General features: G+C 43.5%; 112 protein-coding genes, 6 tRNA genes and 1 pseudogene. 13 read left to right on the top strand and 106 right to left on the bottom strand.

Going from position 1 to position 99,593, the window contains the following annotated elements:
• Positions 1 to 125: 125 nt before the first annotated feature.
• The 4 genes from ilvA to Hs20B_RS08115 all read right to left on the bottom strand — a co-directional run bounded on the left by ilvA (position 126) and on the right by Hs20B_RS08115 (position 4,771).
• On the bottom strand, positions 126 to 1,376 hold the full coding sequence (ilvA, locus tag Hs20B_RS08130) for a threonine ammonia-lyase IlvA (protein WP_172357369.1): 1,251 nt from the start codon (positions 1,374 to 1,376) through the stop codon (positions 126 to 128).
• Positions 1,377 to 1,480: 104 nt separating this feature from the next.
• Entirely contained in the window at positions 1,481 to 2,503 is a 1,023-nt protein-coding gene (gene ilvC, locus Hs20B_RS08125; RefSeq protein WP_172357367.1) for a ketol-acid reductoisomerase, read from the bottom strand.
• Positions 2,504 to 2,598: 95 nt separating this feature from the next.
• The gene (ilvN, locus tag Hs20B_RS08120; protein ID WP_172357365.1) at positions 2,599 to 3,075 is read right to left on the bottom strand and encodes an acetolactate synthase small subunit; all 477 of its coding nucleotides are present in this window, start codon (positions 3,073 to 3,075) and stop codon (positions 2,599 to 2,601) included.
• The gene (locus tag Hs20B_RS08115) at positions 3,068 to 4,771 is read right to left on the bottom strand and encodes an acetolactate synthase large subunit (RefSeq protein WP_172357363.1); all 1,704 of its coding nucleotides are present in this window, start codon (positions 4,769 to 4,771) and stop codon (positions 3,068 to 3,070) included. Before Hs20B_RS08115 ends, ilvN begins: the two co-directional genes overlap by 8 nt.
• A gap of 117 nt (positions 4,772 to 4,888) precedes the next feature.
• Here Hs20B_RS08115 and Hs20B_RS08110 point away from each other — a divergent pair, with 117 nt between their 5' ends.
• Positions 4,889 to 5,818, top strand: a complete 930-nt coding sequence (locus tag Hs20B_RS08110; protein WP_172357361.1) for a glycosyltransferase family 2 protein — start codon at positions 4,889 to 4,891, stop codon at positions 5,816 to 5,818.
• 21 nt (positions 5,819 to 5,839) lie between these two features.
• Here Hs20B_RS08110 and ilvD read toward each other — a convergent pair whose 3' ends face one another.
• The 33 genes from ilvD to rpsJ form a co-directional block, all read right to left on the bottom strand.
• A complete protein-coding gene (gene ilvD / locus Hs20B_RS08105) occupies positions 5,840 to 7,552 on the bottom strand; it encodes a dihydroxy-acid dehydratase (protein ID WP_172357359.1) in 1,713 nt (570 codons plus the stop codon).
• A 101-nt stretch (positions 7,553 to 7,653) separates the two neighbouring features.
• Positions 7,654 to 8,142 carry a VanZ family protein gene (locus Hs20B_RS08100; protein WP_172357357.1) on the bottom strand — a complete coding sequence of 163 codons (489 nt, stop codon included), beginning with the start codon at positions 8,140 to 8,142 and terminating at the stop codon, positions 7,654 to 7,656.
• Positions 8,139 to 9,296 (bottom strand): bifunctional glutamate--cysteine ligase GshA/glutathione synthetase GshB, encoded by a 1,158-nt coding sequence (gene gshAB / locus Hs20B_RS08095; RefSeq protein ID WP_172357355.1) that lies wholly within the window; start codon positions 9,294 to 9,296, stop codon positions 8,139 to 8,141. The genes Hs20B_RS08100 and gshAB overlap by 4 nt, the downstream gene beginning before the upstream one ends.
• Positions 9,280 to 10,647 carry a glutamate-cysteine ligase family protein gene (locus tag Hs20B_RS08090; protein ID WP_172357353.1) on the bottom strand — a complete coding sequence of 456 codons (1,368 nt, stop codon included), beginning with the start codon at positions 10,645 to 10,647 and terminating at the stop codon, positions 9,280 to 9,282. The genes gshAB and Hs20B_RS08090 overlap by 17 nt, the downstream gene beginning before the upstream one ends.
• Before the next feature lie 290 nt (positions 10,648 to 10,937).
• Positions 10,938 to 11,318 (bottom strand): 50S ribosomal protein L17, encoded by a 381-nt coding sequence (gene rplQ / locus Hs20B_RS08085; protein ID WP_172357351.1) that lies wholly within the window; start codon positions 11,316 to 11,318, stop codon positions 10,938 to 10,940.
• A 21-nt stretch (positions 11,319 to 11,339) separates the two neighbouring features.
• Entirely contained in the window at positions 11,340 to 12,275 is a 936-nt protein-coding gene (locus Hs20B_RS08080; RefSeq protein ID WP_172357349.1) for a DNA-directed RNA polymerase subunit alpha, read from the bottom strand.
• Between the two features lie 52 nt (positions 12,276 to 12,327).
• Positions 12,328 to 12,711, bottom strand: coding sequence for a 30S ribosomal protein S11 (rpsK, locus tag Hs20B_RS08075; protein WP_003138068.1), 384 nt, complete (start codon positions 12,709 to 12,711; stop codon positions 12,328 to 12,330).
• Between the two features lie 17 nt (positions 12,712 to 12,728).
• Positions 12,729 to 13,094: a 30S ribosomal protein S13 gene (gene rpsM / locus Hs20B_RS08070; RefSeq protein WP_172357347.1), complete on the bottom strand. Its 366-nt coding sequence runs from the start codon at positions 13,092 to 13,094 to the stop codon at positions 12,729 to 12,731.
• A 16-nt stretch (positions 13,095 to 13,110) separates the two neighbouring features.
• The gene (gene rpmJ / locus Hs20B_RS08065) at positions 13,111 to 13,227 is read right to left on the bottom strand and encodes a 50S ribosomal protein L36 (protein WP_072353646.1); all 117 of its coding nucleotides are present in this window, start codon (positions 13,225 to 13,227) and stop codon (positions 13,111 to 13,113) included.
• Positions 13,228 to 13,256: 29 nt separating this feature from the next.
• Positions 13,257 to 13,475, bottom strand: coding sequence for a translation initiation factor IF-1 (gene infA / locus Hs20B_RS08060; RefSeq protein WP_003138071.1), 219 nt, complete (start codon positions 13,473 to 13,475; stop codon positions 13,257 to 13,259).
• Between the two features lie 138 nt (positions 13,476 to 13,613).
• Complete coding sequence (locus Hs20B_RS08055; RefSeq protein WP_172357345.1) at positions 13,614 to 14,261, bottom strand: adenylate kinase; 648 nt, start codon at positions 14,259 to 14,261, stop codon at positions 13,614 to 13,616.
• A gap of 166 nt (positions 14,262 to 14,427) precedes the next feature.
• Positions 14,428 to 15,738: a preprotein translocase subunit SecY gene (secY, locus tag Hs20B_RS08050; protein WP_172357343.1), complete on the bottom strand. Its 1,311-nt coding sequence runs from the start codon at positions 15,736 to 15,738 to the stop codon at positions 14,428 to 14,430.
• A 106-nt stretch (positions 15,739 to 15,844) separates the two neighbouring features.
• Positions 15,845 to 16,294, bottom strand: a complete 450-nt coding sequence (rplO, locus tag Hs20B_RS08045; RefSeq protein WP_172357341.1) for a 50S ribosomal protein L15 — start codon at positions 16,292 to 16,294, stop codon at positions 15,845 to 15,847.
• 112 nt (positions 16,295 to 16,406) lie between these two features.
• Entirely contained in the window at positions 16,407 to 16,589 is a 183-nt protein-coding gene (rpmD, locus tag Hs20B_RS08040) for a 50S ribosomal protein L30 (protein WP_172357339.1), read from the bottom strand.
• 10 nt (positions 16,590 to 16,599) lie between these two features.
• Entirely contained in the window at positions 16,600 to 17,094 is a 495-nt protein-coding gene (rpsE, locus tag Hs20B_RS08035) for a 30S ribosomal protein S5 (RefSeq protein WP_172357337.1), read from the bottom strand.
• A gap of 20 nt (positions 17,095 to 17,114) precedes the next feature.
• Positions 17,115 to 17,462: a 50S ribosomal protein L18 gene (gene rplR / locus Hs20B_RS08030; RefSeq protein WP_172357379.1), complete on the bottom strand. Its 348-nt coding sequence runs from the start codon at positions 17,460 to 17,462 to the stop codon at positions 17,115 to 17,117.
• Between the two features lie 175 nt (positions 17,463 to 17,637).
• Positions 17,638 to 18,174: a 50S ribosomal protein L6 gene (gene rplF, locus Hs20B_RS08025; RefSeq protein WP_172357335.1), complete on the bottom strand. Its 537-nt coding sequence runs from the start codon at positions 18,172 to 18,174 to the stop codon at positions 17,638 to 17,640.
• Positions 18,175 to 18,284: 110 nt separating this feature from the next.
• Entirely contained in the window at positions 18,285 to 18,683 is a 399-nt protein-coding gene (rpsH, locus tag Hs20B_RS08020; protein WP_172357333.1) for a 30S ribosomal protein S8, read from the bottom strand.
• 180 nt (positions 18,684 to 18,863) lie between these two features.
• Entirely contained in the window at positions 18,864 to 19,049 is a 186-nt protein-coding gene (locus Hs20B_RS08015) for a type Z 30S ribosomal protein S14 (RefSeq protein ID WP_172357331.1), read from the bottom strand.
• 18 nt (positions 19,050 to 19,067) lie between these two features.
• Positions 19,068 to 19,610, bottom strand: coding sequence for a 50S ribosomal protein L5 (gene rplE / locus Hs20B_RS08010; RefSeq protein WP_172357329.1), 543 nt, complete (start codon positions 19,608 to 19,610; stop codon positions 19,068 to 19,070).
• Positions 19,611 to 19,632: 22 nt separating this feature from the next.
• Positions 19,633 to 19,938, bottom strand: a complete 306-nt coding sequence (rplX, locus tag Hs20B_RS08005; protein WP_172357327.1) for a 50S ribosomal protein L24 — start codon at positions 19,936 to 19,938, stop codon at positions 19,633 to 19,635.
• A gap of 68 nt (positions 19,939 to 20,006) precedes the next feature.
• Positions 20,007 to 20,375: a 50S ribosomal protein L14 gene (gene rplN / locus Hs20B_RS08000; RefSeq protein ID WP_172357325.1), complete on the bottom strand. Its 369-nt coding sequence runs from the start codon at positions 20,373 to 20,375 to the stop codon at positions 20,007 to 20,009.
• A 23-nt stretch (positions 20,376 to 20,398) separates the two neighbouring features.
• Positions 20,399 to 20,659 carry a 30S ribosomal protein S17 gene (gene rpsQ, locus Hs20B_RS07995; protein WP_172357323.1) on the bottom strand — a complete coding sequence of 87 codons (261 nt, stop codon included), beginning with the start codon at positions 20,657 to 20,659 and terminating at the stop codon, positions 20,399 to 20,401.
• Between the two features lie 21 nt (positions 20,660 to 20,680).
• The gene (gene rpmC / locus Hs20B_RS07990) at positions 20,681 to 20,887 is read right to left on the bottom strand and encodes a 50S ribosomal protein L29 (protein WP_003138091.1); all 207 of its coding nucleotides are present in this window, start codon (positions 20,885 to 20,887) and stop codon (positions 20,681 to 20,683) included.
• On the bottom strand, positions 20,877 to 21,305 hold the full coding sequence (rplP, locus tag Hs20B_RS07985) for a 50S ribosomal protein L16 (RefSeq protein ID WP_172357321.1): 429 nt from the start codon (positions 21,303 to 21,305) through the stop codon (positions 20,877 to 20,879). The genes rpmC and rplP overlap by 11 nt, the downstream gene beginning before the upstream one ends.
• Positions 21,305 to 21,958: a 30S ribosomal protein S3 gene (gene rpsC / locus Hs20B_RS07980; protein ID WP_172357319.1), complete on the bottom strand. Its 654-nt coding sequence runs from the start codon at positions 21,956 to 21,958 to the stop codon at positions 21,305 to 21,307. The genes rplP and rpsC overlap by 1 nt, the downstream gene beginning before the upstream one ends.
• A 12-nt stretch (positions 21,959 to 21,970) precedes the next feature.
• Positions 21,971 to 22,315, bottom strand: coding sequence for a 50S ribosomal protein L22 (gene rplV / locus Hs20B_RS07975; RefSeq protein WP_172357318.1), 345 nt, complete (start codon positions 22,313 to 22,315; stop codon positions 21,971 to 21,973).
• 19 nt (positions 22,316 to 22,334) lie between these two features.
• Complete coding sequence (gene rpsS, locus Hs20B_RS07970; RefSeq protein WP_003138095.1) at positions 22,335 to 22,613, bottom strand: 30S ribosomal protein S19; 279 nt, start codon at positions 22,611 to 22,613, stop codon at positions 22,335 to 22,337.
• Between the two features lie 84 nt (positions 22,614 to 22,697).
• Complete coding sequence (rplB, locus tag Hs20B_RS07965; protein ID WP_172357317.1) at positions 22,698 to 23,531, bottom strand: 50S ribosomal protein L2; 834 nt, start codon at positions 23,529 to 23,531, stop codon at positions 22,698 to 22,700.
• A 14-nt stretch (positions 23,532 to 23,545) separates the two neighbouring features.
• Positions 23,546 to 23,833 (bottom strand): 50S ribosomal protein L23, encoded by a 288-nt coding sequence (locus tag Hs20B_RS07960; protein ID WP_003138097.1) that lies wholly within the window; start codon positions 23,831 to 23,833, stop codon positions 23,546 to 23,548.
• On the bottom strand, positions 23,833 to 24,459 hold the full coding sequence (rplD, locus tag Hs20B_RS07955; RefSeq protein WP_172357316.1) for a 50S ribosomal protein L4: 627 nt from the start codon (positions 24,457 to 24,459) through the stop codon (positions 23,833 to 23,835). The genes Hs20B_RS07960 and rplD overlap by 1 nt, the downstream gene beginning before the upstream one ends.
• 24 nt (positions 24,460 to 24,483) lie before the next feature.
• Positions 24,484 to 25,107, bottom strand: a complete 624-nt coding sequence (gene rplC / locus Hs20B_RS07950) for a 50S ribosomal protein L3 (RefSeq protein ID WP_172357315.1) — start codon at positions 25,105 to 25,107, stop codon at positions 24,484 to 24,486.
• A gap of 13 nt (positions 25,108 to 25,120) precedes the next feature.
• On the bottom strand, positions 25,121 to 25,429 hold the full coding sequence (rpsJ, locus tag Hs20B_RS07945) for a 30S ribosomal protein S10 (RefSeq protein WP_003138102.1): 309 nt from the start codon (positions 25,427 to 25,429) through the stop codon (positions 25,121 to 25,123).
• Positions 25,430 to 25,683: 254 nt separating this feature from the next.
• Here rpsJ and mscL point away from each other — a divergent pair, with 254 nt between their 5' ends.
• A complete protein-coding gene (gene mscL / locus Hs20B_RS07940) occupies positions 25,684 to 26,052 on the top strand; it encodes a large-conductance mechanosensitive channel protein MscL (protein ID WP_172357314.1) in 369 nt (122 codons plus the stop codon).
• Positions 26,053 to 26,090: 38 nt separating this feature from the next.
• On the opposite strand, the gene thrC is transcribed toward mscL, so the two are convergent.
• From thrC to Hs20B_RS07915, 5 genes are all read right to left on the bottom strand, one after another.
• A complete protein-coding gene (gene thrC, locus Hs20B_RS07935; protein ID WP_172357313.1) occupies positions 26,091 to 27,581 on the bottom strand; it encodes a threonine synthase in 1,491 nt (496 codons plus the stop codon).
• Between the two features lie 115 nt (positions 27,582 to 27,696).
• A complete protein-coding gene (gene nusG, locus Hs20B_RS07930; RefSeq protein ID WP_172357377.1) occupies positions 27,697 to 28,242 on the bottom strand; it encodes a transcription termination/antitermination protein NusG in 546 nt (181 codons plus the stop codon).
• 135 nt (positions 28,243 to 28,377) lie between these two features.
• Positions 28,378 to 28,572, bottom strand: coding sequence for a preprotein translocase subunit SecE (secE, locus tag Hs20B_RS07925; RefSeq protein ID WP_172357312.1), 195 nt, complete (start codon positions 28,570 to 28,572; stop codon positions 28,378 to 28,380).
• Positions 28,572 to 28,721, bottom strand: coding sequence for a 50S ribosomal protein L33 (gene rpmG, locus Hs20B_RS07920; RefSeq protein WP_172357311.1), 150 nt, complete (start codon positions 28,719 to 28,721; stop codon positions 28,572 to 28,574). Before rpmG ends, secE begins: the two co-directional genes overlap by 1 nt.
• Positions 28,722 to 28,841: 120 nt before the next feature.
• Complete coding sequence (locus Hs20B_RS07915) at positions 28,842 to 30,968, bottom strand: PBP1A family penicillin-binding protein (protein ID WP_172357310.1); 2,127 nt, start codon at positions 30,966 to 30,968, stop codon at positions 28,842 to 28,844.
• Between the two features lie 56 nt (positions 30,969 to 31,024).
• Here Hs20B_RS07915 and Hs20B_RS07910 point away from each other — a divergent pair, with 56 nt between their 5' ends.
• Complete coding sequence (locus Hs20B_RS07910) at positions 31,025 to 31,912, top strand: RluA family pseudouridine synthase (RefSeq protein ID WP_172357309.1); 888 nt, start codon at positions 31,025 to 31,027, stop codon at positions 31,910 to 31,912.
• Here the strand turns inward: Hs20B_RS07910 and Hs20B_RS07905 are convergent.
• From Hs20B_RS07905 to Hs20B_RS07845, 13 genes and pseudogenes are all read right to left on the bottom strand, one after another.
• A complete protein-coding gene (locus Hs20B_RS07905; RefSeq protein ID WP_172357308.1) occupies positions 31,845 to 32,654 on the bottom strand; it encodes a metal ABC transporter permease in 810 nt (269 codons plus the stop codon). The two genes, Hs20B_RS07910 and Hs20B_RS07905, sit on opposite strands and share 68 nt — an antisense overlap.
• Entirely contained in the window at positions 32,647 to 33,390 is a 744-nt protein-coding gene (locus Hs20B_RS07900; RefSeq protein ID WP_172357307.1) for a metal ABC transporter ATP-binding protein, read from the bottom strand. Before Hs20B_RS07900 ends, Hs20B_RS07905 begins: the two co-directional genes overlap by 8 nt.
• 1 nt (position 33,391) lies before the next feature.
• Positions 33,392 to 33,829 carry a zinc-dependent MarR family transcriptional regulator gene (locus Hs20B_RS07895; RefSeq protein WP_172357306.1) on the bottom strand — a complete coding sequence of 146 codons (438 nt, stop codon included), beginning with the start codon at positions 33,827 to 33,829 and terminating at the stop codon, positions 33,392 to 33,394.
• Between the two features lie 114 nt (positions 33,830 to 33,943).
• Positions 33,944 to 34,786, bottom strand: coding sequence for an aminotransferase class IV (locus Hs20B_RS07890; RefSeq protein WP_172357305.1), 843 nt, complete (start codon positions 34,784 to 34,786; stop codon positions 33,944 to 33,946).
• A 41-nt stretch (positions 34,787 to 34,827) separates the two neighbouring features.
• On the bottom strand, positions 34,828 to 35,679 hold the full coding sequence (ispE, locus tag Hs20B_RS07885; protein WP_172357304.1) for a 4-(cytidine 5'-diphospho)-2-C-methyl-D-erythritol kinase: 852 nt from the start codon (positions 35,677 to 35,679) through the stop codon (positions 34,828 to 34,830).
• 4 nt (positions 35,680 to 35,683) lie between these two features.
• Entirely contained in the window at positions 35,684 to 35,992 is a 309-nt protein-coding gene (comGG, locus tag Hs20B_RS07880; RefSeq protein WP_172357303.1) for a competence type IV pilus minor pilin ComGG, read from the bottom strand.
• Positions 35,989 to 36,420, bottom strand: coding sequence for a competence type IV pilus minor pilin ComGF (comGF, locus tag Hs20B_RS07875; RefSeq protein WP_172357302.1), 432 nt, complete (start codon positions 36,418 to 36,420; stop codon positions 35,989 to 35,991). Before comGF ends, comGG begins: the two co-directional genes overlap by 4 nt.
• A complete protein-coding gene (gene comGE, locus Hs20B_RS07870) occupies positions 36,395 to 36,700 on the bottom strand; it encodes a competence type IV pilus minor pilin ComGE (RefSeq protein ID WP_172357301.1) in 306 nt (101 codons plus the stop codon). Before comGE ends, comGF begins: the two co-directional genes overlap by 26 nt.
• Positions 36,672 to 37,121, bottom strand: a complete 450-nt coding sequence (comGD, locus tag Hs20B_RS07865; protein WP_172357300.1) for a competence type IV pilus minor pilin ComGD — start codon at positions 37,119 to 37,121, stop codon at positions 36,672 to 36,674. Before comGD ends, comGE begins: the two co-directional genes overlap by 29 nt.
• On the bottom strand, positions 37,072 to 37,386 hold the full coding sequence (gene comGC / locus Hs20B_RS07860; protein ID WP_172357299.1) for a competence type IV pilus major pilin ComGC: 315 nt from the start codon (positions 37,384 to 37,386) through the stop codon (positions 37,072 to 37,074). Before comGC ends, comGD begins: the two co-directional genes overlap by 50 nt.
• A gap of 35 nt (positions 37,387 to 37,421) precedes the next feature.
• A complete protein-coding gene (gene comGB / locus Hs20B_RS07855) occupies positions 37,422 to 38,477 on the bottom strand; it encodes a competence type IV pilus assembly protein ComGB (RefSeq protein WP_172357375.1) in 1,056 nt (351 codons plus the stop codon).
• Positions 38,389 to 39,333: pseudogene (gene comGA / locus Hs20B_RS07850) on the bottom strand (competence type IV pilus ATPase ComGA). The gene comGB and the pseudogene comGA overlap by 89 nt, the downstream one beginning before the upstream one ends.
• A 91-nt stretch (positions 39,334 to 39,424) precedes the next feature.
• Positions 39,425 to 43,825 (bottom strand): PolC-type DNA polymerase III, encoded by a 4,401-nt coding sequence (locus tag Hs20B_RS07845; RefSeq protein WP_172357298.1) that lies wholly within the window; start codon positions 43,823 to 43,825, stop codon positions 39,425 to 39,427.
• A gap of 208 nt (positions 43,826 to 44,033) precedes the next feature.
• On the opposite strand from Hs20B_RS07845, the gene Hs20B_RS07840 reads away from it, so the two are divergent.
• A complete protein-coding gene (locus Hs20B_RS07840; RefSeq protein WP_172357296.1) occupies positions 44,034 to 44,423 on the top strand; it encodes a DUF4430 domain-containing protein in 390 nt (129 codons plus the stop codon).
• 51 nt (positions 44,424 to 44,474) lie between these two features.
• On the opposite strand, the gene Hs20B_RS07835 is transcribed toward Hs20B_RS07840, so the two are convergent.
• From Hs20B_RS07835 to nagE, 10 genes are all read right to left on the bottom strand, one after another.
• Positions 44,475 to 44,927 carry a CoA-binding protein gene (locus tag Hs20B_RS07835; protein WP_172357294.1) on the bottom strand — a complete coding sequence of 151 codons (453 nt, stop codon included), beginning with the start codon at positions 44,925 to 44,927 and terminating at the stop codon, positions 44,475 to 44,477.
• A 20-nt stretch (positions 44,928 to 44,947) separates the two neighbouring features.
• Entirely contained in the window at positions 44,948 to 45,556 is a 609-nt protein-coding gene (locus Hs20B_RS07830) for a nitroreductase family protein (protein WP_172357292.1), read from the bottom strand.
• Positions 45,534 to 46,013 carry a VanZ family protein gene (locus tag Hs20B_RS07825; protein ID WP_172357290.1) on the bottom strand — a complete coding sequence of 160 codons (480 nt, stop codon included), beginning with the start codon at positions 46,011 to 46,013 and terminating at the stop codon, positions 45,534 to 45,536. Before Hs20B_RS07825 ends, Hs20B_RS07830 begins: the two co-directional genes overlap by 23 nt.
• Positions 46,014 to 46,016: 3 nt before the next feature.
• Entirely contained in the window at positions 46,017 to 47,150 is a 1,134-nt protein-coding gene (gene rlmN, locus Hs20B_RS07820; RefSeq protein ID WP_172357288.1) for a dual-specificity RNA methyltransferase RlmN, read from the bottom strand.
• Between the two features lie 101 nt (positions 47,151 to 47,251).
• Entirely contained in the window at positions 47,252 to 49,045 is a 1,794-nt protein-coding gene (locus tag Hs20B_RS07815) for an ABC transporter ATP-binding protein (protein ID WP_172357286.1), read from the bottom strand.
• Positions 49,046 to 49,068: 23 nt separating this feature from the next.
• Positions 49,069 to 49,647, bottom strand: coding sequence for a YutD family protein (locus Hs20B_RS07810; protein WP_172357284.1), 579 nt, complete (start codon positions 49,645 to 49,647; stop codon positions 49,069 to 49,071).
• An 11-nt stretch (positions 49,648 to 49,658) separates the two neighbouring features.
• Entirely contained in the window at positions 49,659 to 51,020 is a 1,362-nt protein-coding gene (locus tag Hs20B_RS07805) for a bifunctional metallophosphatase/5'-nucleotidase (protein ID WP_172357282.1), read from the bottom strand.
• 83 nt (positions 51,021 to 51,103) lie between these two features.
• Positions 51,104 to 53,173 (bottom strand): cation:proton antiporter, encoded by a 2,070-nt coding sequence (locus Hs20B_RS07800; protein ID WP_172357280.1) that lies wholly within the window; start codon positions 53,171 to 53,173, stop codon positions 51,104 to 51,106.
• A gap of 81 nt (positions 53,174 to 53,254) precedes the next feature.
• Entirely contained in the window at positions 53,255 to 53,458 is a 204-nt protein-coding gene (locus Hs20B_RS07795) for a hypothetical protein (RefSeq protein WP_172357278.1), read from the bottom strand.
• Between the two features lie 113 nt (positions 53,459 to 53,571).
• Entirely contained in the window at positions 53,572 to 55,560 is a 1,989-nt protein-coding gene (nagE, locus tag Hs20B_RS07790) for an N-acetylglucosamine-specific PTS transporter subunit IIBC (RefSeq protein ID WP_172357276.1), read from the bottom strand.
• Between the two features lie 257 nt (positions 55,561 to 55,817).
• Here nagE and Hs20B_RS07785 point away from each other — a divergent pair, with 257 nt between their 5' ends.
• The 3 genes from Hs20B_RS07785 to Hs20B_RS07775 all read left to right on the top strand — a co-directional run bounded on the left by Hs20B_RS07785 (position 55,818) and on the right by Hs20B_RS07775 (position 58,439).
• Positions 55,818 to 56,435 (top strand): hypothetical protein, encoded by a 618-nt coding sequence (locus Hs20B_RS07785; RefSeq protein WP_172357274.1) that lies wholly within the window; start codon positions 55,818 to 55,820, stop codon positions 56,433 to 56,435.
• A gap of 208 nt (positions 56,436 to 56,643) precedes the next feature.
• A complete protein-coding gene (locus Hs20B_RS07780) occupies positions 56,644 to 56,961 on the top strand; it encodes a PTS lactose/cellobiose transporter subunit IIA (protein ID WP_172357272.1) in 318 nt (105 codons plus the stop codon).
• Between the two features lie 41 nt (positions 56,962 to 57,002).
• Positions 57,003 to 58,439 (top strand): PTS sugar transporter subunit IIC, encoded by a 1,437-nt coding sequence (locus Hs20B_RS07775; RefSeq protein ID WP_172357270.1) that lies wholly within the window; start codon positions 57,003 to 57,005, stop codon positions 58,437 to 58,439.
• 65 nt (positions 58,440 to 58,504) lie between these two features.
• Here the strand turns inward: Hs20B_RS07775 and Hs20B_RS07770 are convergent, their stop codons facing one another.
• The 11 genes from Hs20B_RS07770 to Hs20B_RS07720 all read right to left on the bottom strand — a co-directional run bounded on the left by Hs20B_RS07770 (position 58,505) and on the right by Hs20B_RS07720 (position 67,842).
• Positions 58,505 to 59,155 (bottom strand): VTT domain-containing protein, encoded by a 651-nt coding sequence (locus Hs20B_RS07770; RefSeq protein WP_172357268.1) that lies wholly within the window; start codon positions 59,153 to 59,155, stop codon positions 58,505 to 58,507.
• 147 nt (positions 59,156 to 59,302) lie between these two features.
• Positions 59,303 to 61,435: a copper-translocating P-type ATPase gene (locus Hs20B_RS07765; protein WP_228407528.1), complete on the bottom strand. Its 2,133-nt coding sequence runs from the start codon at positions 61,433 to 61,435 to the stop codon at positions 59,303 to 59,305.
• A complete protein-coding gene (locus Hs20B_RS07760) occupies positions 61,432 to 61,887 on the bottom strand; it encodes a CopY/TcrY family copper transport repressor (protein WP_172357266.1) in 456 nt (151 codons plus the stop codon). Before Hs20B_RS07760 ends, Hs20B_RS07765 begins: the two co-directional genes overlap by 4 nt.
• 76 nt (positions 61,888 to 61,963) lie before the next feature.
• Positions 61,964 to 63,421 carry a glycoside hydrolase family 1 protein gene (locus Hs20B_RS07755; RefSeq protein WP_172357264.1) on the bottom strand — a complete coding sequence of 486 codons (1,458 nt, stop codon included), beginning with the start codon at positions 63,419 to 63,421 and terminating at the stop codon, positions 61,964 to 61,966.
• A 73-nt stretch (positions 63,422 to 63,494) separates the two neighbouring features.
• Positions 63,495 to 63,923 (bottom strand): DUF3284 domain-containing protein, encoded by a 429-nt coding sequence (locus Hs20B_RS07750; RefSeq protein ID WP_172357262.1) that lies wholly within the window; start codon positions 63,921 to 63,923, stop codon positions 63,495 to 63,497.
• Complete coding sequence (locus tag Hs20B_RS07745; protein WP_172357260.1) at positions 63,910 to 64,101, bottom strand: hypothetical protein; 192 nt, start codon at positions 64,099 to 64,101, stop codon at positions 63,910 to 63,912. Before Hs20B_RS07745 ends, Hs20B_RS07750 begins: the two co-directional genes overlap by 14 nt.
• A 53-nt stretch (positions 64,102 to 64,154) precedes the next feature.
• Entirely contained in the window at positions 64,155 to 64,361 is a 207-nt protein-coding gene (locus Hs20B_RS07740) for a hypothetical protein (RefSeq protein WP_172357258.1), read from the bottom strand.
• Between the two features lie 162 nt (positions 64,362 to 64,523).
• A complete protein-coding gene (locus tag Hs20B_RS07735; RefSeq protein WP_172357256.1) occupies positions 64,524 to 65,993 on the bottom strand; it encodes a PTS sugar transporter subunit IIC in 1,470 nt (489 codons plus the stop codon).
• A gap of 36 nt (positions 65,994 to 66,029) precedes the next feature.
• Positions 66,030 to 66,347 (bottom strand): PTS sugar transporter subunit IIA, encoded by a 318-nt coding sequence (locus Hs20B_RS07730; RefSeq protein ID WP_172357254.1) that lies wholly within the window; start codon positions 66,345 to 66,347, stop codon positions 66,030 to 66,032.
• A gap of 231 nt (positions 66,348 to 66,578) precedes the next feature.
• Positions 66,579 to 67,277, bottom strand: coding sequence for a rhomboid family intramembrane serine protease (locus tag Hs20B_RS07725; protein ID WP_228407527.1), 699 nt, complete (start codon positions 67,275 to 67,277; stop codon positions 66,579 to 66,581).
• A gap of 16 nt (positions 67,278 to 67,293) precedes the next feature.
• Positions 67,294 to 67,842 carry a 5-formyltetrahydrofolate cyclo-ligase gene (locus Hs20B_RS07720; RefSeq protein WP_172357252.1) on the bottom strand — a complete coding sequence of 183 codons (549 nt, stop codon included), beginning with the start codon at positions 67,840 to 67,842 and terminating at the stop codon, positions 67,294 to 67,296.
• Positions 67,843 to 67,974: 132 nt separating this feature from the next.
• On the opposite strand from Hs20B_RS07720, the gene Hs20B_RS07715 reads away from it, so the two are divergent.
• Both Hs20B_RS07715 and Hs20B_RS07710 read left to right on the top strand, forming a co-directional pair.
• Positions 67,975 to 68,172 (top strand): cold-shock protein, encoded by a 198-nt coding sequence (locus Hs20B_RS07715; RefSeq protein WP_003138831.1) that lies wholly within the window; start codon positions 67,975 to 67,977, stop codon positions 68,170 to 68,172.
• Positions 68,173 to 68,327: 155 nt separating this feature from the next.
• Positions 68,328 to 69,662 (top strand): MATE family efflux transporter, encoded by a 1,335-nt coding sequence (locus Hs20B_RS07710; protein ID WP_172357250.1) that lies wholly within the window; start codon positions 68,328 to 68,330, stop codon positions 69,660 to 69,662.
• A gap of 20 nt (positions 69,663 to 69,682) precedes the next feature.
• Here the strand turns inward: Hs20B_RS07710 and Hs20B_RS07705 are convergent, their stop codons facing one another.
• The 14 genes from Hs20B_RS07705 to mreC form a co-directional block, all read right to left on the bottom strand.
• Positions 69,683 to 70,813, bottom strand: a complete 1,131-nt coding sequence (locus tag Hs20B_RS07705) for an N-acetyldiaminopimelate deacetylase (RefSeq protein ID WP_172357248.1) — start codon at positions 70,811 to 70,813, stop codon at positions 69,683 to 69,685.
• A gap of 67 nt (positions 70,814 to 70,880) precedes the next feature.
• Positions 70,881 to 71,564, bottom strand: coding sequence for a 2,3,4,5-tetrahydropyridine-2,6-dicarboxylate N-acetyltransferase (gene dapD / locus Hs20B_RS07700; protein ID WP_228407529.1), 684 nt, complete (start codon positions 71,562 to 71,564; stop codon positions 70,881 to 70,883).
• A gap of 33 nt (positions 71,565 to 71,597) precedes the next feature.
• Positions 71,598 to 72,398, bottom strand: coding sequence for an energy-coupling factor transporter transmembrane component T family protein (locus Hs20B_RS07695; protein WP_172357244.1), 801 nt, complete (start codon positions 72,396 to 72,398; stop codon positions 71,598 to 71,600).
• Positions 72,391 to 73,257, bottom strand: a complete 867-nt coding sequence (locus Hs20B_RS07690; RefSeq protein ID WP_172357242.1) for an energy-coupling factor transporter ATPase — start codon at positions 73,255 to 73,257, stop codon at positions 72,391 to 72,393. The genes Hs20B_RS07695 and Hs20B_RS07690 overlap by 8 nt, the downstream gene beginning before the upstream one ends.
• Positions 73,233 to 74,069, bottom strand: coding sequence for an energy-coupling factor ABC transporter ATP-binding protein (locus Hs20B_RS07685; protein WP_172357240.1), 837 nt, complete (start codon positions 74,067 to 74,069; stop codon positions 73,233 to 73,235). Before Hs20B_RS07685 ends, Hs20B_RS07690 begins: the two co-directional genes overlap by 25 nt.
• Before the next feature lie 57 nt (positions 74,070 to 74,126).
• Positions 74,127 to 76,373 (bottom strand): anaerobic ribonucleoside-triphosphate reductase, encoded by a 2,247-nt coding sequence (gene nrdD, locus Hs20B_RS07680; protein WP_172357238.1) that lies wholly within the window; start codon positions 76,371 to 76,373, stop codon positions 74,127 to 74,129.
• Positions 76,374 to 76,595: 222 nt separating this feature from the next.
• Positions 76,596 to 78,323, bottom strand: a complete 1,728-nt coding sequence (gene ptsP, locus Hs20B_RS07675) for a phosphoenolpyruvate--protein phosphotransferase (RefSeq protein WP_172357236.1) — start codon at positions 78,321 to 78,323, stop codon at positions 76,596 to 76,598.
• Between the two features lie 2 nt (positions 78,324 to 78,325).
• Positions 78,326 to 78,592 carry a phosphocarrier protein HPr gene (locus tag Hs20B_RS07670; RefSeq protein WP_172357234.1) on the bottom strand — a complete coding sequence of 89 codons (267 nt, stop codon included), beginning with the start codon at positions 78,590 to 78,592 and terminating at the stop codon, positions 78,326 to 78,328.
• 156 nt (positions 78,593 to 78,748) lie between these two features.
• Positions 78,749 to 79,777, bottom strand: coding sequence for a 3-deoxy-7-phosphoheptulonate synthase (locus Hs20B_RS07665; protein ID WP_172357232.1), 1,029 nt, complete (start codon positions 79,775 to 79,777; stop codon positions 78,749 to 78,751).
• 89 nt (positions 79,778 to 79,866) lie between these two features.
• Complete coding sequence (locus tag Hs20B_RS07660) at positions 79,867 to 80,898, bottom strand: 3-deoxy-7-phosphoheptulonate synthase (protein ID WP_172357230.1); 1,032 nt, start codon at positions 80,896 to 80,898, stop codon at positions 79,867 to 79,869.
• A gap of 79 nt (positions 80,899 to 80,977) precedes the next feature.
• Positions 80,978 to 83,569 (bottom strand): preprotein translocase subunit SecA, encoded by a 2,592-nt coding sequence (gene secA, locus Hs20B_RS07655; protein WP_172357228.1) that lies wholly within the window; start codon positions 83,567 to 83,569, stop codon positions 80,978 to 80,980.
• 118 nt (positions 83,570 to 83,687) lie between these two features.
• Positions 83,688 to 84,944: a peptidoglycan hydrolase PcsB gene (pcsB, locus tag Hs20B_RS07650; protein WP_172357226.1), complete on the bottom strand. Its 1,257-nt coding sequence runs from the start codon at positions 84,942 to 84,944 to the stop codon at positions 83,688 to 83,690.
• A gap of 88 nt (positions 84,945 to 85,032) precedes the next feature.
• Positions 85,033 to 85,566, bottom strand: coding sequence for a rod shape-determining protein MreD (gene mreD, locus Hs20B_RS07645; protein ID WP_172357224.1), 534 nt, complete (start codon positions 85,564 to 85,566; stop codon positions 85,033 to 85,035).
• A complete protein-coding gene (gene mreC / locus Hs20B_RS07640) occupies positions 85,559 to 86,437 on the bottom strand; it encodes a rod shape-determining protein MreC (RefSeq protein ID WP_172357222.1) in 879 nt (292 codons plus the stop codon). Before mreC ends, mreD begins: the two co-directional genes overlap by 8 nt.
• Before the next feature lie 90 nt (positions 86,438 to 86,527).
• On the opposite strand from mreC, the gene Hs20B_RS07635 reads away from it, so the two are divergent.
• Positions 86,528 to 86,977 carry an NUDIX hydrolase gene (locus Hs20B_RS07635; RefSeq protein WP_172357220.1) on the top strand — a complete coding sequence of 150 codons (450 nt, stop codon included), beginning with the start codon at positions 86,528 to 86,530 and terminating at the stop codon, positions 86,975 to 86,977.
• A 44-nt stretch (positions 86,978 to 87,021) separates the two neighbouring features.
• Here the strand turns inward: Hs20B_RS07635 and Hs20B_RS07630 are convergent, their stop codons facing one another.
• Positions 87,022 to 87,753, bottom strand: a complete 732-nt coding sequence (locus Hs20B_RS07630; protein WP_172357218.1) for a formate/nitrite transporter family protein — start codon at positions 87,751 to 87,753, stop codon at positions 87,022 to 87,024.
• A 63-nt stretch (positions 87,754 to 87,816) separates the two neighbouring features.
• Positions 87,817 to 88,494, bottom strand: coding sequence for a ribose-5-phosphate isomerase RpiA (rpiA, locus tag Hs20B_RS07625; RefSeq protein ID WP_172357216.1), 678 nt, complete (start codon positions 88,492 to 88,494; stop codon positions 87,817 to 87,819).
• A gap of 155 nt (positions 88,495 to 88,649) precedes the next feature.
• On the opposite strand from rpiA, the gene Hs20B_RS07620 reads away from it, so the two are divergent.
• From Hs20B_RS07620 to mnmE, 3 genes are all read left to right on the top strand, one after another.
• A complete protein-coding gene (locus Hs20B_RS07620; RefSeq protein ID WP_172357214.1) occupies positions 88,650 to 89,273 on the top strand; it encodes a DUF1836 domain-containing protein in 624 nt (207 codons plus the stop codon).
• A complete protein-coding gene (locus Hs20B_RS07615) occupies positions 89,263 to 90,120 on the top strand; it encodes a DegV family protein (protein WP_172357212.1) in 858 nt (285 codons plus the stop codon). The genes Hs20B_RS07620 and Hs20B_RS07615 overlap by 11 nt, the downstream gene beginning before the upstream one ends.
• A gap of 745 nt (positions 90,121 to 90,865) precedes the next feature.
• A complete protein-coding gene (mnmE, locus tag Hs20B_RS07610; protein ID WP_172357210.1) occupies positions 90,866 to 92,233 on the top strand; it encodes a tRNA uridine-5-carboxymethylaminomethyl(34) synthesis GTPase MnmE in 1,368 nt (455 codons plus the stop codon).
• Between the two features lie 41 nt (positions 92,234 to 92,274).
• Here the strand turns inward: mnmE and Hs20B_RS07605 are convergent, their stop codons facing one another.
• The 14 genes from Hs20B_RS07605 to Hs20B_RS07540 all read right to left on the bottom strand — a co-directional run bounded on the left by Hs20B_RS07605 (position 92,275) and on the right by Hs20B_RS07540 (position 99,540).
• Positions 92,275 to 93,117 carry an SDR family NAD(P)-dependent oxidoreductase gene (locus tag Hs20B_RS07605; protein ID WP_172357208.1) on the bottom strand — a complete coding sequence of 281 codons (843 nt, stop codon included), beginning with the start codon at positions 93,115 to 93,117 and terminating at the stop codon, positions 92,275 to 92,277.
• A gap of 53 nt (positions 93,118 to 93,170) precedes the next feature.
• Positions 93,171 to 93,746, bottom strand: a complete 576-nt coding sequence (locus Hs20B_RS07600; RefSeq protein WP_172357206.1) for a TetR/AcrR family transcriptional regulator — start codon at positions 93,744 to 93,746, stop codon at positions 93,171 to 93,173.
• Positions 93,747 to 93,822: 76 nt separating this feature from the next.
• Positions 93,823 to 94,209 carry a hypothetical protein gene (locus Hs20B_RS07595; RefSeq protein WP_172357204.1) on the bottom strand — a complete coding sequence of 129 codons (387 nt, stop codon included), beginning with the start codon at positions 94,207 to 94,209 and terminating at the stop codon, positions 93,823 to 93,825.
• A gap of 65 nt (positions 94,210 to 94,274) precedes the next feature.
• Positions 94,275 to 96,293: an ATP-dependent DNA helicase RecG gene (gene recG / locus Hs20B_RS07590; protein ID WP_172357202.1), complete on the bottom strand. Its 2,019-nt coding sequence runs from the start codon at positions 96,291 to 96,293 to the stop codon at positions 94,275 to 94,277.
• Positions 96,294 to 96,405: 112 nt separating this feature from the next.
• On the bottom strand, positions 96,406 to 96,729 hold the full coding sequence (locus tag Hs20B_RS07585; RefSeq protein WP_172357200.1) for a YlbF family regulator: 324 nt from the start codon (positions 96,727 to 96,729) through the stop codon (positions 96,406 to 96,408).
• 69 nt (positions 96,730 to 96,798) lie between these two features.
• Entirely contained in the window at positions 96,799 to 97,149 is a 351-nt protein-coding gene (locus Hs20B_RS07580; RefSeq protein WP_172357198.1) for a zinc ribbon domain-containing protein YjdM, read from the bottom strand.
• A 66-nt stretch (positions 97,150 to 97,215) separates the two neighbouring features.
• Positions 97,216 to 98,232 (bottom strand): type I glyceraldehyde-3-phosphate dehydrogenase, encoded by a 1,017-nt coding sequence (gene gap, locus Hs20B_RS07575; protein WP_172357196.1) that lies wholly within the window; start codon positions 98,230 to 98,232, stop codon positions 97,216 to 97,218.
• A gap of 222 nt (positions 98,233 to 98,454) precedes the next feature.
• Positions 98,455 to 98,898, bottom strand: coding sequence for a DUF536 domain-containing protein (locus tag Hs20B_RS07570; protein WP_172357194.1), 444 nt, complete (start codon positions 98,896 to 98,898; stop codon positions 98,455 to 98,457).
• Positions 98,899 to 98,990: 92 nt separating this feature from the next.
• Positions 98,991 to 99,074: transfer RNA gene (locus tag Hs20B_RS07565), tRNA-Leu, on the bottom strand.
• Between the two features lie 28 nt (positions 99,075 to 99,102).
• Positions 99,103 to 99,174 (bottom strand) — tRNA-Gln (locus tag Hs20B_RS07560).
• A gap of 15 nt (positions 99,175 to 99,189) precedes the next feature.
• Positions 99,190 to 99,262 (bottom strand) — tRNA-His (locus Hs20B_RS07555).
• 10 nt (positions 99,263 to 99,272) lie between these two features.
• A tRNA-Trp gene (locus Hs20B_RS07550) sits at positions 99,273 to 99,343 on the bottom strand.
• 10 nt (positions 99,344 to 99,353) lie between these two features.
• Positions 99,354 to 99,434, bottom strand: a tRNA-Tyr gene (locus Hs20B_RS07545).
• Positions 99,435 to 99,467: 33 nt separating this feature from the next.
• A tRNA-Val gene (locus tag Hs20B_RS07540) sits at positions 99,468 to 99,540 on the bottom strand.
• Positions 99,541 to 99,593 lie beyond the last annotated feature (53 nt).

The raw sequence follows: 99,593 nt of genomic DNA, 5'->3' as shown, positions 1-99,593 counted from the left end.
CTCCTCGAATTGAGTACTTTAATATCTTATCAAATTTCATCTCCCCTGTCAACTACTTTCTTCACCTTTTTTCGCTTTTTTTCTTGCGACTGAAAAACAAGGCCAGAGGCCTTGCTATTTAGGTGTTATACTAGTAGATTATATAAGCTTTCTTGTCCCTTTAAATCAATGAATTTACTATCAAACGCTGCCAGGCGTTCGATAAGTTGGGGGTGGTCGTGTTTATCTGCCAGGAGAATGCCTATCAGAACTGGTCCTTTGCCTTTATCGGCACGTTTGATGTACTCAAATCGCGTAATATCATCATGCGGTCCTAATATATCATTGACAAATTCACGCAAGGCACCTGGACGTTGCGGAAAGTTGATAACGAAATAATGTTTGAGTCCTTCATATATCAGACTTTTTTCTTCGATTTCTTGCATTCGGTTAATATCGTTATTACCACCTGAGATGATACAAACAACATTTTGCCCTTTGATCTCATCCTTGATCAACTCAAGCGCAGCGACACTTGCAGCACCTGCAGGCTCAGCAACAATTCCTTGCTTCGAATACAAATCCAAAAGTGTACTTGCAATCAAGCCTTCGTCCGTATTGACCAATTTATCGACATGATCTTTAGCAATCTGATAGGTCAGCTGTCCAACTTTTTGAACGGCGATACCATCTGCAAACTTGTCAATAGCCTCTAGCTTAATTGGGGCGCCATTGTCAAAAGCAGCTTGCATCGATCTAGCTCCTGTCGCTTCAACACCGATGACTTGGGTTGAAGGGCTCGCATGTTTCATGTAGAGAGAGACACCTGAAATCAATCCACCACCACCAACTGCAACGAGAATTTTATCAACAGCGATTCCTTTTTCGCCAGCATTATCACAGACTTCGACTGCTACAGTACCTTGTCCAGCAATCACATCAGGGTTATCAAAAGGATCAATGAACGTTTTCTTTTCACGTGTCGCAAAATCGATTGCAGCTGCAGCTGACTCATCAAATGTGTCACCAACCAGCGCAATTTCAGCGTAGTCGCCTCCAAAAAACTTGACTTGTGTTATTTTTTGCTGAGGAGTTGTCGTTGGCATGAAAATCGTTGCTGGAATCTTCAACTCGTTACACGTATAGGCGACACCTTGTGCATGATTGCCTGCACTTGCGCAGACGACACCATTAGTTAGCTTATCTTTTGGCAGATTATGTATGGCATAATAGGCACCTCGTAGCTTGAATGACCGCACTTTTTGAACATTTTCTTGTTTGAGGTAGACATTCGCCCCATATTTTTCTGAAAGATAGCTGTCCAAGCGCATTGGAGTTCTCATGACAACGGATTTCAAGACATCATTTGCCTCTAAAACATTTTTATATGATACCATATTTTCTTATTCCTTAGTCTATAAAACACCAAAAAGCCGAGCGCCGCTCAGCTTTCTGGTGGAATTCTGCACGGTTAAAGCACGCTGTGCAAATCATTATAATATTAGTTGTAGATTTTGAAAGCTGCATCATCGCCAGATTGTGTAAATGGCATTGCTTTACGCAATTCAGCACCAACTTTTTCAATTTCTAGGTCAGCTGCGGCAGCACGGTAAGCTTTAAGTTTTGGATTACCAGCTTTGTAGTCGCTAACGAAGTCTTCGGCGAATTTACCAGTTTGGATGTCGCTAAGCACTTTTTTCATGTTTGCTTTTACTTCAGCAGTGATGATTTGTGGGCCTGCAATATAATCACCAAATTCAGCTGTATTTGAGATTGATTGACGCATTTTCTTGAAGCCGCCTTCATACATCAAATCTACGATAAGTTTCATTTCGTGGAGGACTTCAAAGTAGGCAAGTTCTGGTGCATAACCACCTTCTGTCAGTGTTTCAAAACCAGCGTTGATGAGGGCAGTCACACCACCACAAAGGACAGCTTGCTCACCGAACAAATCTTCTTCTGTTTCTTCTTTGAATGATGTTTCAATCATCCCAACGCGGGCAGCACCTGCAGCACGGCCCCAGTCCATTGCGATATCACGTGCATTACCTGTTGCGTCTTGATAAACTGCAAAAAGTGCAGGAACGCCAAATCCTTCAGTGTAAGTACGACGTACCAAGTGACCTGGTCCTTTCGGCGCAAGCATGAAAACGTCAACTGTTTCAGGTGCTTTGATATAACCAAAATGGATGTTAAATCCGTGGCCAAAACCAATTGCAGCACCGTCTTTGAGGTTAGGAGCAATTTCTGCTGCATACAAGTCAGCTTGGATTTCGTCTGGTGCCAAAATCATGATGATGTCAGATTTTGCAACTGCTTCGGCTACCGGATAAACATCGAACCCGTCTTCTTTAGCGGCGTCAAAAGATTTACCTGGACGGATACCAATGATGACGTTTTCGCCAGAATCACGCAAATTTTGTGCGTGGGCATGGCCTTGTGAACCATAACCGACAACTGCGATTTGTTTGCCAGCAAGTGCTGGTGTTTTAACGTCATCTTCGTAATACATTGTTACTGCCATAATGAAATATTCTCCTAATTTCTAAATATGATATAATTGTACGATTTTTCAGACAATTTGTCAAGAGTAAATAATATTTTTTTCACAATCTTGCATCAATCGCGGGTAAATCCTGTGGCACCTGTTCTTGCAATATTTTTAATGCCATATGGTTTTACGACACGTAAAAGCGCTTCAATTTTGTCAGAATCACCTGTCATCTGGATCGTGACGGTTTTCGGTGCTACGTCAACTACACTTGCGCGAAAAGGTTGTACCATTGCAAAAAGTTCTGCTCTGAGATTAGCTGGTGCCGCAACCTTGACTAAAATGACCTCACGCTCAATATGTGGCACATCTGTAATGTCACGCACACGAAGAACGTCAATCTGACGGTTGAGCTGCTTGATAATCTGCTCGACTTCGTTCATGTTTTCAACATCAATAATAATCGTAATCCGAGAAATATTTGGTGCATCCGCATGACCAACTGAAATACTCTCGATATTGACCTGACGGCGTGACAAAACGCCTGTAAAACGGTTGAGTACACCTGTTGAGTTATTGAGTTTTGCTGTTAGCATTCTACGCATTGAATTTCACCCCCAACATTTCATCGTTGTGCCAACCTGCGGGCACCATTGGATAGACTTGTTCTTTTTGAGAGATGCCAACTTCCAGTACCATTGGCACATCTTCTGTGATGATTTTTAGATCGTCAGCAATGGTTGCAGGATCTAAGAATTTATCGTGCTTGATACCATATGCTTCTGCTAAGAGTTGGAAATTAGGCTCCAAGTCAAAAGTAGATTGGCTGCGGCGTTCTTCATAAAAACTCTCTTGCCACTGGCGAACCATGCCAAGTGAGTGGTTGTTAAATAAAATAACCTTGATGGCAAGATTGTAGCCATTTAAAATAGCAAGCTCTTGATTAGTCATCTGGAAACCGCCGTCTCCGACAAAAAGAATCACATTCTTGTCAGGATTGGCGAGTTTCGCCCCAATTGCTGCTGGAATGCCAAATCCCATTGTACCAAGGCCGCCACTCGTGATGAGTTGCCGATTGTTTTGGTAGGGGTACCACTGAGCAGTCCACATCTGGTGTTGACCGACGTCTGTTACGATGATAGCATCGCCTTTTGTAATCTCTCCGATGAGTTTGATAACTTCCTGCGGTTTATTGAACTCAGGTTCTGCCTCAAAACTGTATGGCGCTTTTTTGACGTTTTCTTGGACTTGTGTCAACCATTGGGCAAAGTTTGTCTTGGGTTGTTCGGTTGCTAACAAGGCTTTGATCGCTAGTTTCGCGTCACCAACAACTGGCAAATGCGTTTTGACGATTTTACCGATTTCAGCTGGGTCAATGTCGATATGTGCCACTGTCGCATTTTTCAGAAACTTAGTTGGATTTGACGCCAAACGGTCATCAAAACGACTGCCAAAATTGATCAAAAAATCTGTCTCAGCAAGCGCCATATTGGCCGCATAAGCGCCGTGCATGCCTCCCATGCCTAGAAATAGCGGGTGTGCTGTTGGCATTGCACCAAGCCCTAGCAAAGTCGCAACGACTGGAATCTGATATTTTTCTGCAAAGGCAACGAGCTCAGCGTTCGCCGTGGCATAGTTAATCCCGCCACCAGCTAAAATCAAAGGGCGCTTTTTCTTGGCTAAAAGATCCACGATTTTTTTGAGCTGCATGACATTTGGCTCAAGCGTTGGCTGATAAGATGGCAAGACAATCGTCGTGTCGTTAATCACTTCAACTTCTTTTGCCGCAATATTTTTAGGCAAGTCGATCACAACTGGGCCTGGACGACCGGTTGTTGCGATATGAACAGCCTCAGTAATCACGCGCGGGATATCTTCTGTTTCACGAATCTGATAGTTGTATTTGGTAATGGGCATGGTGATGCCGATGATGTCAGCTTCTTGAAAGGCGTCTTTACCGATACCTGGCGTTGCAACTTGCCCTGTGAAGATGAGCATAGGCACTGAATCAGAGTTTGCGTCTGCAATTGCTGTGATGGCATTTGTCGCACCAGGACCTGATGTCACGATGGCGACCCCTAGTTTCCCTGACGACTTGGCATAACCCTCAGCTTCGTGCGTTGCACCTTGCTCGTGGCGCGCCAAAATGTGCTGAATGCCATCATAGTCGTAAATGGCGTCATACAACGGCAAAACAGCGCCGCCAGGGTAGCCGAATATTGTATCAACACCGAGATTTTTCAGGGTGTCAAGGACAAGCAAAGAACCACTTCTAGGGGCATCGAGTTTAGTTTGTTTCAAATCTGTCTCTCCTTTGTGGGATTTTCACCGTTCAAAAATTCTGAAAATTGTGAATTATGTTTCATATTTTATCACTTTTATAAGGAATATTCAAGTAATTTTGATATAATTTAGGTAATGAAAACTTTATCTATTATCGTGCCTTGTTTCAATGAAGCGCAAGTGCTCGCTGATTTTGTCAGAGAGGTACAGCGTGTGACCACACATTTGCCGCTAACGAAAAAATTTATCCTGGTCAATGATGGCTCTTCTGACGACACTTTGGCTGTGATGAAAGCATTGGCTGCGAGTTCTGACGATATTTTTTACCTCTCTTTTTCAAGAAATTTTGGCAAGGAATCAGCTATTTTAGCAGGATTGACCTATTCTGAGGGCGATTTTGTGACGCTGATGGATGCGGATTTGCAAGATCCTCCTGAACTTTTGAATGACATGTATCAAAAGATGACGACAGAAAACTACGATATTGTTGGTTGTAAACGTCGTAATCGGCAGGGTGAACCAGCCATCAGAACTTTTTTCGCAAATCGTTTTTACTCGCTGATCAATCATATCTCTGACCAAGAAATCCCGAGCGGTGTCCGAGATTTCCGCCTGATGACGAGACAAGTCGTTGACGAGCTGTTGAAACTATCAGAAGTCAATCGTTTTTCAAAGGGCCTATTTGCTTGGGCAGGATTTAAAGCATTCTACATTGATTATGATAATGTCGAGCGGCAAGCCGGCAAGTCTTCTTGGCACTTTTGGCAGCTTGTATCTTACTCAATTGACGGTATTGTCAACTTTTCTGATGCGCCTTTGAACTTTGCGACTGTGACTGGATTTGTTTCCTTTGTCATCTCACTTTGCCTTGCTGCATTTTACATGACTAAAACTTTGCTGTTTGGCGACCCTGTCCAAGGCTTTCCAACATTGATCATCCTCATGCTCCTAATCGGCGGTTTACAGCTTTTCTCACTTGGCATTATCGGCAAATACATCGGCAAAATCTTTTTAGAAACCAAACATCGGCCTAGCTACATCATCAAAGAAAAAAATCTCGACTAATCAAATCGAGATTTTTTTCTTTTACTGATTTTGTTGTTCAAAAAGAAGTTCTTGTAATTGCTGAGGCGACATCAGAACCGCACCTGTGTTTGCAGACGTTGTCAGAGCAGTGTAGCGTGCTAGCCAGCCAGTTTTTACTTTAGGCTCAAATCTTGGTACATCAGCCTTTCGTGCTTCGAGTTCTTCGTCAGAAACGCTCAAGTTGATGGTCCGATTTGGCAAATCAATGACGATTTCGTCACCATCATTGATGCGACCAATTGCGCCACCAGCTGCTGCTTCTGGTGACACGTGACCGATTGCAATACCACGTGTGGCACCAGAAAAACGACCGTCAGTAATCAGTGCAACATCTTTACCAAGTCCACGACCAACAATCTTAGAAGTAGGTTCCAACATTTCAGGCATACCAGGACCACCTTTAGGGCCTTCGTAGCGGATGACAACAACGTGACCTGCTTTTACAGTGCCATTGTCAATCGCAGCGACAGCTTCATCATGGCTGTTAAAGCAGATTGCTTTGCCTTTGAAGACTTTAACTGACGGATCTACGCCGCCCACTTTAATGACCGAACCTTGCTCAGCGATATTGCCATAAAGCACTGACAAACCACCTGTTTTAGAGTATGGATTTGACAGTGGATGGATAACTTCTTCGTTTAGAATCTTAGCGTCTGCTACGTTTTCTTTGAGTGTTTTGCCAGTAACTGTTATACGATCACCTTTAACCGCACCACATGCGATCAATTGGTTAATGATTGCCGACACGCCACCTGCCTCATGCACGTCATGCATTGAGTAGATTGATGATGGCGCAATTTTTGACAAATACGGTGTTTTTTTAGCAATTTCATTGATATCTGACAGGTCATATTTGATGCCTGCTTCATGGGCAATCGCAAGTGTGTGGAGTACTGTATTTGTGGAACCACCCATTGCCATGTCAAGTGCAAAGGCATCATCAATCGCTTCTTTTGTGACGATGTCACATGGTTTGATTTGATTTTTAACCAAATACATCAGACGTTCTGCTGCTTGTTTGACAAGTTCCCGGCGTTCATCAGAAACGGCAAGAATTGTTCCATTTCCTGGTAAGGCAAGGCCAAGTACTTCCATGAGTGAGTTCATCGAGTTGGCTGTAAACATCCCAGCACATGACCCACATGACGGACAAGCATTTTTTTCAAGGAAATCAAGTTCATCAGAAGTCATTTGACCATTTTCATAAGTTCCAACAGCTTCAAAAAGGCTTGACAAAGTCGCTTGGTGACCAGTCATGTCAAGGCCAGCCTTCATCGGACCGCCTGAACAAAAGATTCCCGGCACGTTCGTGCGCAAAGCAGCAAGAATCATCCCCGGCGTGATTTTATCACAGTTAGGAATGTAGAACACACCGTCAAACCAGTGCGCGTTGATCACGGTCTCAGCAGAGTCAGCAATCAGCTCACGACTGGGTAAGCTGTAACGCATACCGATATGGCCCATGGCAATCCCGTCGTCCACACCAATCGTGTTGAACTCAAAAGGAATCCCACCAGCTTCACGGATGGCTTCTTTGGCAATATCTGCAAGCTCACGCAAATGCACGTGACCAGGCACGATGTCAATATAAGAGTTACAGATGGCGATAAACGGTTTTTGCATATCACGGCTTGATTTTACTTGGCCGGTCGCATATAAAAGCCCACGTGCTGGCGCTTTATCCACACCGACCTTAATCATATCACTACGCATAATTTTTCCTTCTTTCAAACAAATATGTAACTACTATTTTAACACTTTAAAACCATTCGTCAAGGGAATTATCTGAAAATTTTGGTAATTGATAACATTCATCACATCTGTAGCCTGCGTTTACGCAATACTAGAAAAGCGATTGTGATAAATAGTAGTGCGCCAGTACTTTTCAGGACTGTATCCGTCAAACTCATATCACGTCCGTCCACAAAATGCTGATGAATTTCATCCAAGTTAGAATAGACCGCCGTTGCAAAAATGGCATAAAACGCCGCTGCAAACTCAGAAAATTCCTTGATGCGTCTGAAATTCAAGAATAAAAACAGGCCAAAAACGCCAAATAACAGGAAAAAGGTGATCTTACGAATCATCCAATCCAAAAAGCGATAATAACCCATGTCATAAATCGACACCTTAGTCCCCGCCCAAGTAAAGGAAATATTATCCAAAAGCGTATACCCTGGCCGATGTGGCAACGCACGCTCTAGCAAATCAGAGACATTCGCGCGATCATAAGAGAAACTCGACCACAAACCAATCAGCAAAACAAGCACCACTGGCACAATAATCAGTAATTTATTTTTCATAAAACCTCAGGAAATAATAGTGTTATCAGTGCCTCAGTCACACGGCGAGACGTACCCACCGCAGGAAAAAGGTGCATCTGCATCATCGGATTTTGATTGGCCTCAATGACAAAATAAGCGCCTTCTTTACTCAGGTCATCGATAATAATATCAACGCCTGTAATCACAACATCAAGCGCTCGTGCAGCTACAACTGCGATGTCTTTGTAAAATTCACTCACGTCATCTGTCCGATCAATTGAGTCACCACCCGTTGACACATTTGAGTTTTCTCTGAGAAAAATCTGTTCTTGCTTTTTAGGTACTGTATTTTCATCAACCCCTTGCAGATTTAGCGTCAGCAGCTCCACGTCACCTAGCTTGATTTTTTCAAGTGGCGTTCTATGATTTTCTCCACGTCTGATGTCTGCGTTTTTGATATTAACCAGTTGCTTGATTGTGTGCACGCCATCGCCAACGACATTTGCAGGAAAACGCTCCAAGACTGCAAGCACTCGACTGTCCTGCACATAAAAGCGATACTCCGTCCCATGTGCATAAGTTTCAACGATAATGGCATCATCATTTTCAAAAGCAATTCTGACGGCCTTTTCATAGTCGGCCTGTGTCGTCATTTCTTTGAAAATCGTGATCCCAATGCCATAATTCGTGGATTTTGGCTTGACAACGAACTCTGACGGAAGCTTATCAAAATAGCGCAGCGCAGCGTCTATATCATGAAATTCAAAGCCATTTGGTACAGCAATCCCAGCTGAGCTGAGAATTTCCTTAGTCACGATTTTATTTTCCATAAGTGCGTGCGAAAGCGCACTGTCAAGTCGTGTGATATTGCCTTCTTTGATGTATTCGACGTGGTTCTCATGCGTCAGTTTAACGATCTGCTCAACTTCGTCCAAAACCTCAAACTTGATCCCATGCTTAATGGCATCCGCAATGACATTTTGCGTGGACAGCTCTAGATTTTCATACCCTGGTAGCTGAAAGTCGTTTTTCGGGGCATCAACGTGCCTGATGTCAATATTCTGACGACTCATGACCGCAAGAATCGCTTCTAACTCACGATTACTATCATAAGTCACCGTCACAAGATCTCCATTAAAATACCAGTAGGCATTTTCCGCAAGTGCGCCTGTAACCTTAAATGTTTTTTCCATTTGCAAAAATCTCCGATATTTCTGATAATGTTTTACCATTATTGTACAACTCTAGTGCTCTTATGGCAGGATTTTCGAGTTTTTCGACACGCTCATAGAGCGATGCTAGATAGTCTGCTTCCCCAAACCCACGTTTATCCAACCCCTTTTTAGCCAAATCAAGCAAATCTTTGGCAAATGCAGCAACATCTGCTAACTCATCAGAAGTCAAGTTTTGACCAGCAAAGCGTCTACGCAAAGTCGGATAGTCACGACCATAGTCTTCATAAAAATCATGGTCAGACAGCAGATTTTTAAACTCTGATAGCTCAACCATCAAACCCAGATGAAAGGCCGCAACGCTAAATGAATCTGCTATAGGCTGCGCGCAAGTGCTCCGAAACTCAACTGTACCGCGCGCTGTCAGATCCTGATACTGATAACTTCGATGATTGTCAAAATCGTGCGGTGAAGGCGACAAAACGACATCATTTCCCGCCAAATCAAAAGCCGCTATCTCATCATGATTGAAAAAATCAGCCACCTGAATCGGAGAAAAATAGTAAGTCTTCTCGTCATGCGTTGTTGTAAACAAGGCAGTTTTCGTCAGATAGTCCAAAAAACTTTCCTTGTCTGTGAAAAATTCGGGAAAGACACCAACATTTTCCTTGAAAACACCATGCATTGACTCTTCCCAAAAAATATCACGTGAGATCAGTGTGTCAAGCTGAGATTGCCACAGGTAAGAATTGGCAAAAAGCCATGCCTTAGCAGGCTCGATCGCATTAAACAGATTGAGCACATCTAGTAAATTATCCTCAATCACATCCAGCTGAATCTGACTCCCTTGAATGAAAGCACCGTAGTTATAGTGATGATCTCGGACTGATTCATGCGATGCCCCAAGCTTCAGATAAGCCATGAGCATCTCATAGCGATCACTTGCGACAGGACGATTGTCATTTTTATCCCAGAAAGGATTGACCCCGAGCCCCGTCATCAGATGATTTTTTGACGCCAGATAGTTTTGAATCACAGCTAAGTAAGTCTCAAACCGACTTGCTACTTCTGATATGGTCTTGGCCTTGTCAAAAGCAAACTCCAGTGTGTTATAGCCGACTTCAAACAGTATCCTATCATCATTTTCATCAGAAATCAGCTGAATAGCTTGACCATTCTCATCCGTCTTTTCTACAGAAAATGGCAAATTCTCAACAATCTCATCAAATAGCCCCCAGACAACAGGAAATTCAGCAGCCTCACCCGTCAGATTGACAATCGGGAATTCTAGCTCAATTCCGACAAATAAATCATCAGACTGCTTTAATTTTGAAAAATAGCGCTCTTTCAAGAGCTCACGTGCAATATCCATCGTACCCCTTCGTTCATCAGACTTGCTCCCCAATAACAAGTTTGTTATGTGTTAGTATTTCCATTTTATCATAAAATCAGCGGAATCACCTTTGAAATCGGATATGACACCCATCATAGTTATAAAAGATGATTTTTGACAAAATAAAAACCACTTACAAAATGTAAGCGGCCTAGTAATACTAGACAGTAAGAGCTAGACTAAGTGCAAGCACCACCATCATAACACTCCACAAAAATTGATGAAGATTTCATTTACTGTTTTATTTAAGTGATACTGTGATTCAATTATTAAACAAGTTCAATAATTGCCATTGGTGCAGCATCGCCACGGCGTGGTTCAGTTTTAAGAATACGTGTGTATCCACCATTGCGGCCTTCATAACGTGTAGCGATGTCGCTAAACAATTTTTGAAGCGCAGTTGGGAAAGTTTCAGTTTCTTCGTTGAAATCTTTTTCAGCGATTTCGTTGCGTACGTAAGCAGCAGCTTGACGGCGTGCATGAAGATCGCCACGTTTTCCGAGTGTGATCATTTTTTCAACAGTTTTACGAACTTCTTTAGCGCGAGCTTCAGTAGTTACGATGTATTCGTTGATGATCAAGTCAGTCGTCAAATCGCGAAGCATAGCTTTACGTTGATCAGATTTACGTCCAAGTTTACGGTAACCCATGATTCCTCCTATTAGATTTTATTAGTCTTTTTTGAGCGACAATCCAAGGCTGTCAAGTTTGTCCTTGACTTCAACCAGAGATTTACGACCCAAGTTTTTCACTTTGAGCATTTCAGGTTCGCTCATATCAGCAAGATCAGCAACAGTATTGATACCGGCACGTTTCAAACAGTTATAAGATCGAACAGAAAGATCAAGTTCTTCGATGACCTTGTCCAGAGCACGCTCAGGTTTGACCTCGTTTTTATCAACCAATGTATCCGCAGCTTGCGCCACTTCAGATAGATTGACAAAGAGTCCCAAATGGTCAGTCAAAATTTTTGCAGACAATGACAAAGCATCTTCTGCAGAGATTGTGCCGTTTGTAAAGATTTCCAGTGACAATTTGTCAAAGTTATCTTTTTCACCCACACGTGCTGGCTCAACTTGGTAATTAACCTTGTTGACAGGCGTGTAAGACGAATCCACAGCGATTGTCCCGATTGGTGCTTCAGCTTGTTTATTATCTTCAGCAAGGACATAACCACGACCTGAGTTCACTGTCATGCGAGCATTCACAGAATGACCCTCAGCAAGTGTGAACAGGTAGTGATCTTTGTTGACAATCTCGATGTCGCTATCAGTGAGGATGTCTCCAGCCGTTACAACAGCAGGCCCCGTCACATCAAGCTCAATAATTTTTTCCGTCTCAACGTATGATTTGATTGCAAGACCTTTGATAGCAAGAATCACTTGAATCACATCTTCATGCACACCAGGAATCGTCGCAAATTCATGGAGAACCCCATCAATTTGAATGCTTGTAACAGCAGCACCAGGTAGTGACGACAAAAGAATACGACGCAAAGAATTGCCTAAGGTTGTACCATAACCACGTTCAAGCGGTTCTACGACAAATTTGCCATAGGTATTTTCTTCATCAAATTTTGTAATTTTTGGTTTTTCAAACTCAATCATGTGTATTTCCTTTCAGTGCAAAATGTTAGAGTAGCAACAAGCACCCTAGAAATTAGACACGACGACGTTTTGGAGGACGTGCACCATTATGGGGTACAGGCGTCACATCGCTGATTGCTGTTACGTTAAGACCTGCAGCTGCGAGTGCGCGGATAGCGGATTCACGACCTGGACCAGGACCTTTAACAGTTACAGCAACAGTTTTCAAACCATGTTCTTGAGCAGACTTAGCAGCAGCTTCAGATGCCATTTGAGCAGCGAAAGGAGTCGATTTTTTAGACCCTTTGAAGCCAAGAGCACCAGCAGATGACCAAGCAAGCGCGTTACCATGAACGTCTGTGATCATAACGATTGTGTTATTGAAAGTCGCATGGATATGAACAACACCAGATTCGATATTTTTCTTGACACGACGTTTACGAGTAGGTTTAGCCAATGTTTATCTCCTTTCTATTATTTTTTCTTGCCTGCGATTGATTTAGCAGGGCCTTTGCGTGTACGTGCGTTGTTCTTCGTGTTTTGACCACGAGTAGGCAAACCACGACGATGACGCATGCCACGATAGCTACCGATTTCCATGAGGCGTTTGATGTTCAAGTTTACTTCACGACGAAGATCGCCTTCAACTTTGAGTCCATCAACTTCACGACGGATAGCATCTTCTTGGTCAGTTGTAAGGTCTTTAACGCGAATGTTTTCAGCAACACCAGCGGCAGCGAGAACTTTCTGAGCAGTTTTGAGACCGATTCCAAAGACGTAAGTAAGTGAAATTACTACTTGTTTATCATTTGGAATGTCAACTCCAGCAATACGAGCCATTCTTTATGTTTCCTTTCTATCCCTGACGTTGTTTGTGTTTTGGATTGACAGGGCAAATTACCATAACACGACCGTTACGACGAATAACTTTGCAGTATTCGCACATTGGTTTAACTGATGGTCTTACTTTCATTGTATATACCTCCTATAAAAATGTTTGGACTACTTAAATCGGTATGTAATACGTCCACGAGTCAAATCATACGGCGACATCTCAACAGTAACACGGTCACCAGTCAAGATGCGGATATAATTCTTACGCATTTTACCAGAAATAGTCGCCAAAATTTTGTGTCCATTTTCAAGCTCAACTGTGAACATCGCGTTGGGCATTGTGTCAATCACTTTGCCTTCAATTTCGATTACGTCATCTTTTGCCACGTCAACTTACCTCCTCTTTAAATTCGTCCAGTTTTTCGATAAATATCTAAAAGTCGGACTAGGATATTATACCATACTAGTCCGACTTTTACAAGTCACTTATCTGAATTACTTTTAACTTATTTTCAAACGTTCTGATTAGCCCAGAATTACTTTAATATCAGCAGATACTTTTTCAATCTCTTGCTCGCCTGCCACATCTTTTACAAGACCTAGTTTACCATAGTGTTCAAGGATAGGCGCCCCTTGTTTAATGTTGATGTCCAGACGATTTTTGACTGTTTCTGGCTTATCATCCTCACGTTGATAAAACTCATGCCCGCCACATTTATCACAAACACCGTCAACTTTTGTTGGATTGAAGATTTTATGGTAAGTCGCCCCACATGTCCGGCAGATGAAGCGGCCAGACAAACGATCTACCAAAATATCAGGATTTACATCAATATTGATCACAGCATCTAGTTTCAAACCAAGATCTACAAGCATGGCGTCAAGCGCTTCAGCCTGCTCAATTGTTCGCGGAAAGCCGTCCAACAAGAAGCCTGACGCTTTGATATCCGCTTTCGCAAGACGCTCTTTAACAATACCATTTGTCACATCATCAGGTACTAAGTTACCATTATCAATAAATGACTTAGCAAGTCTGCCCATCTCAGTTTCGTTTTTCATCGCTTCACGGAACATATCACCCGTAGAGATATGCTTCACACCGTAAGTATCAACAATTGTTTCTGCTTGAGTTCCTTTACCAGCACCTGGCAAACCCATGATTAGTAAATTCATTTTTTCTCCAATTAGTTTTTATCTGATTTTTTAGCTACATTACTATTTTAGCCTTTTAAAGCACTTTTGACAATATCAAATCACAACTTTGAAAAAAGTCTCAGCATTTCAAGACGAAAAATGAAAAAGCCCGACCAAAGTCAGACTCTTGTATTTCATTTTCAGCTTAGTTGATAGGGTCGTCCATAAAGCCTTTGTATTTGCGTTTTAGCATATACCCTTCAAGTTGTTTAGCACCTTGAATACCAGTTGAAATCAAGATAAGGAGGCTTGTACCACCTAGTGCAACCATCTTGGGTAGGCCAAACTGATTGGCGGCAATAATCGGAATAATTGAAATGAATCCGAGAAAAAGCGCACCAACCGTTGACAAACGAATCAATAAACGTGAAATATATTTTTCTGTTCCTTTACCCGGACGTACAGACGGGATATATGACCCTTGTTTTTGCAAATTTTCCGACATCTTTTCTGGATTTACTTGTACAAAAGCATAGAAAAATGTAAATAAGACAATCAACAGGGCATAGAAAATCATTCCCGTCCAAGTGTTGTAGTCCAAAGCATTTTTCAACGTTTCAATCCAAGGAATATCCTTATTTGAGGATTGGAAAAATTGTAGGATTGTTGCTGGTGCCGTTGAGATTGAACTTGCAAAGATTACTGGAATCACGCCAGCAGGATTGACCCGCAGTGGCAAGTATGAACTCGTTGGGGCACCTTGTACGAGTTTCGTATATTGGATTGGAATTTTGCGTTCAGCCTGTTGGATGAAGGTTGTAACAAAGACAACAATCGCCATCACGATAAACAAAATGATGACAAAGATGATTGACCCTGGAATTTGATCAGGACGTACATTCACAAACTTATCTTGATAAAGTTCAACAAAAGTCCGTGGAATAGACGAGATAATCCCAGCGAAGATAATCACAGAAACACCGGAACCCCAACCATTTGCAGTGATTTGTTCACCCAACCAAACAACAACCATCGATCCCGTGGTCAAAATGATCCCGATAAAGAGATAAGTCTGCCAAGTCGGATTGTTGACGATATTTCGCGAGCTCATTGCCTGAAACCCAGCGGTAATTCCAACAGATTGTAACATCGCAAGCACGAGCGAGATATAACGTGTCGCTTGGTTGAGTTTACGACGGCCAATTTCACCTTGCTTGCCCCATTCGACAAACTTCGGTAAAATATCCATCTGCAACAACTGAACGATGATAGACGCCGTAATATAAGGCGATACGCCCATGGCAAATACGGAGAAGCTTTGCATGGCATTCCCTGATACCATATTCATCATTGACAAAAATGGTAAATCACTCAAGGCATTCAAGTTTTGCACGTTAATTCCTGGCACAGTAATATGCGCACCAAGGCGGAAAACAAAGAGAATACCAAGTGTGAAAAGGATTTTACTTCTGACGTCTTTAACCTTGAACGCTTGTATCAAGAGTTTAAAAAACATGGAACTCCTTTATGCTAGTATTAAAAATAAGTCATGACCTATTTTTAATATATAGATAAAAGTGGCAAAAGTCTGAAGGGAAATCCCAACAGACTATTGACAACTTTTAGGCTTCAGGAGTTACGACTGAACCACCATTTGCTTCGATAGCAGCTTTTGCAGATGCAGAAACTTTTGCTACTTCAACTTTGAGGTTTTTAGCCGTCAGCTCACCGTTACCGAGAACTTTTACACCTGATTGGACATCTTTGATGATTTTAGCAGCAAGCAATGTTTCAGCTGAAACAGTTGCGCCATCTTCAAGACGATTCAAAGTGTCAAGGTTCACGATTGCGTAATCTTTACGGTTAACATTCAAGAAACCACGTTTAGGCATACGACGGAACAAAGGTGTTTGACCACCCTCGAATCCAAGACGAACACCGCCGCCTGAACGAGATTTTTGACCTTTTTGACCACGACCAGATGTTTTACCATTACCAGACGAAGTCCCACGACCAACACGATTACGGACTTTACGGCTGCCTTCAGCAGCTTTGAGTTCATTCAACTTCATTATTATTTCTCCTATTTGAGCCATTTTTAGGCTCTCACTAAACGCCAAGACACTTTCGCGGGAATTCGCGGAAGTGTCAGGCTCGCTTATTTTTTGTTAAATGGACTGAGCCTTATTTAACTTCTTCAACTGTTACCAAGTGAGCGATTTTAGTAACCATTCCCTTGATAGCAGGTGATTCTTCTTTAATGACTGAGCTTGACAATTTGCCAAGGCCAAGCGCTTTAACAGTTGCGCGTTGAGCAGGCAAGCGGCCAATTGGAGACTTAGTCAAAGTAATTTTAATTTGAGCCATGTTATCCTCCTTAAGCTAAGTCTGCTACAGATACACCACGCAATGCGGCAACATCTTCAGCACGTTTGAGTTGCTTCAAACCATCAACTGTTGCGCGAACAACATTGATTGGTGTGTTTGAACCAAGTGATTTAGATGTGACATCAGCCACACCAGCAAGTTCGAGGACGGCACGTACAGCACCACCAGCCGCAACTCCGGCCCCTTCAACAGCAGGTTTGATCAAGATCTTACCGCCGCCAAATTCACCAAGAACTTGGTGAGGTACAGTCGTACCAACCATAGGAACAGTAATCATGTTCTTTTTAGCTGCTTCGATAGCTTTACGGATTGCTTCTGGTACTTCTTGTGCTTTACCAGTACCAAAACCAACGCGACCATTGCGGTCACCAACTACAACAAGCGCTGCAAAACGCAGACGACGTCCGCCTTTAACAACTTTAGTTACACGGTTGATACCAACAACACGTTCTTCGAATTCTTTTACTTCTTCGTTTCTAGCCATTTTAGTGTCTACCCCTTTCCTTAGAATTTAAGTCCATTTTCACGTGCAGACTCAGCGAGTGCTTGCACACGTCCATGGTAAAGGTATCCACCACGGTCGAAGATTACTTCAGTTACGCCAGCAGCAACTGCTGCTTTAGCAACTGTTGCACCAACTGCTGTTGCTTGTTCAGTTTTAGTGCCAGTTTCTTTCAATGATGAGGCGCTTGCGAGCGTTACACCTGCTATGTCATCAATTACTTGTGCATAGATGTTTGTGTTAGAACGAAAAACATTCAAACGTGGGCGCTCTGCAGTTCCAGAGATTTTACCGCGTACACGGCGATGACGCTTTTGACGCGTTTTATTTTTATCTGCTTTAGAAATCACAATTTTTACCTCTAATTTTTTCTGTGCCATCTTAGTAGCTGTCAAGCCACTTTGCGCAGCCAAACTCTCTCCAAGATGTGTGTTTGTTGTCTTTAATAAGTCAAGTATTAACATAAAATACCAGTTCTAAGTAACTGTAAGCAAAAAAGTAATACAGTCACTTTGATGTGGAATTTTATTTACCTGTCTTACCTTCTTTACGTCGTACGAATTCGCCAACGTAACGGATACCTTTACCTTTATAAGGTTCTGGTGGGCGCAAGCCACGGATGTAGGCAGCAACTTCGCCAACAACTTCTTTATTGCTACCAGATACGTTGATTTCAGTATTTGATGGCACTTCAAAAGTGATGCCGTCAGGCGCTACAACTTCATCAGGATGTGATTTACCAACTGAAAGTGTCAATTTGCTACCAGCAAGTTGTGCACGGTAACCAACACCACGCATTTCAAGTTGTTTTTTAAATCCTTCTGAAACACCAACAACCATGTTGTTGAGGTTAGCACGAGTTGTACCGTGGATTGTCTTCATTTCTTTTGAATCATTTGGACGGTGCAAAGTGATCTCTGTACCTTCTACTTTGATTTCGATGTCGCTAGAAAATGAACGTGTTAGTTCACCTTTAGGACCTTTTACTGTCGCCGTGTTGCCGTCAAGTTTAACCTCAACGCCAGCAGGGATAGTAATTACTTTATTACCAATACGTGACATTTTTGTCTCCTGTTAGATTGTCAATCCGCCATAACAGCGAACTGTTTTCACGGGCTTTCAGCAGTTAAACTACTGAATTTCCAGTTTGCAGATAGAATTGAAAACAATTCTTACCAAACGTAGGCGAGTACTTCACCACCGATGTTTTTAGCACGAGCAGCTTTATCAGTTACAACACCTTCAGATGTAGAAATCACGGCAGTACCAAGACCGTTAAGGACTTTAGGCACTTCACCAGATTTAACATACACACGCAAACCAGGTTTAGAGATACGTTTCAAGTTAGTGATAACTTTTTCGCCATCTTTACCGTATTTAAGGAAAACACGGATGATGCCTTGTTTGTCATCTTCGATGAATTCTACGTCTTTAACGTAGCCTTCAGTTTTGAGGATGTTTGCGATGTCGCGTTTGATTTTTGATGCAGGTGCTTCAACAACGTCAAATTTACGCATGTTAGCGTTACGGATACGTGTGAGGAAATCTGCGATTGGATCTGTCATTACCATTTTTATTTTTCTCCTATTATGAATAGTTTGATACCAAAGCATCACTTGTTCATTAACGACTCTACTAGCAAATACCAGCAGATTTATAATACCAGAATCAGATACTCGAGCAAGCCCAAGCAACATCTTCCAAGTCTACTCTATTTTAGCATTTTATGCAAAGCAAAAGGTGCTAAAATCTTACCAAGACGCTTTTTTCACGCCAGGGATTTGACCCTTGTATGCCAATTCGCGGAAGCAAATACGGCAAAGTTGGAATTTACGGTATACTGAATGTGGACGTCCACATTTTTCACAGCGTGTGTAAGCTTGCGTTGAGAACTTCGCTGCGCGCTTGTTCTTTGCAATCATTGATTTTTTAGCCAAAGATATTTACCTCCTGTATTATTTAGCGAATGGCATGCCAAGTTTAGCAAGCAATTCACGTGATTCTTCGTCAGTGTTAGCAGTTGTTACGATAACAACGTCCAAACCACGAACTTTATCTACGTTATCATACGTAATTTCTGGGAAGATGAGCTGTTCTTTCACACCTAGTGTGTAGTTACCACGGCCATCAAACGCTTTGTTTGAGACACCATGGAAGTCACGGACACGTGGAAGAGAGACAGTTACCAATTTATCAAGAAATTCGTACATACGTTCGCCACGAAGTGTTACTTTCGCACCGATAGCAACGCCTTCACGCAAACGGAAACCAGCGATTGATTTCTTAGCTTTTGTGATCAATGGTTTTTGACCTGAGATCAAAGCCAATTCAGCAACTGCTTTATCAAGGTTTTTCGAATTGTTTACTGCATCACCAACACCCATGTTAAGGACGATTTTGTCAACTTTTGGCACAGCCATAATAGATGTGTAGTTGAATTGTTCAGTCAACGCTGGGATTACTTCGCTAGTGTATTTTTCTTTCAAACGATTAGTCATTATATTCTCCTTTCCGTGTCTATTAATCTAGGATTTCGCCAGATTTTTTGTTGTAACGTACTTTTTTGTCGCCTTCAACTTTGTAACCAACACGGCCTGCGACACCATTTTTGTCAAGTACTTGTACGTTTGACACATGGATAGGCGCTTCGATTTCAAGAATCGCACCGTTTGGATTTTCGTTGTTAGGTTTTTGATGTTTCTTGATGATGTTAGCACCTTCAACAACCACTTTGTTAGCTTTTGGCAAAGCTTTGATTACTTTACCGGTCACACCACGGCTTTTGCCTGTGATGACTTTGACAGTATCACCTGTTTTGACAAACATGTTTTTCTCCTATTTTCTTACGTCGCTTATAGCGACACCCTCACGAACATGAGGGGACTATTGTTTGATTAAAGTACTTCTGGTGCCAATGACACGATTTTCATGAAGTTTCCTTCACGCAATTCACGTGCAACTGGGCCAAAGATACGAGTACCACGAGGTGTTTTATCATCTTTGATAAGAACAGCAGCATTTTCGTCGAACTTGATGTAAGAACCGTCAGTACGACGTGCTCCAGATTTAGTACGGACGATAACCGCTTTGACAACTTCACCTTTTTTTACAACTCCACCAGGAGCTGCAGATTTTACAGATGCAACGATAACATCACCGATACCAGCGAATTTACGACCAGAGCCACCTAGGACTTTGATTGCAAGAATTTCTTTGGCACCGCTGTTATCAGCAACTTTCAAACGAGATTCTGATTGAATCACAGCAAATTCCTCCTTTTAGAATGTTAGATGATTACTGCTTCTTCAACGATTTCAACAAGACGGAAACGTTTGTCTTTTGACAAAGGACGAGTTTCCATCACGCGAACGATGTCACCAGTTTTAGCTGTGTTGTTTTCGTCGTGAGCTTTAAGTTTTTTAGAGTAGTTAATACGTTTACCATAGACAGGGTGGTTACGTTTTGTTTCGATGACAACTGTAATGGTTTTGTCCATTTTGTCAGAAACCACGCGGCCTTGATAAACTTTACGTTGATTACGTTCCATTATAAAGGTTTCTCCTGTCTATTATTTAGCTTCGCGTTGAACTGTTTTCACGCGAGCAATTGTTTTCTTAACTTCGTTGAGGCGGACAGTATTTTCAAGCTGACCAGCAGCTGCTTGGAAACGCAAGTCGAACAATTCTTTTTTCAAATCTTGTTCGCGAGTTGCGAGTTCTTCAGCTGAAAGACCACGAAGTTCTGTCAAAAGTGATTTTACTTCATTAAGCTTCATTTGTTTCCTCCTCAGCACGTTTAACAAACTTAGTTTTAACAGGAAGTTTGTGTGATGCAAGACGTAATGCTTCGCGAGCGATTTCTTCAGAAACGCCACCGATTTCAAACATTACTTTACCGCGTTTAACTGGAGATACCCAACCTTCAGGTGCCCCTTTACCAGAACCCATACGGACCCCGATAGCTTTAGCAGTGTATGATTTATGAGGGAAGATTTTGATCCAAACCTTACCACCACGTTTCATGTAACGTGTCATGGCAATACGAGCTGCCTCGATTTGACGGTTTGTGATCCAGTGAGATGTTGTAGCTTGGAGACCAAATTCACCAAAAACGACTTCTTTACCGCCTTTAGCTTCCCCACGCATTTTGCCACGGAATTCGCGGCGGTGTTTCACACGTTTAGGTACTAGCATTATTTGTCTCCTTTCACTGATTTTTTAGTTGGCAAGATTTCACCACGGTAAATCCAAACTTTAACGCCGAGTTTACCATAAGTTGTATCTGCTTCTTCCCATGCATAATCGATATCAGCACGGAGTGTGTGCAATGGCACTGTTCCTTCTGAATATCCTTCAGCACGGGCAATATCGGCACCATTCAAACGACCAGATACTTGTGTTTTGATACCTTTGGCACCAGCACGCATTGTACGTTGGATTGCTTGTTTTTGAGCACGACGGAAAGCAACACGTTGTTCAAGTTGACGCGCGATACCTTCACCGACAAGGTGAGCATCAAGGTCAGGTTTTTTGATTTCAACGATGTTGATGTGAACTTGTTTACCAGTAAGTGCGTTCAATTCAGCACGAAGGCTGTCAACGCTGGCACCAGATTTACCGATAACCATACCTGGTTTAGCTGTGTGCAAAGTTACGATAACTTTGTTAACAGCACGTTCAGTTTCGATTGTTGATACAGACGCATCAGCAAGGCGAGTCTGAACAAGTTTACGGATTGCAAGATCCTCGTGGAGGTAACTTGCGTATTCTTTTTCAGCATACCATTTAGCGTCCCAATCACGGATGATTCCGACACGCATACCAATAGGATGTACTTTTTGACCCACGATTTTACCTCCTTATTTTTCTGTCACAACCACAGTGATGTGGCTTGTGCGTTTATTAATTGGTGAAGCTGAACCTTTCGCACGAGGGCGGAAACGTTTCATTGTTGGACCTTCATTGATGTAGGCTTCTGAAACGAAAAGGTTTGCTTTTTCGAGACCAAAGTTGTTTTCAGCATTTGCGATTGCAGAATTCAAAACATTCTCAATCTCAGTTGCTGCTTTAGTCGGTGTGAATTTAAGTGTTGCAATAGCTTCGGCAACGTTTTTTCCACGAATCAAGTCGATTACAAGACGTGATTTACGAGGTGAAACGCGGACTGTACGAGCAGTTGCTTTAGCTGAAGTAATTTCTGCCATTTTATTCCTCCTCTATAAATTAACGACGTGTTTTTTTATCGTCTGCTGCGTGGCCACGGTAAGTACGTGTTGGTGCGAATTCGCCCAATTTGTGTCCTACCATGTCTTCTTGAATGTAAACTGGTACGTGTTTGCGACCATCATAAACTGCAATCGTGTAACCGATGAAGTTAGGAAAGATAGTAGAGCGACGTGACCAAGTTTTAATAACTGTTTTCTTTTCGTTGCCTTCTTGAGCAACAACCTTTTTCATCAAATGATCATCGACGAAAGGGCCTTTTTTAAGACTGCGTCCCATTTGTTATGGATCTCCTTTAATGAGAGTTGAAATTCAACTCCTGATTTAACCACTGCCGCTACTTAGGCGGAGCTGGCGGATAGATTATTTTTGGTTTTTACGACGAACGATAAGCTTATCAGATTTTGCTTTTTTGTTACGTGTTTTAAGACCAAGAGCTGGTTTGCCCCAAGGTGTAGATGGCGATTTACGACCAACTGGTTGTTTACCTTCACCACCACCGTGTGGGTGATCGTTCGGGTTCATTACTGAACCACGGACTGTCGGACGGATACCCTTCCAACGGTTACGACCGGCTTTACCGATGTTAACCAAACTGTGTTCGCCGTTTCCGACAACACCGATTGTTGCACGTGCAGTTGAGAGGATCATGCGCACTTCACCAGATTGCAAACGCACGAGTGTGTATTTACCTTCTTGACCAAGTACTTGCGCTGAACCACCAGCTGAACGAACAAGTTGCCCACCTTTACCAGGTTTCAACTCGATGTTGTGGATGAGTGTACCAACTGGAATGTTTGCAAGTGGCAAAGCGTTACCAGTTTTGATGTCGGCTGTTACGCCAGATACAACTGTTTGACCAACAACGAGACCTTTAGGTGCCAAGATGTATGTTTTGATACCATCTGCATAGACCAACAAAGCGATGTTTGCTGAACGATTTGGATCGTATTCAATTGTTGCAACTTTAGCAACAACATCGTCATGGTTACGTTTGAAGTCAATCACACGGTAATGACGTTTGTGTCCGCCACCTTGGTGACGTACTGTGATGCGTCCGTTGTTATTACGGCCTGCTTTGTTTTTAAGTGCTACCAACAATGATTTCTCAGGTTTGTTAGTCGTAATTTCAGCAAAGTCAAGGCTTGTCATGTTACGACGACCGTTTGTCGTCGGTTTGTATACTTTAATACCCACTGATTACTCCTTTCTTATTCCCCGAAAATTTCAATGTTTTTAGAATCAGCCGTCAGGGTTACGATAGCTTTCTTCACTTTGTTTGTATAACCTGTGTATTTACCTACGCGTTTAGCTTTAGGTTTCACATTGACAGTGTTTACAGAAGCAACTTTTACACCTTCAAAGGCAGCTTCAACAGCTTGTTTGATTAGAAGTTTGTGGGCACGGCCGTCAACTTCAAATGTGTATTTCTTTTCATCCATTGCAAGCATTGAGCTTTCAGTGATGATTGGTTTTTTGATTACGTCGTACAATGACATTATGCAAGAACCTCCTCAATTTGAGATAGAGCTGCTTGTGTAACCAAAATCTTATCGTTGTTCACGATGTCAAGGACACTTGCTGAGTTAGCAGTTGTCACTTGGACGTTTGGAATGTTACGTGCAGACAATTCAGCGAATTTGTTTCCTTCGTTTTCGAAAACAACCAAAACTTTACGTTCGATTGCAAGTGCTTCAAGCACTTTTACAAATTCTGCAGTTTTTGGTGCGTCAAAGTTGAGCGCATCAACAGCCACAAGTTTGTTTTCTGCCACTTTTTCAGAGTAAACTGATTTAAGTGCCAATTGACGAACTTTTTGTGGCAATTTGTAGCCGTATGAACGTGGTGTTGGTCCGAAGACTACGCCACCGCCACGCCATTGTGGTGAGCGGATAGAGCCTTGACGGGCACGACCAGTTCCTTTTTGACGCCATGGTTTTTTACCACCACCACGTACAGCTGAACGGTTTTTAACTGCATGAGTACCTTGACGAAGGCTAGCACGTTGACTAAGGATGACGTCAAATACAACAGATTCGTTTGGTTCGATACCAAAGACTGCATCGTTCAACGTGATGTCGCCGGCTTGACTTCCGTCTTGTTTAAATAATGTTACGTTTGCCATGATTTACTTTATCTCCTTTCCTTATTATTTAGCTTTAATCGCTGATTTGATTGTGATAAGAGATTTCTTAGCACCTGGGACGTTACCTTTTACAAGGATCACATTTTTTTCTGGGACAACTTGTGCGATAACAAGATTTTGAACTGTTACGCGGTTGCCACCCATGCGACCTGCAAGGTGTTTATTTTTGAATACACGGTTAGGTGCAACGGGACCCATTGACCCTGGACGACGGTGGTAACGTGAACCGTGAGCCATTGGCCCGCGTGATTGTCCGTGGCGTTTAATAACCCCTTGGAAACCTTTACCTTTAGTCGTACCAGTGACGTCAACAACATCTCCAGCTTCAAATTGTTCTACTGTCAATTCAGCGCCCACTTCCAAGCCTTCAATATTCTTGAATTCACGAATGAAGCGCTTAGGAGCAGTGTTTGCTTTTGCAACATGGCCTTTGGCAGGTTTGTTACTCAAAACTTCACGTTTGTCATCAAAACCAACTTGAACAGCTTCGTAGCCGTCAGTTGCGACTGTTTTGACTTGAAGCACAACGTTTGCTGCTGCTTCGATGACAGTTACTGGGATTAACTCGCCAGTTTCGGTGAAAATTTGGGTCATTCCCACTTTTTTCCCTAAGATTCCTTTTGTCATTAGAGTTCCTTTCTTACAGTTTAATTTCGATGTTGACACCACTTGGCAAGTCGAGTTTCATCAAACCATCAACAGTTTTTTGTGTTGGGTTAATGATGTCGATCAAGCGTTTGTGTGTACGCATTTCGAATTGTTCGCGTGAGTCTTTGTATTTGTGAGTCGCACGGATGATTGTGTAAACTGAACGGTCAGTCGGAAGCGGGATTGGACCTGCTACAGATGCGTCAGTACGTTTCGCAGTTTCTACGATTTTTTCAGCCGCTTGATCAAGAATACCATGTTCGTACGCTTTCAAACGAATGCGGATTTTTTTGTTTGCCATTTTTTCTCCTCTCGTCTATTTCTTAGAATAGGCTAGCTCCACGAGAAAACTAATACATAGATGCGTGGCAACGCCTCCGGGTGTATCACAACCTCTCGCTTCATAGCTACATACCACGCTTTACGCAGTACTTATCTATGATACCAGAATATTTATCAATTAGCAAGGGGTTTGACCCTCTTTTTCATTAAATTTTTTCAAACGTTTTTGTTATAATGTAGCTATACAACATTTATATGATATAAGGAGATATTATGTTAAAAGAATTCAAAGTATTTATCCTGCGTGGCAATGTGCTTGACCTTGCTGTTGGCGTGATTATCGGGGCTGCTTTTACTGCGCTTGTTAAATCTTTAGTGGACAACCTAATCAATCCACTTGTCGGTATTTTCGTGCACGACGGCGCCCTCGCTAAGCTGAGTTTCAAAATCGGCGGCGCAAAGTTCACTTACGGTGCATTTTTGAATGACGTTCTAAACTTCCTGATCACAGCTTTTGTCATTTTCATCTTGATAAAAGCTATCAACAAAGTCTTTTCTGGCAAGGAAAATGAAGAGGAGATTCTGATCAATGAAGAAATTGAGACATTGAAGGAAATTCGTGATTTGCTAGCTGAGAAATAATAAAAAAGCAGTTCTGACGTCAGAACTGCTTTTTTAGTTTAGTCTAAATTCAAATAATCTGAAACTGCCTTTTCCATATCGGCTGCAGCAACTACTGTATGATGACGTACGGTCGCATCAAAGAGCTCTGACACAGCTTTTGGTAGTGGCGTGCCTGAGATATTTTCTAGCTTTTTGACCAAGTCAAAGTCATCAGATTCGTCTTTTTTGCCTGACAAGCTTTCTACCACAACTTGCGGGAACTTGTAGGGACTTGCTGTTGAGATGATGACTGTTTGAGTCGTGTCGCTTGTTTCCGTCAGATATTTTTTATAGACAGCACTTGCAACTGCAGTGTGTGGGTCTTCGACGTAGCTGTTTTTGTCAAATACAGCTGTGATTTCTGACGAGATTTCTTGTTCTGTGGCAAAATCTGCGTAGAATTGACCGAGTTGATCAAACATTTCAGGTGTAATCTTATACTCTCCTTTCGCATTTAACGCTGCCATGAGTTCTGACGTTGCAGCGTCACTATCCCCTGTCAGATGGAAGATCAAGCGTTCCAAGTTTGATGACACGAGAATGTCCATAGATGGTGACGTTGTCACAAAGAAATCACGGTTTTTATCATAGGTACCTGTTCTAAAGAAATCCGTCAGAACATTATTTTCATTTGACGCACAGATAAGCTTGTTGACAGGCAAGCCAATCTTGCTAGCATAATAGCCTGCTAGGATATTGCCAAAGTTCCCTGTTGGCACGGTGAAGTTGATTTTTTCACCAGCAGCAATTGCACCTGTTTTGACAAGTTGTGCATAAGCATAGACATAATAGGCGATTTGTGGCACGAGACGACCGATATTCATCGAATTAGCACTTGAAAATTGCTTGTTATTGGCGGCCATTTTTTCACGTAGCTTTTCGTTATTAAACATGGCTTTAACGTTGGTCTGAGCATTATCAAAATTACCATCAATAGCGATGACTTTTACATTGTCACCTGCTTGCGTCGTCATTTGACGTTCTTGAATTTTTGAAACACCATCTTTTGGATAGAAAACAACAATTTTCGTACCTGGAACGTCTGCAAATCCAGCCATAGCGGCCTTTCCTGTATCACCTGAAGTGGCAGTCAAAATGACAATTTCACGGTCAACACCGTGTTTTTTTGCGGCAGTTGTCATCAGATAAGGCAAGATTGAGAGCGCCATGTCCTTAAAGGCAATCGTATTACCATGAAAAAGCTCAAGATTGTAGCGACTGTCAACCTTGACAAGTGGTGCAATTGTAGCATTGTCAAACTTGCTATCATAGGCTTGCGCCACACAATAAGCAATCTCGTCCGGTGTAAAATCATCCAGAAAAGCCGATAAAACAAGCGTTGCAACTTCTTGATAAGTGGCATTTTTTAGTTTGTCAAAATCAAGCGCCACATCAGGCGTCTTGATTGGCACGTAAAGGCCACCATCTGTTGCTAAGCCTTGCAGAATGGCTTGACTAGCAGTGACTTGATTAGATTTGTCGCGAGTTGATTGATAGATAAGTGTCATAATGGATTTCCTTGTTTTTTTTATTTATACTAAATATACCATAATTATCAGAATATTTCAAAAAAACTTCCATCTTTTTGGAAGTTTTTTCTTGATTATCGTTTGGGAGTTTCAATTACCCTAGTTCATCAATTTGTTGCACATCAAGCTCAACTGGTGTTTCACGGCCAAACATGTCCACGATCACTTTGAGTTTATCCCCATTGATTTCAGTGATTGGCCCTTCGAATCCAGCAAAGGCACCGTCGATAATCTTAACACGTTTGCCAACATAGATGTCAAAATTGATCTCACGCACCACTTTTTCTGCGCCCATACCTTGCAGAATTTCTTGGATTTCTTCTTCAAACAGTGGTGTTGGTTTTGAACGGTTACCGTGGGACCCTACGAAACCAGTCACATTTGGCGTGTTACGAACAACGAACCACGCTTCATCTGTCATGTTCATCTCAACGAGCACATAACCTGGAAAAAGATTTTCATCGACTTCTTTGCGCTTGCCGTTGACCTCTTTTTCGACTGTTTCTGTCGGGATCTCGATGCGTAGGATATTATCTGTCATGTTGTACGTTTGTGCACGTTCGAGCAGGTTTTCCTTGACCTTATTTTCATAGCCAGAGTAGGTTTGGATAACAAACCAGCCTTGGTCAAAGTTGATGATTTGTTCAGATTGTTCTGTTTCCTCAGTAAATTCTGTGTTGTCGATGTTTGCTTCAAATGCGTCAGTCATGCTTTGATTCTCCTATTTTTTTAGACAAGAAAAAGGCTTCTCGCCCTTTTTCTATATTATAGCACATTATTTGATAAATGGTACTAATAATTTAACAGCTTGTGTGATACCATTTTTGATAATCCAGTCGAAAATCATGACAAAAAACATGAAGAAGATTGAATACTGAACGACCATTGCAAAGTCACGTCTGGCTTCTTGCCATGTTGGCCAAGACACAAGACGCATCTCAGCAACAATGGATCCGATGAATTTAAACATTATCTTGTCTCCTTATGCAATTGATATTTTCCACAGGTTTTGCAGAATTTATTTACTTCTAGGCGTGTATCTCGCCCGTTTGAACTCACATTTATCGAATAGTTGCGCGATCCGCAGACCGTACACGCTAGACTTGCTTTTTTTATCATAGCTACTCCTTTAGCGATTGGAAAGCGATCGTTGCTAAACTGATGTGCCAAAAATGCACACAATCATCATCTGGTCTAAAATTTACTTTCCGAAAGTTCATTCTAGCAAAAAAATGCTGATTAGTCAAACCATGACTTGACTTTATCCCAGATACTATTACCTACTGCTTTTGCTTTTTGAGTGGCTGTATCTGCCGCTGCTTTGGCTTTTTCCTTGGCAGCATTTACGATACTTGCTGTCGTATCATCTTCTGTTGCGGTCGCAACTGGATCTAGGCCAGCTAGGCTGTAAGCATTTTCTTCGGTAAACTGTGTGTCATTAGTATAAGGCAGGATAGTGCTCGCCATGGTTTTGAAGACGCTTGAGGCTGTCCCTGCTGATGTGTCATCCAGACGATGCAGCGGACTTTCAGGATTTTCATAGCCCAACCAGAGCGTCATGACAACGTCTGGCGTGTAGCCGATGACCCATTGGTCGACGTCTTCATTGGTACCTGTTTTCCCTGCTAACGTATAGCCATAGGGTGCCGCGTAGACACCCGTCCCATTTGTGTAGGTGCCGAGCATCATTGAGGTCATTTTTTGAGCTGTTTTACTGTCAATCACGCGCGTTGATTTGACTTTTGCTGTCGCAATGGTTTTACCTGATGCATTTACGATTTTTTTGATGAGATGCGCTTGATTCATGATGCCGTCATTAGCAAATGTGGCGTAGGCCTGTGCCATCTGCCATGGATTTGTTGCAACACCAGCGCCCAGCGCCGTAGACAAGTTCTCGTTTTTTGAGGTCAAGTTGAGCCCAAACTTTTTGCCTTTTGCAATACCTGTTTTGATGCCAATCGCCTTGAAGGTATTGATGGCAGGAATGTTGTAGGAATTTGCCAAAGCTTGATACATCGGCATATCGCCATGCCACTGTTTATCAGCATCCATTGGTTGCCACCCGTCGTAATTCGTTGGCGCATCATGCACGACTTTGTTAATCGACCACCCAGCTTCAATCGCAGGCGTATAAACAATCAGCGGCTTAATCGTAGATCCTGGGCTTCTGCCTGACTGTGTCGCAAAGTTAAAACCACGGAAACTGTCATTTTCAGCCGTTGGCACGCGCCCAATGAGCCCTTCAACTTCACCAGTTTCAGGATCGAGTGCAACTGAGGCAGACTGAGCCATCACGCCATCTGATGCGACTGGGAAGAGATAAGTATTGCTGTACGTCGTCTGCATGCCAGTCTGCATGTTCTGATCAAGCCCCGTATAGATCTTATAGCCGTTGTTGAGAATCTCTTGCTCTGTCAGACCGTACTTGTTAATCGCCTCTTGAATGACGGCGTCAAAATAACTCGGATATTTGTAGTTAGTATCTTTGCCAACGTAGGCATCTGCAAGATTACTTTCGATGCCAATCTTGCTGTTACTATCTGCATCTGCTTGCTTAATAAAGCCTGCTGCGACCATGTTTTGCAAAACTGTGTCTCTGCGATCTTTGGCAAATGTGCCATTTTTATAGAGGGGATTATAAACCTCCGGCCACTTGAGAATACCCGCAAGCGTTGCGGCTTCTTCTACTGACAGGTCCTTGGCTGACTTTCCGTAGTATTTGAGGCTTGCGTCTTCTATTCCCCAGACACCATTACCAAAGTAAGAATTGTTGAGGTACATGGTCAAGATGTCTTTTTTATCGTATTTTTTATTGATTTCTAGCGCCAAAAATAATTCTTTTGCTTTGCGATCAATCGTTTTTTGTTGTGTCAGATAGGCGTTTTTAGCCAGCTGCTGCGTGATTGTTGAACCTCCGCCAAACTTCCCAAGGGTCACAATAGCAAGCAAAGTTCGCTTAAAATTTATCCCGTTATTGTCATAAAATGTCCTATCTTCAGTTGCGATGACGGCATTTTTGACATTATCAGAAATGGCATCAAAACTGACTGTTGTTCCCTTTTGACCATACATGGCACCTGCCGAATCGCCATTTTTATCAATGATCTCGGTGCGGGCTTCCATGGATTGTTTGAGCGTTTCAACATCAGCAGTCTTTGCCAGAAATAAGAGATAACTTGCAATCGCAAGCACTACAAAAAGCACGACGGCAACGAGAAGCTTGGTCAGATTATGTTTTTTCCAAAAATGTTTGACAGCAGGCGGGATAATCTGTCGTTTTTTCGTTTTTATCTTTCGATCAAGTTCAGGATCAGCGTTTTTTTTCGCACGGCTGAGGCTTGTGCGTTGTGGTTCATTTTCTGTCATAGTACTTATTTTACCATATTTTGGTTTATCACTTGTTTTTTTGATATAATAGCTCTATGAAATTTACGATTAAACTGCCTGACACCTTACCAAGAATGTCGGTAGAATCCCTTTTAAGCGATGTGTGGTTGGTGCCCAAAAAGCAGCGCCATTTTTTGCGTACCAAAAAACATGTCCGGGTAAATGGTGTTCTTGCAGACTTTTCTGACATAGTTCAGGGATCTGATGAGTTGATGCTAGTCTTTGATGAGACTGATTTCCCCGTCAGAACGGTTGCTTTTGGTGATAAAAATCTGGTCAGAGTGCTCTACGAAGACGAGCATCTGATCATTGTCAATAAGCCTGAAAATATGAAAACGCATGGCAATTCTGACGGCGATATTGCCCTTGTCAATCACGTCGCTGCTTTTTGCAACAGTCCTGTTTTTGTCGTCCACAGGCTCGATTTTGAGACATCAGGCGCAATCTTGTTTGCAAAAAATCAATTTGTTTTACCGATTTTGGATGCCATGTTACGCGAGCGTCAGATTCACCGTACCTATCATGCCTTATGCGCTGGACATTTTCAGCAAGCACAATTTGTTATCAAAAAAAATATCGGAACTGATCGACATGACAAAAAACGTCGAATTATTGTGGCACAAGGTGGTCAGACTGCCGTGACAAACGTCCGTGTTCTAAAACCGTTCCCGTCAGAAAGTCTGGTTGCATGTCAGCTTGACACGGGTCGCACACATCAAATCCGTGTTCACTTGGCAAGCCTTGGTCATGCGATTTTGGGCGATTCCCTTTACAGAGGTCGCAAGTCCTCGCGACTCATGTTACACGCGAAACATCTCGAGCTCACGCAGCCTTTTACAAACAAAAAAATCCGCGTTACCGCAGATTCTGAATCTTTTGAGCAAGCATTGTCACCACGAAAACAGCGACAAACACGAGGGTGATGGTTGCACTGGCAGGCGCGCCGCTTTCATAAGAAATCACAAGACCGCTTAGCATGCCGACAAAACCGATGGCAACGGCGACGGCGAGCACGCGTCGGAAGGTCAAGCCAATCCGCATGGCAATTGACGCTGGCATGACCATAATCGCAGAAACGAGCAAGGCACCTGCGACAGGGATCATGAGCGCAATTGCAATCCCGGTCACGATGTTAAAAAGTGTAGACATGATTCTGACGGGTAAACCGTCTACATAGGCCGTGTCCTCGTCAAATGTCATGACGTACATTGGACGCATAAATAAAGCAAATGTAACTAGCACAATAACGGCAAGGACGGCGAGCAAGATGACCTGAGTTTGCGACACGGTCACAATCGAACCAAAGAGATATTGGTCGAGGTTGATGCCCTTGCCGCGACCAGTGTTTGCAAAAATCAATGCAAGAGACAGGCCAACACTCATCAAAATCGCAGTCGCAACTTCCAAGAAATCACGGTAGACTGTGCGCAGATACTCGAGCAAAATCGCAGCCACTATCACAATAACAATCGTTGAGACATTAGGCGATATGCCGATAAATAGGCCAAATGCAACCCCCGCAAGCGAGACATGACTGAGCGTGTCACTCATGAGACTCTGGCGGCGTAGCACCAGAAAAACACCCAAAAGCGGTGCAAATAGCGACATGGCAATAATGGCAAGAACAGCTCGCTGCATAAACTCATACTGAAAAAGACTAAACACCTGCCACCTCCTTGTCTGAATGACTTTCTAGCTGTGTAGCCAGTTCTTGATTGTCATGGACACTAAAGCAACGCCATGGTGACGCTTGTTTGCGCGCCAAATGAATGTTGCGATCGGCAAATGCCTTGACGTCATCGGCATCATGCGTGATCATCAAAACCGCCTTGCCGTGTTTGTGTGCGGCGTGGTGCATGAGCATGTAAAACTCCGTGCGGCTAACGTCATCCATACCAGTCGTCGGTTCATCCAAAACGAACAAATCTGGATCACTTGCAAACATTCGCGCAATCGCAATTCGCTGCTTTTGCCCGCCTGAAAGCTCGCCCATGCGCTTATCACGCTGATCCCACATGCCAACCGACCGTAACGACTGCTCGACGTGTGCCAGATCATGCGCTGTCGTTTTTTTGAACCAGCCATTTCTTGGATAACGACCACTTGTAACGAACTCTTTTACCGTGCTTGGAAATCCAGCGTTAAAGCTCGCAATTTGCTGGGGTAGATAGGAAATTCTGAGCTTTTTACCTTTGATATTTTTCTTGGCAATGCTGATATTCCCTTGTTTGGCTCTGATGATGCCAAGGCTTGCTCTGACAAGGGTTGATTTAGCTGCACCATTTTCGCCTGTCAGCGTGACAAACTCCCCCGAGTTGATACTGTATGACACGTCTTCAAGTACTGGCTCAGCATCGAAAAAAAAGCTTAAATTTTTCACGTCAAGATATGTGAGGGCCATGTCAGAACTCCTTTTCTAGTTTTTCTAAAAACGTTGTGATAACGGCTTGTTCTTGCGCTGAAAAGCTAGCTGTTATCTCAGCATAAGTCGCAAGTGTAGCCTGATGATGATGTTTATGCTCAACGGCAATTGGTTTCCCTGTTTCAGATAATTGCCAAAGCACGACACGTTCATCTGTCGCCTTTTTTTCTGAGCTGATCAAATCTGACACCTGTAATTTTTTCAGCGCTTTTGTCACTGCAGCAGGTGAGATGTTGAGTTTTTCTGCCAATCTGGTATTGGTTAGTTTTTCTTGCAAAAGCAGCATGAGAATATGTTCTTGCGTATTCGTCAAGCCTGCGCCAGATTCACATTTTCCCAAAAGTACTTCTTGTTTATTTTCAACGACTTGGATGATTTTTGTAAAAAACAAGTCGATTTGATGACTGAGATCTGCCATAATTTCCCTTCTCACTAACGCTAAAATAGTTTACCAGTTAAGTATATCATCTTGATGACATTTGTCAATAAAAAAACGCCGAGAAAGCGTTTTCCTATCTATTTACTGCCACCGCTAAATCGCCGTTTCCGCATAAAAATCCTGATATAAAAATGTCTGCAATTGTCTCAAGCGCCCTGGATCACGTCCGCCAACTGCCTGACCATCAATCTCTGAAACCGCACCACACGGTGTCCCCGAACTCGACATGATAATCTCATCGGCTGCAAGCATTTCTGAAACTGTGAAAGGCGTTTCCGAAACTGCGATACCAAGCGCTTTGCTCGCAAGAATCAGGTATTTTCGAGCGATACCCGGCAAAATCCAGCGATCCAGTGGCGCTGTCTGAAACACACCGTCTTTGAGGATGCTGATATTGCTGTGCGCACACTCCGTCACGCGCTGGTTGCGATGAAAAACCACTTCATCCAAACCACGCTGCGCTGCTTCTTGACTCGCCAAAACATTGGGCAACAGATTAAGCGTCTTGATATGACAGAACTCAAAACGATAATCCGGCGTCGTCATCAGCTTAAAGCGCTTATCAAACGACATCTCAAGCTTTTCAGGCGTGATATAAATAGCTAGATTCGCCTTTAGATCGTGATAGGTGTGATTTCTGAGCGCCGTCCCACGACTTACTTGAAAATACACAAATACCTCGTCAGCATCAACCTGCGCTGTCAAGTCCGTTAGCAGATCGCCCAATTCGTCTTTTGAAAAATCAGACTGAATATCGACTAGAGCCATGCTATTGAAAAAACGTTCTAGATGGTCTGATAACTTGAAAATCACATGATTTCTGGCAATTGTTGCATCATACACACCATCACCAAAAAAATGCGAACGATCATTGAACGGTACCATCATCTCAGAAATCCGTGTGATACTGCCATTGTAATACGCTAAATCTTTCATATGATTCCTCTTTCTTTGATCTAGCTGCCAGCCTGTTCATATTAAAGCATTCTGACCAGATACACTTCATCGCAAAAGCCTTTGATACCGTTGCAGATGCGTCTAGCTTTTTTTTCTTGCTGACAAAGGGCGAAAACAGTCGGCCCGCTGCCACTCATGAGCACACCATCTGCACCACTATCAAGTAACCGCTGCTTAATTTTTTCAATCAATGGATACTTACCAATACTTATCGCCTCAAGCGAATTGCCAAGCTGCGCCAACATCTCTGGAAAATCTGCCATAGCCACAGCCGTCTCAAGCGCCATAATATCTGGGTGACTGATCTCAGCCAAATCAACCGCCCGGAAAATATCAGGCGTTGAAATGCCAAACTCAGGCTTCACCAAAATCACCCAAGATTTTTTAGGATTTGTAATCGGTCGAACAGACTCACCTCGCCCTGTCACGCGCGCCGTCTGACCGTAAACACAGTAAGGGACGTCAGAGCCAATCTGCTCGCCAAGTTTTGCAAGTTCAGGCAAACTCAGCTTCAGATCCCAGAGCAGATTGAGCGCCCGCAGGGTCGCCGCAGCATCAGAAGAACCACCAGCAAGTCCTGCTGCCACTGGCGTTTTTTTATCAATATAAATTTCAACGCCTTTTTTGATGTTAAAACTTTTTTTCAATAAATCCGCCGCTTTATAAGCGTGATTTTTTTTATTTAAAGGCACAAAACTCGAGCTAGACTGAATCCGAATCACATCGTCTTCCGGAATCTCACGTACCGTCACCCGATCCGCCAAATCAACACTCGCCATAATCATATCAAGCTCGTGATAGCCGTCAGAACGCTTACCTATGACATCCAGCCCTAGATTAATCTTGGCTGGTGCTTTTTCTGTTATTTCCATATGCCTATTTTACCATATTTGAAAACTCAAAACGATAAGCAACTGCATTTTCTAGTTGAACGGTGATTTTTATCGTATTTTGTGTGGTTTGATAGCTTGATATTCCTTGATTAAATCTAATTTGGCCAGACTCATTTTTTACCACTTGCTGCGTCATTTTCGCCATTAACTGCGCAGTCAAAAACTGCTTCTGACTGATCAGATTGCGCTGATTGTCAACGATGGCAGTCAGATAGAAACTCAGCACCATACCGAAAACAACCGATAATAACAGCGCATACAGCATGATACCAGCTTTAACTTGACGCCTCAAAACTTGTAGAAAAATACCCGCTCACCTCCTTTGACAAATGTCAGGTGGATGCTGACTATCCTGCCATCATTTGAAATCTCAGCAGATGACAACCCGAAAATCATAGGTTGGAAGCCTTGACCATTTTCGTTAGACTTACGAAAGTCGTCAGAACCTGACTTCCAGCCATAGCGCAGCTGGTCTGACCCAGTTTTTACATGTAGATAGCCGTCAGAAACTGAGACAAACTCAGCCGTTTCAAGTTCACGCCGCAGCAGATTTGAAAAGTTCTGCCAATTTTTCTCGTCAGAGCGCGCCATCAGTTTAAAATCTTGTGCGATAAGCTCAGTCATTGCCTGCACAACCAGAACTGACATCGAAATCGACAGCAGCGCAACCAGACATTCTAACAAAGTAAACGCTCTAATCTGTTTTCGATAAAATTTCAAGTCGCAAAACCTCCCGTCCTTGCGTTGCAAGTACCAACTTTTCAGATGTTTTTGCAAGGTCAACCGTCACATGATTGGCGCTCAAGCTTGACTGTCCCGCATCAAACGCCATCAGCCCTGTATTTAACACTTCTATTTCTTTATTTTGCGTCATCAATTGCGTGCGGCTGCGTGAAATTTCCGTCACGACAACTGTGGCTAACAAGGCTAAAAGTGCCATGGCAAGCAAGCTTTCCAGTAAAATATAGCCTCTAACTTGACGTTTTCCGATATTGACCACTTCCCAACTGTAACTGATAGCTGATTTTTTTATCATTCTCAAAAGGCAGGCTAATCACGATTTTCGCCTGCTTGATTGACTGGATGTTGCCATTTTCTTTGAAGGCGATCGAAAAGTCTGAAAATAACGTTTCTGACGGCACATGGTACTTAGCACCATTGACAAAAACTGTCCCATCAGATGCGGAAAGACTTCTCACCTCAGCATTTGTGACCGCCTGAGTTTGCTGATTTTTCAAGATATTTTCAAACTGTAAAACAAAAATCTCACCTCGGATGACATGCACCGTTTTTTGAAAGGTCACACTAAATATCAAGATCAAAAAACTTGTCACAGCAAGCGTGAGCAAACTTTCAAGTAGCGTAAACGCCCTAATTTGCAATGTCGCGCTTCTCGTCAGTATGTTTCGCATAGTAGTCATTGTAAGCGTCCACCTGTTTTTGTGTGATATTGCCATTTGCAAGCATCTTTGCAAGCGTCGCCGCGTCCGTATGATCAAGCGCATAAAGCTCAGCCTGCGAATCCACAACTTTGACAATGGCGGCATTTCCTGTTGCTTTGACAGCATCTTTTTGCTTGGACAGATTTGGCACAAAAAGCAAAATCAAAATACTAATAATCAATAATACGACAAGCATTTCAATCAAAGTAAAGGCTTGGACCGACTTTTTCCTAATTTTTTTCATCTAATATCTCCATCTCTAGTGCTAATTTCAAGCAGCTAAACCGCCATATCCATCTGCGAATAAATCGGCAGCAACATCGCCGCATAAATCAGCACAATCATCAAGGCAACAAACAAAAATATCAAGGGCTGAATCAGATTCATTGCACGCTCAATCTTTTCAAAAAATTGTAGCCAAACTTCATCAGAATAGACCAGCAACTCGTCGCCAAGTTTTGACTTCATCTCACCATAGGCAATAATCAAAGCAAGTTCTGGTGTAAAAAAATGATAACTCGCAACCTTATTCTGAAACTGCCCACCACGTTGCATGGCTTTGGCCACATCTTCACCGATCTCTTTGAAAAGTCGGTTGCCCTGATCCTGCATGATGCCTAAAATCTGACGCAACTCAAGGCCTTGTTTGATTAGATTCCCCCATTCTCGTGCGTAAAACGCCGTGAAATACAGTCTTAGATAGTGTTTTAGCACAGGCATCTGTCCCATTTTCTGAAAGATTTTCAAGGGTGAACTTTTTTTGAAATATCGCCTTATCACACCTACTATCACCGCTAAAGTCGCAACTGACGTCAAAAATATCCAAGGCAAATAATTGATCAGAACTCCTGCAGCATTTGTCCCATCTACTTGTGGCAAAAGATAGGTCTTCAGCCCCAGCATGATCAGCATCAGAAACCCCAACAAAATCACCGGATAAGTCGCAACTGAGATCAACTTCTGACGCACCTTTTGCATCTTCGTCAGATTTTCCTGTACTAATGCCAAGGTCTGCTGCGTGTTACCATGAAAATCAGCTAAGGCAATCTGCGTGACAACAGATGGTGAAAAATGAAGATCTGCCAGTATCTGTGCCAAATTTCGACCATTTTCAAGTCCTGTCCGCATTGCTATCACAAACTGATCTTCAACCAAGTTCGAACGTTCTAAAAAGTTGATAATTTCAGCCAAATGAAAACCGCTTGAAAATAAATTTGTCATCAGCTTGATGAGTTGAACCTGTTTTTTAATTGGTAATTTTCTCTGCTTGCGCCGTATCAAGACTGATATGTCCAGCTTGAGCAAGCCTTTCAAGCTTCTGATGCCATGCACCATTATCATGCGTCGAAAAACTGTTTTTTGAAACATCGAGCACCCCTTTCCCTGCAATCAAACGCTGATACACAACGCCAGACAGCGAATTTTCAATTTCTTGCTCACTCACACCAAGCTCCAGAAGCCTCGCATAAACGCCACTGATGGACTTCGCGTGAATGGTCGAGAACACTGTATATCCAGTCAGACTCGCACGTATGACCGCACGTGCGGTCTCCTGATCACGAATCTCCCCCACAATCACAAGATCAGGCATATGCCGTAAAGACAGCTTGATCAGACTATCATAAGTGTTACCGATTGCTTCATTCAGCTGAAACTGCAGCATCTCTGGTGCCACAATCTCGACTGGATCCTCTATCGTAATCACCTGTTTATCTGAAAATTTAAGTTTACTCATTGTGTGCATTAAGGTTGTCTTGCCAGAGCCTACCGGACCTGAAAATAAGTACAAACCGCGTCTCGACACAAGTGACTCTACTGCTGCTAAGTCAGTGTCAAACCAAAACTCAAGCGGTCGTTCAGCATCATGCAAAAGCCTGATCACCAAACTCTCCCGACTCTCAAAATCACCCGCAGACGATAAACGCAACCGCTATTTTTCGCCATGATTTACCTCATATAAGCAAGAACCTAGCTGTGGCCTGCGCTTTTCTCCGACATTCATCCCAGCTGTAAACTTAAAATGCGAAATCAGACCCTGACCCTCTGCATCAGAAAAATCGCGAAAAATTTCACGCCGCAAAGAATTTCTAAAAATCACAGAAAACCCTTCCTTTTGGGGCAAAAGATAAATATCACTCGCCCCAAATGCCGCAGCTTCCTGTAAAATCGTCTGTGCTAATTTTTGTACCATGGCATTCCTCCTATTACTATATACGAAAAAAATCCCCAGATTGCTCTAGGAATTAGAAAAAGCCCTGTCAATGACAGAGCTTTGGTAAGACTCAAAATAAATCATCAAACAAACTCAACTGATTATCTTCTGGCATATTGCCTAGGATGCCCATTTCGTCCATTTTTTCGACCAAGGTCTGTGAGACGCCGGCGCGTTTTCTGAGTTCTGTTTTACTTAAAAATTCACCTTCGGCACGTGCTGCAACGATTTGTTTCGCGACATTGCCACCCAGACCATCCATTGCTGAAAACGGCGGAATGAGTACGTCTCCTTCGATAATAAAATCCTCAGCTTCGCTGCGATACAGATCAAGTTTCCCAAAACTAAAGCCACGCTCAAGCATCTCATTGCAGAGTTCAAGCGTTTCATACAGGGCATTTTCAACATTTGTCGCTTCATAACCCTTGGTTTTGATTTCTTTCATCTTATCTTTGACGGCGGTTAGGCCGTCACCCATCACTTTCAGATCAAACGCATTGGCACGGATTGAAAACCAGGCACAATAGTAGTAAATCGGCATGTGCACCTTGAAGTAAGCGACACGCAGCGCCATCATGATGTAGGCCGCCGCATGGGCTTTGGGAAACATATACTTGATCTTGCTACATGAGTCGATGTACCACTCGGGCACGTTATTTTCACGCATGGCCGTGATATATTTTTCCCGTTCCTCGTCGTCGATTTTGTTCCATAAACCTTTACGCACGCGCTCCATGATGGTAAATGCCATGGATTCATCGAGTCCAGCGTGGATCAGGTAGACCATGATGTCATCCCGACAGCCGATAACATTTGCCAGGTTTGCGATGCCTTGCTTGATCAGCTCTTGTGCGTTACCAAGCCACACATCTGTACCATGGGAGAGGCCTGAGATTTGCAGTAATTCTGCGAAAGTCGTAGGCTTTGTTTCCTCTAGCATGCCACGTACGAACTGTGTTCCCATCTCGGGAACTCCTAAAGTGCCCGTTTTTGAGCCAATCTGCTCTGAGGTCACACCTAGCACTTCAGGACTTGAGAAAATCTTCATCACATCTGGATCATCCATGGGAATGGTTGAAGCATCCATACCAGATAAATCTTGCAGTTTGCGAATCATTGTCGGATCCTGATGCCCCAAAATATCCAGTTTCAAGATATTGTCATGGATGGCATGGAAGTCAAAGTGAGTCGTTTTCCACTCAGCATTCACATCCTCAGCCGGATAGGCAACAGGGCTGAAATCATAGACATCCATGTAGCCTGGGATAACGATGATCCCCCCGGGATGCTGACCAGTCGTGCGCTTCACGCCCGTCGCACCTGCCGCTAAGCGCTCTATCTCAGCGCCACGATAATACTTCCCGTAATCACGCTCGTAACCTTTTACAAAGCCAAAAGCTGTCTTATCTGCAACGGTACCAATGGTTCCCGCCCGAAAAGCGTAGTCTTCACCGAAAATATCACGAACGTCCAAGTGAGCACTCGGCTGATCAGCACCTGAAAAGTTCAGGTCAATATCGGGAACTTTGTCCCCCTTGAAGCCAAGAAACGTCTCAAATGGAATATCATGGCCATCTTTTGTCAGGCGATGTCCACAGTTAGGGCAATCTTTTTCAGGCATGTCAAATCCAGAACCATACTGACCTTCTGTAAAGAACTCTGAAAACTGACACTCGGGACAGACATAGTGCGGTGGCAGCGGATTCACCTCAGTGATTCCTGTCATGGTGGCCACAAATGACGAGCCAACTGAACCACGTGACCCAACTAAATAGCCACGTTCGTTAGAGCGCTGCACCAAGATCTGCGAAATTAAATAAATCACTGAGAAACCATTCCCGATAATCGAGTTGAGCTCTTTTTCAATCCGCAAATCAACAATATCAGGCAGGGGATTTCCATAGATGGCGTGCGCTTTTTCATAGGTCATCTGCGCCATTTTTTCTTCTGACTCAGGGATATATGGCGTGTAGAGATCATCACGAACGGGCGTGAGTACGTCAAAATTCTCAGCCATTTTTTGTGTGTTATCAATCACAATCTCGTGTGCTTTTTCTTGTCCCAGAAAGGCAAAGTCGTCTAGCATTTCAGTTGTCGTGCGAAAATGTACTTCTGGCAATGGTGCCGGCATAGCATGTTCACCACGACCAACAGGACGGTTGATGACTGCACCAGCACCAAGCGAACGTACGATAATCTCACGATAAACGGCGTCCTCAGGATTGAGATAGTGCACATTTCCCGTCGCTAAAACGGGCTTACCGAGTGTATCTGCAATCTTGATCAAATCTTGCAAAATCCGTTGTAACTCGACTTCGTCTTTAAGTGTCTCCTTGGCGATCAGCGGCCGATAGACAGCTGGCGGCATGATTTCGATGAAATCATAATATTTTGCTACTTCCAGTGCATCGTCAAAACTCTTGTTGGTTACAGCTTCAAAGACTTCGCCTTCATCACAGGCTGAGCCGATAATCAAACCCTCACGGTGTGCTTCAAGGACAGATTTTGGAATCCTTGGCACGCCTGAAAAGTAGTTGACATTGGCATAAGACACAAGCTTGAAGAGATTTTTCAGACCTGCTTGCGTTTTTGCATAGATCGTTGCGTGTTTTACCCGTGCGCGTTTATAGGAATCCGCATCGACAACCGTTGTATTGAGTTCACTGAGTTTTGTCACGCCGAATTTTTCCTTGGCGTCATTTAGAAAGATAAACAGCAAGCGTCCTGTTGCTTCCGCATCAAAGTTTGCCAAATGGTGACTTTCAAGCGAGACTTGAAAACGCTTTGTCAGAGGTCCTAGTCCGTGCCGTTTGAACTCTGGATAGAGATTTCTTGCGAACTCGAGCGTGTCTAGAACTGGCTGTGTGATTATCGGTAAGGCGTAACGCTGATAGTTCATGTTCATAAACCCAACGTCAAATGTCGCATTGTGGGCAACCAAAATACTACCTTGACAAAATTCCTGGAATGCTTTTAGGACTTCTGACAAAGGTTTTGACCCTCTGACCATGTCATCTGTGATGCCTGTCAACTGCGTCGTAAACTCACTCAGCGGATGCCCTGGGTCGATGAACTCATCAAACTGCTCGATAACATTTCCCTTGTGCATCTTTGAGGCTGCAACCTGTATCAGCTTGTTATATACCGCAGAAAGGCCTGTTGTTTCCACGTCAAAAACGACATAAGTTGACTCTGACAAGCTGCTATCGTCTTCGTTATAGGTGATGGGCACCCTGTCCTCGACCAAGTTCGCCTCAACGCCGTAGATGATTTTGACGCCATTTTTCTTTCCAGCTGAGTGGGCATGCGGAAAACTTTGCACCCCTGCATGGTCAGTGATTGCAATCGCCTTATGACCCCAGCGTGCTGCTTGTGCGACCAGATCCTCGACTTTTGGGATCGCGTCCATGGTTGACATGTTGGTGTGGGCGTGAAACTCGACGCGCTTTTCATCGTCAGGCATCAAGTCTTTTCGGACATTTTTAGCCTTGATTTCGACCATATCACGCACGCTCATCACAAGCTCGTGCTTGAAGCTGTCCATTTGCACGCTGCCTTTAACTTTCAGCCACATCCCTGCCTTGACCAGATCAAACATAGCCTGTTCCTCAGGTTTTCTGCCCCATTTTTGGACGATAAAAGAGCTACTATAGTCGGTCATCTTGACTTCTAGCATATGACTTTCTTTGCCAGTAGTCCGGTTTTTAAAAACCTTGTGTTCCGCCGCAAAAACATAGCCTTCAAAGACGACATTTGCCTCTTCAGTCACCACATCTTGCATTTGGAAAATGGTGTCAGAAGACTTGATTTCCCGTCCTAGTGTGAGGTGCTGAGGTTGACTTACCACTTCTTTTTTAGCTGGTGCGAACTCATCTGCTGGTAATGGTGCTTCAGGCTGGCTAGCCATGACCTGTGCGATTGTTTCTTCTGATTTTTTCTCGTATTCGGCAACTAGCTTATCTGTCAGGTTATAGTCAATCTGAGGCTTAATCCGCAAATTTGTAAAACCGAAGTTTTGAAAATGCGCCTCCATGGCTGGAAAATAATGTTTGACAAAATACTCAAGATTTGACAGGTTTCCAACTAATAACGTCGCAGTTTGTTTGCCGTCAGAAACGAATTTGTATTTTTTGAAAATCGCTGTAAAACTAGGCGTATCACAGCCTGGCAAGTCAAATATCAAAGGTAGATAGTCGTTTAACTGATCTTCGGTGAAAACTATTTCATCTGTATCTGACGTCAGAATGGTCAACTCTGTCTTTGCAATCGACGAAAACGCCATATTGAGCCGATAAACCAGCTCTTTATAGAGCGCCACGGGCAAAATAGCTGGAAATGTCAGATAAAAATGCCAGACTTTACTGATTGCATGAACTTCAACTCTATCAATATCTCCTCTAAATGCTGGATTCTGACGAATTTCAGCAGGCATTTCAAGCTGATCCATTAGTTTTTCAAATAAATCGTTCATTGTCCTTCTTTCTTGATACATGTTGCTTATTTCTTGATATACTTAACTCTATTATAGCAAATTCTAGTGACAAAAAGACCACAGATTTTCTTGGCTTGCCCTCTCACTCAGTCATAGTTTCTAACTATATCAGAGCACCAAATTCTTCTATTTTACCCGATCAGGCATTCATAGTAAAATAGAGATAGACTAAAAGAAATGAGCAGCTATGACTTTCAAAAAAACAGTCGGCATTCTTCTCGCCGCAACACTCACTTTCACCCTCGCAGCCTGTGGCCATCAGGGTAAAACTGAAAAAAAGACCAGCAATTCTAGCCAAACAGCAACCATTACACTCGACTTTGACAATGACAAAAAGGCCGATGAGACAAAAACTTTTGCGGTCAAAAAAGACCAGACCTTGCTTGAGGCCGTCAAATCTTCCTTCAAAGTTGTCGAAAAAGACGGCTTCATCACCGCAATCGACGGCAAATCACAAGACACAGCCAATCAAAAATACTGGCTCTTTAAGGTCAATGGCAAACTTGCAAGTAAAGGTGCCGCGGATACAATCGTCAAAAAAGGGGATCAGATTACTTTTTATCTTGGGAATTTTTAAGGTTAAAAAAAGCGCTAGGTATACCGTATCCAACGCTTTTTTTCTATTTTTTTATTTCCCTGCACGTTCTTGTCGTAAACCACTATAGGCATATTCCACCTTGATGCAGCGGTCCATAACGATGTCGTTGCGATTATGTGCGCGGAGGATTTGTTCAGCTTCTTCGTTTTGCAAGCCAAGTTGCGCCCAGAAAATATCAGCATCTGTTTCAACAAAATCGCGTGCAACATCCGGCAAAAATTCTGAGCGGCGAAAAATGTCAACAATATCAATGTGTTCAGGCACATCTTTGATGCTGGCATAAACTTTTTCGCCCAGTAACTCTTGACCGGCAAGCCTTGGGTTGACCGGAATCACTCGAAAACCGTCCGCTTGCAAGGCATTTGCAATCATATAGCTAGAGGTTTCCTCACGGTTAGATAAGCCAACCACGGCAACGGTTTTAGCGTGGCGCAGGTAATCAAAAATCTCCGCCTGTGTTTTATTTTCAAATGTGTATGTCATAAAAGCCTCCTTATTTAAATTTACAAAACGTCAGTTATGTCATCAACAGGCAAGCGATATGATGCCACGCCGCTGTCTGCGGAATGCCCCAGCGTGATGATCAGCTCAGGTCGAAAACGCGGCTCAATCGCAAGGACTGACTTGATCTTTTCCTTGTCAAATCCTAAGATGATATTGGTTTTGAGACCGCGATTATTGGCCGTCAGAACGATATTTTGTGCGACGATTCCTGTGTTTAGGGCAAGATAGTCTGACAGCTGCACGTCACTGAACTGGTCAAACATAGCTGGGTAACGTTCTCTGATGACTGACTTTTCAGCTTCTTGCAAGACGTCATCACCGATTTCTAGCAGATCAGCCACGCGCGCTTTGAGATCTATATCTGAAAAAATGACAAGCGTGCTGCCTGCTGACTCGTGTTGTGCAGCATTTTTAGCATGCATCGTCGTCGAAAGCGCCGCACGTTTTTCATCAGAATCAACGATGACAAAATGCCAAGGCTGGATATTGTGCGCTGACGGTGCAAGCGTCGCTTCAAGCAAGATGTCCTTGACTTCAGAAACACTGAGCCTCGTGCCGTCAAATGTTTTGACAGCATGACGCGATTTATTTAAAGTTGAAAATTCCATATTTTTTGATACCTCGATTGATAAAGTAGGCAATGACACCGCCTAAGGTGTTTGTGATGAGATCGTCAACCTCAAACACACGGTTAAAATCAAAGAGCAAATCTAGCACGACCTGCGTGAGTTCAATTGTCAAGCTTATACAAAAAGTCATCAGCACAACTTTCGCCAAACTCATTTGATTTTTCCTGAGCAGTAATAGACCTAAAACTAGGGGCAAGAGTAAGAAAATATTGGCAAGATTTTGCCCGACAATCACCGCTAAATCGCCTATCGTTGGGATTTTCCCGAGATGAACGAGGGTGTTTGCCGGCGTGAGTATTGCCGTAATCCGTCCAAAATGCTGGATGCCCGGCGTCTCAAACGCCTTGAAATTAGGAAAGAGCATTTGCGGCATGAAACACATGGCACAAATTGCGATAATATAGACGGCAATCGCCGCTTTCAGTGCTTTTCTCATAGGTTATTTGACGTACATGTCATTTTTTATTTTTTCGTCAAAACTTGCTGTTTCAGCATCATTTTTCATCGTTTTGCTGCGCAGTTGACCACAGGCAGCGTCGATGTCCGTACCATGTTCCTGACGAATCACGCAATTAATGCCACCTTTTTTGAGAATATCATAGAATTTTAGCACGTCATCTTTAGAAGAACGGCTATATTGGTCATGCTCGCTGACTGGATTATAGGGAATCAAGTTGACGTAGACTAGTTTTTTCTTGTCTTTGAGGAGCGCAACAAGTTCACGCGCATGCTCAGGACGGTCATTGACACCATTTAGCATGATGTACTCAAAGGTCACACGGCGATTTGTCGTCTCAATGTAGTAGTCGATTGCATCAAATAATTTTTCAATTGGAAATTGGCGGTTGATGCGCATGATGCTTGTTCTGACGTCATTATTTGGTGCATGTAGTGAAATCGCAAGATTGATTTGCAAGCCAGTTTCAGCAAATTCGCGAATTTTGTGTGCGAGACCTGACGTTGAGACTGTGATATGGCGGGCGCCAATGGCTAGACCATTATCATCATTGATTGTCTTAATGAAGTTGATGACATTGTCATAGTTATCAAACGGCTCACCAATCCCCATGACAACGACGTGACTGACACGTTCGTCAAGCCCGCGTTCGTCAAAGTATTTTTGTACCAGCATGATTTGCGCTGTGATTTCACCAGCTGTAAGATCGCGTTGTTTTTTAATCAAGCCTGACGCACAAAAAGTACAGCCGATATTACAGCCAACCTGCGTCGTCACACAGACTGACAGGCCATATTTTTGGCGCATTAGAACCGTTTCGACAAGCATGCCGTCAGGTAACTCAAAAAGGTATTTTACCGTCCCGTCTTTGGCTTCTTGGACCAAGCGTTGTTTGAGCGGATTGATGACAAAAGCATCGTCAAGCTTGTCAATAAAGTCTTTGGCAATGTTTGTCATCTCATCAAAAGATTGCACGCGTTTTTTGTAGAGCCAGTCCCAGATTTGTGTGGCACGAAATTTCTTAGCCCCATTGTCAATCGCCCAGGCAATTAGCTCATCACGTGTCAAGCCATATATAGAAGGTTTTATCAGTTGCGTTTGGATAGTTTTAGTCATGATGCTATTTTACCACGAAAACGGCAACTTGTCATCAAGATGAATTTTAGTGCAAAAAAATCCGACCAACTGTGGTCAGATTTGAAATTTTTGAAAACTAGTTAGTCAAACTGCATATCGTAGAGCGTCTTGTAGATGCCGTTGTGTGCAAGCAGATCATCGTGTGTGCCTGTTTCTGCAATTTTCCCAGCATTGATGACAATGATTTTTTCAGCTTTATAAACAGTTGACAGCCTATGCGCAATCACAATCGAGGTGCGTCCGACCATGAGATTATCAAGCGCTCGCTGTATCAGACGTTCTGACTCATTGTCAAGCGCTGCTGTTGCTTCATCCAAGATGATAATTGGCGCATCTTTTAAAATAGCTCGGGCAATGGACAGACGTTGCTTTTGACCGCCAGATAGCTTAACACCACGCTCGCCGACCTGCGTTTCAAGGCCGTCTGGCAATGTATGAATAAAGTCTGCGATATTTGCCATTTGCATGGCACGCTCGACTTGTGCGTTTGTCGCGGAAAAACTACCGTAGCGGATGTTGTCAGCAATCGTGCCGTCAACAATTGCAACGTCTTGGCTGACGACTGCGATATTTTGCCGCAAACTCTTGAGCTGCAAATCCTTTATCGACGTGCCGTCATAGCAAATATCTCCACCACTCACATCATACATGCGCGTCAGAAGCTTGATCAGCGTTGACTTACCACTGCCACTGCGCCCGACAAGTGCCGTCGTTTGCCCTGCAAGTACGTCCATGGAGATGTCGTCAAGCGCTGGGAGCTTGCTGTCTTGATAATAAAAAGTCAGATTTTTGATTGCGATTTTATCGCTTAGTCTTGCTGGAAATGGTACCGCTGCTTTGTTTTCAGCAATCATTTCCCGAGAACGCATGACCTGCTCGACCCGGTCATAGCTGACAAGTGCCGTTTGAAACATGTTGATCAGACGTGAAATGCGGCGCACTGGGTCTTGCAGCATGACCAGATAGCTGAGATAGGCGACCAAATCACCAACTGTCATCTGATTTTTGATGACCAGATAGCCGCCGAACCACAGGACGATCGCCGTCGCACCCGTATTGATAAAGGTAATGATCGGTGAAAAAATCGCCTGCCACTTGGTCGCAATCAGCTGATAGCGATTGCCCTGACTGACGATGCGGTCAAACTTGTCTGTTTCAAAATCTTCTGTCGTATAATTTTTGATCAGCTCAATTTCTGTCAACGTGGACTGGAGCTGATTGGAGATTTTTGAAGAATTTGCTCTGACGTCAGAAAAAGCCTGGCGCATGCGACCACGGAAAAAACGAATATTGACAAACAAAATCGGAAACGTCAGCGTTACCATGAGTGCCAGCTGCCAATTTTCCCAAAACAGAAAACCTAGTACACCAAAAAACGTGACGATACTTGACACAATTTCAAACGTATCTGATGAAATCAGAGCTTGAAGATTGCCGATGTCGCTGGTCAGCCTGACCATGAGATCACCTGTTTTCGTCTCTTGAAAGTAGGCATAGTCTTGCTTGAGCAGTTTATTGTATGTATCAAGGCGGACTTCTGTAATGGCTTCTTGCGAGAGTTTTTGCATCATATAGGCTGACGCAAAACCGACAACTCCGATTAGCGCCGTTGTCGCAAGCATCAAAATCACCTGTTGCCACAACTCCGTCAGATTTTTATCTGCAATCGCTGTGTCAATGATCGTTTTTGTAAACTGTGGCACCATGAAGTTCAAAAATGCCAAAAAAATCAAAATCGCTAGATTAAAAACCAGCAACCCCCGTCGTTTCAAAACAGGAGCTGCAATAAACCGAATCATCTCGTTTGGCGTCACGCTAAGCGTCTTAAGCTCTCGTTTTAACGCCTCGGGCGATGGTCGTCCTTGCATTTGCATTTGCTACCTCCCCACTGTTTGCGCTATTTATTCCGCGTTCTAACCGTGAAAGCTGGTCGCTTGCTGGCATTTTTCTGATGTGATTCCTTGTGCGTGTCACTCTTGATAGCTGCGATTGGCTCGTGGACTTTGACTGACTTTTCTTTCTGTACAAATGGTTTTCTGTTATTCTGACGACGTTTTTTAGGCTCTGACGGCGTCTTCACTTCATAGATCTTTTCGTCCAAAAAGGCTTCTTCACGCTTGATGTCCTTACTTCTCATGCGTTTGAGCACAAAAAATGCCGCGCCAAAGTTCATGTATTCTTTGATGTAATCTTCCAAATGCGTGATTTTTAAGTCATCCGCCATTTTCTTGCGCGATGTGGAAAAAAATCCTTTGAGGCGCAGTTGTTCGTGTCCCCAGTCGCCAACCAGATAGTCATATTTTGCAAAAATATCAGCATAGCGCTGCGCTAATTTTTCCTTGTCAAACCCCTCGTTGTGGTTGTAGACGAGATGAAAAACTTTGTCACCAATCGTTACAACGTCATCCATAACAATCACGCGCTCACCTGGAAATTTATTATAATTTTTTTCTTCTTCTGGAATTACTTTTGCCATATCTGTTCTTTCTATTTTTCTGCTTTTAGCGATTCAGCGACAATTTCACGCATGAATCTTGGAAATTGGATTTCTGCTGTCCCTGAGCTTTTTAATATTGGAAAATATGAGGCAAAATAATATTGATCAGGTACCAATATCTGATAACTTTTTTCGTCAGAAATAAGATGATCTTGATAATAAATCTGACCATCACGGACGGCAACACCACGTGTCACAATGTCCCCAAACACCTTGCCCCGAAAGCCCATACCAATCACACGTTGCGTGCGCAAGTAACTGCCGACATCATAAATCTCAAGCATGATTTTCCGCAGTTCAAGCCCTGTCACCGTGAACTTGACTAGACGAATACTATGCGGCAAAATCTCGTGCAAATCATCCATAGTCAAATCTCGCGGCAGATCTCGGACAATCATCCCGCTATTCATAATCACCGCAGGCACCGCATAAAAATCGCTGAAAATATCAGCCACAAACTGCGTTGCCAAGTGGTCTGGAAAATCGTTTGAAATCCCTGTTGCAAGTGTTGTAATCTTATTTTGTCGTAACAGGGCGTGCCCTTGTGCCACAAGGCTTTTTGCAAAGCTTTTGTCGCCTGGTTTTATAGCCAGATTGCGCGTATTCTCAGCCAAAACATCTGACTGAACGACCTGAAACGCATCATCAAAAACAAGCGTTACCTCACCAACATGCTCACCATAACGCCCTGCAGCTGCAAGAATCGTGCCATTGATGTACTTGCCGTACTCATAAACATGGTGGGTATGCGCGCCTAAAATCAAGTCTAGATTATCAAAACGCGCAGCAGCCGCCTCATCAAATCGCCAGCCAAGATGACTCAGCAAAATCGTGAAGTCAGCCTCAGACGCAGATAACTGCGCCGCAAGCACTGACTCAGGATCCAAAATATCCCAGCCCATATGCGGATAGGCAAGTGGATAACGCGCCGTCAGACCGAAAATATCAATCGTCATACCAAAACTTGTTATCACTTGCTTTTTCTCAATCGCCCAGGCTGGTTGCACTGGCTCAGCGCCCGTCGCGTCCTTGAGATTTGCAAGCACAACATCAAAGTTTGCCTCGTCATAAAGCTGATCGAGCATGTGTTTTTGCAGTCCCAAACCTTCATTGTTGCCAATGGTTGCAGCCGTAAGCGCAAGGTCATTCATCAATGAAACGTTTGCTCTTCCAAGCGTGGCTTCTGACAAGGGATGCGACCGATCAACATTGTCACCAAGGTCAAAGCGCAAGACATCCGAAAAACCGTCAGCGTGATCCGTAAAAAAACGCTTGATCTTAGGATAATTTTCAAAGTGTGAGTGCAAATCGTTGAGATGTAAAATTTTCAGCACGTTTTCATGAGTGGTCATAGCTTTATTATATCAGAAAAGACAGGCGATTGCCGTCTTTTCTATCTGGATTCCTGCTGACGTTTCATCGTAAGACACGGCGTTTACTCGTCAACTTCAAACTCTTCTAGTTGTTGTAGTTGTAACATCTGCGCTTGATTAATCTCGCTATATAGCTCATGCGCCACACTTGGCTGGATACGATGGTTTGCAAGCTCACGCTGGACAAAGTTATACTCATACTGAAAAGCTTGGATGTAAAACTCACTATCCACCTGCACATGGTTGGGACTATAATTTCGTTTCGCCCGTTGCAGATAGCCATTCATCATACGTCTGACCAGATTGATGTGCTCATTGCTGCCATTTTTATCTTTCAGATGCGCAACCAGCACACCGTCCAGATAGTCATCTGTGTGATTTGATACAGCGTCAATCAAGTTCAGCACTTCAGCATGTGTCGCACGGATTTTCGCTAATTTTGGTGATTTTTTCGCCTGCGCCACACGTCTTTGATAGGTCTTTTTATGCGAGCCATACTTGGACCTTGTCAGCTTAATACGACGATTGAGCGTGCGATAATAGCGTGAAATCACACGTCGCAAGTCTTGATTTGGCCCGTTTTTACCATCTGCTGAAATCCTGTCAATCATTTTTTCAAAAATCGCTATCGCATCACTGCTATACTGCGCCGCAATCTCAGGCGACTGCACAAAGTCATATAGTTGCTTTTTCGTATCAAGCATGAGCAGTTTATAGTCGGCCATGGTGCTGTCTCGGTCGACTGGCAATCCTTTTTGAGACAAGAGCTGCTCGGTCAACTCTTCTCTGACATTTCGATCATCTATTGTATTTCTGACCTGAACCGTTGCGAAGTCAACCATCTCATTTCTGACATTTGCGATTTCAGCTTCACTGTAATCTGTCTTCTTCTCAGGCAACATCCTTGGTAAGACAATACTTGAGACAATCAAACTCAGAAAAATCACAAGCGTTGCGATGATAATCACTTCTTCTCGAAACGGGAACTCGTGGCCATTGATTGTTTCTGGCAGTGAAAATGCCATGGCGAGCGTGACCGCCCCATGTACCCCAGATATAGCAAAGGTCCTCGCATAAAAACGGTGCTGCGGATCTGTCCGTTTGCCAAAGAAAAACGCAACCGCATCGTTATTCGCCATTGCCGCCCAGACAAACCGCACAACAAACATGAAAAAATAGATGATGATACTGACGAGCACCAAGCCTAAAAACGTTGCCAAGCCGGCTTTTTGAATCTCACGAAAGACGGAAATCAAGGATAAGCCCAAAATCAGAAAAACGATATCGTTTAGCATATCTGAGAAAATCGACCAGACCGCGCGCGAGGTCAGCTGGACATTTGTCGCAGTCAATCGCAAACGCTGTTGCTCCCAGTTATGTACGATTCCTGTTGCGACAACTGCGAGAATCCCCGATACGTGCACCTGTTCAGCCAAAATATAGACGACAAATGGCGTCACCAAGCTGATCGGTAAAATAATTTTTTCCGCATCAAAGGCACGCAAGTTGACATTGACGCGGATCGACACGATGACAAGTCCCGCAATAACACCAACTGCAATCCCGCCAACTGCAACAAACAAGAAATGCTCGATGCCCTGAATGGCCGAAAAACTGCCTTTTGCAAACATGGATAGTGCGAGATCCAGCAAAACTAGGCCCGTCGCGTCGTTAAACAAACTCTCAAGTTCCAAAGCCTGCGAGACTTTTTCTGGCATCTCAGTATTTTGCGTCATGGACTTGACTGCGACAGCATCCGTCGGCGTCACGATTGACGCAAGTGCAAGCGCAATAGGAAAAGTCCAGAGCGCTTCGATGGCATTGGTGAGAAAACCGACCGCAACCGCCGTCACGACTGCAAGGGTCACAGATAACAGCACGATTCCACTAAAATGCTTCCTGATTTTAGAAAAGGACTGCTTTTGACCGTCGATAAACATGAGCGGCGCAATGATCATCAGCATGAAGAACTCAGGCTCCAGCTCAAAATTATTAAAATTATCAATGAAAGAAAGCCCGATCCCAACGAGAATCAAAATAAAAGCTTTCGGTATTTTGGGGATGAACTGTGCCACGATATTTGACGCAATCACACCAAATATAAGCACAGCAACAATCAATAGAGTAGTCATAAAATTATTGTATCAAAAAAGATGATAAAATGTGTTTTTCATCATCTCATCATCTTCTTTTTTTAACGTGTTTTCGCTTTTTTATAAGCCAAATTTACCAAGTGCATCGGTTACTTTCTTTTCGATGTCATCAGGTACAACGTCTTTGATTTTGTTAATCGCATCAGGTGCGACGTCTTTAATCTTTTTTTCAATATCGTCCGGAACGACATCTTTGATTTTGTCCAAAATATCCTCAGGATTCATTGGCATCACCTCGTCTTCTTTTTTGTGATATGCTTGCACTACTTCTATACTTTTATTATAGCAGATTGTGCTGGTTTTTGAAAACGTTTTACTTGATTGTGAAACCGTCCTCTAACCACATTTATCATCTCACATTTTAAAATTTCTGTCAACTATTTTTTAGTAATCGATCCGAGCGCATCACCTGATGCGACTTGACCACTTGTTTTGCTAAAGTCAAAGTGTGAAATGGTGTCAGAGTTTGTGATAACGACGATGATGTCTGTTTTTTTGCCAGCAGATTTGACCGCTGCAAAATCAACAAGTGCAAGTGTTTGACCAGCTTTGACTTGGCTACCTTCTATGACTTTGACGTCAAACGGTGCACCTGCAAGCTCAACTGTATCAAGACCGATATGTACAAGCACTTCAACACCATTGTCAGACAAGAGACCAAACGCATGTTTCGTCGGAAAAATCGTTGTAACCTGTCCGTCAATTGGTGACGTCACCGTGTCGTCAGAAGGGATAATCGCAAAGCCATCACCCATCATTTTTTCTGAAAATACGCCATCATTGACTGCAGACAATGGCTCAATTTCACCTGTTGCAACGGCTGAAAAGGCGAGCTCTTTCTCGTCAGAGATGCTGACGCTTTGTAGCGTTACTGGTGATGCTGACGTTGTTGTTTTACTTGTTGATACTGCTTGACCTGTGTGACGTTTTGTCAGTTCATCTGCGACAAACTGGACTTCGGTACCTACGATAATCTGCACATTCGTGTCATCAAGGACACGGACACCTGGCACACCCGTTTTTTTGATTTTATCGACGTCGACTTTCTGAGTATCATTGACCGTCAAACGCAGACGCGTCGTACAGTTATCAATCGTCGCTAAGTTTTCAGAACCACCAAGTCCGACTAGGAGTTTACTTGCAAGTGCTGCAAACTTATCGTCAAAACTGCTGTCCGCATCGTCCAGATCCTCATCCGTTTCATCAGAACCAATCTCACGACCTGGCGTCATCAAGTTGAATTTTTTAATGGCAAAATCAAACACGAAGTAATAAATAAACGCAAAGACAACACCTTGAACCAGGAGCATGAGCGGATAGTTAGCAATCGGAATCCGCAAGCTCAGCAGGTAGTCGACAAGACCCGCAGAAAAGGCGAAGCCAGCCGTCCAGTGAAAGAACGCTGCGATAAAGAGCGACAAGCCCGTCAGAACAGAGTGAATCACATAGAGCGGAAAAGCAGCAAACATGAAGGCAAACTCAAGCGGTTCAGTCACACCCGTGAAAAATGAGGCAAATCCAGCGGCTAACATCAAAGATGCCGTCGTTTTTTTGTGCTCAGGACGAGCATTTTTATACATAGCAAACGCCCCAGCAGGCAAGCCAAACATCATCACTGGGAAGAATCCAGCCTGATACATGCCCGTTACGCCCTTAACGCCTTTTGATGCCCAGAAATTCCCGATGTCATTGATCCCAGCAACGTCAAACCAGAACACTGAGTTCAGCGCATGGTGCAGACCTGTCACGATCAAAATCCTGTTCAAAAATCCGTAGATACCCGCACCGACTGGTCCCATATCGACAATGACTTTACCAAATGCGACAAGTGCATTGTAAACAGCTGGCCAAACAAAGAATAAGATCCCTGCTGCAATCATTGAGAAAAATGCAGTCATGATTGGTGCCAAGCGTTTTCCTGAAAAGAAAGACAAGGCTGTTGGCAACTTGACATTTGAAAAACGATTGTAACATGTTGCTGCGATTAGCCCACAGATAATTCCGATGGCTTGCGTCTTGATTTTCGTGAATGCCGGATCAACCGCTGTCACTTTTTCGCCCAAAAACATAGCAACGCTATCAGGCGCAAGAAGTGTCGTGACAACTAGAAAGGCCACAAGACCACTCAGGGCGGCAGAACCGTCCTTGTCTTTTGACATACCAAGTCCAAGACCGACTGCAAAAAGGAGCGCCATGTTGTCAATGATTGACGACCCAGCCTTGATCAGAAAGGCGGATACAACGTTGCCACTTCCCCAACCTGACGGATCAATCCAGTAGCCAATCCCCATGAAAATCGCAGCGACTGGCAGCACCGCGACCGGTAACATGAGACTACGTCCCATTCTTTGCAAATATGATTTCATCTTTTTCCCTCACTTTTTTACATTTTATAGATAGAATCCTTATCTATCATCAAGTAATTTTCAGAAAATTCTTGATATGTCCTTGTTTATTATGTCATATTTTCTGACAGACGTCAAGATGTTTTCTGAAATAAATTCAAAGTGTTTTCAAAAATTGGTATTTACCACTTGACAAAACGACAGACACTCGCTAAACTAGCAATAAAACGGTTTAATCAGTCAGATATTTCAGCCGACATAAGCGAAAGTATACAGACATGAAAAAATTTATTCAGCGTCATTTTAGTTTAAAAGAAGACAGAATGGCGTTTTACGCCCTTCTAGGTCTTTTGGTAAACATTGGTATGGTGTTTTTCCAGATTATATTTGGTCATTATCATGATATTCATTTGATGATGGTGACGGGTATTTATCAAATCGCCTTCATTTTGAGTCGCATTTCTGGTTTAAGGCACTATGTGGCCTTGCGGACTATGCAGCATAACATGCCATCTTTTACTTCAGTGTATTTCTTGTTTGGCTTAGGCGTTGCCTATTTTTTTGTTAGCATCTATGACTTTTACTATGGTAAACCGGACGTCTACAGTGGGTCAGTTATCTTTTTTGTGCCACTATTTACCTTCATCAAATTAGGCATTGCCATCACCTCACTTTCCAGAGTGAATCGCTATAATAATCATGCTTTAACATTGCTTAAGCAAATGGCCTTTTCTGACGCTTTGACTTCTTTAGTATTGACGCAAAATGCACTCCTGACCTGGACGGGAGAAACTGCTAATGCAGTAAAATCTAGCGCAGCATTCGGTATGGGAGTTAGCTTAGTGATTGTCCTAATGGCAGTGTATGATTATATAAAAATCAGGCTTTTAAAATAACCAGTCAAAAAAATCAATAGCAAAGTGAGGGAAATGCCCTCACTTTTTTGCACTTCTTGACCAGAACCACACTAGTTTCTGAAATAAAATCAAATTATTTTCAGAAAATTGGTATTTACCACTTGACAAACCTCCCGATGTGAGATAAACTGACATTAACAAGGTTTGAATATTTAGACAATTCAGCCGATAGAAAGGAACAACCCCTATGAACGACGAACAAATGACAGTCATTATGCCTTTGATCATGTATGGTGGTGAAGCAAAGTCTTCAGCTATTGAAGCAATTAGCGCTGCAAAAGCTGGTGATTTCGACTTAGCTGACGCACGCATCAAGGCCGCAAGCGACGCCATTGTCAACGCCCACCATGGTCAAACTGAACTGCTGACCAAGGCCGCAAACGGCGAAGACGTCCCGCTTTCCATCTATATGGTGCATGCGCAAGACCACCTCATGACAGGTATCGCCTTTGTCGACTTGGCAAAGGAAATCATCGCTCTCTATAAAGTCATCAAAGAAAAGTAAACGCCTGACTTTATCGCAATCCCATCAAAAAGGAGTCTCTTATGAACGCTATCAATGCTTGGATGGAGAAATATTTCGTCCCGATTGCCGGTAAAATCGGCGCTCAAAAACACCTTGTTGCCCTGCGTGATGCCTTTATTGGCACACTTCCTGCTACTATGGCGGGCTCTATCGCTGTTATGATTAACGCGATTATTCGTGATTTACCACCGCAATTTTTCAAAGGATATGATGGGACAACGATTCCCGTCATCAAGCAGATCATCGCTGTCAACGGTTTCATGTGGAATGGTACCTTGGCTGTCGTTGGTCTCGTCTTTGCCTTTTCATGGGGCTATAATCTCGCAAAAGCCTACAATGTCAATCAGCTCGCAGGTGGCATCGTCGCACTTGCAACCTTGATTCAAGGTGTTGGCTTTTCAGCAACAACGACGCCCGTCAGCGTCAAATTGACCGCAAAAGCAGCAGACGCTATTAACAAAGCCGCAAGCGGTATTTCGTACGCCGACGGTAAGCTTTCCACAAATGTTTGGGGATTCATCAAGCTTGGCTATCTTGATGCCAATGCTTACTTTACAATCATGATCATGGGCGCCATCACAGTCATTCTTTATTCAAAACTGACACTTGCTAATATCACGATCAAACTCCCTGACTCTGTACCACCTGCAGTATCATCAGCCTTCACGGCCATTATTCCTGCTGCTATTTCACTTTATACTTCAGCTATTATCTACTATATCTTTAGCCTTTTATCACCTAAAACGCCTGTTTTGATTACGTGGATTCAAACGACGATTGCCGATCCATTTATGAGCGCCACACAGGGCATCGGCTGGGTCATCTTGATCACGCTACTTGTTTCTGTTTTCTGGTTCTTCGGTCTTCACGGCTCAAACGTCCTTGCGCCAGTCCTCGAAGGTGTTTGGGGGCAAGGTCAACTTAAAAACATCAACGTCTTCCAACATGGTTATAACGGTAAACACGGTGCTGATGCCGTTGTCGCCGCAATCAAAGCAGGTCACGGAGATGCTTATTACTGGGTACGCGGGTCATTTGACTCATTTGCCTGGTTTGGTGGTTCTGGCGGGACAATCGTCCTCCTAATCATGATTTTACTGTTAAGTAAACGTGATGACTACCGGACAGTTGCAAAACTCGGCATCGGGCCATCTGTCTTTAACATCAACGAACCCGTTATGTTTGGGATGCCAATTGTACTTAACCCAGTCTTTGTCATTCCATTTATCATTGCGCCCGTGGCATCAGTTATCATCGGCTATATTGCAACGGTTTCAGGCCTTGTCAACCCGGTATCACAGTCAATCCCTTGGGTTGTACCACCGTTCCTATATAGCTTTCTTGCAACAGGTGCCGACTGGCGTGCACCAATCGTGACCCTCGTGTCATTTGCAGCTTCTATCGTCATCTGGACACCATTTGTCATTGCCGCAAACAATACAAAGGACGCCGATTGATTTTAGAGATTAGAAAAGGTTCCCGTGATGTGAGTCACGAGAACCTTTTTTATACTTTCAAATTTTTATGCCTTTTCTGCAACATCTTTCTTGCTTTTTAGCCAGGCAATGCCTGCTGGAATCAGAGAAATCAGGACGATTGCAATCATGATAATCTCAAAATGTGCCGTCACAAAAGGAATATTACCAAAGGCAAAACCGCTTAATACTGCAACCAAGATCCAAATCACGCCACCTAAAATGTTAAATCTTGCAAACTTGACATAAGGCATCTTACCAATCCCTGCTGTAAAGGGGATAATCGTCCGAATAATGGGCGTAAATCGGCCAATGACAATCGCAAAATCGCCGTGCTTTTCAAAAAATGTTTCAGATTTTTCTAGATAACTAGGCTTGATAAGCTTCTTAAACTTATCCGACGCCGCAAGGTAGTGTCCAAATCGTTTCCCGATTTCAAAGTTAGTGAAATCTCCCAAGAGCGCTGCAAGCATTAACGTCGGCAGCAACAACCAAAGATGTAAACCGCCAGACAAGGCCGCAAGCGATCCCGCCAGAAATAAAATCGAATCGCCTGGTAAAAATGGCGTCACGACTAGACCCGTTTCAGCAAAAATGATGCCAAAAAGCAGCAAATACACCAGAAAACCATGTGTCGCCATCAGATTTGGCAACAGGGTTTGGAAATCAAAAAAATGAGCTAATAAAATCGCTGTCATCACAACTCTCCATCTAAAACGCAGCTATGTCAAGCACTGCCAACTTATTCCTAAATCAAGGTATTTTCCCATGATAAATAATCTAGCTTAATTTTACCATAACAAAACAGTTCTGACGAAAATTGAATCGCAAGAACTGTTTTTATTTTATTTTCTAAGGCTGAGCGCATTGACTGCGACGATGACTGTTGATAAGCTCATCAGAACTGCTCCGACCATCGGATCTAAAATCAAGCCGATTGGCGCCAAGATTCCTGCTGCTAAAGGAATCGCAAGCAAATTATAGCCTGCACCCCACCAGAGATTTTGCACTTCTTTTTTAGCAGCACGTTTTGCAAGACCTAAAAAGGCTACGATACCTGTCAATTCATTACCCGCAAGAACAGCGTCTGCTGAGGCTTGCGCAACTTGCGTACCTGCACCGATAGCAAACGAGATATCTGCTTTAGCAAGCGCTGGTGCATCATTTATCCCGTCACCAATCATCAGCACCTTGCCTTTTTCTTGGTAACTTGCGATGAGTGCAAGTTTTTCCTGTGGGTTGACTTGTGCGTGGATCGACCCGGCTTCAAGGCCTAGCACCTGTGCGACTTTTTTTGCAGTCGCTAGGCTATCTCCCGTTACCATGACTGGCACGATGCCTTGCGCCCGCAAGTCGCTGATAAAACTCTGCGCTGACGGCTTGATCACGTCCCCTTGGGCAATGGCGGCAAGCACACGACCGTCAGAAACCAGATAGGAGATTGTTTCCTCACTTGCAGCAATTTCATCAAGATCAGACGCACTTTTCGCTTCAAGATTTAGACCATTTTCACTCAAATAACGAGCAGACACGAGAGAATAGCTGATTTTATCAATCTGACCCGTCACGCCATAGCCTGCGATATTTTTTACATGATCAGCCATTTTAGCGTGTTTTGCTTTCTTGACAATCGAGCGGGCAAGCGGGTGTGTAGACTGACTGTCCAGAGCTGCTGCAAGGTCAAGCACCTCGTCATCAGATGCCAAATCCGTCGTCAGAAGCCAGATTTTTTTGACTGCAAACTCACCAGTGGTCAGCGTCCCCGTCTTATCCATGAGGGCATAGCGAATATTTTTAGCTGCTGGCAATACCTTACGATTTTTGATCAGAACACCATTTGCCGCAGAAATGGACTTGGTACGTGCAACAACAAGCGGTACAGCAAGCCCCAAAGCATGCGGACAGGCAATGACAAGCACCGTCACGCTCATACTAATCGCAAAACTCAGACCACGTTGTGGCGTCCAGACAAGGAGCGCAATCACAGCCGCTGCAAGTGCAATATAAAAAAGCCATGATGCCACACGATCTGCCAAGGTTTCGGCCGCACTTTTTTCATCCTGCGTGTGATTGAGCGTTTGCTGTAGCTGACCTAAATAGGACGTCTGACCGGCTCCCGTAATCATCAGATCAATCGTCCCTTCGCCATTGACCGTGCCTCCAATCACGTCAGAGCCAACAGACTTGTCAACCAGGCGACTTTCACCCGTCACAAGCGCTTCGTTGATCTGCGTTTGTCCTGTGACAATCTTCCCGTCGCCTGGGATTTTTTCACCCGCAAGCACGCGCACTTGCATGCCAGCCGCTAGACGCGCAATTGGCATATCATGCACGTGATTATCAGCCATCAAATGATGAATCGTTTCAGGCATGAGCTCACGCAGTTTTGCCGTGGCATCACCTGCTGACATAGTGGTCGACATTTCTAACCAGTGCCCCAAAAGCATGATCACCGTAAGCGTCGCAAACTCAAAGAAAAAGTCCATGACGTGCGTGTGCCCTAGCAGGTTTGCCACAAAAGCATAGAGGCTATAGCCCAGTGAAACACTCAGACCCATGGCAACAAGCGCCATCATAGCAGGCTTTTTAGCCTGTAATTCAGTTTTCGCCCCCACCAAAAATGGTTGCGCACCAATCATAAAAATCAGCAAAGCAAGGATTAGCGTCACCCAGTTTGACCCTGTAAAAGTCAAAGTAAATGGCAAGGCCATCCCCATTAGTGGCGTAATCAGGATCAAAGGCACACTCAAAATCAAGCTCAGCCAAAAACGCCGTTTCAGATCAGACATATCCATCCCTGCCATGCCTTCTCCATGCATGTGCATATGGTCGTGTGTCATGCCTGACATATCAGACATAGCCATGTGATTGTGAATATGATTTTCGTGAGCCATATGCCCATCATGATTCATATGGTTGTGAGGCGTCTGCACATTGCCCATATTCATATCATGGTATTCGTGATTTTCTTTTGTCATCTTGATTCTCCCGTCATTTCCTTTTCGCAGCTGGAGCCATCTGGCAGACAGTTGCAGGCGATGTGTTCGGGTGCTGTCACCATTTTTTTTGTCAATATTTCCTGTAATCGTGAAATATCCGTCTTCGTCAGAGGTGTCGCTACAAGTAAATTGCCTAAAGTCTGCCCCACTTTCATCGCACACATCCCTGAAAAGGCGGTCTCTGCCACAAATGCCATAGCCGAATCCTCAGAAATCAAAGGTCGGTAGACATGGCTGCGGACTTCACCCGAGACTGCCAGATAGCCTTTTTTGACCAATCTTGCTAGCAGCGTCTTAACCGTTGTCGGTTGCCAGCCACGTTTTTTCGCCATTAACACTCGTGCCTGTGTACTTGTCAGCTCACCAAGCGTCCAAGCCAGCCGCATGATCTCCCACTCACTAGGTGAAATTGTTTTTGTTTGTTCTTCCATAATTTTAGTCTACACTTGTAGACTAAAATTGTCAAGTAAAAAATACCCCAACCAAGTCGGAGTATTCTGAGCAGTTTTATTTCAGCAAATCCAAATCGCCACCATTGGACGCAATGACGTCTTTGTACCAATAATAGGAATCTTTCGGGATGCGTTTGAGCGTGCCTGTCATCGTTTCGTCTTGATCAACATAGACAAAACCGTAACGTTTTTGGTAGCCGTTAAGCCAGCTTAGTAAGTCAGTGTAGCTCCAAGTCGTGTAGCCCAAGACATCAACGCCGTCAGAAATGGCTTCTTTGATGGCCAAAACGTGTTTTTTAAGGAAGTCAATCCGGTAGTCATCGTGAATCTTGCCATCTTCTAACTTGTCATATTCACCCAGACCATTTTCAGTAATCAGAACAGGTACACGGTAGCGTGAGGCAATCCGACGGAGTGCGATGCGAAGCCCGACAGGGTCAATCGTCCAGTCCCAGTTCGTCGTTTCAACAAATGGATTTTTGACTGTTTTTTGAAGACCAGGAACGCCTGAATCTTTAGACGTGCCTTTTTTACCTGTTGTGTTCATTTGGTAGCTATCTTTATTTTCAACACCACCGTCGATTGGATTCCAGGCATTTGTCGCGGTTTGGTAGAAGTTTAGCCCCATAAAATCAGGTTTTGCAGACTTGAGCAACTCAGCATCACCTGGTGCAAACTCAGGCGCAATTCCTTTTTCTTTGAGATAGTTCAGCGCAACGATCGGATATTCCCCGTAAACATACACATCCATCCAGAAATGTCCGCCAAGCTCTTCCGCGTTTTCTGCCGCAAGGACATTCATCGGATCAGAGTTGACTGCGTACTGTGGTGTGTAGGCAAATGACGGGCCAATTTTACCGTCGATATTCATTTCGTGGAATTTATTGATGACCGCAGCATTTGCCAAGTTTGCATGGTGGTTGACTTGGTAAAAGAGCTTGTCATCTTTTTTGCCAGGCGGGTGAGTGGCAATTTGCCAGCCTTGGTGTGTGAAGATATTTTGCTCGTTCAATGACACCCAGTATTTGACACGGTCGCCGTAAGCTTTGAACAAAGTTTCAGCGTAGTTGACAAAATCAGGGATGATCTGACGAGATTCCCAGCCACCGTAAGCATCTTGAAGCGCTTGTGGCAAGTCCCAGTGATAGATTGTAACCAGCGGTTCAATCCCATTTGCCAGCAACTCATCGATCAAGTCGCTATAAAATTTCACCCCTGCTTCATTGACTTCACCCGTGCCATTTGGAAAAATACGTGTCCAAGCGATTGAAAAACGATAGGCTTTCATGCCCATCTCAGCCATGAGGCGTACGTCTTCTTTATAGCGATGATAGTGATCAACTGCGATGTCTCCGTTTGTACCTTTGAAAGTCTTGCCGTCAATGCGGACAAAGTTATCCCAGACTGACAGGCCTTTGCCGTCTTCGGCGTAAGCCCCTTCGATTTGATAGGCTGCTGAGGCGCTCCCCCAGAGGAAGTCGCTTGGAAAATCTGCTAGTTGTTTGTGTTCCATATTGTGTAAACCCTTTCATTCTATGCCTAAGTAAAAATCAGAAAACTGACTTTCACTTGGCTATTTTTATTGATTATTGACCGTTGTAAGCCTTTAAGATGCCATCCAAAATGGCGCGCATTTGCCGTTTTTTGATCCACCCAAGGCCGATTTGCATCATACTATCGTTGAGATTTTGGAAAAAACCTTTTGACTCAATCGTCTCCGAGATGACAACATCTGTCGTCTTATCGTCAATTTTGTGCAATTCCCAGCGCGTTGTAAAGGTATTTCTGACTGTCGTTGTTGTAAATGCATAGACAGACGGCTCAATCACATCATCAATCCGAATTTTTCCGGCTTGATTTTGCTTAGAACCAAATTTCTTTTTGTACTCAAAGCCCTTGAGCGATGAGATTTTTGGCCGTTTACCTGTATTTTGTTGAATGTCATAAAGGCCCGAATCAACAATTTTTTCAAAGACGAACTGGCGCGGCACGTCAAGTGTTTTAGTGAGTTCCATTGTCGTCTCCTTTTTCAGATTTATCTGCAAGTTTGCCATTGCGACCGCCTACGACAATCATGCCAATCCCTAGGATAATAACCAAAAGACTGACGATGACAAATGCACCCTTACTTTGTAGCGTTGTGATAAAAATCAGCAACCCTAGGGACACAAAGCCCCAACCCCATTTTTGCATAATTAAGTGGTTAACAAGAATTTTTTATTTTTCTTGCTAATTCCTTTCTCAGTTTATTTGACTGCTTCTGCGTTAAAGAAGAGCGCTGCACCCCATGGTTGTGCTTTGATCAATTCTTTTGCTGCTTTTGCTTTTTCAGCTGCATCTCCTTCGACTTCAAAAAATAATTTGATGCCTTTTTTTTCGGTAAATGTATAGCCGTTTTCTTCTAACAAAGCGATAACGTCGTCTTGTTTCATTGCCATATTAACTACGATCATGATAATTCCTCTTTCTAAAGTAATACATCTTCTATTTTAACATTTTTCAATCAAAAAAGACGACTTCCGCCGTCCTTTTTGGCGCAAGGTTCAACTTTTCCAAGCGAACTTTGGCGCACTCGGAAATCCCCGAGATTCTAGTCTAGTAATAAACTGAACTTATTATTCAGCTGCATCTTCCATAGAGTTTGCTGCGATAACAAATGGGAACCAGATGATAAATGAAATCACAAATGTTACGGCAGTCACAACGATTGAACGCCAGTCGAAACCAGTTGCCATGAAGGCATTGATAAATGGTGGTGTTACCCATGGTACCGAAAGCACAACCGGTGAAACCAGATGAAGTGCTGTTGCAGCATATGCCACAGATACTGATGCGAGCGGTGCAAGCAAGAGTGGGATAAAGAACATTGAGTTCAATACGAGTGGCATACCAAACATCATAGGTTCGTTGATGTTAAAGATACCTGGTGCAAGTGACAATTTAGCGACCGTACGGTAATCTTCACGTTTAGAGAACCAAAGAATGGCAATGATCAACGTGATGGTACCTGCTGTACCACCAAACCATGCGTAAGCATCCCATGAACCACGTACCCAGAGGTTGACGAATTGACCGTCAATCGCGTGCGCTTTATCAGTTGCGCCTTTTGCAACGAGATTTTTAACACCTTGGAGGCCTTGTTTAGAGTAGACGTCCATGTTGTTAAGTTGAAGTGGACCCCAGATACCATCAAGTGCCGCACCAAGTACGTTTGTCCCGTGGATACCAAAGAACCAAAAGAGTGATACGAAGAATGTAACGATTAAAACGGCTACGATTGATTGTGACAAAGCTTGGAATGGTTCAGCGATGTATTTAGAAATCAGGTAGATCAACTCGTGACCTGAGAGCTTTTGAACAATGTAGTAGATTGCTGCAACAATGTAAACTGCTACGATTGTTGGAATGATAGCAAGAAAGGCTTTTGATACTGCTGGTGGTACTTGGTCTGGCATTTTGATTGTCAAGTCAGCAAGCATCAGTTTTGCATAGATAATAGTTGCAAGTGCTCCCATGATGATAACTGTAAAGTAAGCACCAGCATCGAGTTGAGCAGCCGCAAAGAGCGGTTTATATGTTGCTAGTCCTTGACCTGCAATGTTGTTGTTGATCGCTGTCATGGCTTTGTCGCTAATGCCTACTGTTGCAAGACCAAGCATGTTTGGCAATCCCGCTACAAGCGCTGAAACCCCAACGATACCACCTGCGAGTTCATTGACTTGGTAAGCTCTTGAGAGGTTGTATCCCCATGAAAAAGCGAAAATAAGACCGATGATTGTCAATGTCCCTTGGTTGACGAGACTTGAGATGGCACTAAGTTGTTCAAATACTGGTGTATTTGCGAGTGTCCAAGCTTTTCCTGCTGCGGCAGCAGCGGCGGCTTTTGTCGGCCCTTGAACCAATTGTTGTACAGCACTTGGTACAGTCGTTACAACGGCTGAAATCAAGGCTGCGATTGCCCCAACCATAGTGGCTGGAAGCATACCTACAAATGAGTCACGAAGTGCGACCAAATGTTTTTGAGAGCCAATCTTGGCTGCTACTGGGACGAGATTTTTCTCCATCCACTGTTGTAAAGCATTCATACTTTACCTCCTCTTTCGATGATGTTACAATGATGATTAGTTCGTTTTGATCACTCTGTAAAGTTCGATGATCTCTTTTGCGAGATCAACGAAGGCGATACCTGTCATCAGGTGATCTTGTGCATGTACCATGTAGATAGAAAGTGGTACTTCTTCCCCATTTGCTGCCTTAGTCAATAGTTCTGTTTGACCGTGGTGAGCGTTTACGATGGCTTCATTTGCTGCTTTGATACGTTCGTCAGCTTTTTCAAAATCTCCTGTTTTCGCTGCGTTTATCGCCTCGATTGCTGAAGATTTTGCTTCGCCGCCAAACATGATCAAAGGCATGATGACTTCCATTTGTGCGTCGTCCATTATTTCTCCTTCCCATAAAATGAATTTTGACGTAATAAAATAAATACGTTGGGCAGTTTATTTCAGTTTTGCAACCGTTTTCAACTGCCCTATACCAATATATTAACACAATCTTAAAAACTTTGCAAGCGTTTTCTTTAAACTTTTTTAAGTTATTTTATTAACAAGAAAAGCAGTCACTTGTACGAATAAGTGACTGCTGAGCTAATCTTTTATGATATTTAACAAGATTTAATAGCCTGCTTGGAAGGCAAAAATGATCATCAGAACGGCTGAAATGATGTAAATCGCAAGGAAAGTCATTTTTTGTGCCTGTGTTATTTTGTTAGCCAATATCTTAGGTGCAAATGGTGCAGCAAGCAAGATACCACCAATAGCGCCACCAATATGACCCGCAATCCCAACGCCAGTTTGGAAAAGATTAATAGCGAGATTGACGATGATCAAAACGGCAAACTGCTTACCCACAGCCTGAAATGATGGATTTTTCGTCAGATAGCCCAGCATTGCCATCGCACCAAACATGCCAAAAAGTGCTGTTGATGCGCCGGCTGACAATGTCTCAGGCTTGATAAAGAAAGTCAGGATATTACCGTAGATGCCCGATAAGAGGTAAACCGCAAAAAAACGACTGCTACCAAAGATTTCTTCAATCTGACGGCCAATAAAGATCAGCGTGAAGAAATTCAACAGGAAATGTTCCCAACCAATATGGACAAAAATCGGCGTGACCAGCCGCCAAAGGTGCGACGGATGCTCGATAATATCCGGTCCGAAAAGCGCACCAAATCTATAAAGGTTGATTGGCGCCGTTGCCTCAGCACCATTTGCAAAAAACTGCGACAGCCAAACGCCTAGTGTCAAAAAGCCTAGGATATACGTCGCACGGTGCTGGTCAAAATCTTTTTTGAAATTATCTAGTGTCATCATGTCTCTATATTATACCTTATTTTGCCGAAAAAATCTGCTGAACAGGCAGGTCGTAGGCTTCAAAGTCGATGGCGCTAGACGTCACATCCAGCTGTTGAAAATCATAGACGAGACTCGCCGTCTGACCCGTAAAATGCGCCAGATAGCGATCATAGTACCCGCCACCATAGCCAATACGTTTCCCATCAAGCGTCCAAGCAAGTCCAGGAACGATGATCAGATCAGGCGTAACAGCCTCATTAGAACGTGACTCAGTCACACCAAAACTCGTCAGAACACGATCACGCGCGTCATATGGAAAATCTGTAAAAATCATCTGCCGCGCGGGCAATGTTTTTGGAATGACAAATCGTTTTGTCTTGTCCGACGTTAATCGTGTGATCAAGCTTGTTTCATCAAACTCAAATGACATAGGCATGAAGATTGCGATTGTAGTAGCAGTTTTATAGACTTCTGACGCCGTTAACTTATCGATGATAATCGCACTCTGACGGGATTTTTCCGCTAAATCAAAAGATTTTAAGCATTTTTTCATCTTTTCGCGTATTTCTGCTTTCTTTTTCATACCTTTTATGATAACATAAAAGAGTAGTTTGTTTACGATTTAAAAGTTTGGTTCATTTTGTTTCATCCTTTCAAAGCATTCACAGATTTACACAAAAAACTAAAATGCCCACTCGGGCGAAGGAGATTCAAAATGGCACAAGGTACAGTTAAATGGTTTAACGCTGAAAAAGGTTTCGGTTTCATCACTGGACAAGACGGAAAAGACGTTTTCGTACATTTCTCAGCTATCCAAACAGACGGATTCAAAACTCTTGAAGAAGGTCAAGCAGTAAACTACGACGTTGAAGATGGCGCTCGCGGTTTGCAAGCTGTAAACGTTACTAAATAATCTTAGTTTCGTCAGATAAACGAAAAACGATTCTTTCGAGAGTCGTTTTTTGCTGTCTGTTAAAATGATAACTAAATCATTGACATTCTATTATCATTTGATAAACTAACTAGGTAAGCGCTATCACTTTTGCTTTAGAAAGAGAACGACCACTCATGAAAGATTTAACAAAAGGAAATATTACCACGGGACTACTACTATTCACGCTACCCCTTCTTTTTGGTAATTTTTTTCAGATTTTATACAATACGATGGATACACTGATCGTCGGGCAAACGCTTGGTAAACTTGCCCTCGCAAGTGTCGGATCAACTGGTTCAATCAACTTTCTAATCGTCGGATTTGCACAAGGCATGACGGCTGGTCTTGCCATTATCACAGCTCAGCGATTTGGTGGCAAGGATGCGACTGGTGTCAGGAAATCTTTTGCGACAGGTATTTTATTTACGGTTGCCATTTCTTTGCTCTTAGGTGTGATCAGCCTGATTTTTGTGCGGCAACTCTTACAACTCATGCAGACTCCTGATGAGATTTTGGCTGGTGCCGTGACATTTTTGTCAATCATGCTTGGTGGCATGATTTTCGCCAATCTTTTCAATTTTCTATCAAGCGCTCTTCGGGCGATTGGCGACTCAAAAACGCCCGTTATTGCGCTGATTATCTCAAGTATCGCAAACATCGCTTTTGAGTATATTGCGATTTTACTTCTACATACTGGCATTGCTGGTGCAGGATTTGCGACACTGCTTGCCCAGCTCATCTCCGTTATTTTCTTGACAGCTCACATTCATAAACACGTCCCAGAATTACACTTCACAAAGACTGTTCTACGGTTTGATAAGGACGAGTTTGTAGAACACGCTAGACTTGCGATTCCCATGGGATTCCAGTCTAGCATCATTGCGATCGGCTCTATCACCATGCAGGTGGCGCTCAACACGCTTGGCACCAACGCCGTTGCAACGCAGGCCATTGTCAGCAAAATCGACCAGCTCGCCATGTTGCCTATGATTTCTATCGGTCTTGCCATGAGTACCTTTGCTGCGCAAAATTATGGTGCCAAACAGTTTAAACGGATCACTCAAGGGTTGACCCGCAGCGTTCTGATCGCTGTGTTTTGGGGCATCAGCTTCGGCGTGATTTTGAACATCTTCCATCACGGTTTTACGACGCTCTTTATCTCGCCTAAACAAACGCAGGTTATCGCGCTATCTGCCAGATACTATCTCATGAATGGTGGCTTTTACTGGATTCTCTCCATTCTTTTTGTCACAAGAAGTACCATTCAAGGCCTTGGCAACGGTAAAATTCCAACAATTGCAGGCTTCATGGAGTTGATTTTTAGGGCAATCGTCGCGATTATCGGTGTGCTACTTTTAAACTATACTTTAGTTATCTCAGCAAATGCGGCAGCTTGGATTGGCTCAACCCTGATCTTAATCCCAACTACCATCAAAATGATCCACTCATTTAATCAAAAAAACGCCTGATTTTAAAAATCAGGCGTTTTTTAATTTGCCTTCATTTTCAAAAATGCGGCGATATTTTTGACACCGAAGTCGATAGCGGCTTCGTTTGGCGACATTTTCGGATGGTGCAGGGCATATGGCGTTTCAATGCCTAGCCAAAACATGACACCAGGGATTTTCGACAAGAGATAGCCAAAATCCTCTCCCGTCATGGCAGGCTCAATATCAATCAGCTCAACCTCAGGCGCATTGTCAAAGAAAGCCATCAACTCACGCGCAAGCTCTGGGTTATTTTCAACAGGCAGATACCCGCCTTGTTTGAGCTTGATGTCAACACTCAGCCCAAAACTTGTCGCAACACCTTCAGCAATGGCGCGAATGCGCTTTTGTGTGAGTGCGTTCATGTCCTGCGTGAGCGTGCGAATCGTGCCGTGTAGCTGAGCAGTCTCAGCGATCACGTTATTTGTCGTGCCCGCGTGCATACTACCAAATGTCACAACTGCGCCCTCAATCGGGTCAACATTGCGGCTGACAATGGTCTGAACCTGCGTGATGAAATAGCTAGCAGCAACAAGCGCATCATTTGCCTGGTGCGGAAAAGCCGCATGACCTCCCGTACCTTTGAAGTTAACTTTAACTTCGCAAGTTCCCGCAAAAAGCGTGTGGGTGTTGGTCGCAATCTGACCAACTTTTAGATCTGGTCGCACATGCAAACCGTAAAAAGCATCAGGTCTGAAATCACCATCAAGCTCTCCCGCCTCATACATGAGCATGCCGCCAGCTTCATTTTCCTCAGCAGGCTGAAAAAGGAAGATCATGTCATTTTTGGGCTGTTTTTTCAGCATTTCTTCTAAAATGCCGAGTGAAACAGTCATGTGTATGTCATGGCCGCAAGCATGCATACGTCCTTGATGACGGGACTGAAAAGAAAGCCCAGTCTCTTCGACAACGGGCAATCCGTCAATATCCGTCCGCCAGCCAATCGTCTCCTCTGACGCCGTCCCAGAAATCTTGACCACAATCCCCGTCTGCCAGGTTTTTATCGTCACAAAATCATGACCAGCTGTCAGATCTGACAAAATCCTCAGCAAATAATCGTGCGTCTCAAACTCAGCAAGACCAATTTCAGGAATCTGGTGTAAGTCTCTTCTTATTTTGATTAAATCTAACATATTTTATCCTAAACTAGCGGACAATGAAATCCCGCCAATACCTCAAATCACAGCTATTATTTTTAGCTTAGAGTGTGCGAAGGGCATCTTCAAGGGCTGTTTTTTGTTTAGTTTTATCATCGATTTTCTTGATAATACGAGCAGGAACACCTGCAACAACGACATTTTCAGGGACGTCAGCCGTCACGATTGCACCCGCTGCCACAACTGACCCATTGCCGACTTGAACACCTTCGATGATCACGGCATTGGCACCGACAAGAACGTCGTTACCCACACGAACTGGCTCAGCACTTGCAGGCTCTACAACTCCCGCAAGGACGGCACCTGCACCAATATGGCTGTTTGTGCCAACAATCGCACGGCCACCAAGGACAGCGCCCATATCAATCATAGTCCCAGCACCAATTTCAGCGCCGATATTGATGACCGCCCCCATCATGATGACAGCATTATCTCCAATCTCAACTTGATCACGGATGATGGCACCAGGCTCAATTCGCGCATTGATCTCACGTTTGTCAAGCAATGGGACAGCTGAATTTCTGCCGTCTTGTTCAACGACGTAGTCTTTATTTTCAGTCAGGTTAGCAAGAAGTGGTGAAATGGCTTTCCAATCCCCAAATAAAACGTTACCAAGTTTGGTCACATCAGCAGGAACAACACCTGCAAGTTCCCCTTCAAAAGTGACTTTGACAGCTGTTTTTTTCTCAGCATTTGCGATAAATTGGATAATTTCTTGAGCGTTCATTTTGTTAGACATAAGCGTCTCCTTATAATTTTTTTATTTGAGCGTATTCCAGGCAATCAGTGCTGCCGCAAGGACAGCTAGGCTAACCAGTAAAACAGTATCGATGAGGTGCCATTTGAGCACGCGATATTTGGTGCGACCCTCGCCACCTTGATAACCACGGCTTTCCATGGCAATGGCAAGATCGTCAGCCCGTCTAAATGACGAGACAAATAGCGGAATCAAAATCGGAATCACCGACTTGACTTTTTGGACGAGATTTCCCTCACCAAAGTCCATGCCACGCGCTTTTTGTGCATTCATGATCATGGTTGTATCATCCATCAACGTGGGAATAAATCGCAGGGAAATCGACAGCATGAGCCCGATTTCATGAACAGGCACCTTGATTTTTTTCAGCGGCGCAAGCCCTGTTTCTATCCCGTCAGCAAGCGTGAGTGGTGGCGTTGTCAGCGTCAGCAAGGTTGACATGAAGATAATCAGGACAAAACGCATGAAGATATAAAAGGCATTTTGTACAGAATAAGTCGTGATTTTCAAAATCCACACCTGGAAAAGCACGTCGCCACCAGTGGTAAAGAGCATTTGAAAAATAACGGTAAATAGAATCAAACCAAGCATTGGCCGCAGGCCTTTTAAGAAATAGGACAGCTTGATCTGGCTAAGTGCGACTCCGACAAATGTAAAAACTGCAAGAATCCCGTAGCCAATCACGTCATTTGCTAGAAAAATGATGACTACAAAGGCGAACATGGCGAGCAGTTTGCTACGTGGATCCATGCGATGAATGAGCGACTCGCCAGGAATGTAGCGCCCGATAATCAATTTATCCATGCGTCGCCTCCTGACTCGCAGTTATCGCTGCAATTAGCGCCTTGCGTGTAATCGGCAGGTTATCTTTTTCAAACTGCATGCCACGCGCCGCAAGCAAAAGCGCAAACTGTGTCGCCTTTGGCACGCCAAGCTGATGTGCCATCATAAAATCAACGTCCTGAAAAAGCTCACTTGGCTTGCCGAACTTAACAATGCGTCCTTTTTCAAGCACAAACATGGTGTCTGCATAGTCCGCAACATCGTCCATCAGATGCGTCACCAAAATCGTCGTCACACCAGCTGCGTGGATACTCTCAAAAAGCTGCATCATATCAATGCGCGCCTTAGGATCAAGGCCCGCCGTCGGCTCATCAAGCACCAAAACACTGGGGTTCATAGCAAGAATCCCCGCAATGGCAACACGCCGCATCTGACCGCCTGATAACTCAAAAGGTGAGCGATCAAACAGGTCGTCAGAAATGCCTACTAGTCGCAGCTTTTCACGAGCCGTCTCTTCAGCTACCGATTTTGACACGCCAAAGTTTTGTGGCCCAAAAGAAACGTCTTTGAGCACCGTTTCATCAAACAGCTGGGTCTCAGGAAACTGGAAAACCACGCCAACCTTCTGACGAACTGGCTTGACAGCTTTTGCCTTACTGTCAGGTTTGATCGTGATGTCATCAACCGTCACACTACCTGAGGTTGGTAATAAAAGCCCATTTAGATGTTGCAAGAGCGTTGACTTGCCTGAACCTGTGTGTCCGACAAGCGCCGTGAAACTCCCGTCAGAAATCCGCATGTCAATATCAAACAAAGCCCGACTCTCAAAAGGCGTGTTGGGCTGATAGGTGTAAGTTACTTTGTCAAAATGGATTGCCATATAAAGTCAGCCAGCTCACTTTCTGTCAGATATTTTTCAGGTATATCAAGCCCTGAACGCCGTAAATCGGCTGCGACATTTGACGCAAATGGCACGTCAAGCCCGATTTCAATCAAATCATTGTTCAAAAACAGCTTTTCAGGTGTTGCAATCTGCTCGATTTTACCATCTTTCATAACAATAATCTTATCAGAAAAACTTGCCTCGTCCAGATCATGCGTGATTGAAATCACCGTCAAACCGTACTGTTCCTTGATTTCACGCACCACACGGATGATTTCCGTGCGCCCTTGCGGATCAAGCATGGACGTTGCTTCATCTAGGATAATGATGTCAGGACGCAGAGCCACGATGCCCGCAATTGCGACACGTTGCTTCTGACCACCCGATAAGCGAGCTGGTTCCTTGGTTTTAAAGTCTGCCATACCGACACGACTCAGGGCAGCATCCACTCGTGAAAGCATTTCATCACGTGGGACACCTTGATTTTCCATGCCAAATGCGACATCGTCTTCCACCGTTGAGCCGACAAATTGATTATCCGGATTTTGAAAAACCATGCCAATCTTCTGACGAAGTGTCCAGACATTGTCCTCAGTCAGTAACTCGCCGTCAATCTCAATCTGTCCAGATTCTGCCGCCATGAGTCCATCAATCAGACGTGCCGTAGTTGATTTACCCGAGCCATTTCGTCCGATAATTGACACCCACTCGCCACGTGACACGTCAAAAGACACGTCATCAACTGCATGAACGTCACTTTCCTCATCATATTTATATTTTAATTTCGTAATTTTCAAAATCTTTGTCATGCTATTATTATAGCAAAAAAACGGCTTTTTATCGCCGTTTTATGTTTGATTTATCACTTATTGATGAAAAAATTTTGACTTAGCTGCGTCAATCGCAACGCTTTCCAAATCTTCCCCATTTGACAAGTGACCAACTGAACCGTTCATATGTTTGACACGTGATGAAATCTCCTTGTGACGACCATTGACCATTGGACGTGCTTGCGGGTTACCAAGGTAGCCACAGGTACGTTTAACAACGTCAACTGTTTTCGGATCGCTATTGCCACAGTTTGGACATTGGAAACCGCGTTCTGTTGGTGTGAAGTCTCCTTCAAAATCACAGGCGTAACAATGGTCGATTGGTGTATTGGTACCAAGGTAGCCAACACGGTCGTAGGCAAAGTCCCAGACAGCTTCGAGTGCTTTGGGATTTTGTTGCAACATTGGATATTCACAGTAGTGAATGAAACCACCGCTTGCATAGACTGGATAGTCTTTTTCAAATTCCAACTTTTCAAATGGTGTCGGATTTTTACGAACATCATAGTGAAATGAGTTGGTGTAGTACTCTTTATCAGTAATGTCTTTGACAATGCCAAATTTTTCAGTATCCAGACGGCAGAAACGGTCTGTCAGTGATTCTGACGGTGTTGAGTAGATTGAGAAATGATAATCATACTCGTCAGACCATTCGCCCGCAGCTTTTTTCATTTCACGCAAGATGTCAAGCGTGAATTCTTTTGCTTCTGGATTGTGTTCCCATTCGCCACCATAAAACTCAGTTGCAACTTCGTAAAGACCGATGTAGCCAGCAGAAACTGTGGCACGGCGATTTTTGAAAAGCTCATCTACTGAGTCTGTACGGGAAAGACGTTTGCCAAATGCACCATTTTCATAAAGAATCGGTGCGTTTGCTGGTGTTGCTTCTTTGACACGCTCAACTCGGTAAACAAGGGCGTCTTTCATGACTTCCATGCGTTCACCGAAGATTTGCCAGAATTTTTCCTTGTCGCCTTTTGACTCAAGGGCAATACGAGGTAAGTTCAGCGTCACAACGCCTAAGTTCATACGACCGTCAACAACATCATGACCATTTTCATCTTGCCAACCTTGTAAGAATGAACGACAACCCATAGGTGCTTTGAAGGATCCTGTTAGCTCAACGATTTTGTCGTAGCTGACAATATCTGGATACATACGTTTTGTGGCACATTCTGCTGCAAGTTCCTTGATGTCATAGTTAGGATCTGTGGCGTTTAGATTGAGGCCACGTTTGATCGTGAATACAAGTTTTGGAAAAATCGCTGTGCGACCTTCCTTGCCAAGTCCTTTGATACGATTTTGGAGAATGGCTTTTTGAATTTCACGCGCATACCAGTCCTCACCAAGACCAAAACCAAAGGTTGTAAATGGTGTTTGACCATTGGACGTAAACAAGGTATTGATCTCGTACTCAAGACTTTGCATGGCATCATAGATGTCTTTAGCTGTTTTGGCACGGGCATAGGCTTCACGTTTTTCTGCAGCAACCCACTCTTTTGCATCATTCATGTGTTTGTCATAGTTGAGGCGTGCGTAAGGCGCAAGCACTTCATCAATACGGTTGACAGAGGTCCCGCCGTATTGGCTTGACGCCACATTGGCAATGATTTGTGAGATTTGTGCGGCAGCTGTTTGGATTGATTTTGGACTGTCGATAACTGCGTTTCCGAGTTTAAAGCCATCATTTAACATGCCTTTGACATCCACTAAACAACAGTTTGTCATTGGTGCATAGGGTTGGTAGTCCAGGTCATGAAAGTGAATATCACCTTTTTGATGCGCATTGGCAACGTGTGCAGGCAACATTTTCAAACCAATTGACTTACCGACAATCCCAGCAGTCAAGTCACGTTGTGTATTAAACACGTCGCTGTCTTTATTGGCATTTTCATTGACAACCGTTTGGTCTTTGTTAATGAGTTTGTCAATCGTGAAGTTTATATCTGTCGCCTGAGAGCGCTCAAAATCACGTTTCGTACGGTAATTGATATACGTTTTTGCAAGCTCATACTCGTTTGCATCCAACAAAACGTGTTCCACAATATTTTGAATTTCGTAGATTTTGACATTCTTGTCAAAACGATCAAAAATCGTCGCAACGATTTTATCCGTCAGACCTTCCAGTTTGACTTCCTGAACAGGCGACATCTTTGTCAGCTCGTCTGATGCCTTTTTGAGCGCATCATAAATTTTTTCTGGCTCAAAATTTAAATGGCGACCATCACGTTTGACGACCTCCATCGTAGTTTCAAGTGTTTCAGTTGTTTCCCAAACCATCATATCGTATACCTAATTTCTAAAAAATCATTGTAGATATATTCTACCAAATACGAGTCAGTTTGTAAAGGGTAAATCACTATATATTGTGTTAGATTATGTAAAATCGCACCTTATCACACTAGATGTAGTTTGTCAAGCGAATCAAATTCATTTCAAATAATGGCTATTTCCTAGTATTTTGGGCACAAAAAAACAGAACCTAAGTCCTGTTTTAAGTCAAAATTATTTTGTATAATCTTCAACCAAAGCAACAACTTCTTCCATTGTTGCGCAAGTTGTAAGAGCTTTATCAGCCAATTCAGCCATCTTAGTTGTGTCGAGACGTTTCATGAGTGACCGTGTTTGGAGAATTGATGTTGCACTCATTGAGAACTCATCAAGACCCATACCCATCAAAAGCGGCACGGCAGTTTGGTCGCCTGCCATTTCGCCACACATACCAGCCCATTTACCTTCAGCATGCGCTGCTTTGATCACGTTATTGATCAAACGCAAGATTGAAGGGTTGTAAGGTTGGTAGAGGTAAGAAACTTGTTCGTTCATACGGTCAGCGGCCATCGTGTATTGGATGAGGTCGTTTGTACCGATTGAGAAGAAGTCTACTTCTTTGGCAAATTGGTCAGCAAGCATTGCTGCCGCTGGGATTTCGATCATGATACCCACTTGGATATTATCCGCAACTGCAACGCCTTCAGCGAGCAAGTTTGCTTTTTCTTCATCGAAAAGTTTCTTAGCCGCACGGAATTCTGTAACAAGTGCAACCATTGGGAACATGATACGAAGTTGACCGTGAACTGAGGCACGCAAAAGTGCACGAAGCTGTGTGCGGAACATGGCATCGCCACCTTCTGACAAGCTAATACGCAAAGCACGGTAGCCAAGGAACGGATTCATTTCTTTTGGTAGATCAAAATAAGGCAGTTCTTTATCGCCACCGATATCCATGGTACGAACAACGACAGGCTTACCATCCATGCCTTCAAGCACTGCTTTGTAAGCTTCGTATTGTTCGTCTTCAGTTGGGAAATCTTGCGAGTCCATGTATAGGAACTCTGTGCGGTAAAGGCCGATAGCTTCGCCACCGTTGTCGTTTACGCCTGTCACGTCTTTTGGTGTCCCAATGTTTGCTGCAAGTTCAAAATGTTTACCATCAGCTGTCACTGTTTCAGCATCTTTGAGTTGTGCCCATTCTGCTTTTTGGTCAGCATAAGCTTTACCAGCAGCGATAAATTCAGCTTGTTCAGCATCACTTGGCTCGATAATCACTTCACCAGTAATCCCGTTGACAGCAAGGAGTTGTCCTTCAGCAACGAGTGTTGTGATATTGTTTGTACCAAGAACAGCGGGGATTTCAAGTGTACGTGCCATGATAGCAGAGTGACTTGTACGGCCACCGATATTTGTGATGAAAGCTTTAACAAACTTTTTATCAAGTTGTGCCGTATCAGATGGCGTCAAGTCGTGTGCAACGACGATAACTTCTTCGTCGATAGTTGCTGGGCTTGGCAATTTTTTACCAAGCAAGTTTGCAAGCACACGTTTTGTCACATCTTTAATATCTGCAGCACGCTCTTGCATGTATGGATTTTCGTCCATATTTTCAAACAAAGTGATGAACATATCTGTCACTTCTTTGAGCGCACTTTCAGCATTGGTTTTCTTAGCACGGATTGTTTCTTTGATTTGACCAATCATTTCTGGGTCAGCAAGAACCATCAAATGTGCATCGAAAACTGATGCTGCTTCTTCGCCAAGGCTATCTACGGCTTTTTCACGGATAACGTTAAGCTCGCTTGTGCTTGCTTCAAGAGCAGCATCCAAACGAGCTTCTTCGTTGTCAGTATTGTCGACAGAAACTGTCTCAAATGACAAATCCGGTTGAACCAGAAGATAAGCTTTGGCAACTGCAACACCGCTAGATGCGGCAATACCTTTAAGCTTCTCTGTCATGATTATTCAGCCAATCCTTCTTTAGTCATTGTGTCTGCGATTGCTGCGATTGCGTCTTCAGCATCAGCACCTTCAGCAGCGATTGTAACGTCAGCGCCTTGACCAACACCAAGTGACATAACACCCATGATTGATTTCAAGTTAACTGATTTACCTTTGTACTCAAGGTTGATGTCAGAAGTGAATTTTGAAGCTGCTTGAACAAGCAAAGTTGCAGGACGTGCGTGGATACCTGTTTCAGCTACGATGTGAAAATCTTTAGATGCCATGATTGCATTCTCCTTATTTGTTTACAAATTTTTTCTGGCTCATTTTTCAATGAAAGCCATTACATAAATTATTTTAACACAAAATGAAAAGGTTTGCAATAAAAAAACAGGGAAACTTTTTCATGTGTGCTATACCAGAAAATTGGTGTTATACTATTAGCTTAATGTTGTGTAGATTTCATTGACCAGCGCTTCTGTCTTATCCCAGCCAAGACAAGGGTCTGTGATAGATTTTCCGAAAACTTCCGGCGTATCTTGACGCCCATCTTCAAGGTAAGATTCTATCATAAAGCCACGAACGCTTGCTTTAATTTTTTCATTCCAATCGCGGTTAATCAATGTTTGACGGACAATGCGGATCTGCTCCATGAATTGTTTGCCAGAGTTATCGTGGTTGGTGTCAACCATGATAAATGGATTTTCAAGGCCCATTTTTTCATACTGGGCGATTGCTTTAATTAAGTTATCATAGTAGTAATTTGGCTCATTTTCGCCATGTTCATTGGTTGCGCCACGCAGGATGACATGTGCTAGCGGATTGCCATCTGTATCTACTTCTGCATTACCATAGAGGAAATTTTGCTTGTTTTGTGCAGCGTGAATGGCGTTAAACATGACGTTTAGATTGCCTGATGTTGGATTTTTCATGCCCGTCGGTGCATCAATCCCTGAGGCAACAAAACGGTGTTCTTGGTCTTCCACTGACCGTGCGCCAATCGCATGGTAGCTGACCAAATCATCCACCATTTTCAAATTTGACGGATAAAGCATCTCATCCGCGGTCGTCAGGCCTGTTTCAGTGATGACTTTATAGTGCAAGTCGCGGACGGCGTGAATGCCATTGATCAGATCAGGCAGTTTTGATGTGTCTGGTTGGTGCATCAGCCCTTTGTAACCATCGCCGTTGGTCCGTGGTTTTGCCGTGTAGACGCGCATCACCATGAAAACTTTATCTTTCACTTTTTCTTGCAAAGCAGCTAAACGGTGCGCATATTCAAGCACAGCCGCTTCGTTATCTGACGAACAAGGTCCGATGACGAGAAGCAGGCGGTCATCTTGACCTGTGATAATGTTTTTTAGCTCCGCATCACGCGCATTTTTTCTTGTCAGTACGTCACCTTCAAGTTTAGCGTGGGTTTTGATTTCTGCGATGTCGATTGTCGTACCTTTTTGATGAATGCCCATTTGATTAAATTCTTTCTATCTTTCTAAAATTCTGATAAGTTTTCTTAAACAAAAACTGAAGCTGACTTCAGTTTTGTTTTACTTGCTATTTATTCACCGAGTGTTGTGTAAATTTCATTGACCAAGGCTTCAGTTTTATCCCAACCAAGACATGGATCTGTGATTGATTTTCCGAAGACTTCAGGCGTGTCTTGACGCCCATCTTCAAGATATGACTCAATCATGAAACCGCGAACATATTTGCTAATCAGCGGATTCCACTTGCGGTTAATCAAGGTCTGACGCACAATGCGAATCTGCTCCATGTAGCGTTTACCTGAGTTATCGTGGTTGGTGTCAATCATGATAAATGGATTTTCAAGACCCATTTTTTCATACGACGCAATCGCATCTAGCAGATTGTCTGTATAATAGTTTGGAATATTTTTACCGTATTCATTGAGTGCACCACGTAAAATAGCGTGCGACAACGGGTTGCCTTCTGTTTGCACTTCAGTGCGGTTAAACAGGAAATTCTGCGGATTTTGTGCTGCGTAGATACCGTTAAACATCACGTTCAAGTTCCCTGATGTCGGATTTTTCAAACCAACTGGCACATCAATCCCTGAGGCAACAAAACGGTGCTGTTGATTTTCAACAGAACGCGCACCAACAGCGATATAGCTGACCAAATCATCGATAATGCGAAGATTTTCAGGATATAGCATCTCATCAGCCGTCGTCATGCCTGTTTCAGTGATGACTTTATAATGCAATTCACGCACCGCCTTGATTCCGTTCAAAAGATCAGGCTGAGCTGACGCATCCGGCTGGTGAATCAAGCCTTTATAGCCATCACCATTAGTTCGTGGTTTTGCCGTATAGACACGCATCACCATGAAAATCCGGTCTTTGACAGTTTCTTGCAATTTCGCAAGACGACGTGCGTACTCAAGTGCCGCAGGTTCATTGTCTGACGAACAAGGTCCGATAACCAACAAAACACGGTCATCTTCCCCTTTGATAATTGCCTCAAGCTCACGATCACGCGCTGTTTTCAAGGCTAGGGTCGCTTCAGAAAGTTTACCTAACTCTTTGATTTCCTCTATTTCCAGTTTCGGAGAGATTTCTTTGAATGTCATGCTTAGTCCTTTAGTTAATGTTGGTGCATTTTCGCACTAGGAAGTCTTATACTTTTATTTTTCTATTTGAAATGATTGCTTACGCAATTTTTGCACGGCCATGGCAATTTTTGAATTTTTTGCCTGAGCCACATGGGCAGGGATCATTTCTGCCAACTTTTGAAAAGTCGATGTCTGATACATCCTCACCTGTATTGGCTTGCGCCGTTGTGACATCTGTCAAGTTTTCTTGTGATGCCGTTGTGACAACTTTTGGTGCATGTTCCTCTTGAATGGCTGTTTGCGGATGAATTTGTGCTTTCATCATCAAACGTGTCACTTCAAATTCGATAGCACCCACCATGTTATTGAACATGGTAAAAGCTTCTTGTTGGTACTCGACAAGCGGATTATTTTGCGCATAGCCACGCAAGCCAACGCTCTGACGCATCTGATCCAGCTGGTCAATATGTTCTGACCAGTTAGTATCAACCGTCCGAAGCACAACAGCTTGTTGGAAGCTCAGCTGACGTTCAGGTTCAGCTAATTTTGCCATTTGATCTGCATAAACTGCCTTCACTTTGTCAAAAATCAATCCTTTGACTTCCGAAAGTTTCAGGCCGCTGAGCGCTTCTTCAGTCAGATCACCGTCAGAAAGCAGATTGCTCTCAACTTGGACAATTAAGTCCTTAGTTCCCGTTTCGTCAAGCTTACCAAGTGGTGCTTGCCCGTCAACAAGGCGGTCAATTGTCCGACCAAACATACCCATGAGTTGCGGCGTCAGATCTTCCTTAGCTGTAATCACTGTATAACGCTGTGCATAGATAACTTCGCGCTGTTCACGAATCACATCATCATATTGCAAAACTTGTTTACGTGAATCATAGTTATTACCTTCAACACGCTTTTGTGACGCTTCAATCTGGTTGGTAATCATGCGTGATTTAATCACAGCATCTTCACCCTCGATTTTGAAACGTTCCAAAACAGCCGCAACACGTTCGCTACCAAAGCGACGCATCAAATCATCTTCAAGTGACAGATAAAATTGTGACACACCTGGGTCACCTTGACGACCTGAACGACCGCGAAGCTGATTGTCAATCCGACGAGACTCATGACGTTCAGTCCCAATAACCGCTAAACCACGGTATTCGATATCCTCATGATCGACAACACCTGCGCCAAGTTTAATATCGGTACCACGACCTGCCATGTTGGTTGCAATGGTGACAGCACCTTTTTGGCCGGCATTCATGATGATTTGCGCTTCTTTAAAGTGATTTTTCGCATTGAGCACTTCATGCGGAATACCTGCTTTAACCAACTCGTTTGAGATAATTTCTGACGTTTCAACGCCAACTGTCCCAATCAAAATCGGCTGTCCTTTTTCGTGACGGTTGCGCACATCGCGCACAACAGCCGCAAACTTAGACTCGATTGTTGGATAGAGCAAATCTGGATGATCCAAACGTTGCACGGGTTTATTTGTCGGAATCGGGATAATCTGGATATTATAAATCTCGCGGAATTCTTCAGCTTCCGTCTTACCAGTCCCTGTCATGCCTGACAGTTTTTTATACATTCTAAAGTAGTTCTGATAGGTGATTGACGCCATAGTCTTCGATTCGTCTTGAATCGGCACACCTTCTTTGGCCTCGATAGCTTGGTGGAGGCCGTCAGAAAAACGACGACCTTCCATCGCACGCCCTGTAAACTGGTCAACAATCAAGACTTCTTGATTTTCATCAACCATGTAATCCAAGTCAAGCGCCATGATATAGTTGGCACGCAAGGAGTTGTCCACAAAGTGCGTCAGAGCTGCATTTTCAAGGTCATAAAGATTATCAATAGCAAAGAATTTCTCAGCCTTGTCGATGCCTTCTTCAGTCAAACCAATCGTTTTCGACTGAACATCGACTTTGTAATCATCGCCTTCTTCATAGTCTTCATGACCAAACAGGGTCTTGACAAACTGGTCAGCACGGTGATAAAGTGCACTCGAACTTTCAGCCTGACCCGAAATGATCAAAGGCGTTCTTGCCTCATCAATTAAGATTGAGTCAACCTCATCGACTAAGGCATAGTTAAGCGGACGTTGACTCATCTCTTCAAAAGTCGTCACCATGTTATCACGCAAGTAGTCAAAGCCAAGCTCTGAGTTGGTCGAATAAGTGATGTCACACAAATAAGCGGCACGTTTTTCTTCAGGCGATTTGGTCGATGAGTTGATTCCAACGCTCAAACCAAGCCAGTTATATAGCTCACCCATTTCTGTCGCATCACGTGCTGACAAGTACTCATTGACGGTGACAACGTGCACACCTTCGCCAGACAAGGCATTAAGATAGACCGGCATTGTTGCGGTCAGCGTTTTACCTTCACCTGTCCGCATCTCGGGGACATCTCCGTTATGCAGGACAATCCCACCCATAATTTGCACATGATAAGGAAACAGGCCTAGCACACGTTTTGCGCCTTCGCGCGCTACAGCAAATGCTTCAAAAAGCAGGTCATCAAGTGACTCCCCATTTTGATAGCGCTGTTTGAGTTCAGGCGTCTTAGCTTGAAGTGCCTCGTCAGATAACTCAGCAAAAGCTGATTCAAAGCTTTCAACTTTGTCAGCCATTTTATGTAATTTTTTTAATTGTTTGTTATCATTTTCAATTAATCGTTGAATGATATTTGCCATTTCTTCTCCTAGATAATTTTAGGATTTCCTAAAATAGAATACTTCTCTCAATTTTAACATTTTATACTGTGAATTTCAATGATAAAAAAAACGTCCGAAGACGAATTTCTTTATTTGATCAATTTGGGTAGATGTAAGTCACAGCACCGGGACTGAACCAGCCTCGATAGTTACCGATAGCAGGATTACCTGCATAGTTTGCTTCTTGAACCTGGATTTGACTACCATTAACAGCAACGACTACTGCAACGTGACCATAACCACCTTGCCAAACTGCAATCGCGCCAACTTGTGGTGTATAGCCCGTACGGAACCCTGCTGCAGCTGCTGATGAAGCCCACTGTCCACCGTTACCCCAATAATTACCAGCCCAAGGCGCTAATGTTTTGGCACCCCAAGTACATTGTCCTACAGGGTAGGTATTCCCAGAATTATTGTAACTAGGTGCGGTTGCAGCTGGTGTACTTGGTGTTGTTACAGCTGGTGTACTTGGTGTTGTTACAGCCGGTGTACTTGGTGTTGTTACAGCCGGCGTGCTTGGTGTTGTCACTACTGGTGTGGAAACACTAGATGATGATGAACTACTGCTAGAGCTAGAACTTGATGTAGCACTACTTGCCTGCGCCTGCGCTTTGCTTGCTGATGCAGCAACTTGCTCATTATAAGCTTTTTCACGAGCTGCGGCCTGTGCTGCGGCTGCTTGTGCTGCAGCTTTTTGTGCCAAGAGTGATGCTTTTGTGCCTTCAGCAGTTGCGCGTTCAGCGGCCAAGTTAAGTTGTGCCACTTTAAGCTCAGCTTGCTGTGTTTCTAAACTTTTAGCTTGGTCGCTGATTTCGTTCATCAACTTGTAGCCTTTATCAGCTTTTTCTTGGTTATCTTTTTGTGCTTTTTCAACTGCTTTTTTAGCGGCTTCTTGCTGTTTCATCATGTCATCATTTGCTTTGACAACCGTACGCATAGCTGTAACGCGCGTTACAGCATCTGATAATGATTTTGAGTTGATGACAGCATCTACATATGAAGTTGCTGTGCCATCTGTCTGCGCTGAGCGTGCTTGTGCTTGAAGCGCTTCGTCACGATCGCTTATTTCTTTTGTCAAATCAGCGATTTTGACTTGCAATTTTTTAGATTGTGCCAAAAGTGCGTCTGATTCTTTTTTAAGTTTATCTTGTTTATCTTTCAAGGCATCAACTTGGGATTGGATTGTATCAACTTGTGCCTGTGCAGTCGCTTCAGCAGATTTCGTTGCAGCAATTTTTGCGTCTTGTTGCGCAATCTGCGAATCTGTGTCATCGGCGCTGACCAAAAGCACTGTAGATGCTGATGTCAAAACGACCGTTGACAATAAGACTGCTGATATTAGTTTCTTTTTCATAAAAATCTTGTTTCCTCCAAATGCGGTTCGCGTTTTAGGTTCATTTCTTATTATACGCCTTAAGGATCACTTTGACATTACAAGACTGTTACAATTTCGAGCGTGCTTGTAATGTTTTCTTTGCTTTTGTCACACCGTAAAATTTTTCTAGCGGCGTCTGTAGAGCAATGGCAAAGAAGATGTTAAGGAAGAGGCTTGGCGCCATTTGATAAATAATGTAGTTGCCAAAATCAAAATTCGAGATTTGAAAAACTAACATCATTGCCCCAGAAAGGAACTCAAACGCAGCCACGATGATAATCACCGTGAAGATGCGTGTCAGTCTGTTTTCAAAGACCGTCTGTTTGATATTATACACGAAAAGTGCGATGAGCGGAAACAATAAGCTTGCAATGCCATAAACGCCGATATAATAGCTATCGTAGACAAGGCCTATCAGAAAGGCTACAACAATCATGTAACGATAGCTATGCTGCAAGATGCTGTAGGTCATGACGATCAAAAGCAGGCATGATGTCAGCGTCGTTGCAGTCGTTGAGAGTAACTGCGTAATCTGACCGTCTATCAGCATGACCAAAAGCAAGATGACAGGGGTGAAAAATTGAAAAGAAAATTTACTCATTTGTTTCAGCCGTCCCATCTACGTTCAATCCACGTTTGATGACAAAAGCGAACTGCATGTTGTCGAACTTGCTTGCAGGCTTGACATAAATATCACGGTCTTCGCTTTTAGTATTTTCTTTTTCGCCAATAATATCACCAACAAGCAAATCTGACGGCGAATTACCTCCAAGACCTGACGTGACAACCTTATCCCCTTTGGTGAACTTGACTTTTGATGAGATTTGCGTGATGATAAGAGCATTCTGACGGGCATCATATCCTGTAATCAGACCATATGCTGGATTTTCTGCTGATCCAAGTCTGACAGGAATTTTGTTTTCAAGTGCCTTATCAGACGTCAAAAGTGCAACTTTTGACGTCGTTGTATTAACCTGTGTGATACGTCCAACAATCCCGCCGTTACTCATGACGATCATATCGACTTTGATGCCGTCAGTTTTCCCCTTGTCAATGGTCATGCTGTCGCTCCAGGCATTGGGGTTCCTGACGATGACGTTTGAGCTGATTTTTTCGTAATTTGTCAGGGTATTTTGCAAGTCTAGCGCCGCTTTGAGCGATTTATTTTCTGCTTTTAGACTGTCAAGTTCGCTTGATTCATCTGTCAGTTTAGTCACTTGTTTTGACAGGCTCGCATTTTCATGGTAAGTTTCCATGAGGTTGCCTAGATCATTTGCCTTGTCTTTTAGCGCATCAAATGGTGCAGCAATGAGGCCATCAATTCCCCCAACTGCATCGTTTATAACAACCGTCATACCAGACGGATTTTTACTATTTTTGAAATTTTTACTCGAAACTAAAATCGCCAAACATGCTGCAATGAGCATAACAAGCGCTATCATGATGATCTTACTAAAATTTATCTTTTTCAATGTCACTATCTCCAATCAGTATTCTTTTATTTTATCAAATTTTGGGGAATTTTGATAGAATAGAGTTAATAAAATATATGGAGACAAATTATGACCCCAACATTTGGCGAAAAAATCGCTGACAAGCCCTACCAATCACGTTTTGGTGTCTATGGCATCGTCGCACGGAAAAATAATACTGAAATCTGCATCGTCCAAGCGCCAAATGGTGCCTACTTTTTACCGGGGGGCGAGATTGAGGCAGGAGAAGATCATAAAACGGCGCTCGTGCGAGAACTCCATGAAGAACTTGGGGCCAAAGCGACGCTCGGCAAATATCTGGGCCAGGCCGACGAGTATTTTTACTCATCACACAGGGACACCTACTATTACAATCCCGCCTATATCTATGAGACAAGCAACTACGAAGTACTTGGGAAACCGCTCGAAGATTTCAATCACGTTGACTGGTTTCCTGTTGCAACGGCAGTCAAAAAACTCAAACGTGGCAGTCACAAATGGGGTGTGACCGCCTGGCAAGATATGCTAAATCAATTGTAATCAAAAACTGTTCACATCTTCGTCATGTGAACAGTTTTTTTAGTTTAATGTTTTTTGTAAGCTAAGCTGTAAAATAGCGCAATCAAAACCGCACCTCCTACGACATTTCCCAGATAGACAGGCACGAAATTTTGTGCGAAATCAAGCCAGGTCGCATGCCCCATGAAAATCGCAAATGGAATCAAAAAACTGTTTGCCACGCTATGCTGAAAGCCAATCGCAACAAAAGTCATGACAGGAAACCAAATGGCTAAAATCTTACCTGAAAAGTCCTTGGCACCATAACTCAGCCAGACCGCTAGACCAACAAACCAGTTACAGCCGATGCCTGAAAAGAATGCTGCAAGAAAAGTTGCAGACAGTTTGCTATCAGCCACGTGAAGCGCTTCTGTAAGTGCATCCCCTGTCGTCAGAGTCCCTGCCAAAACGCCAAAGGCATAGGCGACAAAAATCGCACCAATCACGTTTGCAATCGTGATAACAAGCCAGTTTTTTAAAAGTTCTAAGCCCGTCACGCGCTTTCTGAAAAAACCGACCGCAACCGCCATCATATTTCCTGTTATCAGCTCGCCGCCGGCTAGCAAGATGACAATCAAACCAACTGGAAAAACCGCAGCACCAACGATACCGCCGCCAACTCTCAGATAAGCGAGATAGCCTAGAGAAATCATGGCGCCACCGATAAAACCTAGTATCAGCTTGGACAGGAGAGGTTTATTGACTTTGATGACAGCCGTGGCCGCCGTCTCTTCGAGAATTTCATCTGGCGTATACATAAATTAACCTTTTCTAGTTGCGTCTTTAGCTAATTTTACACTATTTTGGAAGCGATTTCAAGTTTATTTAGAGATGACTTTCACGCCTTCAGTTTCTGAGGCGACGATGACTGTTTTTACCATGTCATTAAACAAGCCGTGCTCGACCACGCCAACCGTTTCATCAAGCAATTTTGCAAGCGCTGCTGGATCCTCGATTTTGTCAAGATGCAGGTCAATGATGTGATTACCCATGTCGGTGATGAGATTTTCTTCATTGTCATCAAGTCTGAACGTTGGCTTGAATCCCAAAACATCAAACAAATGAAATAACTGTCCGCAGCCAAATGGCACCACCTCTACTGGCAATGGAAAAGCACCCAGATGTTCGACCATTTTCGAGTCATCAACAATCCAGATGTAGTCTTTTGAGTAGGTCGCAACTATTTTTTCCATCAGAAGTGCTGCTCCTCCACCTTTGATACCATTGAGTTCAAGGTCAATTTCGTCAGAACCATCAACCGTCAGATCAATCGCTGGCACTTCATCAATATCTTTAAGCGGAATGCCCAGCTCATGCGCCTGTGCACTTGTCACGCTAGACGTCGTCACCGCTGTAATCTTGAGCTGCTCCTCAGCGACACGTCGCCCCAACTCAGCCACGAAAAACGCAGCTGTAGACCCAGTGCCTAATCCTACAACCATGCCATCTTTGACAAATGTCGCAGCTTTTATACCAACCTGTTTTTTTAGATTATTCATACCTCTATTATAGCAGAAAATAGCCTGTTTTTTTATGTGATTTAGAGATTTTATATTGATGCGTCAAGCTTACCTATTGCAAAAAATATGAAAGCATAGTACACTAGATCTAGTATCAAAAACTACATAACCAACTATAAGGAACCAGTATAACTATGTCAGAATCTCTTAACGACTGGGGGCAAAAAATCGAAGTCGCTACCTTGCCACGCTGGGATAGCCTACCCGATATCGACCTCTACATGGACCAAGTCATCAGTCTCGTAACCAAGTACTTGGCGCCCATCATCACAACACACGATCAGGCACTTCTCACCAAGTCTATGGTCAACAACTACGTCAAGCTCGAGCTTGTCCCTGCGCCTGTCAAGAAGAAATATACCCGCGTTCATCTCGCCTTTCTCATCGCGATCACCTTGCTCAAGCAAGTGCTTACGATTCCTGAAATTAGGACCGGCATCGTCTATCAAGGTCGCGTCAGCGGGACACATGAAGCCTACAATCTATTTTGCGACGCACAAGAACATGCGCTTAAAATCATTGGTAGACAAGCGCAAGGTCTTGAAACAAGCGGCTTGTTCTCTGAAAAAATCGCATCTAACGACTTTATCGTCACAGCCGCGACTGCATCTCTCGCGGCAAAACTTCTGACCCAAAAAAATGTACAGTTGGCTGAAGTCTCTGACATTCTCAAAGATAATCCCCCCGCACCAACAACCAAAGTCAAGGCGAAAACAGCCGACAAAGAAAAGAAAGAAACCGCCCATCATGACAACTGAAAAAATCGCCATCCTCGCTGACTCAGGCTGCGACGTCCCCGAAAACCTCCTACAAGCTGACAATCTCTACACGATTCCTCTGAAAATCATCTATAAAGACGCCGAATACACTGACAAACTTGATATCACAGCTGAGGAAATCTACGCCAAACTCCCCACAGAAATCCCGAAAACATCGCTGCCTTCTGGCACGGTCATCAATCAGATTTTTGAGAAAATCATTTCTGACGGTTACAAAAAGCTCATCGTTGTGACCATTTCAAGTGGTTTATCAGGTACCTTTAACGCCGTCAGACTGGCGGCTGAAAATTTCCCGGCGCTCGACACATTTTTGTTTGATACAAAAAACATCGGTATCGGCGCAGGTGTCCATGCGATTCGTGCTGCGGAGCTTGCGGCAGCTGGTCGAGATTTTAACACCATCACAGCTACTTTGCAAAATGGAGTTGATAAAAGCAAGATATTTTTCAGCGTGCCGACCTTGGAATATCTCCAAAAAGGTGGTCGCATCGGACTTGTCAGCTCCATTGTCGGAAACGTCCTCAACCTTAACCCCATCATCTCCTGCAATGCAGAAGGCATCTACTACACCGTTGCCAAATCCCGCGGCCGCAAGAAAAGTCTGGATAAATCCATCAAACTCGTCAAAAACTACGTTGCTGACCACGAAAAGGTTCGCTTACTTGTCGCACACGGTGGCGCTGAAGATGAGGCAAGGACACTTGAGCAAGAGCTCAAACTCGCCATCCCTCAGGCAAGAGAAGTCCTCTTTGGTCAAATCTCCCCAGCACTCGTCGTCCATACAGGGCCAGGACTTATCGGCCTTGGTGCACAGATTTTGGATTAAAATAAAAAAGCCCACGGGCTTTTTTATATGATATTTCAAAATCTGTACCATCTCAAGCTTCTTCATCCTCAACAAAAGTGTTGAAAACTTCTTCAATCATATCCCTACTTATTATCCCATAAATCACCATTTGTTCGATTCATAACAACCTCATTTTTGATTTTAAAGATGGAAAACTGTATATAAAAAAAGCAGAACACTCTGCTTTTTACCTGACACTTATTGTATTTAATTAATTCTCTCTAGTGTAACAGTTCCGCCTTCACTATCGACAACATTTCCTTCGTCTAACACGACAGTAACTTGTTGCTTAAAATCTGTAGTATTTTTTTCATATGAAACTTTGCTGTACGATTTTTCACCGTCTGTTTTAGTTGAATTGATTGGAGTATCTTTGGTTTTACTTATTGCAAAAAACACTAAGTAGAACACAAGCTCCTATTCTACTTAGTGGTAGTATAAATGATTTAATTTTCAATTTTTCTCCTTAAGTATATCCTAAAATGTTGTGATACTATTATAGCATCTTTGAGGTGTTTTTTTGTTGGAGAAAATTTCGCCCTAGGGTAGCTAACTTCATTTTACAATTTACGTTATTTAGATTAAATCAATCGCTGTTTCTAATATTCGAATGATATCTCCCACATTCCCACCGCCCGTATTGCCCTTATCCAACTTTTGCGTTAAAATAAAGCTATGCCCAAATCGGCAAAATATCCGACTTAAACAGAAAACGGGAAACTATATGATTACTAAAGAATTTGATACCATCGCAGCCATTTCAACGCCGCTTGGTGAAGGGGCTATCGGGATTGTTCGCCTCTCCGGCACAGATGCGATTTCCATCGCAAACGCTGTTTTCAGCGGTAAAAACCTTAACGACTGCGACAGCCATACCCTCAACTATGGCCACATCACCGAAAATGATCGGGTGCTTGACGAGGTCATGATTGGCGTCATGAAGGCGCCTAAAACCTTCACGCGCGAGGACGTTGTTGAGATTAACACCCACGGTGGCATCGCTGTCATGAACGAGATTCTTCAGCTCGTGCTGCGCAATGGTGCAAGGCTTGCAGAGCCGGGTGAATTCACCAAACGGGCATTTTTGAACGGCCGCGTTGACTTATCCCAAGCCGAAGCAGTCATGGACATCATCCGCGCAAAGACCGACCAAGCTATGTATATAGCCGTCAAACAACTCGACGGTAGCCTGTCAACCCTCATCAACAACACCCGCCAAGAAATCCTCGAAACACTCGCCCAGGTCGAAGTCAATATCGACTACCCCGAGTACGACGACGTCGAAGAAATGACGACAAAAATGCTGCGTGAAAAAACGGCAGCTTTCAAAAACTTACTCGAAAATCTCCTCAAAACTGCCAAACGTGGTAAAATCTTACGTGAAGGACTCTCAACCGCCATCATCGGACGACCAAATGTCGGCAAGTCAAGCCTGCTCAATCATTTGCTACGTGAAGATAAAGCTATCGTCACCGACATCGCAGGCACCACGCGCGACGTCATCGAGGAATACGTCAACATCAACGGTGTTCCTTTAAAACTCATTGACACAGCTGGTATCCGCGAAACCGATGACCTTGTCGAAAAGATTGGCGTCGAACGTTCTCGGAAAGCCCTTGACGAGGCGGATCTTGTTTTACTGGTCTTAAATGCCAGTGAACCTTTGACAACGCAAGACCGCGAACTTTTAAAACTCAGTCAAGACAGCAATCGCATCATCTTACTCAACAAGACTGACCTGCCTGAACAGATTGAGTTTGATGAGCTACCGCCAGATACCATCAAAATATCTGTTTTATTTGACACCAACATTGATAAGATCGAAGCAAAAATCAACGATTTATTTTTTGAAAATGCTGGTATTGTCGAGCAAGACGCCACTTATCTGTCAAACAGCCGCCACATTGCCCTCATCGAGCAGGCGCTCGCTGCGCTAAATGCGGTAAATGATGGGCTTGATGCAGGCATGCCTGTCGACCTCGTACAAGTCGATATGACACGCACTTGGGAGATTCTTGGGGAAATCACAGGAGATGCTGCACCAGATGAGCTGATCACGCAGCTGTTTAGTCAGTTCTGTTTAGGAAAATAAAAAAGCGCATAGACTCAAACTTTACGAGTCTATGCGTTTTTTCATTTTTTCCTCTGACTACGTTTACCCATAATATCTAGCATGGTCATAAGAGTCTTCTTGTAGATTTTTGGGTGGCTGCGGGCAACCCAGACCATAGCACGATCGCCTATGGCATTGAAATAACGGCGTTTAGGTTTCTTGTCTATTGCAGCCTTGTAAAAAAGCTCTGCCAAGTCCTCAGATGTCGCACCGATTGCGCCTAGATCAGCATCAAAAAGTCCTGAGACTTTATCTACTAACGGTTTATAGGCTGAACCCGCCTTGAGATTTTTTTCAGCATTGGCCATGGCAATGTCGCCCCAAGATGACTCTGTGCCGCCAGGTTGGATGATGATTGAGCGCACGCCAAAAGGTGCTATCTCGATGTCAAGCGTGTCGCTCCACTGCTGCAGCGCAGCTTTTGTAGCATGATAATAAGCACCAAGTGGCGTATAGATGTCCCCGCCAATTGACGAAATATTGATGATGCGACCAGACTTTTGCGCCCGCATGGTTGGCAAGACTAGCTGCGCAAGCTCTACCGCACCAAAAAAGTTGGTTTCAAACTGTGTTCTCGCATTCGCAAGTGTGATATCCTCAACAGGCCCAGACTCCCCATAGCCAGCATTGTTGATCAGGACATCTATCTGCCCTTCTGCGGCTAGGATTTGTTCGATAAAATTGTGGTTTGATGCCGTGTCTGTCACGTCGAGTTTTAACGCATGAATCGTATCGCTAGCAGGGATTTTCTCCACGCGACGTGCGCCACCGTAGACGATCCAGCCTTTTTGAGCGAATAATTTCGCTGCGGCTAGGCCCATGCCGTTTGATGCACCAGTGATTGCAACTACTTGTTTTGTCATGATTTTCTCCTTATAAGTAAACAAACGTTTACTCTTCTTCTAAAGATAAGAGCCTAAGCTCTTACTGCGTCTTGTGTGCCTTTGATAACGTCTGAGATTTCTTGATCGCTGATTTTCTTATCAAGCACGACTGCCTGTGCGATGAGCATATTCATCGGACCAGCCGCAATCGCGGTGAATGTCTCGATGGGTAAGTGCTTAAAATCTGGACTCAGCTGCATCTTTTCATACATCTCAAAGATGGGCTGTGCGATCTGCATGACCTTTTCATGAATGACCGGACTGATAAGCTCAGGATTTTGCTGAATCGCGTTCATATAGATCGTTTCACGCGGCCATTTGTTATAGCCGTAAGCAAAGTGTCTGATGGCAATCGCAAGCTGCGCCTCAAGCGACGGACAGACTGCAAGCTTTTCTGACAGCCCACCGTCAATCTTGTGCTTGACCGACAGATACATCTGGCCGAGCAAGTCTGCCTTATCATCATAATAGATGTAAATCGTGCGAGGCGAGACATTGGCGAGTTTCGCAACTTTTCCCATGCTCAGATTGACAATGCCGTCAGACTTGACAATATCAAGTACCGCAGACGTTATCGCAGCAATTTTGTTAGGATCAATTTTCCTCATGACTCTATTGTAAACGAACGTTTACTTATTGTCAAGAAAAAAACACGCAAAATTTTTTTTTGCGTGTTTTTGATAGTCAAGCCTTAACAGCCTCTTTTGTTATCTCTCGCCAAATCAAGTAAAACATAATCAGACTGATGATAACATTGAGCCAAAAGCCATACAAATAAACTTTAAACAGCTGAGTCCAAAAGTAAGCCCAGTCAATCTTCCCAAGCGTTAGGACCAGATAAGTTCCAAGTAGAACGCCAAATGAGAGTTCTTGATAGCGCTTGAGTTTCACGACTGTGACGATAAAAAACACGATGGCAAGCATTAAAAAGAGATAGCTATACCAGTTGTCCAGCGCAAATGTGATAAATGAAATCCTGTCAAATCTAAAGTTATTCGGATTTGGCTTGAGCGTCGCTAGTAGAAATAAACTTAGAAAGTCGATCAAAATCAGAGCTAATATTTTTTTCATAAAACATCCTCCAAGATTCTTATCTTACTTACCTAATAGTATACCATAGGATCGATTACTTCTGATCAATCAAACACATCCGCAGCCGTCAGATTGCCTAAAATCATCTGATACTCAGGCTTTTCTGACCAGTTACTATCTTTGAAGATTTCAACTGCTTCTTGTCTTGCCACTTCGAGAATGTTGTAGTCGTTTACGATATCCGCGACCGAAAACTCTGGAAGCCCTGACTGACGCGTGCCAAAAATCTCACCACTGCCACGCATTTTCAGGTCTTCCTCTGCTAAAACAAACCCATTTTGCGTTTCAGTCATGATTTGCATGCGACGCTTACCAGTATCTGACTTAGGATTTGCAACGAGAATCGTATAAGATTTTTTTTCGCCACGACCGACACGGCCGCGCAACTGATGCAGCTGTGATAGACCAAACCGATCCGCATCCATGATCACCATAATCGTCGCATTAGGCACATTGACCCCAACCTCTATAACCGTGGTTGAGACTAACACGTCGTATTTTTTAGCCTTAAAATCTGCCATGATCTCATCTTTTTCAGCATTTTTCATCTTGCCATGTAGTAGCGCCACATTTGCTGTCATGCCGAAAAACGTTTGCAGATCTGCGAAAAGTTCTGTCGCATTTTTGAGGTCCATCGCCTCGCTCTCTTCTATCAGTGGTGAAATAAAGTAGACTTGAGCACCTTTTGTGACCTCGTCTGCCACCCACGGCAAGATCTGTGGCTCTAGTTGTTCGTGCTTGACCCAGCGCGTCGTGATTGGCTTGCGACCAGCTGGCAATTCGTCAATCACCGATACATCCATATCCCCAAACGCCGTGATTGCAAGCGTCCGTGGGATAGGTGTTGCCGTCATCATGAGCACATCTGGATTTTGGCCTTTTTCACGGAAAATCTTCCGCTGATTAACACCAAACCGATGCTGTTCATCTGTGATGACAAGCCCCAAATGATGATAGTTGACCGCCTCTTGTATCAGCGCATGTGTCCCCGTAATCATGTCAATCGTACCTTTTTCAAGTTGCTCTAAAACTTGACGTTTGTCAGCCGCCTTCATGCCGCTTGTCAGTAGTGCAACCTCAAGCTCAGGAAATAGTTGCTCCAGACTGTCGTAGTGCTGATTGGCAAGGATTTCTGTAGGCACCATGAGCGCCGCCTGAAAGCCCGCCGTCACCGCCGCATACATAGCAAGGCTCGCCACTGCAGTCTTCCCGCTACCAACATCACCCTGGAGCAGTCGATTCATATGGCTACCACTTGCCATGTCTGATAAGATTTCTGACAGACTATTATCCTGCGCATTTGTCAACTGATAAGGCAGTTCTGACAACTTTTCTTTGACCTTTTCCTCTGAAAAATGGATCGCCGTACCTTGTGTGATAGCTTTTTCTTTGACACGTAAGGCCTGAAGCTTAAGTTGAAAATAAAAAAGCTCCTCAAACTTCATACGCCGTAATGCTTGATGATGCGCCGCTTCATCATTTGGAAAATGCATATCATGCACCGCCGTTTTTCGATCAACTAACCGATATTTTACAAGTAAAAAGTCAGGTAGGTTTTCATTGATCAGCTCACCCGCACCTGCTTCAAAAGCCGTGTGTATCAATGTGACAAGCGCTGACTGTTTCACACCTTGCATGACATGGTACACAGGCTGAAAGTTGTCATCAACCTGAGCCAGTATCTTCATCCCCGTCATGCCAAGTTTTTTCGCATCCCATTTACCATAAATGGCTATCTCAGCATCCATCTCAACCTTATCCTGCAAATAGGGCTGGTTAAAAAAGCTGACCGATATCACAGCATCATCCTGCTTGATTTTAAAAGTCAGACGATTGCGTCTAGCACCATAGTAAGCAACGCTTGCGGGCGTCACAACCCGCCCGATAATTGTCGTCTTATCACCATCTATCAGCTCAAAAACAGACTTCGCCGCAAAATCATCATAACGAAAAGGAAAATACAACAGCAAATCCTGTACAGTAAAAATCCCCAGCTGATTGTACCGCTCGACAGATTTTGGTCCCACGCCTTTTAAAAATTGAATTGAATCCGTTAATTTCATACCTCTATTTTATCATTTTACCCTTGGAAATACTTGCCTTGTATACATTTGAACAACGATACTTACGCTCAAAAAAAGCGAGAAATTAACCTTCTCACTCTGATTCGTTTTATTATCCGTATATTTCCTGCAGCGGTTTGAAGACAATATCTTGCAAGTCCGCTGTAATCGTCTGTAAAAGTTGCTCTTTTGCCATTAACTCTGACATGAGAGGATTCGCCTGTAGTTCAGTAAAAAGCGCCTGCGCCTCTTGCTGTTGTTCAGGTTCTACAAGCTGTCCCGTCTGCATTTTCATCTGGATGTCGATAAATTTTACATATAAAGCATTTGCTGCATCATCAGATTTTACTGCCGCAAGCGCAGTTAGAACCGCTTGATATTCGGGGAGAGCACGCAATTCGCGCTCCAGTTGGTTCATTGTATCGTAGATATTCATAATAATCTCCTATTCTTTACTTTATTATACCAAAAAAGCGGTCATTGAGACACGCTTTCAAGTCGGATTTCAACCTTTTTTGACGACTGAACCTTTGAGTCCCATCGCACCAAAACCGTCTATTTTAGCATCTATGTAGTGACCATTCTTGCCACTTTCGTTAATCCTGATATTCTTCGCCTTCGTTCCTTTTTTGATAGGCTTCGGCATGCCTTTTACCGGTAAGTCTTGGATGATAATCACATCATCCCCATCAGAAAGTTCAGTACCCACTGAATCCAGAACGATAAACTTATCCGCAGCATCCACTAAAAGATCAGCTTCTGTAAATTCAGCGCCACATTCTGAACAACCAAACGTCGTATCAGAAAGTTCATATGTGTACTCACTCCCGCAAGACGGGCATTTAGGTGTTGTCATTCGAATTTCCTTTCATAAAAAAAGCGGGGAGCTAGGCTCCTCGCTTTCTCAATCAGTAAATAAAGATTATTTAGCGATTGATGCAAAGTATTCAAGAGTACGTACAAGTTGTGAAGTGTAAGACATTTCGTTATCGTACCATGATACAGTTTTTACCAATTGTGTACCGTCAGCAGCTTCAGAGATTTCTGTTTGAGTTGCGTCAAACAATGAACCAAATGAGATACCTACGATATCAGATGAAACGATTTCATCAGTGTTGTAACCGAATGATTCAGTAGCAGCAGCTTTCATAGCAGCGTTTACTTCTTCAGCAGTAACTTTTTTGTCAAGAACAGTAACAAGTTCTGTCAATGAACCAGTTGGAACTGGAACACGTTGTGCATGACCTTTAAGTTTACCGTTCAATTCAGGGATAACAAGACCGATAGCTTTAGCAGCACCAGTAGAGTTAGGTACGATGTTTGCAGAAGCAGTACGTGCACGACGAAGGTCGCCACCACGGTGAGGGCCATCAAGAGTCATTTGGTCACCAGTGAAACCGTGAACAGTTGTCATAGTACCAACTTTAACGCCGAAGTTTTTGTTCAAAGCGTCAGCCATTGGTGCAAGACAGTTAGTAGTACATGAACCAGCAGAGATTACTGTTTCAGTACCGTCAAGTTCACTGTGGTTAGTGTTGAAAACGATTGTTTTAACATCAGATCCACCAGGAGCAGTGATAACAACTTTTTTAGCGCCGCCATCAGCGTGCAAGTGTTTTTCAGCAGCTTCTTTAGTAGCAAAGAAACCAGTTGCTTCAAGCACGATTTCTACGCCATCAGCAGCCCAATCAATTTTTGTTGGGTCAGCTTCTTGTGAAACTTTGATGAATTTGCCGTTAACGTCAAATCCGTTTTCTTCAACTTCAACAGTTCCGTCGAAACGGCCTTGAGTTGTATCGTATTTCAACAAGTGTGCAAGCATTGCAGGGTTTGTGAGGTCATTGATACGTGCAACTTCAACGCCATCAACATTTTGGATACGACGAAGAGCAAGACGTCCGATACGGCCGAAACCGTTAATACCAACTTTAACTACCATTTTGTAGAAATCCTCCTTATGGAAATCAAAAAATTTATTTAAATGCCTAAGCATTTATAACAACTGAAAGTTAAACATTTAACTTACATTATTATGATACCTTTTTTATAGGGAATTTGCAAGAAAAAACGCTAAATTTTTATCACTGCATGTACCAGTACAGTTTTGAGAGAAAAAGGATGCTATCGACTATATTATTAATATATTCTAAACTGTATTACATCACTTATTAAATAAGCGTGCAAAAAAACCTTTAGATTTTTCTTCTTCAAGCTCAATCAATGTCTGTTCTCGCTCCGTCAGTGCTTTTGCGGTCAATTGTTGCTGCTGATCAAGTTGCTTATCCTTCTCAGAAATCTGATGATCCTTGATCACAATCTGTTCTGATAATCTTGCGATTTCAGCATTCTTATCAGACATTAGCTGAGAGAGTATCTTGTCAAAATCAAGCTCCGGACGATTGTCAGCTTCAGGCACTACTTCTTTCGTCAGAACAGTTTTCTCATAGTGCATCTCAAGTACTTGAATACCTGTTTCAGTCACAACTGTCACACCTTTATCGTTCTTATCCAGGAATTCCTCTGACAACTTTTTGACCCGATTATTCATAGCCTGACGCGTCACACCAAATGCCTCTGACAACTCCGTCACAGTCATACTTTTCATCACTTATTTCTCCAAACTCTATATGTGGTACATCTCTTAATCTATTATAACAAAAAAACAAGACCTAAGTCTCGTTTTAAATGAATTTGCTATACCGGCGGCCGGGGTCGAACCGGCACGTCCGTGAAGACACTGGATTTTGAGTCCAGCGCGTCTGCCAATTCCGCCACGCCGGCAAATTCTTTTATGGAAGTTTTCCAATAACTGGGGTAGCTGGATTCGAACCAACGCATGAGGGAGTCAAAGTCCCTTGCCTTACCGCTTGGCTATACCCCAATAATACAAAATAAAGGCGACTGATGGGGATCGAACCCACGCATGCCGGCGCCACAAGCCGGTGTGTTAACCACTTCACCACAATCGCCATGTTACAACACGGGCAGCAGGAATTGAACCCACACCAAAGGTTTTGGAGACCTTTGTTCTACCTTTAAACTATGCCCGTAAAGGTAATATGGAAGGGGAGGGATTCGAACCCCCGAACCCGAAGGAGCGGATTTACAGTCCGCCGCGTTTAGCCTCTTCGCTACCCTTCCAGATTATTCTATTTTCATTAGACAACTGTCTAATGGGAGTTGACGGGATCGAACCGCCGACCCTCTGCTTGTAAGGCAGATGCTCTCCCAGCTGAGCTAAACTCCCAAAAAAGAGGCTACTACTAGTCTCCTTTTTCGCTTGGCACCGACCATATCTCA

The organism is Pseudolactococcus insecticola (assembly GCF_011170065.1).
In the GTDB taxonomy this organism is placed as follows: Bacteria; Bacillota; Bacilli; order Lactobacillales; family Streptococcaceae; genus Pseudolactococcus; species Pseudolactococcus insecticola.
This window is presented reverse-complemented; position numbering and strand designations above follow the sequence as displayed.

Coding starts and splice junctions, on each gene's coding strand:
- rpmG (WP_172357311.1), bottom strand. CDS start 28,721: ATGATAAAAAAAGCAAGTCTAGCGTGTACGGTCTGCGGATCGCGCAAC.
- Hs20B_RS07705 (WP_172357248.1), bottom strand. CDS start 70,813: ATGTTAGATTTAATCAAAATAAGAAGAGACTTACACCAGATTCCTGAA.
- ilvC (WP_172357367.1), bottom strand. CDS start 2,503: ATGGCAGTAACAATGTATTACGAAGATGACGTTAAAACACCAGCACTT.
- rplP (WP_172357321.1), bottom strand. CDS start 21,305: ATGCTAGTACCTAAACGTGTGAAACACCGCCGCGAATTCCGTGGCAAA.
- Hs20B_RS07840 (WP_172357296.1), top strand. CDS start 44,034: ATGACTTTCAAAAAAACAGTCGGCATTCTTCTCGCCGCAACACTCACT.
- Hs20B_RS07595 (WP_172357204.1), bottom strand. CDS start 94,209: ATGAAAAAAATATTAGCTCTGATTTTGATCGACTTTCTAAGTTTATTT.
- Hs20B_RS07720 (WP_172357252.1), bottom strand. CDS start 67,842: ATGAAAAAGAAAGCAGAAATACGCGAAAAGATGAAAAAATGCTTAAAA.
- nrdD (WP_172357238.1), bottom strand. CDS start 76,373: ATGATGGTTTGGGAAACAACTGAAACACTTGAAACTACGATGGAGGTC.
- Hs20B_RS07605 (WP_172357208.1), bottom strand. CDS start 93,117: ATGACAAAACAAGTAGTTGCAATCACTGGTGCATCAAACGGCATGGGC.
- rpsE (WP_172357337.1), bottom strand. CDS start 17,094: ATGGCTAGAAACGAAGAAGTAAAAGAATTCGAAGAACGTGTTGTTGGT.
- Hs20B_RS07780 (WP_172357272.1), top strand. CDS start 56,644: ATGAACGACGAACAAATGACAGTCATTATGCCTTTGATCATGTATGGT.
- Hs20B_RS08090 (WP_172357353.1), bottom strand. CDS start 10,647: ATGGATATTGCACGTGAGCTCTTGAAAGAGCGCTATTTTTCAAAATTA.
- Hs20B_RS07570 (WP_172357194.1), bottom strand. CDS start 98,898: ATGAAAAGTATGACTGTGACGGAGTTGTCAGAGGCATTTGGTGTGACG.
- rpsQ (WP_172357323.1), bottom strand. CDS start 20,659: ATGGAACGTAATCAACGTAAAGTTTATCAAGGCCGCGTGGTTTCTGAC.
- rplQ (WP_172357351.1), bottom strand. CDS start 11,318: ATGGGTTACCGTAAACTTGGACGTAAATCTGATCAACGTAAAGCTATG.
- Hs20B_RS08110 (WP_172357361.1), top strand. CDS start 4,889: ATGAAAACTTTATCTATTATCGTGCCTTGTTTCAATGAAGCGCAAGTG.
- mscL (WP_172357314.1), top strand. CDS start 25,684: ATGTTAAAAGAATTCAAAGTATTTATCCTGCGTGGCAATGTGCTTGAC.
- Hs20B_RS07825 (WP_172357290.1), bottom strand. CDS start 46,013: ATGAGAAAAGCACTGAAAGCGGCGATTGCCGTCTATATTATCGCAATT.
- Hs20B_RS07585 (WP_172357200.1), bottom strand. CDS start 96,729: ATGAATATCTACGATACAATGAACCAACTGGAGCGCGAATTGCGTGCT.
- Hs20B_RS08100 (WP_172357357.1), bottom strand. CDS start 8,142: ATGAAAAATAAATTACTGATTATTGTGCCAGTGGTGCTTGTTTTGCTG.
- rplO (WP_172357341.1), bottom strand. CDS start 16,294: ATGAAGTTGAATGAACTCAAAGCTGCTGAAGGCAGCCGTAAAGTCCGT.
- rpsM (WP_172357347.1), bottom strand. CDS start 13,094: ATGGCTCGTATTGCTGGAGTTGACATTCCAAATGATAAACAAGTAGTA.
- gap (WP_172357196.1), bottom strand. CDS start 98,232: ATGGTAGTTAAAGTTGGTATTAACGGTTTCGGCCGTATCGGACGTCTT.
- Hs20B_RS07845 (WP_172357298.1), bottom strand. CDS start 43,825: ATGAACGATTTATTTGAAAAACTAATGGATCAGCTTGAAATGCCTGCT.
- Hs20B_RS07635 (WP_172357220.1), top strand. CDS start 86,528: ATGACCCCAACATTTGGCGAAAAAATCGCTGACAAGCCCTACCAATCA.
- recG (WP_172357202.1), bottom strand. CDS start 96,293: ATGAAATTAACGGATTCAATTCAATTTTTAAAAGGCGTGGGACCAAAA.
- Hs20B_RS07770 (WP_172357268.1), bottom strand. CDS start 59,155: ATGACAGCGATTTTATTAGCTCATTTTTTTGATTTCCAAACCCTGTTG.
- Hs20B_RS07600 (WP_172357206.1), bottom strand. CDS start 93,746: ATGAGGAAAATTGATCCTAACAAAATTGCTGCGATAACGTCTGCGGTA.
- Hs20B_RS07775 (WP_172357270.1), top strand. CDS start 57,003: ATGAACGCTATCAATGCTTGGATGGAGAAATATTTCGTCCCGATTGCC.
- Hs20B_RS07900 (WP_172357307.1), bottom strand. CDS start 33,390: ATGGCCCTCACATATCTTGACGTGAAAAATTTAAGCTTTTTTTTCGAT.
- Hs20B_RS07725 (WP_228407527.1), bottom strand. CDS start 67,277: ATGATGACACTAGATAATTTCAAAAAAGATTTTGACCAGCACCGTGCG.
- comGB (WP_172357375.1), bottom strand. CDS start 38,477: ATGGTGCATGGCATCAGAAGCTTGAAAGGCTTGCTCAAGCTGGACATA.
- Hs20B_RS07960 (WP_003138097.1), bottom strand. CDS start 23,833: ATGTCATTGTACGACGTAATCAAAAAACCAATCATCACTGAAAGCTCA.
- Hs20B_RS07755 (WP_172357264.1), bottom strand. CDS start 63,421: ATGGAACACAAACAACTAGCAGATTTTCCAAGCGACTTCCTCTGGGGG.
- Hs20B_RS07615 (WP_172357212.1), top strand. CDS start 89,263: ATGACAACTGAAAAAATCGCCATCCTCGCTGACTCAGGCTGCGACGTC.
- Hs20B_RS07620 (WP_172357214.1), top strand. CDS start 88,650: ATGTCAGAATCTCTTAACGACTGGGGGCAAAAAATCGAAGTCGCTACC.
- Hs20B_RS07765 (WP_228407528.1), bottom strand. CDS start 61,435: ATGACAAAAGAAAATCACGAATACCATGATATGAATATGGGCAATGTG.
- rpsS (WP_003138095.1), bottom strand. CDS start 22,613: ATGGGACGCAGTCTTAAAAAAGGCCCTTTCGTCGATGATCATTTGATG.
- Hs20B_RS07685 (WP_172357240.1), bottom strand. CDS start 74,069: ATGACAAAGATTTTGAAAATTACGAAATTAAAATATAAATATGATGAG.
- pcsB (WP_172357226.1), bottom strand. CDS start 84,944: ATGAAAAAGAAACTAATATCAGCAGTCTTATTGTCAACGGTCGTTTTG.
- rpmC (WP_003138091.1), bottom strand. CDS start 20,887: ATGAAGCTTAATGAAGTAAAATCACTTTTGACAGAACTTCGTGGTCTT.
- Hs20B_RS07740 (WP_172357258.1), bottom strand. CDS start 64,361: ATGATCGTAGTTAATATGGCAATGAAACAAGACGACGTTATCGCTTTG.
- rpsH (WP_172357333.1), bottom strand. CDS start 18,683: ATGGTAATGACAGATCCAATCGCAGATTTCCTCACACGTATCCGTAAC.
- dapD (WP_228407529.1), bottom strand. CDS start 71,564: ATGAACGCTCAAGAAATTATCCAATTTATCGCAAATGCTGAGAAAAAA.
- secE (WP_172357312.1), bottom strand. CDS start 28,572: ATGTTTAAATTCATCGGATCCATTGTTGCTGAGATGCGTCTTGTGTCT.
- Hs20B_RS07760 (WP_172357266.1), bottom strand. CDS start 61,887: ATGGAAGAACAAACAAAAACAATTTCACCTAGTGAGTGGGAGATCATG.
- Hs20B_RS07730 (WP_172357254.1), bottom strand. CDS start 66,347: ATGGACGACGCACAAATGGAAGTCATCATGCCTTTGATCATGTTTGGC.
- Hs20B_RS07745 (WP_172357260.1), bottom strand. CDS start 64,101: ATGCAAAAATGGGGTTGGGGCTTTGTGTCCCTAGGGTTGCTGATTTTT.
- Hs20B_RS07690 (WP_172357242.1), bottom strand. CDS start 73,257: ATGGCAATCCATTTTGACAAAGTAACTTACACCTATCAGCCCAACACG.
- Hs20B_RS07750 (WP_172357262.1), bottom strand. CDS start 63,923: ATGGAACTCACTAAAACACTTGACGTGCCGCGCCAGTTCGTCTTTGAA.
- Hs20B_RS07670 (WP_172357234.1), bottom strand. CDS start 78,592: ATGGCATCTAAAGATTTTCACATCGTAGCTGAAACAGGTATCCACGCA.
- rplF (WP_172357335.1), bottom strand. CDS start 18,174: ATGTCACGTATTGGTAATAAAGTAATTACTATCCCTGCTGGCGTTGAG.
- rpiA (WP_172357216.1), bottom strand. CDS start 88,494: ATGAATAATCTAAAAAAACAGGTTGGTATAAAAGCTGCGACATTTGTC.
- rpmD (WP_172357339.1), bottom strand. CDS start 16,589: ATGGCTCAAATTAAAATTACTTTGACTAAGTCTCCAATTGGCCGCTTG.
- secY (WP_172357343.1), bottom strand. CDS start 15,738: ATGTTTTTTAAACTCTTGATACAAGCGTTCAAGGTTAAAGACGTCAGA.
- mreD (WP_172357224.1), bottom strand. CDS start 85,566: ATGAGTAAATTTTCTTTTCAATTTTTCACCCCTGTCATCTTGCTTTTG.
- Hs20B_RS07800 (WP_172357280.1), bottom strand. CDS start 53,173: ATGACTACTCTATTGATTGTTGCTGTGCTTATATTTGGTGTGATTGCG.
- Hs20B_RS07805 (WP_172357282.1), bottom strand. CDS start 51,020: ATGACCACTCATGAAAACGTGCTGAAAATTTTACATCTCAACGATTTG.
- ilvN (WP_172357365.1), bottom strand. CDS start 3,075: ATGCGTAGAATGCTAACAGCAAAACTCAATAACTCAACAGGTGTACTC.
- Hs20B_RS07890 (WP_172357305.1), bottom strand. CDS start 34,786: ATGAAAGATTTAGCGTATTACAATGGCAGTATCACACGGATTTCTGAG.
- Hs20B_RS07785 (WP_172357274.1), top strand. CDS start 55,818: ATGAAAAAATTTATTCAGCGTCATTTTAGTTTAAAAGAAGACAGAATG.
- rplE (WP_172357329.1), bottom strand. CDS start 19,610: ATGACTAATCGTTTGAAAGAAAAATACACTAGCGAAGTAATCCCAGCG.
- secA (WP_172357228.1), bottom strand. CDS start 83,569: ATGGCAAATATCATTCAACGATTAATTGAAAATGATAACAAACAATTA.
- thrC (WP_172357313.1), bottom strand. CDS start 27,581: ATGACACTTATCTATCAATCAACTCGCGACAAATCTAATCAAGTCACT.
- ilvD (WP_172357359.1), bottom strand. CDS start 7,552: ATGCGTAGTGATATGATTAAGGTCGGTGTGGATAAAGCGCCAGCACGT.
- Hs20B_RS07660 (WP_172357230.1), bottom strand. CDS start 80,898: ATGACATTCAAAGAAATCTCTCCGAAACTGGAAATAGAGGAAATCAAA.
- Hs20B_RS07910 (WP_172357309.1), top strand. CDS start 31,025: ATGAAATTTACGATTAAACTGCCTGACACCTTACCAAGAATGTCGGTA.
- nagE (WP_172357276.1), bottom strand. CDS start 55,560: ATGAAATCATATTTGCAAAGAATGGGACGTAGTCTCATGTTACCGGTC.
- Hs20B_RS07715 (WP_003138831.1), top strand. CDS start 67,975: ATGGCACAAGGTACAGTTAAATGGTTTAACGCTGAAAAAGGTTTCGGT.
- Hs20B_RS07815 (WP_172357286.1), bottom strand. CDS start 49,045: ATGCAAATGCAAGGACGACCATCGCCCGAGGCGTTAAAACGAGAGCTT.
- Hs20B_RS07630 (WP_172357218.1), bottom strand. CDS start 87,753: ATGTATACGCCAGATGAAATTCTCGAAGAGACGGCGGCCACGGCTGTC.
- mnmE (WP_172357210.1), top strand. CDS start 90,866: ATGATTACTAAAGAATTTGATACCATCGCAGCCATTTCAACGCCGCTT.
- Hs20B_RS07710 (WP_172357250.1), top strand. CDS start 68,328: ATGAAAGATTTAACAAAAGGAAATATTACCACGGGACTACTACTATTC.
- Hs20B_RS07665 (WP_172357232.1), bottom strand. CDS start 79,777: ATGGGCATTCATCAAAAAGGTACGACAATCGACATCGCAGAAATCAAA.
- rplV (WP_172357318.1), bottom strand. CDS start 22,315: ATGGCAGAAATTACTTCAGCTAAAGCAACTGCTCGTACAGTCCGCGTT.
- Hs20B_RS07830 (WP_172357292.1), bottom strand. CDS start 45,556: ATGGAATTTTCAACTTTAAATAAATCGCGTCATGCTGTCAAAACATTT.
- Hs20B_RS08080 (WP_172357349.1), bottom strand. CDS start 12,275: ATGATTGAGTTTGAAAAACCAAAAATTACAAAATTTGATGAAGAAAAT.
- Hs20B_RS07695 (WP_172357244.1), bottom strand. CDS start 72,398: ATGGATAAATTGATTATCGGGCGCTACATTCCTGGCGAGTCGCTCATT.
- Hs20B_RS07735 (WP_172357256.1), bottom strand. CDS start 65,993: ATGAATGCTTTACAACAGTGGATGGAGAAAAATCTCGTCCCAGTAGCA.
- ispE (WP_172357304.1), bottom strand. CDS start 35,679: ATGGAAATAACAGAAAAAGCACCAGCCAAGATTAATCTAGGGCTGGAT.
- rplX (WP_172357327.1), bottom strand. CDS start 19,938: ATGTTTGTCAAAACAGGTGATACTGTCAAAGTCATCACAGGCAAAAGC.
- Hs20B_RS07915 (WP_172357310.1), bottom strand. CDS start 30,968: ATGACAGAAAATGAACCACAACGCACAAGCCTCAGCCGTGCGAAAAAA.
- gshAB (WP_172357355.1), bottom strand. CDS start 9,296: ATGGAAAAAACATTTAAGGTTACAGGCGCACTTGCGGAAAATGCCTAC.
- rlmN (WP_172357288.1), bottom strand. CDS start 47,150: ATGACTAAAACTATCCAAACGCAACTGATAAAACCTTCTATATATGGC.
- ilvA (WP_172357369.1), bottom strand. CDS start 1,376: ATGGTATCATATAAAAATGTTTTAGAGGCAAATGATGTCTTGAAATCC.
- rpmJ (WP_072353646.1), bottom strand. CDS start 13,227: ATGAAAGTAAGACCATCAGTTAAACCAATGTGCGAATACTGCAAAGTT.
- Hs20B_RS07810 (WP_172357284.1), bottom strand. CDS start 49,647: ATGGCAAAAGTAATTCCAGAAGAAGAAAAAAATTATAATAAATTTCCA.
- rplC (WP_172357315.1), bottom strand. CDS start 25,107: ATGACAAAAGGAATCTTAGGGAAAAAAGTGGGAATGACCCAAATTTTC.
- rpsJ (WP_003138102.1), bottom strand. CDS start 25,429: ATGGCAAACAAAAAAATCCGCATTCGTTTGAAAGCGTACGAACATGGT.
- rplD (WP_172357316.1), bottom strand. CDS start 24,459: ATGGCAAACGTAACATTATTTAAACAAGACGGAAGTCAAGCCGGCGAC.
- Hs20B_RS07895 (WP_172357306.1), bottom strand. CDS start 33,829: ATGGCAGATCTCAGTCATCAAATCGACTTGTTTTTTACAAAAATCATC.
- Hs20B_RS08055 (WP_172357345.1), bottom strand. CDS start 14,261: ATGAATTTACTAATCATGGGTTTGCCAGGTGCTGGTAAAGGAACTCAA.
- ptsP (WP_172357236.1), bottom strand. CDS start 78,323: ATGACAGAGAAGCTTAAAGGTATTGCCGCATCTAGCGGTGTTGCAGTT.
- Hs20B_RS07835 (WP_172357294.1), bottom strand. CDS start 44,927: ATGACATACACATTTGAAAATAAAACACAGGCGGAGATTTTTGATTAC.
- Hs20B_RS07580 (WP_172357198.1), bottom strand. CDS start 97,149: ATGACAACACCTAAATGCCCGTCTTGCGGGAGTGAGTACACATATGAA.
- comGC (WP_172357299.1), bottom strand. CDS start 37,386: ATGAAAAAAATTAGGAAAAAGTCGGTCCAAGCCTTTACTTTGATTGAA.
- comGD (WP_172357300.1), bottom strand. CDS start 37,121: ATGACTACTATGCGAAACATACTGACGAGAAGCGCGACATTGCAAATT.